Origin of the sequence: Escherichia sp. HH26CH, assembly GCF_009820205.1 — a bacterium.
Lineage (GTDB): Bacteria > Pseudomonadota > Gammaproteobacteria > Enterobacterales > Enterobacteriaceae > Escherichia > Escherichia coli_F.
The window spans coordinates 1-90,170 of the sequence record NZ_VNXM01000010.1; the positions used below are offsets into that span (position 1 = coordinate 1).

At 52.0% G+C, this 90,170-nt stretch carries 85 protein-coding genes; 31 read left to right on the forward strand and 54 right to left on the reverse strand.

Going from position 1 to position 90,170, the window contains the following annotated elements:
- The 9 genes from FQ015_RS01525 to fkpA all read right to left on the reverse strand — a co-directional run.
- Positions 1-236 (reverse strand): GTP-binding protein (locus FQ015_RS01525; protein WP_000031667.1); only part of this gene is annotated, 236 nt, incomplete at its 3' end.
- A 70-nt stretch (positions 237-306) separates the two neighbouring features.
- Positions 307-2,421, reverse strand: coding sequence for an elongation factor G (gene fusA, locus FQ015_RS01530; protein WP_000124703.1), 2,115 nt, complete (start codon positions 2,419-2,421; stop codon positions 307-309).
- A gap of 96 nt (positions 2,422-2,517) precedes the next feature.
- The gene (rpsG, locus tag FQ015_RS01535) at positions 2,518-2,988 is read right to left on the reverse strand and encodes a 30S ribosomal protein S7 (protein ID WP_001138043.1); all 471 of its coding nucleotides are present in this window, start codon (positions 2,986-2,988) and stop codon (positions 2,518-2,520) included.
- Positions 2,989-3,084: 96 nt separating this feature from the next.
- Positions 3,085-3,459, reverse strand: coding sequence for a 30S ribosomal protein S12 (rpsL, locus tag FQ015_RS01540; protein WP_000246815.1), 375 nt, complete (start codon positions 3,457-3,459; stop codon positions 3,085-3,087).
- A 125-nt stretch (positions 3,460-3,584) separates the two neighbouring features.
- Positions 3,585-3,872 (reverse strand): sulfurtransferase complex subunit TusB, encoded by a 288-nt coding sequence (gene tusB, locus FQ015_RS01545; RefSeq protein ID WP_039020592.1) that lies wholly within the window; start codon positions 3,870-3,872, stop codon positions 3,585-3,587.
- A 7-nt stretch (positions 3,873-3,879) separates the two neighbouring features.
- Positions 3,880-4,239, reverse strand: a complete 360-nt coding sequence (gene tusC, locus FQ015_RS01550; RefSeq protein WP_000820714.1) for a sulfurtransferase complex subunit TusC — start codon at positions 4,237-4,239, stop codon at positions 3,880-3,882.
- On the reverse strand, positions 4,239-4,625 hold the full coding sequence (tusD, locus tag FQ015_RS01555) for a sulfurtransferase complex subunit TusD (protein ID WP_039020593.1): 387 nt from the start codon (positions 4,623-4,625) through the stop codon (positions 4,239-4,241). Before tusD ends, tusC begins: the two co-directional genes overlap by 1 nt.
- Positions 4,625-5,347, reverse strand: a complete 723-nt coding sequence (locus FQ015_RS01560; RefSeq protein WP_000091466.1) for a helix-turn-helix transcriptional regulator — start codon at positions 5,345-5,347, stop codon at positions 4,625-4,627. Before FQ015_RS01560 ends, tusD begins: the two co-directional genes overlap by 1 nt.
- Before the next feature lie 166 nt (positions 5,348-5,513).
- Positions 5,514-6,326, reverse strand: a complete 813-nt coding sequence (gene fkpA / locus FQ015_RS01565; RefSeq protein WP_000838261.1) for an FKBP-type peptidyl-prolyl cis-trans isomerase — start codon at positions 6,324-6,326, stop codon at positions 5,514-5,516.
- A gap of 220 nt (positions 6,327-6,546) precedes the next feature.
- Here fkpA and FQ015_RS01570 point away from each other — a divergent pair, with 220 nt between their 5' ends.
- On the forward strand, positions 6,547-6,765 hold the full coding sequence (locus tag FQ015_RS01570; protein WP_001153615.1) for a protein SlyX: 219 nt from the start codon (positions 6,547-6,549) through the stop codon (positions 6,763-6,765).
- 48 nt (positions 6,766-6,813) lie between these two features.
- Here FQ015_RS01570 and slyD read toward each other — a convergent pair whose 3' ends face one another.
- The 4 genes from slyD to kefG form a co-directional block, all read right to left on the reverse strand.
- Positions 6,814-7,404: a peptidylprolyl isomerase gene (gene slyD, locus FQ015_RS01575; RefSeq protein WP_000861334.1), complete on the reverse strand. Its 591-nt coding sequence runs from the start codon at positions 7,402-7,404 to the stop codon at positions 6,814-6,816.
- A gap of 94 nt (positions 7,405-7,498) precedes the next feature.
- Positions 7,499-7,699 (reverse strand): YheV family putative zinc ribbon protein, encoded by a 201-nt coding sequence (locus tag FQ015_RS01580; RefSeq protein ID WP_001007730.1) that lies wholly within the window; start codon positions 7,697-7,699, stop codon positions 7,499-7,501.
- A 9-nt stretch (positions 7,700-7,708) separates the two neighbouring features.
- Positions 7,709-9,514, reverse strand: coding sequence for a glutathione-regulated potassium-efflux system protein KefB (gene kefB, locus FQ015_RS01585; RefSeq protein ID WP_000399122.1), 1,806 nt, complete (start codon positions 9,512-9,514; stop codon positions 7,709-7,711).
- Positions 9,514-10,065, reverse strand: a complete 552-nt coding sequence (kefG, locus tag FQ015_RS01590) for a glutathione-regulated potassium-efflux system ancillary protein KefG (protein ID WP_160523634.1) — start codon at positions 10,063-10,065, stop codon at positions 9,514-9,516. The genes kefB and kefG overlap by 1 nt, the downstream gene beginning before the upstream one ends.
- A 130-nt stretch (positions 10,066-10,195) precedes the next feature.
- Between kefG and FQ015_RS01595 the strand changes: the two genes are divergently transcribed.
- Genes FQ015_RS01595 through FQ015_RS01610 form a run of 4 tightly spaced genes read left to right on the forward strand, consistent with a single transcriptional unit; the run spans position 10,196 to position 14,266 of the window.
- A complete protein-coding gene (locus tag FQ015_RS01595; RefSeq protein WP_039020595.1) occupies positions 10,196-12,109 on the forward strand; it encodes an ABC transporter ATP-binding protein in 1,914 nt (637 codons plus the stop codon).
- A complete protein-coding gene (locus tag FQ015_RS01600; RefSeq protein WP_039020596.1) occupies positions 12,109-13,131 on the forward strand; it encodes a hydrolase in 1,023 nt (340 codons plus the stop codon). The genes FQ015_RS01595 and FQ015_RS01600 overlap by 1 nt, the downstream gene beginning before the upstream one ends.
- Positions 13,125-13,343 (forward strand): YheU family protein, encoded by a 219-nt coding sequence (locus tag FQ015_RS01605; protein ID WP_000907089.1) that lies wholly within the window; start codon positions 13,125-13,127, stop codon positions 13,341-13,343. The genes FQ015_RS01600 and FQ015_RS01605 overlap by 7 nt, the downstream gene beginning before the upstream one ends.
- A 53-nt stretch (positions 13,344-13,396) precedes the next feature.
- A complete protein-coding gene (locus FQ015_RS01610; protein ID WP_032185285.1) occupies positions 13,397-14,266 on the forward strand; it encodes a phosphoribulokinase in 870 nt (289 codons plus the stop codon).
- Positions 14,267-14,320: 54 nt separating this feature from the next.
- Here the strand turns inward: FQ015_RS01610 and FQ015_RS01615 are convergent, their stop codons facing one another.
- The gene (locus tag FQ015_RS01615; RefSeq protein ID WP_001148911.1) at positions 14,321-14,725 is read right to left on the reverse strand and encodes an OsmC family protein; all 405 of its coding nucleotides are present in this window, start codon (positions 14,723-14,725) and stop codon (positions 14,321-14,323) included.
- A 302-nt stretch (positions 14,726-15,027) separates the two neighbouring features.
- Between FQ015_RS01615 and crp the strand changes: the two genes are divergently transcribed.
- Complete coding sequence (gene crp, locus FQ015_RS01620) at positions 15,028-15,660, forward strand: cAMP-activated global transcriptional regulator CRP (protein WP_000242755.1); 633 nt, start codon at positions 15,028-15,030, stop codon at positions 15,658-15,660.
- Positions 15,661-15,710: 50 nt separating this feature from the next.
- Positions 15,711-17,801 carry a YccS/YhfK family putative transporter gene (locus FQ015_RS01625; RefSeq protein ID WP_039020597.1) on the forward strand — a complete coding sequence of 697 codons (2,091 nt, stop codon included), beginning with the start codon at positions 15,711-15,713 and terminating at the stop codon, positions 17,799-17,801.
- 77 nt (positions 17,802-17,878) lie between these two features.
- On the opposite strand, the gene argD is transcribed toward FQ015_RS01625, so the two are convergent.
- The 5 genes from argD to ppiA form a co-directional block, all read right to left on the reverse strand.
- Positions 17,879-19,099, reverse strand: coding sequence for a bifunctional acetylornithine/succinyldiaminopimelate transaminase (gene argD / locus FQ015_RS01630; protein WP_039020598.1), 1,221 nt, complete (start codon positions 19,097-19,099; stop codon positions 17,879-17,881).
- An 85-nt stretch (positions 19,100-19,184) separates the two neighbouring features.
- On the reverse strand, positions 19,185-19,748 hold the full coding sequence (gene pabA, locus FQ015_RS01635) for an aminodeoxychorismate synthase component 2 (RefSeq protein WP_160523623.1): 564 nt from the start codon (positions 19,746-19,748) through the stop codon (positions 19,185-19,187).
- A gap of 31 nt (positions 19,749-19,779) precedes the next feature.
- Entirely contained in the window at positions 19,780-20,382 is a 603-nt protein-coding gene (locus tag FQ015_RS01640) for a putative adenosine monophosphate-protein transferase Fic (RefSeq protein ID WP_039020599.1), read from the reverse strand.
- Positions 20,372-20,539, reverse strand: coding sequence for a YhfG family protein (locus FQ015_RS01645; protein ID WP_000736860.1), 168 nt, complete (start codon positions 20,537-20,539; stop codon positions 20,372-20,374). The genes FQ015_RS01640 and FQ015_RS01645 overlap by 11 nt, the downstream gene beginning before the upstream one ends.
- A gap of 104 nt (positions 20,540-20,643) precedes the next feature.
- Positions 20,644-21,216, reverse strand: a complete 573-nt coding sequence (ppiA, locus tag FQ015_RS01650) for a peptidylprolyl isomerase A (RefSeq protein ID WP_000477225.1) — start codon at positions 21,214-21,216, stop codon at positions 20,644-20,646.
- A 270-nt stretch (positions 21,217-21,486) separates the two neighbouring features.
- On the opposite strand from ppiA, the gene tsgA reads away from it, so the two are divergent.
- The 6 genes from tsgA (at position 21,487) to FQ015_RS01680 (ending at position 28,535) form a co-directional block, all read left to right on the forward strand.
- Positions 21,487-22,668, forward strand: coding sequence for an MFS transporter TsgA (gene tsgA / locus FQ015_RS01655; protein WP_039020600.1), 1,182 nt, complete (start codon positions 21,487-21,489; stop codon positions 22,666-22,668).
- Positions 22,669-22,929: 261 nt separating this feature from the next.
- On the forward strand, positions 22,930-25,473 hold the full coding sequence (nirB, locus tag FQ015_RS01660) for an NADPH-nitrite reductase large subunit (RefSeq protein ID WP_160523624.1): 2,544 nt from the start codon (positions 22,930-22,932) through the stop codon (positions 25,471-25,473).
- Positions 25,470-25,796, forward strand: coding sequence for a nitrite reductase small subunit NirD (gene nirD / locus FQ015_RS01665; protein ID WP_000084764.1), 327 nt, complete (start codon positions 25,470-25,472; stop codon positions 25,794-25,796). Before nirB ends, nirD begins: the two co-directional genes overlap by 4 nt.
- Before the next feature lie 126 nt (positions 25,797-25,922).
- Positions 25,923-26,729 (forward strand): nitrite transporter NirC, encoded by an 807-nt coding sequence (nirC, locus tag FQ015_RS01670; protein WP_105288292.1) that lies wholly within the window; start codon positions 25,923-25,925, stop codon positions 26,727-26,729.
- Between the two features lie 18 nt (positions 26,730-26,747).
- Positions 26,748-28,121, forward strand: a complete 1,374-nt coding sequence (gene cysG / locus FQ015_RS01675; RefSeq protein WP_000349877.1) for a siroheme synthase CysG — start codon at positions 26,748-26,750, stop codon at positions 28,119-28,121.
- Between the two features lie 246 nt (positions 28,122-28,367).
- Complete coding sequence (locus FQ015_RS01680; RefSeq protein WP_001031834.1) at positions 28,368-28,535, forward strand: YhfL family protein; 168 nt, start codon at positions 28,368-28,370, stop codon at positions 28,533-28,535.
- 104 nt (positions 28,536-28,639) lie between these two features.
- On the opposite strand, the gene FQ015_RS01685 is transcribed toward FQ015_RS01680, so the two are convergent.
- From FQ015_RS01685 to hofM, 20 genes are all read right to left on the reverse strand, one after another.
- Entirely contained in the window at positions 28,640-29,725 is a 1,086-nt protein-coding gene (locus tag FQ015_RS01685; RefSeq protein ID WP_160523625.1) for an aminotransferase class I/II-fold pyridoxal phosphate-dependent enzyme, read from the reverse strand.
- Positions 29,726-29,736: 11 nt separating this feature from the next.
- A complete protein-coding gene (locus FQ015_RS01690) occupies positions 29,737-31,041 on the reverse strand; it encodes a YhfT family protein (protein WP_000366882.1) in 1,305 nt (434 codons plus the stop codon).
- Between the two features lie 11 nt (positions 31,042-31,052).
- On the reverse strand, positions 31,053-31,406 hold the full coding sequence (locus tag FQ015_RS01695; protein WP_000719728.1) for a DUF2620 domain-containing protein: 354 nt from the start codon (positions 31,404-31,406) through the stop codon (positions 31,053-31,055).
- A 10-nt stretch (positions 31,407-31,416) separates the two neighbouring features.
- Entirely contained in the window at positions 31,417-32,295 is an 879-nt protein-coding gene (locus FQ015_RS01700; RefSeq protein WP_105283472.1) for a phosphotriesterase-related protein, read from the reverse strand.
- Positions 32,292-33,518, reverse strand: a complete 1,227-nt coding sequence (locus tag FQ015_RS01705) for a phosphopentomutase (protein ID WP_160523626.1) — start codon at positions 33,516-33,518, stop codon at positions 32,292-32,294. Before FQ015_RS01705 ends, FQ015_RS01700 begins: the two co-directional genes overlap by 4 nt.
- The gene (locus FQ015_RS01710; protein WP_160523627.1) at positions 33,518-34,681 is read right to left on the reverse strand and encodes a YhfX family PLP-dependent enzyme; all 1,164 of its coding nucleotides are present in this window, start codon (positions 34,679-34,681) and stop codon (positions 33,518-33,520) included. The genes FQ015_RS01705 and FQ015_RS01710 overlap by 1 nt, the downstream gene beginning before the upstream one ends.
- Positions 34,682-34,764: 83 nt before the next feature.
- Positions 34,765-35,127, reverse strand: coding sequence for a hypothetical protein (locus FQ015_RS01715; protein WP_002432776.1), 363 nt, complete (start codon positions 35,125-35,127; stop codon positions 34,765-34,767).
- 16 nt (positions 35,128-35,143) lie between these two features.
- Entirely contained in the window at positions 35,144-36,049 is a 906-nt protein-coding gene (yhfZ, locus tag FQ015_RS01720) for a GntR family transcriptional regulator YhfZ (protein WP_039020606.1), read from the reverse strand.
- 269 nt (positions 36,050-36,318) lie between these two features.
- Positions 36,319-37,323 (reverse strand): tryptophan--tRNA ligase, encoded by a 1,005-nt coding sequence (gene trpS / locus FQ015_RS01725; RefSeq protein WP_000165543.1) that lies wholly within the window; start codon positions 37,321-37,323, stop codon positions 36,319-36,321.
- Positions 37,316-38,074: a phosphoglycolate phosphatase gene (gph, locus tag FQ015_RS01730; RefSeq protein WP_001031720.1), complete on the reverse strand. Its 759-nt coding sequence runs from the start codon at positions 38,072-38,074 to the stop codon at positions 37,316-37,318. The genes trpS and gph overlap by 8 nt, the downstream gene beginning before the upstream one ends.
- Positions 38,067-38,744: a ribulose-phosphate 3-epimerase gene (gene rpe / locus FQ015_RS01735; RefSeq protein ID WP_000816280.1), complete on the reverse strand. Its 678-nt coding sequence runs from the start codon at positions 38,742-38,744 to the stop codon at positions 38,067-38,069. The genes gph and rpe overlap by 8 nt, the downstream gene beginning before the upstream one ends.
- 17 nt (positions 38,745-38,761) lie before the next feature.
- Entirely contained in the window at positions 38,762-39,598 is an 837-nt protein-coding gene (gene dam / locus FQ015_RS01740; protein ID WP_000742143.1) for an adenine-specific DNA-methyltransferase, read from the reverse strand.
- Positions 39,599-39,704: 106 nt separating this feature from the next.
- The gene (gene damX / locus FQ015_RS01745) at positions 39,705-40,982 is read right to left on the reverse strand and encodes a cell division protein DamX (protein WP_000343231.1); all 1,278 of its coding nucleotides are present in this window, start codon (positions 40,980-40,982) and stop codon (positions 39,705-39,707) included.
- A 91-nt stretch (positions 40,983-41,073) separates the two neighbouring features.
- Positions 41,074-42,162 (reverse strand): 3-dehydroquinate synthase, encoded by a 1,089-nt coding sequence (gene aroB / locus FQ015_RS01750; protein WP_000439850.1) that lies wholly within the window; start codon positions 42,160-42,162, stop codon positions 41,074-41,076.
- Between the two features lie 56 nt (positions 42,163-42,218).
- Entirely contained in the window at positions 42,219-42,740 is a 522-nt protein-coding gene (gene aroK, locus FQ015_RS01755; RefSeq protein ID WP_000818618.1) for a shikimate kinase AroK, read from the reverse strand.
- Between the two features lie 400 nt (positions 42,741-43,140).
- Positions 43,141-44,379 carry a DNA uptake porin HofQ gene (gene hofQ, locus FQ015_RS01760; RefSeq protein WP_072039595.1) on the reverse strand — a complete coding sequence of 413 codons (1,239 nt, stop codon included), beginning with the start codon at positions 44,377-44,379 and terminating at the stop codon, positions 43,141-43,143.
- Complete coding sequence (gene hofP / locus FQ015_RS01765) at positions 44,291-44,695, reverse strand: DNA utilization protein HofP (protein ID WP_001264139.1); 405 nt, start codon at positions 44,693-44,695, stop codon at positions 44,291-44,293. Before hofP ends, hofQ begins: the two co-directional genes overlap by 89 nt.
- Complete coding sequence (hofO, locus tag FQ015_RS01770; RefSeq protein WP_160523628.1) at positions 44,685-45,125, reverse strand: DNA utilization protein HofO; 441 nt, start codon at positions 45,123-45,125, stop codon at positions 44,685-44,687. The genes hofP and hofO overlap by 11 nt, the downstream gene beginning before the upstream one ends.
- A complete protein-coding gene (gene hofN, locus FQ015_RS01775; RefSeq protein ID WP_039020609.1) occupies positions 45,109-45,648 on the reverse strand; it encodes a DNA utilization protein HofN in 540 nt (179 codons plus the stop codon). Before hofN ends, hofO begins: the two co-directional genes overlap by 17 nt.
- On the reverse strand, positions 45,648-46,427 hold the full coding sequence (gene hofM, locus FQ015_RS01780; protein ID WP_001354999.1) for a DNA utilization protein HofM: 780 nt from the start codon (positions 46,425-46,427) through the stop codon (positions 45,648-45,650). The genes hofN and hofM overlap by 1 nt, the downstream gene beginning before the upstream one ends.
- 119 nt (positions 46,428-46,546) lie before the next feature.
- Between hofM and mrcA the strand changes: the two genes are divergently transcribed.
- Positions 46,547-49,099 carry a peptidoglycan glycosyltransferase/peptidoglycan DD-transpeptidase MrcA gene (mrcA, locus tag FQ015_RS01785; RefSeq protein ID WP_001301905.1) on the forward strand — a complete coding sequence of 851 codons (2,553 nt, stop codon included), beginning with the start codon at positions 46,547-46,549 and terminating at the stop codon, positions 49,097-49,099.
- Between the two features lie 168 nt (positions 49,100-49,267).
- Here the strand turns inward: mrcA and nudE are convergent, their stop codons facing one another.
- Complete coding sequence (gene nudE / locus FQ015_RS01790; protein WP_000045742.1) at positions 49,268-49,828, reverse strand: ADP compounds hydrolase NudE; 561 nt, start codon at positions 49,826-49,828, stop codon at positions 49,268-49,270.
- A gap of 319 nt (positions 49,829-50,147) precedes the next feature.
- Between nudE and igaA the strand changes: the two genes are divergently transcribed.
- From igaA to hslO, 4 genes are all read left to right on the forward strand, one after another.
- Positions 50,148-52,283 (forward strand): intracellular growth attenuator protein IgaA, encoded by a 2,136-nt coding sequence (igaA, locus tag FQ015_RS01795; protein ID WP_160523629.1) that lies wholly within the window; start codon positions 50,148-50,150, stop codon positions 52,281-52,283.
- Positions 52,284-52,347: 64 nt separating this feature from the next.
- Positions 52,348-53,016, forward strand: coding sequence for a GMP/IMP nucleotidase (yrfG, locus tag FQ015_RS01800; protein ID WP_038988568.1), 669 nt, complete (start codon positions 52,348-52,350; stop codon positions 53,014-53,016).
- 10 nt (positions 53,017-53,026) lie between these two features.
- Positions 53,027-53,428 (forward strand): ribosome-associated heat shock protein Hsp15, encoded by a 402-nt coding sequence (hslR, locus tag FQ015_RS01805; protein WP_000660487.1) that lies wholly within the window; start codon positions 53,027-53,029, stop codon positions 53,426-53,428.
- Positions 53,429-53,452: 24 nt separating this feature from the next.
- Positions 53,453-54,331 (forward strand): Hsp33 family molecular chaperone HslO, encoded by an 879-nt coding sequence (hslO, locus tag FQ015_RS01810; RefSeq protein WP_024218688.1) that lies wholly within the window; start codon positions 53,453-53,455, stop codon positions 54,329-54,331.
- Between the two features lie 133 nt (positions 54,332-54,464).
- Here the strand turns inward: hslO and FQ015_RS01815 are convergent, their stop codons facing one another.
- Positions 54,465-56,189, reverse strand: a complete 1,725-nt coding sequence (locus FQ015_RS01815; RefSeq protein ID WP_160523630.1) for a DUF4153 domain-containing protein — start codon at positions 56,187-56,189, stop codon at positions 54,465-54,467.
- A gap of 378 nt (positions 56,190-56,567) precedes the next feature.
- Here FQ015_RS01815 and pckA point away from each other — a divergent pair, with 378 nt between their 5' ends.
- Positions 56,568-58,190, forward strand: a complete 1,623-nt coding sequence (gene pckA, locus FQ015_RS01820) for a phosphoenolpyruvate carboxykinase (ATP) (RefSeq protein ID WP_001298201.1) — start codon at positions 56,568-56,570, stop codon at positions 58,188-58,190.
- Positions 58,191-58,242: 52 nt separating this feature from the next.
- On the opposite strand, the gene FQ015_RS01825 is transcribed toward pckA, so the two are convergent.
- From FQ015_RS01825 to ompR, 5 genes are all read right to left on the reverse strand, one after another.
- Positions 58,243-58,869: a hypothetical protein gene (locus FQ015_RS01825; RefSeq protein WP_001087953.1), complete on the reverse strand. Its 627-nt coding sequence runs from the start codon at positions 58,867-58,869 to the stop codon at positions 58,243-58,245.
- Positions 58,866-59,396: a hypothetical protein gene (locus FQ015_RS01830; protein ID WP_000617564.1), complete on the reverse strand. Its 531-nt coding sequence runs from the start codon at positions 59,394-59,396 to the stop codon at positions 58,866-58,868. The genes FQ015_RS01825 and FQ015_RS01830 overlap by 4 nt, the downstream gene beginning before the upstream one ends.
- Positions 59,397-59,433: 37 nt before the next feature.
- Positions 59,434-60,717 (reverse strand): SMI1/KNR4 family protein, encoded by a 1,284-nt coding sequence (locus FQ015_RS01835; protein ID WP_032185310.1) that lies wholly within the window; start codon positions 60,715-60,717, stop codon positions 59,434-59,436.
- A 163-nt stretch (positions 60,718-60,880) separates the two neighbouring features.
- Positions 60,881-62,233: a two-component system sensor histidine kinase EnvZ gene (envZ, locus tag FQ015_RS01840; RefSeq protein ID WP_001253705.1), complete on the reverse strand. Its 1,353-nt coding sequence runs from the start codon at positions 62,231-62,233 to the stop codon at positions 60,881-60,883.
- The gene (gene ompR, locus FQ015_RS01845; protein ID WP_001157751.1) at positions 62,230-62,949 is read right to left on the reverse strand and encodes an osmolarity response regulator transcription factor OmpR; all 720 of its coding nucleotides are present in this window, start codon (positions 62,947-62,949) and stop codon (positions 62,230-62,232) included. The genes envZ and ompR overlap by 4 nt, the downstream gene beginning before the upstream one ends.
- Before the next feature lie 227 nt (positions 62,950-63,176).
- Here ompR and greB point away from each other — a divergent pair, with 227 nt between their 5' ends.
- The 6 genes from greB (at position 63,177) to rpnA (ending at position 70,413) form a co-directional block, all read left to right on the forward strand.
- Positions 63,177-63,653 carry a transcription elongation factor GreB gene (gene greB / locus FQ015_RS01850; RefSeq protein WP_000856744.1) on the forward strand — a complete coding sequence of 159 codons (477 nt, stop codon included), beginning with the start codon at positions 63,177-63,179 and terminating at the stop codon, positions 63,651-63,653.
- 96 nt (positions 63,654-63,749) lie between these two features.
- Positions 63,750-66,071 (forward strand): Tex family protein, encoded by a 2,322-nt coding sequence (locus tag FQ015_RS01855; protein WP_160523631.1) that lies wholly within the window; start codon positions 63,750-63,752, stop codon positions 66,069-66,071.
- A 456-nt stretch (positions 66,072-66,527) separates the two neighbouring features.
- Positions 66,528-66,755, forward strand: coding sequence for a ferrous iron transporter A (gene feoA / locus FQ015_RS01860; protein WP_001200455.1), 228 nt, complete (start codon positions 66,528-66,530; stop codon positions 66,753-66,755).
- 16 nt (positions 66,756-66,771) lie between these two features.
- Positions 66,772-69,093 carry a Fe(2+) transporter permease subunit FeoB gene (gene feoB, locus FQ015_RS01865; RefSeq protein ID WP_000737014.1) on the forward strand — a complete coding sequence of 774 codons (2,322 nt, stop codon included), beginning with the start codon at positions 66,772-66,774 and terminating at the stop codon, positions 69,091-69,093.
- The gene (gene feoC / locus FQ015_RS01870; protein WP_000157586.1) at positions 69,093-69,329 is read left to right on the forward strand and encodes a [Fe-S]-dependent transcriptional repressor FeoC; all 237 of its coding nucleotides are present in this window, start codon (positions 69,093-69,095) and stop codon (positions 69,327-69,329) included. Before feoB ends, feoC begins: the two co-directional genes overlap by 1 nt.
- Before the next feature lie 202 nt (positions 69,330-69,531).
- Positions 69,532-70,413, forward strand: a complete 882-nt coding sequence (rpnA, locus tag FQ015_RS01875; protein ID WP_039020614.1) for a recombination-promoting nuclease RpnA — start codon at positions 69,532-69,534, stop codon at positions 70,411-70,413.
- A gap of 219 nt (positions 70,414-70,632) precedes the next feature.
- Here the strand turns inward: rpnA and bioH are convergent, their stop codons facing one another.
- Positions 70,633-71,403, reverse strand: a complete 771-nt coding sequence (gene bioH, locus FQ015_RS01880; RefSeq protein ID WP_160523632.1) for a pimeloyl-ACP methyl ester esterase BioH — start codon at positions 71,401-71,403, stop codon at positions 70,633-70,635.
- Positions 71,404-71,440: 37 nt separating this feature from the next.
- Between bioH and gntX the strand changes: the two genes are divergently transcribed.
- The 3 genes from gntX (at position 71,441) to gntT (ending at position 74,426) form a co-directional block, all read left to right on the forward strand.
- A complete protein-coding gene (gntX, locus tag FQ015_RS01885) occupies positions 71,441-72,124 on the forward strand; it encodes a DNA utilization protein GntX (protein ID WP_001355000.1) in 684 nt (227 codons plus the stop codon).
- Between the two features lie 58 nt (positions 72,125-72,182).
- The gene (gene nfuA, locus FQ015_RS01890; protein ID WP_000619389.1) at positions 72,183-72,758 is read left to right on the forward strand and encodes a Fe-S biogenesis protein NfuA; all 576 of its coding nucleotides are present in this window, start codon (positions 72,183-72,185) and stop codon (positions 72,756-72,758) included.
- 351 nt (positions 72,759-73,109) lie between these two features.
- Positions 73,110-74,426 carry a gluconate transporter gene (gene gntT / locus FQ015_RS01895; protein ID WP_001131758.1) on the forward strand — a complete coding sequence of 439 codons (1,317 nt, stop codon included), beginning with the start codon at positions 73,110-73,112 and terminating at the stop codon, positions 74,424-74,426.
- Between the two features lie 44 nt (positions 74,427-74,470).
- Here gntT and malQ read toward each other — a convergent pair whose 3' ends face one another.
- Both malQ and malP read right to left on the reverse strand, forming a co-directional pair.
- Positions 74,471-76,555 (reverse strand): 4-alpha-glucanotransferase, encoded by a 2,085-nt coding sequence (gene malQ / locus FQ015_RS01900; RefSeq protein WP_160523633.1) that lies wholly within the window; start codon positions 76,553-76,555, stop codon positions 74,471-74,473.
- A gap of 9 nt (positions 76,556-76,564) precedes the next feature.
- Entirely contained in the window at positions 76,565-78,958 is a 2,394-nt protein-coding gene (gene malP / locus FQ015_RS01905; protein WP_105277450.1) for a maltodextrin phosphorylase, read from the reverse strand.
- 623 nt (positions 78,959-79,581) lie between these two features.
- Between malP and malT the strand changes: the two genes are divergently transcribed.
- Positions 79,582-82,287 (forward strand): HTH-type transcriptional regulator MalT, encoded by a 2,706-nt coding sequence (malT, locus tag FQ015_RS01910; protein ID WP_000907017.1) that lies wholly within the window; start codon positions 79,582-79,584, stop codon positions 82,285-82,287.
- Positions 82,288-82,329: 42 nt separating this feature from the next.
- Here the strand turns inward: malT and rtcA are convergent, their stop codons facing one another.
- A complete protein-coding gene (gene rtcA / locus FQ015_RS01915; RefSeq protein WP_105277449.1) occupies positions 82,330-83,346 on the reverse strand; it encodes an RNA 3'-terminal phosphate cyclase in 1,017 nt (338 codons plus the stop codon).
- Positions 83,347-83,349: 3 nt separating this feature from the next.
- Positions 83,350-84,576, reverse strand: a complete 1,227-nt coding sequence (gene rtcB / locus FQ015_RS01920; protein ID WP_105277448.1) for an RNA-splicing ligase RtcB — start codon at positions 84,574-84,576, stop codon at positions 83,350-83,352.
- A 187-nt stretch (positions 84,577-84,763) separates the two neighbouring features.
- Between rtcB and rtcR the strand changes: the two genes are divergently transcribed.
- Positions 84,764-86,362: a DNA-binding transcriptional regulator RtcR gene (rtcR, locus tag FQ015_RS01925; RefSeq protein ID WP_105277447.1), complete on the forward strand. Its 1,599-nt coding sequence runs from the start codon at positions 84,764-84,766 to the stop codon at positions 86,360-86,362.
- Here rtcR and FQ015_RS01930 read toward each other — a convergent pair.
- The 3 genes from FQ015_RS01930 to glpE are packed head-to-tail and all read right to left on the reverse strand — an operon-like array spanning position 86,344 to position 88,320.
- Positions 86,344-87,102, reverse strand: a complete 759-nt coding sequence (locus FQ015_RS01930) for a DeoR/GlpR family transcriptional regulator (RefSeq protein WP_000815098.1) — start codon at positions 87,100-87,102, stop codon at positions 86,344-86,346. The genes rtcR and FQ015_RS01930 overlap by 19 nt on opposite strands.
- A 16-nt stretch (positions 87,103-87,118) precedes the next feature.
- Entirely contained in the window at positions 87,119-87,949 is an 831-nt protein-coding gene (gene glpG / locus FQ015_RS01935; RefSeq protein WP_000928723.1) for a rhomboid family intramembrane serine protease GlpG, read from the reverse strand.
- Between the two features lie 44 nt (positions 87,950-87,993).
- Complete coding sequence (gene glpE / locus FQ015_RS01940) at positions 87,994-88,320, reverse strand: thiosulfate sulfurtransferase GlpE (RefSeq protein WP_000371928.1); 327 nt, start codon at positions 88,318-88,320, stop codon at positions 87,994-87,996.
- Positions 88,321-88,509: 189 nt separating this feature from the next.
- Between glpE and glpD the strand changes: the two genes are divergently transcribed.
- Positions 88,510-90,015 (forward strand): glycerol-3-phosphate dehydrogenase, encoded by a 1,506-nt coding sequence (gene glpD / locus FQ015_RS01945; RefSeq protein ID WP_039020620.1) that lies wholly within the window; start codon positions 88,510-88,512, stop codon positions 90,013-90,015.
- The last annotated feature ends 155 nt before the right edge of the window (positions 90,016-90,170 follow it).

Sequence of the window (90,170 nt, forward strand, 5' to 3'; positions counted from 1 at the left end):
TGCGCGTAGTGACGGGTCGGGGTGTCATATTCAACGTGAGAAGTGTTGATGGTGATACCACGAGCTTTTTCTTCCGGTGCGTTATCGATCTGGTCGAATGCACGAGCAGCACCGCCGTAGGTTTTAGCCAGTACGGTGGTGATTGCAGCGGTCAGAGTAGTTTTACCGTGGTCAACGTGGCCGATAGTACCAACGTTAACGTGCGGTTTTGTACGTTCAAATTTTTCTTTAGACACGGCTATATTCCTTACTATAGTGCTCTCCCCTTCAGGTGAGAGCACGGGACTTTGGTATTAACCCTTAGGCTTATTTACCACGGGCTTCAATTACGGCCTGAGCAACGTTACTCGGCGCTTCATCATACTTCAGGAATTCCATGGTGTATGATGCACGACCTTTGGTCAGAGAACGCAGCTGAGTTGCATATCCGAACATTTCAGACAGCGGTACTTCAGCGTGGATCTTAACGCCAGTAACTTCAGATTCCTGACCTTTGAGCATACCACGACGACGGCTCAAGTCACCGATAACGTCACCGGTGTTCTCTTCCGGAGTTTCTACTTCAACCTTCATGATCGGCTCAAGCAGAACTGGTTTCGCTTTCTTAAAGCCTTCTTTAAAGGCGATAGAAGCAGCCAGTTTAAACGCCAGTTCAGAGGAGTCAACGTCATGGTAAGAACCGAAGTGCAGACGAATACCCATGTCTACTACCGGGTAGCCTGCCAGCGGACCTGCTTTCAGCTGTTCCTGGATACCTTTATCAACGGCCGGGATGTATTCGCCAGGGATTACACCACCTTTAATGTCGTTGATGAACTCGTAGCCTTTCGGGTTTGAACCCGGCTCCAGCGGGTACATGTCGATAACAACATGACCATACTGACCACGACCACCAGACTGTTTCGCGTGTTTACCTTCAACATCGGTAACTTTCTGGCGGATAGTTTCACGGTAAGCAACCTGCGGTTTACCTACGTTCGCTTCAACGTTGAATTCACGCTTCATACGGTCAACGATGATGTCGAGGTGCAGTTCGCCCATACCCGCGATGATGGTCTGGTTAGATTCTTCGTCAGTCCATACACGGAAAGACGGGTCTTCTTTAGCCAGACGGCCCAGAGCCAGACCCATTTTTTCCTGGTCAGCTTTGGTTTTCGGTTCAACTGCGATGGAGATTACCGGCTCAGGGAATTCCATACGTTCCAGAATGATCGGCGCATCCGGGTCACACAGGGTGTCACCAGTGGTTACGTCTTTCAGACCGATAGCAGCAGCGATGTCGCCCGCGCGAACTTCTTTGATCTCTTCACGTTTGTTAGCGTGCATCTGAACGATACGACCGAAACGCTCACGTGCAGCTTTCACGGAGTTCAGTACGGTATCACCAGAGTTAACCACACCGGAGTACACACGGAAGAAGGTCAGGTTACCAACAAACGGGTCGGTAGCGATTTTGAACGCCAGTGCAGAGAACGGCTCGTCATCACTTGCGTGACGTTCAGCCGGAGTATCTTTACCGTCGTCCAGGATACCGTTGATCGCAGGTACGTCAACCGGGGATGGCAGGTAATCAATTACCGCATCCAGCATCGCCTGAACACCTTTGTTCTTGAACGCAGAACCACAGGTTACCAGGATGATTTCGTTGTTCAGAACGCGCTGACGCAGAGCACCTTTAATCTCTTCTTCAGTCAGTTCTTCACCACCCAGGTATTTTTCCATCAGCTCTTCAGAAGCTTCAGCTGCGGATTCGATCAGGTTCTGGTGCCATTCGTTAGCCAGTTCAACCATGTCTGCCGGGATATCTTCGTATTCGAAGGTTACGCCCTGGTCAGCGTCGTTCCAGTTGATAGCTTTCATTTTCACCAGGTCAACAACACCGGTGAAATGTTCTTCAGCACCAATCGCCAGCTGCAGCGGAACCGGGTTCGCGCCCAGACGGGTTTTGATCTGGTTAACAACTTTCAGGAAGTTCGCACCCATGCGGTCCATTTTGTTAACGAACGCAATGCGCGGAACTTTATATTTGTTTGCCTGACGCCATACGGTTTCAGACTGCGGCTGAACACCACCAACTGCGCAGTAAACCATTACCGCACCATCGAGAACACGCATGGAACGTTCTACTTCGATTGTGAAGTCAACGTGCCCCGGGGTGTCGATGATGTTGATGCGATGCGGCTCATACTGCTTAGCCATACCAGACCAGAATGCAGTAGTTGCAGCGGAAGTGATGGTAATACCACGTTCCTGCTCCTGCTCCATCCAGTCCATGGTTGCAGCGCCGTCATGAACTTCACCGATTTTATGGTTTACACCGGTGTAGAACAGAATACGTTCGGTAGTAGTGGTTTTACCGGCGTCGATGTGCGCACTGATACCGATGTTACGGTAGCGTGCGATGGGTGTTGTACGAGCCATTTGTTTCCTCGTTTATCTTTTAGGCGTTCAATTTAAGTAGCCCAAAGCGGGCTGCTTACTGGAAGCGCCCGCCTGGTGACTAAAACTCCGAAGGGATTACCAACGGTAGTGTGCGAACGCCTTGTTGGCTTCGGCCATACGGTGAACGTCTTCACGTTTCTTAACTGCAGTACCTTTGTTTTCTGCAGCATCAGAAAGTTCGTTCGCCAGGCGCAGAGCCATGGATTTATCACCGCGTTTACGAGCAGCTTCAACGATCCAACGCATTGCCAGAGCATTACGACGAACCGGACGGACTTCAACTGGTACCTGATAAGTAGAACCACCAACGCGGCGAGACTTAACTTCTACAGTCGGGCGCACGTTTTCGAGAGCTACTTCGAATGCTTCCAGTTCAGATTTACCAGAACGCTGAGCCAGGGTCTCCAGCGCGCTGTATACGATAGATTCGGCAGTAGATTTTTTACCATCTACCATCAGGATATTTACAAATTTAGCCAGCAGTTCTGATCCGAACTTCGGATCCGGCAGAATTTTACGCTGACCAATGACGCGACGACGTGGCATGGAAATACTCCGTTGTTAATTCAGGATTGTCCAAAACTCTACGAGTTTAGTTTGACATTTAAGTTAAAACGTTTGGCCTTACTTAACGGAGAACCATTAAGCCTTAGGACGCTTCACGCCATACTTGGAACGAGCCTGCTTACGGTCTTTAACGCCGGAGCAGTCAAGCGCACCACGTACGGTGTGGTAACGAACACCCGGGAGGTCTTTAACACGACCACCACGGATCAGGATCACGGAGTGCTCCTGCAGGTTGTGACCTTCACCACCGATGTAGGAAGTCACTTCGAAACCGTTAGTCAGACGAACACGGCATACTTTACGCAGCGCGGAGTTCGGTTTTTTAGGAGTGGTAGTATATACACGAGTACATACGCCACGTTTTTGCGGGCATGCTTCCAGCGCAGGCACGTTGCTTTTCGCAACTTTGCGAGCACGTGGTTTGCGTACCAGCTGGTTAACTGTTGCCATTAAATAGCTCCTGGTTTTAGCTTTTGCTTCGTAAACACGTAATAAAACGTCCTCACACAATATGAGGACGCCGAATTTTAGGGCGATGCCGAAAAGGTGTCAAGAAATATACAACGATCCCGCCATCACCAGGCCATCTGGCTGGAGTGCTTAACCGTAAGTCTGACGAAATCAGTATAGTCAATGGGAATGATGTCGTTCGAAATTTGACCAGTCAAACCGCGGGCAATAAGGTCTTCGTTCAGGGCATAGACCTTAATGGGGGCATTACGCAGACTTTCAAGGTAGCGGTTACCGTCAACTGCGGCAGTTACACCATCTTGCAATAATAGCAGTTCGTCGCCTTCACAGAGTAGACGCAACAGCGCAGCAAAATCCGTCAGCCAGGGTGAACGATGTAATGTGTGCAGCATAAACGCCTCAAAACCTCAAAATAACATCGTAGTTGGCGAGTTCGCGGCGTAAGGCATCTGCTTCGAGCGGCGTGGCTTCGACAACAAAGGGGGTCTGCGGATCTAACCCGCGTTCGCGCAGTGAAGCCGCACAAACCCAGCACTGTTCAATGTCGTACAGACCCAACAATTTAAAAGTGGCAATGTAATCACGCGCCAGCACTGCATCGGGCTTTTGTCCTGGCAACAGCTGAAAAACGCCATCAGCAATAAAGAAGACAGCCAGATCGTCAGTTAATGCGGAAGTTGCCAGTAAAGCATCTAAACCTTCCCGGCCTGCAGCGGTACCATGAGGCGCAGTAGAAAAAACAAACGCAATTCGTTTCATCAGAACTGTACCACCCTGTTACAGGTCAGCGAGGCTTCCGCCAGCGCGCCAAGTCCACTTAAGGTAAATCCCGGCTGAAGGTTTGACGCAGCCAGCCCCAGTCTTCCGGCCTCCGTTTCATCAACAACACCACGGCGTAATGCTGCCGCTACGCAGATATTCAGCGCCACACCATGTTGCGTATTCAACTGTTGCCAGCCACGCACAAGGTCAAATTCGTCGCTTGCCGGTGAGGTCAATTGGTTAGCGTTATAGACCCCTTCCCGATAGAAAAAGACGCTGCTTAGTTCATGGCCTTCTGCTATCAGCGCCTGCGCAAACTGAAAAGCACTACTCGCCTGTTGCGTACCGTATGCTGGTCCGGTCACCACGATGGCAAAACGCATTACTTATCTTGCCCCTGGAAATCACCGCTCTTGAACTGGCGGATGTAGAGATAGACAGTGTGTTTGGAGATGTTCAGGCGGTCAGCAACCTGGTTGATCGCATCTTTAATATCGAAGATCCCTTTCTCGTAGAGATTTAGCACGATCTGACGATTTTTGGCGTTATTAGAAACATTGCGATCGGCATTCACTTCTTCGATGGTGAACTCCAGCGTTTGGGTAACCAGATCTTCAACAGAAGAGGCAAAGTTGACGCTTGAACCGACATCCGGGGTTTCTGGCGGCACAAAAGTGCTCATAATCTGCGAGAAGGGAACATCAAGATTCATATTGATGCACAGCAGACCAATTACACGCTGTTCGCGGTTACGAATCGCGATAGTCAGGGACTTCATTAATACGCCGCTTTTGGCGCGAGTAAAGTAGCATTTAGAAACGCTGCTATCCGCTCCCGTCATATCGTGCAGCATACGTAGCGCCAGGTCGGTAATTGGCGAACCAATCTTCCGGCCTGTATGTTCACCGTTAGCAATGCGTATGGCTGAACATTTTAGATCCTGCAAAGAGTGCAAAACGATTTCACAGTGGGAGCCAATAAGCATCGCTAACCCGTCCACCACCGCTTCGTAGGATTTCAGAATATCAAAATCGGTCTGGTCGAAAGGACGTTGATCCAGTAAATCCAACTCACTGGTTTCGTTGGTTAAAAGCGACCTGGACATGAAAAAAAACACTCCTTTTCAGGAGCCTGTCGTTAACTTTTCAGGGCAGGCTCATTAATGATGCGGGTAACTAAATTAATACAGCGGAGGTTCCGCTTTCCAGCACTAATTATATCCGGCCTGTAATAAAAAAACCGCCGCCTGGTCAGGCGGCGGTTCTTAATGCTTATTTTTTAGCAGAATCTGCGGCTTTCGCATCAGCTTCCGGCTTTGCATCAGCCTTCGGCGCTGGTTTCACATCCAGCAGCTCTACGTCAAACACCAAGGTAGAATTCGGTGGGATCCCCGGAACACCCGCTTTGCCGTAAGCCAGTTCTGGTGGAATAACCAGTTTGATCTTACCGCCTTTCTTGATGTTCTTCAGACCTTCTGTCCAACCCGGAATAACACCGTCCAGACGGAAAGAGAGCGGTTCACCACGGGTGTAAGAGTTGTCGAACTCTTTACCGTCGATCAGCGTACCCTTGTAGTTCACGACAACAGTATCGCTGTCTTTCGGTGCTTCGCCTTTACCGGCTTCTACTACCTGATAAACCAGACCAGTTGAAGAGGTTTTCACACCTTTCTCTTTGGCAAATTTCTCGCGGTACTCTTTACCTTTCGCTTCGTTATCTGCCGCGTCTTTTTCCATCTTCGCCTGAGCAGAAGACTTCACGCGAGCTTCGAATGCTTGCAGTGTCTGTTCGATCTCTTGGTCGGAGAGTTTGCTCTTATCAGCAAATGCATCCTGAACACCCGCGATCAGCTGATCTTTATCCAGTTTGATGCCCAGTTTTTCTTGTTCTTTAAGAGAGTTTTCCATGTAACGACCCAGCGAAGCACCCAGTGCATAAGCTGATTTCTGATCGTCATTTTTGAACGCTGCTTTGCTGTCAGCAGTTGTAGCAGGTTTTGCAGCTTCAGCAGCAAAAGTGATCGGTGCATGCAGGGCAACGGCCATTGTGGTCGCCAGCAGCGTTACTTTAAACAGTGATTTCATCCATATCTCCAGGATCGGGGCATCTCACCCCAGGGTTAACTATTATCAGAAGGGTACTATAAAGCGTTGTCGAACAAATCTACATACAGACACGCCCTATTATCATCTATTTTCAGACTCTTTTTGTTTAAATTAGTTTCGATGACCGCGAAATGAGTGCTGTCTCGGGCAGCAAAGTTAAGTAGAATCCGCGGCGACCATTCGACAAAAGAGGTGAATCATGCAGGATTTATCATTGGAAGCACGCCTGGCAGAGCTGGAGAGCCGACTGGCTTTTCAGGAAATCACCATTGAAGAACTGAACGTCACGGTGACCGCTCATGAAATGGAGATGGCGAAACTGCGCGATCATCTGCGTCTGCTGACCGAGAAGCTAAAAGCCAGCCAGCCGTCGAACATCGCGTCGCAGGCTGAAGAAACGCCACCGCCACATTATTGAGGCGTAAAAAAAGCGGGGATTCCCCGCTTTTTTGTCACTTTTTCGGTATTAGTGGCAACCGCAACCGCCGTTACCTTTACCGCCGCAGCAGCCTTCGCCACCGTGTTCATGACCGTGATCGTGGCCATGACCACCGCAGCAACCGTCGTGGTCGTGATCGTGGTGATGATCGTGCGCACCGTGAACGTGGCCATGAGCCAGCTCTTCTTCAGTCGCTTCGCGAATCGCCACAACTTCAACGTTGAATTTCAGGTTCTGACCGGCCAGCATGTGGTTACCATCAACCACGACGTGATCGTCTTCAACCGCAGTGATTTCAACCGGTACCGGACCCTGGTCGGTTTCAGCCAGGAAACGCATACCAACCTGCAGTTCATCAACGCCCATAAATACGTCTTTAGGAACGCGTTGCACCAGGTTTTCGTCGTACTGACCATAAGCGTCGTTCGCACCAACAGCGACATCAAATTTGTCGCCAACTTCATGACCTTCCAGCGCCGTTTCCAGGCCAGAGATCAGGGAACCGTGACCATGCAGGTAGTCCAGCGGCGCACTCACCGGAGACTCATCAACCAACACACCGTCTTCTGTACGTACCTGATAGGCCAGGCTGACCACCAGGTCTTTTGCTACTTTCATGATATCTCCTGAGCATGGGAAGAATAGTGGCGCAGATTGTAGCGGAATTCTGCAGCCGTGTACTCACTAGCTTAAAAAATCTCGGCGCATATCGCTAGTCCGGATGAAAAATCCCGATCACTTGCTCATCTTTGCGAACGTGATCGCGGGCTTCTTTGTCTGCTTCTCGCATCTGATGTCCGCACTTAACACATTCAACAATATCAATATTATTTTCGCGCCACATCGCCATTGAATCCTGCGCCTGACAGGCCGGGCATTTTGCGCCCGCAATAAAACGTTTTCGGATTGCCATCTTTACCCTCTACTCAAATTCATCCCAGCCGTCCAGCTGGCGTCGTTCTTGTTGCATTTCACGCTGGAAAATCTCTTCCAGTTCGCGTCGGGCTTCCCTGGCGCGAGAAATTTGTACGGTATCGGCATGCATTGGTATGAGCTCCCGCAACATCCGCATATCCAGGCGGCGAAAATGCAGTTGCGCCCGCTGCGCCTGATGTGGATGCATGCCAAGCGTGACCAGCGTCTTGCGCCCCAGCTCTAACGCACTGGAGAATGTTTCACGAGAAAACTGCGTCACCCCTGCCTGTAATAACTCATGCGCCTCCACACGTCCGCGCGCTCGCGCAAGAATATGTAAATGCGGAAAGTGCTGTTGGCATATTTCCACCAGCTTCATGGTGTCTTCCGGCTCGTTACAGGTAATGACGATAGACTCAGCGGCCTCTGCACCCGCAGAACGTAAAAGATCTACCTGCGTGGCGTCGCCGTAATAAACTTTGTAGCCATATTTGCGCATCAGGTTAACGGCGCTGATATCCCGCTCCAGCACGGTAATGCGCATTTTATTTGCCATCAACAAACGACCAATCACCTGCCCAAAACGTCCGAAGCCCACGACTATGACCTGGGGTTTATCATCGTTGACCCACGGTTTTTCGTCTTCTTCTTCCGGTCCGTTAAACTGGCGGGATAGCCATTTATCCACCAGCTTCATCAGCAGCGGCGTGGTCATCATGGAAAGCGTGACCGTCACCAGCAACAGCGCCATCTGGTCGCCCTGGAATAAGCGTTGCGAAGAAGCGGTAGAAAAGAGGACAAAGGCAAACTCGCCGCCCTGACTCAACACGCCAGCAAACTGCATCCGCTCTGAGCTACGCACGCCATACAGCCGCGCCAGCAAATACAGCACGAGAATTTTCACCGCCACCAGCACAACCACGCTTATCACTACCCACAACAGATGGGTATAAAGCACTCCGAGGTTGAGCGACATGCCGACAGAGATAAAAAACAGTCCGAGCAGCAAGCCTTTGAACGGATCGATAGCCGTTTCCAGCTCATGGCGATATTCACTTTCCGCCAGCAGCACGCCCGCAATAAACGTACCGAGCGCCATCGACAACCCCAGCGCATCCATAAACAATGCGGAACCCAACACCAGCAGCAGTGTCGCGGCGGTGAACACTTCCCGCACACCAGAAGCAGCAATAAAACGGAATACCGGACGCAGTAAATAGCGCCCCCCAATCAGCATGCCGACAAACGCCAGCACCTTCATGCCGATCTTCATCCAGTCGAAATGTTCGTCTGCCGAACCCGCCAGCAGCGGTACTAACGCCAGCGCGGGGATCACCGCCAGATCCTGAAACAGCAAAACCGAAAAACCTAGCTGTCCAGATTCGCTGCGATTCATCCCTTTCTCACGCATCAGTTGCAACGCCATTGCAGTGGAAGACATCGCAAGGCCAATGCCACCGACCACCGCCGCCTGCCAGGCGAAATCCGTCAGCATCAATAATCCCGCCAGCAACGCCGCGCTTAACAGCACCTGTGCCGCGCCTACGCCAAAAATCGAACGCCGCAGTTGCCAAAGCTTGGAGGGATTCAACTCAAGGCCGATGATAAACATCAGGAACACCACGCCGAGTTCCGAAAAGTGGAGGATCTCATCGACGTCGCTAATAAAACCCAGCCCCCACGGGCCAATTGCAATCCCTGCCAGCAAATATCCCAACACAGCGCCAATACCCAGCCGCGATGCCAGCGGCACCGCAGCCACCGCCGCGAAGAGAAACAGCACTCCCGCGAGTAAAAAATCGGAACCTTCCATCAGCGGCCTCCCGGAGACAGCGGATTTGACAGCCAGTCACCGTAGGCTCTGGCGTGACTTGCCAGCTCCTGTGCGCTTTGCCGTCTCGCCCAGTAAATAATGATGGGACTTAACCAATGCATCCGGCACATGCCCGCCGCCAGCTCAAAGGGGCGCAGAACATCGCTCATCGGGTAGCGATTCAATGCGTCATAACGGTAAGCACTTTCCGGCTCGCCGGTGGTAATCACGCTACGCCAGTACTTTCCCGCCAGTTGGTTTCCTCCCGGCCCGCTGGCAAAACCACGGCTTAATACCCGGTCCAGCCACTCTTTCAGTAGCGCCGGGCAGCTATAGGTATAAAGAGGGTGCTGAAAGACAATCACCTCGTGCTCGCGAAGTAATGCCTGCTCACGGGGGATATCAATAAAAAAATCGGGATAGTGCGCATAAAGGTCGTGCACGGTAACATTGCTGAGCTGCGTGGCCGGTTTAAGCAGTACCCGGTTTGCCACCGAGTCCTGAGATTCCGGATGGGCATACAGCAGCAAAACTTTCGCTGGCTGAGACATCATCCCCCTCCCGGTATGGTTTTTGTGTATAGTCGCTGTTTTGGGCTACCATTGCGCCCGGTGCGGCAGCTCGCCCATACATTACATTATCATAATGATAAGTTAACATAGTCTGAACATACGGCGCCTTATGATTGTTTTCTCCTCGTTACAAATTCGTCGCGGCGTGCGCGTCCTGCTGGATAATGCCACCGCCACCATCAACCCCGGGCAGAAAGTCGGCCTGGTGGGTAAAAACGGCTGTGGTAAATCTACCCTGCTGGCATTGCTGAAAAATGAAATCAGCGCCGACGGCGGCAGCTACACCTTTCCAGGAAGCTGGCAACTGGCGTGGGTGAATCAGGAAACACCAGCGCTACCGCAAGCGGCGCTGGAATATGTCATTGACGGCGACCGTGAATATCGTCAACTGGAAGCGCAGCTACACGACGCCAACGAACGTAACGACGGGCACGCCATTGCGACCATTCATGGCAAGCTGGATGCTATTGACGCATGGAGCATTCGCTCCCGCGCCGCCAGCCTGCTGCACGGCCTCGGTTTCAGCAATGAACAACTGGAGCGCCCGGTAAGTGATTTCTCCGGTGGCTGGCGTATGCGTCTTAACCTCGCCCAGGCGCTGATTTGCCGTTCAGACTTGCTGCTGCTCGACGAACCAACTAACCACCTCGATCTCGATGCTGTTATCTGGCTGGAAAAATGGCTGAAGAGCTATCAGGGCACGCTGATCCTGATCTCCCACGACCGCGACTTCCTCGATCCGATCGTTGATAAAATTATTCATATCGAACAACAAAACATGTTCGAGTACACCGGCAACTACAGCTCGTTTGAAGTGCAGCGTGCTACCCGTCTGGCACAGCAACAGGCGATGTATGAAAGCCAGCAAGAGCGCGTGGCACATCTGCAAAGTTATATCGACCGTTTCCGTGCCAAAGCCACCAAAGCGAAGCAGGCCCAGAGCCGTATTAAGATGCTCGAGCGTATGGAGTTGATTGCCCCAGCGCACGTCGACAACCCGTTCCGTTTTAGCTTCCGCGCGCCGGAAAGCCTGCCTAATCCGTTGTTGAAAATGGAAAAGGTCAGCGCAGGTTATGGCGATCGCATTATTCTCGACTCGATTAAACTGAATCTGGTGCCGGGTTCGCGCATTGGTCTGTTAGGCCGCAATGGCGCGGGTAAATCGACATTAATCAAACTGTTAGCCGGAGAGCTTGCGCCAGTCAGCGGTGAAATTGGCCTGGCGAAAGGGATCAAACTCGGTTACTTCGCCCAGCATCAACTGGAATATCTACGCGCCGACGAATCGCCTATTCAACATCTGGCACGTTTAGCACCGCAGGAACTAGAACAAAAACTGCGTGATTACCTCGGCGGCTTTGGTTTCCAGGGCGATAAAGTGACGGAAGAAACGCGCCGTTTCTCCGGTGGGGAAAAAGCCCGCCTGGTGCTGGCATTAATCGTCTGGCAGCGTCCGAATCTACTGCTGCTCGACGAACCGACTAACCACCTTGACCTCGACATGCGCCAGGCACTGACTGAAGCGTTGATCGAGTTTGAAGGCGCATTGGTTGTCGTTTCGCACGACCGCCATTTGTTGCGTTCCACCACTGACGATCTCTATCTGGTTCACGATCGTAAAGTCGAACCGTTCGACGGCGATCTGGAAGATTATCAACAGTGGTTGAGCGACGTTCAAAAGCAGGAAAACCAGACAGACGACGCGCCAAAAGAGAACGCGAACAGCGCCCAGGCACGTAAAGACCAGAAGCGTCGGGAAGCGGAGCTGCGTGCGCAAACCCAGCCACTGCGTAAAGCAATCGCCCGTCTGGAAAAAGAGATGGAGAAGCTGAACGCGCAACTGGCGCAGGCGGAAGAGAAACTCAGCGACAGCGAACTGTACGATCAAAGCCGTAAAGCGGAGTTGACCGCCTGCCTGCAACAGCAAGCCAGCGCCAAATCCGGCCTGGAAGAGTGCGAAATGGCGTGGCTGGAAGCCCAGGAGCAGCTTGAGCAGATGCTGCTGGAAGGCCAAAGCAACTGATGGCGCAGATAACGACGACCGATGCCAATGAATTCAGCAACAGTGCTGAATTCACCCCTATGCGCGGCTTTAGCAATTGTCATCTGCAAACCATGCTGCCGCGTCTGTTTCGTCGCAAGGTGAAATTCACCCCGCACTGGCAGCGACTGGAGTTGCCCGACGGCGATTTTGTCGATCTCGCATGGAGTGAAGACCCTGCCCAGGCGAACCATAAACCGCGTTTAGTGGTGTTTCACGGGCTGGAGGGCAGCCTCAATAGCCCTTACGCCCACGGTCTGGTCGAGGCGGCGCAAAAACGCGGCTGGCTGGGCGTGGTGATGCATTTTCGCGGATGCAGCGGTGAACCAAACCGTATGCACCGCATTTACCATTCGGGCGAAACCGAAGACGCCAGCTGGTTTTTACGCTGGCTGCAGCGCGAATTTGGACATGCGCCAACGGCTGCCGTCGGCTATTCGCTCGGCGGTAATATGCTCGCCTGTTTGCTGGCAAAAGAAGGTAATAACCTCCCGATTGATGCAGCGGTAATTGTCTCCGCGCCATTTATGCTGGAAGCCTGTAGTTATCATATGGAAAAGGGCTTTTCCCGCGTTTATCAGCGTTACTTGCTGAACCTGTTAAAAGCCAATGCTGCGCGCAAACTGGCAGCCTATCCCGGTACGCTGCCGATTAATCTCGCACAGTTAAAATCGGTACGTCGCATCCGTGATTTTGACGATCTGATCACCGCCAGAATTCATGGCTACGCTGACGCTATCGACTATTATCGTCAGTGTAGCGCCATGCCGATGCTGAACCAGATCGCCAAACCGACACTGATTATTCACGCCAAAGACGATCCGTTTATGGATCATCAGGTGATCCCGAAACCGGAAAATCTCCCCCCGCAGGTGGAGTATCAACTGACTGAACATGGTGGTCATGTTGGCTTTCTTGGCGGTACATTACTTCATCCGCAAATGTGGCTGGAGTCACGCATTCCTGACTGGTTAACAACGTATCTGGAGGCGAAATCATGTTGATTCCGTGGCAAGAACTCTCCCCCGAAACGCTGGAAAATTTAATTGAAAGTTTTGTGTTACGCGAAGGCACCGATTATGGTGAACATGAGCGTACACTTGAACAGAAAGTCGCCGACGTCAAACGCCAGCTACAGTGCGGAGAAGCGGTGCTGGTATGGTCGGAGCTGCACGAAACGGTCAATATCATGCCGCGCAGTCAGTTTCGCGAATAACCTGCAGCCGTCGGCGGACGAGATAATAATGATAGCTAAGTCATGGAGTTACTATGTCTGCCAAACATCCGGTCATTGCGGTAACAGGATCCAGCGGCGCGGGGACCACCACCACCAGTCTCGCGTTTCGTAAAATATTCGCGCAGTTAAATCTGCATGCAGCTGAGGTGGAAGGCGACAGTTTTCACCGTTACACGCGCCCGGAAATGGACATGGCGATCCGCAAGGCGCGTGATGCCGGGCGGCATATCAGCTACTTTGGCCCCGAAGCGAACGACTTCGGCCTGCTGGAACAAACCTTCATTGAATACGGTCAGAGCGGCAAAGGAAAATCACGCAAATATCTGCATACGTACGACGAAGCGGTACCGTGGAATCAGGTGCCGGGAACATTCACCCCATGGCAACCTTTACCGGAACCCACTGATGTACTGTTTTATGAAGGGCTACACGGCGGCGTGGTCACACCACATCATAACGTTGCGCAACATGTGGATTTACTGGTTGGCGTGGTGCCTATCGTTAACCTGGAGTGGATTCAAAAACTGATCCGCGACACCAGCGAGCGCGGGCACTCACGAGAAGCAGTGATGGACTCAGTAGTGCGCTCAATGGAAGACTATATCAACTACATCACACCGCAGTTTTCCCGCACCCATCTTAACTTCCAGCGCGTCCCCACCGTTGACACCTCAAACCCGTTCGCGGCAAAAGCTATCCCGTCGCTGGATGAAAGCTTTGTGGTGATCCATTTTCGTAATCTGGAAGGGATCGATTTCCCCTGGCTGCTTGCGATGTTGCAGGGCTCATTCATTTCCCACATCAATACATTAGTGGTGCCGGGCGGTAAAATGGGTCTGGCAATGGAGTTAATTATGCTGCCACTGGTGCAACGATTGATGGAAGGAAAGAAAATCGAGTAACTCTGCTAATATGCCGGATAAACAATTATCCGGCATCGTACTCCTGACATCAAATCACGCGGCAACCACTTCATACGAGTGAGTAATATTCACCGCTTTTTCCAGCATCAACGCCACTGAACAATATTTCTCGGCAGAGAGATCTACCGCACGCGAAACCGCTGCGTCTTTCAGGTCGCGACCGGTGACGATAAAATGCAGATTAATGTGCGTAAACAGGCGTGGTGCCTCTTCGCGGCGTTCAGAGGTCAATTTTACTTCACAATCGACCACATCCTGACGCCCCTTTTGCAGGATAGAAACCACATCGATGGCGCTACAGCCCCCCGCCGCCATCAACACCATTTCCATCGGACTTGGCGCTTTATCGCCTGAGTTGCCATCCATTAAAATCTGGTGACCAGAGGCGGATTCGCCCAGAAAAGTTAACCCTTCGACCCACTTCACTCGCGCTTGCATTTTTGCTACTCCACTGCGTCAATTTTCCTGACAGAGTACGCGTACTAACCAAATCGCGCAACGGAAGGCGACCTGGGTCATGCTGAAGCGAGACACCAGGAGACACAAAGCGAAAGCTATGCTAAAACAGTCAGGATGCTACAGTAATACATTGATGTACTGCATGTATGCAAAGGACGTCACATTACCGTGCAGTACAGTTGATAGCCCCTTCCCAGGTAGCGGGAAGCACAATTTCGGCAATCCAGAGACAGCGGCGTTTTCTGGCTCTGGAGAAAGCTTATAACAGAGGATAACCGCGCATGGTGCTTGGCAAACCGCAAACAGACCCGACTCTCGAATGGTTCTTGTCTCATTGCCACATTCATAAGTACCCATCCAAGAGCACGCTTATTCACCAGGGTGAAAAAGCGGAAACGCTGTACTACATCGTTAAAGGCTCTGTGGCAGTGCTGATCAAAGATGAAGAGGGTAAAGAAATGATCCTCTCCTATCTGAATCAGGGTGATTTTATTGGCGAACTGGGCCTGTTTGAAGAAGGCCAGGAACGTAGCGCATGGGTACGTGCGAAAACCGCCTGTGAAGTGGCTGAAATTTCATACAAAAAATTTCGCCAATTGATTCAGGTAAACCCGGACATTCTGATGCGTCTTTCTGCACAGATGGCGCGTCGTTTGCAAGTCACTTCAGAGAAAGTGGGCAACCTGGCGTTCCTCGACGTGACGGGCCGCATTGCACAGACTCTGCTGAACCTGGCAAAACAACCGGATGCCATGACTCACCCGGACGGTATGCAAATCAAAATTACCCGTCAGGAAATCGGTCAGATTGTCGGCTGTTCTCGTGAAACCGTGGGGCGCATTCTGAAGATGCTGGAAGATCAGAACCTGATCTCCGCACACGGTAAAACCATCGTCGTTTACGGCACTCGTTAATCCCGTCGGAGTGGCGCGTTACTGAGTAGCGCGCCATTTTGTTTCCCCCGATGTGGCGCAGACTGATTTATCACCCCGATATCAACTATGCACTACGACAAACGCTGGTGCTATGTTTGCCCGTGGCCGTTGGGTTAATGCTTGGCGAATTACGATTCGGTCTGCTCTTCTCCCTCGTTCCAGCCTGTTGCAATATTGCGGGCCTTGATACGCCTCATAAACGTTTTTTCAAACGCTTAATCATTGGTGCGTCACTGTTTGCCACCTGTAGCTTGCTGACACAGCTACTACTGGCAAAAGATGTTCCCCTGCCCTTTTTGCTGACCGGATTAACGCTGGTGCTTGGTGTCACTGCTGAGCTGGGGCCATTGCACGCAAAATTGCTTCCCGCATCGCTGCTCGCCGCCATTTTTACCCTCAGTCTGGCGGGATACATGCCGGTCTGGGAACCGTTGCTCATCTATGCGCTGGGCACTCTCTGGTACGGATTGTTTAACTGGTTTTGGTTCTGGATCTGGCGCGAACAACCGCTACGCGAGTCACTAAGCTTGCTGTACCGTGAACTGGCGGATTATTGCGAAACCAAATACAGCCTGCTTACCCAGCACACCGATCCTGAAAAAGCATTGCCGCCGCTGCTGGTGCGCCAGCAAAAAGCGGTCGATTTAATTACTCAGTGCTATCAGCAAATGCATATGCTTTCCGCGCAAAATAATACTGACTACAAGCGGATGCTGCGTATTTTCCAGGAGGCGCTGGATTTACAGGAACATATTTCGGTCAGCTTGCATCAGCCGGAAGAGGTGCAAAAGCTGGTCGAGCGTAGCCATGCGGAAGAAGTTATCCGCTGGAATGCGCAAACTGTCGCCACTCGCCTGCGCGTGCTGGCTGATGACATTCTTTACCATCGCCTGCCGACGCGCTTTACAATGGAAAAACAAATTGGCGCGCTGGAAAAAATCGCCCGCCAGCATCCGGATAATCCGGTTGGGCAATTCTGCTATTGGCACTTCAGCCGCATCGCTCGTGTACTACGCACCCAAAAACCGCTCTATGCCCGTGATTTACTGGCCGATAAACAGCGGCGAATGCCGTTACTGCCGGCGCTAAAAAGTTATCTGTCACTGAAATCTCCGGCGCTACGCAATGCTGGACGACTGAGTGTGATGTTAAGTGTTGCCAGCCTGATGGGTACCGCGCTGCATCTGCCGAAGTCGTACTGGATCCTGATGACGGTATTGCTGGTGACGCAAAATGGTTACGGCGCGACTCGCCTGCGAATTGTGAATCGTTCTGTGGGAACCGTGGTCGGGTTAATCATTGCGGGCGTTGCCCTGCACTTTAAAATTCCCGAAGGTTATACCCTGACGTTGATGCTGATTACCACCCTCGCCAGCTACCTGATATTGCGCAAAAACTACGGCTGGGCGACGGTCGGTTTTACCATTACCGCAGTATATACCCTGCAACTGTTGTGGCTGAACGGTGAGCAGTACATTCTTCCGCGTCTTATCGACACCATTATTGGTTGTTTGATTGCTTTCGGCGGAACTGTCTGGCTGTGGCCGCAGTGGCAGAGCGGGTTATTGCGTAAAAACGCCCATGACGCTTTAGAAGCCTATCAGGAAGCGATTCGTTTGATTCTGAGCGAGGATCCGCAACCTACGCCACTGGCCTGGCAGCGAATGCGGGTAAATCAAGCGCATAACACTCTGTATAACTCATTGAATCAGGCGATGCAGGAACCGGCGTTCAACAGCCATTATCTGGCAGATATGAAACTGTGGGTAACACACAGCCAATTTATTGTTGAGCATATTAATGCTATGACCACGCTGGCGCGGGAACACCGGGCATTGCCACCTGAACTGGCACAAGAGTATTTACAGTCTTGTGAAATCGCCATTCAGCGTTGTCAGCAGCGACTGGAGTATGACGAACCGGGGAGTTCTGGCGATGCCAATATCATGGATGCGCCGGAGATGCAGCCGCACGAAGGTGCGGCAGGTACGCTGGAGCAGCATTTACAACGGGTTATTGGTCATCTGAACACCATGCACACCATTTCGTCGATGGCATGGCGGCAGCGACCGCATCATGGGATTTGGCTGAGTCGCAAGTTGCGGGATTCGAAGGCGTAATACAGGCTAAACCATCGGATAAGGCGTTCACGCCGCATCCGATATCTTTTGCCTGATGCGACGCTGACGCGTCTTATTTACGCCCCAATCACCTTCGCCACCGCGTGGGCGAAACGATGCATCCCTTCATCGATATCCGCATCTTCCACCACCAGCGACGGCGCAAAACGCATCACATCAGGCCCGGCATTCAGCACCATTACGCCTTCCTCGGCACCCGCATACAGGAAATCACGCGCCCGACCTTTGTACTGTGGTTTCAGCTCTGCGCCAATCAACAGCCCCATACCGCGAATATCGCTAAACACATCGTACTGCTGATCGATCTTCTGCAAATGGTCCACAAAACGCTGGCGTTTCGCGTGAATGCCTTCCAGCACTTCAGGGGTATTGATGATATCAAACGCCGCGCCAGCTACTGCACAGGCCAGTGGATTACCGCCGTAGGTGGAACCGTGAGAACCAGGATGAAACGCAGAAGCAATCTCCGCCGTAGTCAGCATGGCGCTAATCGGGAAGCCGCCGCCTAACGCTTTGGCGGAGGTCAGAATATCCGGCGTCACGCCGAAATGCATGTAAGCAAACAGATCGCCGGTCCGCCCCATCCCGCACTGCACTTCATCAAACACCAATAATGCCTGATGTTGATCGCACAGCTCGCGCAAGCCCTGCAAAAACTCTGGCGTCGCTGCCGTCACGCCGCCCTCGCCCTGAATCGGCTCAACCACCACCGCGCAGGTGTGATCATCCATCACCGCTTTCACTGCGTGGAGATCATTAAAGGGAACGTGGATGATGTCTGCCGGTTTTGGCCCAAAGCCGTCGGAATATTTTGGCTGCCCGCCCACCGAGACGGTAAACAGCGAACGACCATGAAAAGCGTTATGGAAGGCAATAATTTTGGTTTTGAACGGGCTATGACGCACACAGGCGTAATGGCGTGCCAGTTTAAAGGCAGTTTCGTTAGCTTCCGTGCCGGAGTTCATAAACACCACGCGTTCGGCAAACGTTGCCTCAATCAGTTTACGACCAAGACGCAGCGCCGGTTCATTGGTAAAAACGTTACTGATATGCCACAGAGTTTCGCCCTGGGTTTTTAACGCGTTCACCAGCGCAGGATGGCAATGGCCCAACGCCGTAACTGCAATGCCACCCGCGAAATCGACATACTCCTTGCCCTGTTGATCCCAGATTCGGCTGCCCAGACCTTTTACCGGAATAAACTCTGCCGGAGCATAAATCGGCAGGATCACTTCATCGAAAGTCGCGCGTGTAATTGCTGTTTGTTCAGTTGCCATCTCATGATCACCCTGTTACGCATAAACCAATGTGAAATTATAATCATAAAATATGCATAAAAAATCACTAAATGGCAATCAGAAATCAGCGCTCCAGGAAATTAGCCAGCAGTTGATGCCCTTGTTCGCTGAGAATACTTTCTGGATGGAACTGCACGCCTTCCAGATCCCACTGGCGATGACGAATCCCCATAATCTCGCGGGTTTCGCTCCAGGCCGTCACTTCAAAGCACTCCGGTAATGAGTCAGGCTCCACCACCAGCGAATGGTAGCGTGTCACGGTGAGTGGATTTGCCAGCCCCTTAAATACGCCCTCACCGTTATGTGTGATCGGCGAGGTTTTGCCGTGCATCACCTTTTCGGCGCGCACAACTTTGCCACCAAAAGCCTGCGCCATTGCCTGATGACCGAGGCAGACGCCAAGAATCGGCAAACTGCCGGCGTAGTGGCGAATAACGTCAAGGGAGATCCCTGCATCGTCCGGCGTACAGGGTCCAGGTGAGATAACAATTTTCTGCGGTTTGAGTGTGTCGATATCCGCCAACGTTAACGCATCGTTGCGCTTAACCAACACGTCGGCCCCCAGTTCACAAAAGTACTGGTAGAGGTTCCAGGTGAAAGAATCGTAGTTATCAATAAGCAGGATCATGGCGGCTCCGGTACGAAAGAACCGCGCTATTTTACTCAGATTCCCCGGCTTCGCTTACCACTTTGCTAAATATCGTCTGCAGCGCAGTGAGATCCCCCATTGCCCCACTCTGATTTGCCTGATTCCAGGCCTCTTTTTCGATACCCTGCCAGCTCAGTTGATAACCAGCATGAATCGCCAGTTGCTCGAAGAAGATACGCTGTGCCAGACCACTTCCCGCACGGAAGGGATGCAGGACGTTAATTTCACAATAGTAGTGTGCCAGCCGCTCGACGAACTTCGCTTTCTCCAGGCCAACCAGATACCCTTCTTCCTCCAGATCCTGCATCAGGGCATTGCCCTCTTTTTCGATATAAGCAAAGTGGCAGAACGGCGTATCACCCTGATAAATATCAACTTCACGCAGTTGCCCCGCCCAGTCGAAAATATCCTGATACAGCTGGCGATGGATAGTGCGCAAATGCGGTAAACCGCGCACCAGCGGACCAAGCTCAATGGTCGCAGCACGCAGCGCCGTCATTTCGTAAGCGGCCTGTTCCAGCCGCTGTTGCTGGCGGATGTTCAGCCGGTTACGCATGATATCAAGGCCAGGATAAAGATACGGATCGCGCCCTTCGCCGAATTTATCGCTCATAGTGCCTCCTCAGCTCTTCAAGGCGCGCTAAAGCCTCTGCGGCAGTAAGAGTAACTAAAGGCATCTCGACGCCTTCAAGACGGCGACTGGCCTGGAAATTACGATTACGCTGAAGCTCCCAGAGACGGGACTTTTGCTTATCGGTGAGTTTCTTCACTTGATGCCTCCCTGAACGTGTCCATTTGCCACAAGTATAAGCGGCAAATCCGGGTTACGCCGGGAGAGCAGAAGCGCGGGCAAGATTGCCCGCGCGAGAAATCATTACGGCAGGACTTTAGCGGAAAGGATAACTACCGGTTTTGACGGCACATTCTGGTACGGACCAACATCATGAGTCGGCACCTGGGAAATCTTATCGGCAACGTCCATGCCTTTCACCACTTTACCAAATACCGCGTAACCGAAATCACGCTGACCATGGTCAAGGAAGGCGTTATCGGCAACGTTGATAAAGAACTGGCTGGTGGCGCTGTCTTTGTCAGCGGTACGCGCCATCGCGATGGTGCCACGCGTGTTGCGCAGGCCGTTATCGGCTTCATTTTTGATTGGCGGGTTTGGTTTTTTCTGCTGCATCTGCTCGGTGAAACCGCCGCCCTGAATCATAAAGCCAGGAATGACGCGGTGAAAGGTTGTGTTGTTATAAAAACCGCTGTTCACATAATCGACAAAGTTTTGCACAGATACTGGCGCTTTTTGTTTATCCAGCTCCAGTTCGATGTTACCAGCTGAGGTTGTCAACAATACGTGCGGGTCCCCTTTCGCTGCCATTGCTGCGGGAGAAAGAGCAGAAAGAGCGAAAACAGCAGCCATCGCCGCCAGGGTCGATTTGAACATGAGATTTCCTTAACAAACAGAGCAGAAAAAAAGCAAGTGAAGAGATTCTAAATAGCCTTCAAGAACAAGGCCATCCCTTTACCTAATTTTACGTATCTGAAATATATGTAACCTGACGATCACTTTTTATTCCGTGATCAAAATCACCTCTTAAAATGCAATTTAGCAACCGATTGCAATAAAATATTTAAACAGATCACAAAATCACCTAAAATCGCCCGCTCGCGGCATATCCCGCTATGCCATTTTATTTTTGAACGCAGGCCAATCATGACTAACAGCAATCGCATCAAGCTCACATGGATTAGCTTTCTCTCCTACGCACTGACGGGTGCGTTGGTTATTGTCACCGGGATGGTGATGGGAAATATCGCCGATTATTTCAATCTGCCTGTTTCCAGTATGAGTAACACCTTCACCTTCCTCAATGCTGGCATTTTAATCTCTATCTTCCTCAATGCCTGGCTGATGGAAATCGTCCCGTTAAAAACGCAGTTACGTTTTGGCTTTCTCCTGATGATGCTGGCGGTTGCTGGTTTGATGTTTAGCCACAGCCTGGCGCTTTTCTCGGCAGCGATGTTCATTCTCGGGGTGGTCAGCGGTATCACTATGTCGATTGGTACATTCCTGATAACACAAATGTATGAAGGGCGTCAGCGCGGTTCTCGCCTGTTATTTACCGACTCCTTCTTCAGTATGGCAGGGATGATTTTCCCAATGATCGCCGCGTTTCTGCTGGCGCGCAGCATTGAGTGGTACTGGGTTTATGCCTGCATCGGGCTGGTTTACGTCGCTATTTTTATTCTGACCTTCGGCTGTGAGTTTCCGGCACTGGGCAAACATGCGCCAAAAACGGACGCTCCGGTAGCGAAAGAAAAATGGGGCATCGGCGTACTGTTTCTCTCAATTGCAGCGCTGTGCTACATCCTCGGTCAGTTAGGTTTTATCTCCTGGGTGCCGGAGTATGCCAAAGGCCTGGGCATGAGCCTGAACGACGCTGGCACGCTGGTGAGTAACTTCTGGATGTCATATATGGTCGGCATGTGGGCGTTCAGCTTTATTCTTCGCTTCTTTGATTTGCAACGTATCCTGACCGTACTGGCTGGTCTGGCTGCGATTCTGATGTACGTCTTTAACACCGGAACACCGGCACATATGGCGTGGTCAATTCTCGCCCTGGGCTTCTTCTCCAGCGCGATCTATACCACCATCATCACCCTGGGTTCACAGCAAACCAAAGTACCGTCACCAAAACTGGTTAACTTTGTCCTGACCTGCGGGACCATCGGTACCATGCTGACCTTTGTCGTTACCGGCCCGATTGTTGAACATAGCGGTCCAAAGGCGGCGCTGCTGACGGCAAACGGTCTGTACGCTGTCGTCTTTGTGATGTGCTTCCTGTTAGGTTTCGTCAGCCGTCACCGTCAGCATAACACCCTGACCTCTCATTAATTGCTCATGCCGGGCGGCGCTATCGTCGTCCGGCCTTTTCCTCACTTACCCCGCTACGTACGTCTATTTCTATAAACCCTTTCATTTTGTCTATTTTTTGCACACGAATGAAATATCAGACAATTCCGTGACTTAAGAAAATTTATACAAATCAGCAATATACCTCTTAAGGAGTATATAAAGGTGAATTTGATTTACATCAATAAGCGGGGTTGCTGAATCGTTAAGGTAGGCGGTAATAGAAAAGAAATCGAGGCAAAAATGAGCAAAGTCAGACTCGCAATTATCGGTAACGGTATGGTCGGCCATCGCTTTATCGAAGATCTTCTTGATAAATCTGATGCGGCCAACTTTGATATTACCGTTTTCTGTGAAGAACCGCGCATCGCTTATGACCGCGTACACCTCTCGTCTTACTTCTCTCACCACACCGCCGAAGAGCTGTCGCTGGTGCGCGAAGGCTTTTACGAAAAACACGGTATTAAAGTTCTGGTCGGCGAACGCGCTATCACCATCAACCGTCAGGAGAAGGTGATTCACTCCAGCGCCGGACGTACCGTTTTTTATGACAAGCTGATCATGGCGACCGGTTCCTACCCGTGGATCCCGCCAATCAAAGGTTCTGATACTCAGGACTGCTTTGTCTATCGCACCATTGAAGACCTCAACGCCATTGAATCCTGCGCCCGTCGCAGTAAGCGCGGTGCCGTTGTTGGCGGCGGCCTGTTAGGTCTGGAAGCCGCTGGCGCGCTGAAAAACTTAGGCATTGAAACCCACGTTATCGAATTTGCCCCTATGCTGATGGCGGAACAGCTTGATCAGATGGGCGGCGAGCAATTGCGTCGCAAAATCGAAAGTATGGGCGTGCGCGTTCACACCAGCAAAAACACCCTTGAGATTGTGCAGGAAGGTGTTGAAGCGCGTAAAACCATGCGTTTTGCCGACGGCAGCGAACTGGAGGTCGACTTTATCGTCTTCTCTACCGGTATCCGTCCGCGCGATAAGCTGGCAACCCAGTGTGGTCTGGACGTTGCTCCTCGTGGGGGTATCGTCATTAATGATTCCTGCCAGACTTCCGATCCAGATATCTACGCCATCGGTGAATGCGCAAGCTGGAACAACCGTGTATTTGGTCTGGTAGCACCTGGCTACAAAATGGCGCAGGTCGCCGTTGACCATATTCTCGGTAGCGAAAACGCCTTTGAAGGTGCTGACCTTAGCGCCAAGCTGAAACTGCTGGGCGTAGACGTAGGCGGTATTGGCGATGCTCACGGTCGCACGCCTGGCGCACGTAGCTACGTTTACCTCGACGAAAGTAAAGAGATCTACAAACGCCTGATTGTCAGCGAAGACAACAAAACCCTGCTCGGTGCAGTACTGGTGGGTGATACCAGCGACTACGGTAACCTGCTGCAACTGGTGCTGAACGCAATCGAACTGCCGGAAAACCCGGATTCCCTGATCCTGCCGGCGCACTCAGGTAGCGGCAAGCCGTCTATCGGTGTTGATAAACTGCCGGACAGCGCGCAAATCTGCTCCTGCTTTGACGTCACCAAAGGCGATCTGATTGCTGCCATCAACAAAGGCTGCCACACCGTTGCGGCGCTGAAAGCCGAAACCAAAGCGGGTACTGGCTGCGGTGGCTGTATCCCGCTGGTCACTCAGGTACTGAACGCGGAACTGGCAAAACAGGGTATCGAAGTTAACAATAACCTGTGCGAACACTTTGCTTATTCACGTCAGGAACTGTTCCATTTGATCCGCGTTGAAGGCATTAAAACCTTCGAAGAACTGCTGGCGAAACACGGTAAAGGCTACGGTTGTGAGGTTTGTAAACCAACCGTCGGTTCACTGCTGGCCTCCTGCTGGAACGAATACATTCTGAAGCCGGAACATACTCCGCTACAGGATTCTAACGACAACTTCCTCGCTAACATCCAGAAAGACGGCACCTACTCGGTGATCCCGCGTTCTCCGGGTGGTGAAATCACCCCAGAAGGACTGATGGCAGTGGGTCGTATCGCGCGTGAATTTAATCTCTACACCAAAATCACCGGCTCCCAGCGTCTGGCGATGTTTGGCGCACAGAAAGACGATCTGCCGGAGATCTGGCATCAGCTGATTGAAGCAGGTTTCGAAACCGGTCATGCCTATGCGAAAGCACTGCGTATGGCGAAAACCTGCGTGGGTAGCACCTGGTGCCGCTACGGCGTTGGCGACAGCGTCGGCCTCGGCGTGGAACTGGAAAACCGCTACAAAGGCATCCGTACGCCGCACAAAATGAAGTTCGGTGTCTCCGGCTGTACCCGTGAATGTTCAGAAGCGCAAGGTAAAGATGTGGGTATTATCGCCACTGAAAAAGGCTGGAACCTGTATGTGTGCGGTAACGGCGGCATGAAACCGCGTCATGCGGATCTGCTGGCAGCGGATATCGATCGCGAAACGCTGATCAAATATCTTGACCGCTTCATGATGTTCTACATCCGTACTGCCGACAAACTGACGCGTACCGCACCGTGGTTAGAAAACCTCGAAGGCGGCATTGATTACCTGAAAGCGGTGATCATTGACGACAAACTGGGGCTGAACGCACATCTGGAAGAAGAGATGGCGCGCCTGCGTGAAGCGGTAGTGTGTGAGTGGACTGAAACGGTCAATACACCGTCTGCGCAGACTCGCTTCAAACACTTCATCAACAGCGATAAGCGTGACCCGAACGTGCAGATGGTGCCAGAGCGCGAACAGCACCGTCCGGCAACGCCGTATGAACGTATCCCGGTAACTCTGGTGGAGGACAACGCATGAGCCAGTGGAAAGACATCTGCAAAATTGATGACATCCTGCCTGAAACCGGCGTCTGCGCGCTGTTAGGTGACGAGCAGGTAGCGATTTTCCGCCCGTATCACAGCGACCAGGTGTTTGCGATCAGCAACATCGATCCGTTCTTCGAATCCAGCGTGCTGTCACGCGGGCTGATTGCGGAACACCAGGGCGAGCTGTGGGTCGCCAGTCCGCTGAAAAAACAGCGTTTTCGCTTAAGCGACGGTTTATGCATGGAAGATGAACAGTTTTCCGTCAAGCATTACGAGGCACGAGTGAAAGACGGCGTGGTACAGCTACGCGGTTAATTGTTTTAACGGGAGGCGCAATGCCTCCCCTTTTTGCATTGTCCTGTAATGACCTTAAGTATATTGCAGGACATTTTTTAAACTTTTTGTTTTATTTTTTGTTTTTATTTTTTAAAGGATAATCAAATGTTTACAGACACTATTAATAAGTGTGCGGCTAACGCTGCGCGCATTGCACGCCTGTCGGCAAATAACCCGCTCGGCTTCTGGGTAAGCTCCGCGATGGCGGGCGCGTATGTGGGGCTGGGGATCATCCTGATTTTCACGCTCGGTAATTTGCTCGATCCGTCCGTACGTCCTCTGGTGATGGGCGCGACCTTTGGTATCGCCTTAACGCTGGTGATTATCGCCGGTTCTGAACTGTTCACCGGGCACACCATGTTCCTCACCTTTGGGGTGAAAGCGGGCACCATTAGCCACGGGCAAATGTGGGCAATCCTGCCGCAAACATGGCTGGGTAACCTGGTCGGTTCCGTCTTTGTTGCCATGCTTTATAGCTGGGGCGGTGGTAGCCTTTTGCCAATAGATACCAGTATTGTTCACTCCGTCGCGCTGGCTAAAACCACCGCACCGGCAATGGTACTGTTCTTCAAAGGCGCATTGTGTAACTGGCTGGTTTGTCTGGCAATCTGGATGGCACTGCGTACTGAAGGCGCGGCGAAATTTATCGCAATCTGGTGGTGTCTGCTGGCGTTTATTGCGTCCGGTTACGAGCACTCCATCGCTAACATGACGCTGTTCGCGCTCTCATGGTTCGGCAACCACAGCGAAGCCTACACGCTGGCGGGTATTGGTCATAACCTGCTGTGGGTGACGCTGGGTAATACTTTATCGGGTGCCGTATTCATGGGATTGGGTTATTGGTATGCTACGCCGAAAGCTAATCGTCCGGTTGCGGACAAATTTAATCAAACTGAAACGGCTGCCGGTTAATTATTAAGGGGTTTTTACGTGGATCATTTGCCTATATTTTGCCAATTACGCGACCGCGACTGTTTGATTGTCGGCGGTGGTGATGTCGCGGAACGCAAAGCAAGGTTGCTGTTAGACGCAGGTGCTCGCTTAACGGTGAATGCATTAGCGTTTATTCCACAGTTCACCGCATGGGCAGATGCAGGCATGTTAACCCTCGTCGAAGGGCCATTTGATGAAAGCCTTCTCGACACCTGCTGGCTGGCAATTGCGGCGACGGATGATGACGCGCTTAATCAGCGTGTCAGCGAAGCCGCCGAATCTCGTCGTATCTTCTGTAACGTGGTCGATGCGCCGAAAGCCGCCAGCTTTATTATGCCGTCGATTATTGACCGCTCCCCGCTCATGGTAGCGGTCTCCTCTGGCGGCACCTCTCCGGTTCTGGCGCGACTGTTGCGCGAAAAACTTGAATCACTGCTGCCGCTGCATCTCGGCCAGGTAGCAAAATATGCGGGGCAGTTACGCGGTCGGGTCAAACGACAGTTCGCCACGATGGGTGAACGTCGCCGTTTCTGGGAAAAACTGTTCGTTAATGATCGCCTGGCGCAGTCGCTGGCGAACAACGATCAGAAAGCCATTACCGAAACGACCGAACAGTTAATCAATGAACCGCTCGATCATCGCGGTGAAGTGGTGCTGGTTGGCGCAGGTCCGGGCGATGCCGGTCTGCTGACACTAAAAGGACTGCAACAAATTCAGCAGGCAGATGTGGTGGTCTACGACCGTCTGGTTTCTGACGATATTATGAATCTGGTACGCCGCGATGCTGATCGCGTTTTCGTCGGCAAACGCGCGGGATACCACTGCGTACCGCAGGAAGAGATTAACCAGATCCTGCTGCGGGAAGCGCAAAAAGGCAAACGCGTGGTGCGGCTGAAAGGCGGCGATCCGTTTATTTTTGGCCGTGGTGGCGAAGAGCTGGAAACACTGTGCAATGCAGGCATTCCGTTCTCGGTGGTTCCAGGTATTACCGCAGCGTCTGGTTGCTCTGCCTATTCGGGCATTCCGCTCACGCATCGCGATTATGCTCAGAGCGTACGCTTAATTACCGGACACTTAAAAACCGGTGGCGAGCTGGACTGGGAAAACCTGGCAGCCGAAAAACAGACGCTGGTGTTCTATATGGGGCTTAATCAGGCCGCGACCATTCAGCAAAAACTGATTGAACACGGAATGCCTTGCGAAATGCCGGTGGCGATTGTCGAAAACGGTACGGCGGTAACGCAACGCGTGATTGACGGTACGCTCACGCAACTGGGCGAGCTGGCGCAGCAAATGAACAGTCCCTCATTAATTATTATTGGTCGGGTCGTTGGCCTGCGCGATAAATTGAACTGGTTCTCTAACCATTAATTTTACCCGGGCCAGATAATTCTGGCCCTCTTTATCACTCTTTTTATATATTCAGCAAATAAAGCATACCCTCTTAATAAATATCATTTGCTAATGGATTATATTCACCGTTACAGCGACTTACAAAATTAAGTCATTCACTCACTGACGCCAATTAAATATTCCTGTATCGTTCTTTATGAGCAGTCCGCTTATATTCATATAATAAATGAATATTAATTAATATATAATACATAGGGAATGTAAATGAACAAATTTATTAAAGTTGCACTGGTTGGTGCGGTACTGGCTACGTTAACTGCATGTACTGGTCATATTGAAAACCGTGATAAGAACTGCTCTTACGACTACCTACTGCACCCGGCAATTTCTATTTCTAAAATCATTGGCGGTTGCGGTCCTACTGCACAGTAAGTCTCTGACAGAAATCGGCTAACACCGATTTAATGAGCTAACGCCCTCTGAATTTTCCGAGGGCGTATTTTTCTCCATACTCTGCGAAAACATCGTTCCCAGAATTAAACGCTGGCAATACTCTCGCGCAAAATCCGCAATACCGTCTCATCACCGCTGCGATTCGGGTTAATGCGAATTGCACAAAGTTCTAATTGCGGATTCGCCTGACGAAACGTTCCGGAAAGTCGATAAAAGAGCGGCGGGATTTCATATTTTGACTCTGCGCCGACCGGGTAAGGCAACGCGCCGCGCTTTTGCGCCTCTTCAAGCACTCTGGCGGCAATCGGTTGATGAAACTCCACAATCAACACCTTCGACTGCGCATTGGCAATAACGGCGCTTTTAACTTCCGCCACCGCGCCACCGTTAAGTAAAGCCAGCAACCGTTCAGATACCCCCGCCTGCACCGCGTGCATCACTGGCGCAAACACCAGACCACGCAATACTTCCAGCGCCTGTGCGCCCTGGATCTGACTGCCGCCGGAATAGAGCGTGGCGCGGATCCGGTTAATAACATCGGCATCACCTACCACTGCGCCAACACCCTCTGGTCCAAACAGCTTGAAACAGGAGAATGTCGAAACATTCGCGCCGCATTCGCAGCCAATGCGCGCCACCTTCATCACCGCATAATTGTCATCGGTTAACGCAGGAACGCCAGCCGAACGCAATGTTGCCAGCACATCTGCCAGCACATAGCTGTCCTGCGGCTGTTGGCGCGTATGCTGCACCAGCGCGGCATCAGGTTGTTGCTCTTCAATGGCCTGTTTAAGCGCCGACAGGTTGTTGAAATCAGCAGTAATAAGCGTCAGCCCCATCTGCTCAATAATGACCTGAGTCGTCGGGTAAACCGGCGCGTCATGCACCAGAAGACGCTGCCCCGGTTTGAGCAAAGCCGCCAACGCCGCACGAATCGCTCCAGTACCCGCGCCCTGTACCAGCGCCGCCGCTGGCGCATGAAACGCGTCAGCCAGCACCTGTTCCACACGCTGAGTAATACGCGGTTGATTCAGGCCCGGCGTTAAGCCTAAATCCCCGCGGGTAAGAAACTCCGCGCCGGGAAAATGGCGGCAAATCGTATCCACCAACGCAAACTGCTTTTGCTGCGCTTCAATAAGCGTCAGGCTTTGCAAAGGAAACGTCTTCATAGGTGCCTTCCTTAAGCCGGAACGAACAGACCAAGCCAGTAAAGAACATTCAGCAGGATGCCGGTGATCATTACGGCTACGACCGGTGCCGCCATTTTCTGTACCGGACGGCCCAGGGATTCGTTGAGGAAGTAAATGGCAACCGCGATGGAGAATCCGGTATAGCCCGCCATCTTAATTGCTGCGAAAATAGAACCGACCAGCAGAGCCACTTCCATCAGCATATTCATGGCGTTACGGATGTTATCCGACGCATTACGTACCGATGGGTAGCGTCCCAGCCATTTGCCGATCGAACGAAGTAACAGGACTTCTGCCGAAATAACCACTGCGCCTAATACCGCCGCAACCATCGGATTCGGCGAGAGATAGCCCACCGCATAAACAAAGGTAAAGCCCGCAACGGCATACACACCTGTTGCTAACGCGGTGGTGGCAATCAACGGCACAAAGCCCAGCCCGCGCATAAATTCCGCCAGCGCCGCCTGGTTGATCAGCGTTTGCGATTGCTCCGGTGTAACGCCTGCGGAATATGCTTTCTCCAGGGTGAAGATCGACACTTCACTACCAGCAAAAATCTTCATGCTGGCAACGGCGGCAATCAGCGCCCCTACGATGGCGATATACGGTAAGTTTTTGATAATCCGCGACGTGCGTTCTTCAAACACCGACATACCGCTGGCATCGATGTCATTTTCATCACGATGACGCAGGTCGTGAGTTATCGCGATCCCCAGCAGCATCACCATGCCAATAAAGATTTCGATGGATTCCGGATTGAGATGCGGGAAATAGCGCACTACCACCACACGGGTCATCAACACTACCACGGCGGCGATCAGACTTTGCTTCCAGCCAAACTGGTAGAAAATCGCCACCAACGGGAACAGTGCAAAAGCTGAAACCACTGGCGAGCTTAATTCCCCCAGACTACCTAATACATCCACCGGTAGCGCGGTCAGCAGCTGGTTTACCGGCAGCAGGCAGGTGAGGATCAGTACGCCCCAGAGTGCACCAAGGCCAAACGCCATCAGGCTGTTTATCGCCAGGACACCGAGGATATCGGTAGGAAGAAAGAGTAACCATGCGTTGAGCAACCCGGTTTTCAGGGTAAAAGAGATCCCCACCGAGGCCACAAAACCAATGCTCAGACCAAAAGCGATACTCCCCGCCTCACGACGGTTCATATAGCCTTCAATCAGTTGCGGCAGGATCGGGCGGATACCGTCATGAAAAACGGCTGCCGAGCGATGCGCCAGAAGCGATGTCATACCCGTCAGGCACGCCACCACGATAATCTGAATATACAGATCCATAGTCGTGCCTTTTATTTCAGATGGTTAATCAGCATCGGAATCGCGTGTTCGACATGCTCAACGGAAAGCCCAAACGCCACTTTCCCTTCGGCGATCATTTTGGCAATATGCTCGTCTTTCGCTTTAATGCCCGGCTTGGCAATGGTGCAACTTTTGTTATAGCCAATCACCGCGATGGCAATCGACAATGCCGCGCCCGCACCGGTATTACACGCGCCGATGTAGTAATCCAGTTGCCCGGATTTCACCTTCATCGCCGCTTCCATGTCGTTGTGAATGAAAACTTCAAAACAGCCAGGAGCCGTCGCTTCAATGGTTTTTTTAATCTGCTCACGCTGTAAGCCTGCAACACCAATCTTTTTCATGAGTCTGTCCTTATTGGAAAAATTGAGAGGGATTTTCACGTAACATCACATCCACATCGGCCTGACTGAATCCTGACTGGCGCAATTGCGGAATAAAGGTGGTTAATAAAAAGTCATAGCCATAACCACCGTTGGCTTTTAAATGAGAGCGCCGCGTAATATCCATCGACAGCATGACGCGGTTAAGCAACCCACGGTCGCGTAGCGCATGAAGCATCGCAATGCGCTTTTCGTCCGGGTAGTAACTGTTCTTGCCGATGGTGTCGAACTGTACATACGCGCCGAGATCGATCATCTTCAAAATGTTGTCGAGGTTGTCTTTCAGATCGCAGTGACCAACGGTGACGCGCGAAAGATCAACTCCGTGGGCTTGCAACAGAGCCAATTGCTCCAGCCCCATCGTGCTGAACGACGTATGCGTGGAGATCGGGCGTCCGGTCTGGTTATGTGCCAGCGCGGCGGCAATAAAAACTTTCTCTTCCAGCGGCGTAATCTTTCCTTCGCTGGAGCCAATCTCCGCGATGATCCCGGCTTTCAGCTCCGTGCCATCGATACCCTGTTCAATTTCATCGACCATCTCCTGCGCCAGTTCCTGCACGCTGCGGGTCGCCACATGTTGCGGGAAAAACGCGTCCTGGTAATAACCGGTGCAGGCCACCACGTTGATCCCCGTCTCGTGCATTACATCGAGCATAAATTGTGCATTGCGCCCCATGTAACGGTTGGTCATCTCAATCACATTACGCACACCCAGTGCCATCAGGTCGTTCATCTCCTGGCAAATGAACGCATACTGATCAAGGCGGCAGTCCACGTTGTTTTTAAAGCCGGAGAGATCAATATGCAGATGCTCATGGGCGAGGGTGAAGCCCGTCGGATCAAAACTCATAGGGTGTCTCCTGCAAACCGGAGGGAGGAAAGAAAAGAGCGACCATTTTGTGGCGGTGGCGCACGGAAAAATTCACACACGGTAGCCCCCACATCAGAAAGCGTGGTGCGCACACCGAGTTGCGTGTGGACCAGCCCTTGCTGATAAACCAGCACTGGCACTACTTCACGGGTATGGTGGCTGTGACCAATGGTCGGATCGTTACCGTGATCCGCCATCACGACCAGGCAATCATCTGGCTGCATCGCCTCAACAAGCCGGGCAAGGTTACGGTCAACGACCTGCAAACGTTCGGCATAACGTGCGACGTCTTCTGCGTGACCAGCGAGGTCGGTTTCCTGGATATTGGTGCAAATAAACGCCGTCGGATGCGTGTTAAATTCGTCGAGGGTGATATCCATAATCTGCTGGCTATCCACCAGATTTTGCCAGCTCACGCCATAAGGATTGCTGACGATATCTGCCACCTTACCCACCAGCACCGTCGGTACGCCCACTTGATGCAGTTGGTGCGGCACCTGCACTTTTTCATCGACGCCGTAGCCCATATGTACGACCTGGAAGCCATTGTCATAAGCGCCAGAACGCGGCGCATTTATGCCAATAAAGCGCCCTTCTTTACTTTCAGCCGCATCGAGAATGCGCTGGCTGTCGGTTAACAGGCCGCCAAATGTAATGACCCGACCGACCTGGACCTGCTCACGCACGATACGACCAATTTTGATTGCGTCGTCAAAAGAGATCGCAGAGAGATTGGCGGTGATGTTATAGACCTGGCCTAAATCCGCCTCGAGGTTATCGCCAATGGCAACCGCCTGATTGACCCACAGAAATTGCAACTCTTCGCCACGGCGCTCAACCCACCAGCCAGCGGTGACTAATGCCTGCTCAACACGGTCAATCACATCGCGAAAGGGCATCCGCAGCGGCGGTAACGGGCGCGTGCCTAAAATTTCCTGATGCCCCATAAAGGTGTCGCCACCTTCATGTTGCAACTCTGCCACGCCCCAGGTTGCGGAGTCTGACGGCTGCATATCGCCTGGCGCATAACCTAATGCGTTGATTAGCCCCATGTTCTCCAGCGTTGGTAGCTGCAAATGCGGCAACTGGCTCAGGATGTGACCACAGGTATTCGCCCCGGCATCCTGCGGACGCACCAACGTGACATCTTTCATTGCCCCTACGCCAAAGCTATCAATCACTAACACCACAAATCGCGCCATTACGCCTCCAGAGAGCTTCCAAGACTGTCATAACGACCAACGATTTCCGGTTCGCCACGGTGAATACCGGACACCAGCACCACATCGCTACGGGTGACAAAAATCTGCGTGCGAAAACAGAGCACCACTGCACTGCTCACCGGATACTCGCCTGCCAGCGGCAGGGTGTAGTCGATACTGCTGTCATCCACAGTTTTGATATTGGTTTCAGTAATCTTTTGATTTTCTGGCGTAAACACCAGCGCATGTTGCGCGTGACCACGACGGTAATAGCCACCGCCATAGCAATAACTGTCGCCACGGAAGTGATGGGAAATTTCACTTAACCAAAGCATGGCGATACGTTCAGGCTGGTCGCCCTGCTGGTTTGCCGGAATCGTCCCCGTCAGTGCATGGCCGGGTTCGGCATGAGTCACACCGTATTCCGCCAGTAATGGCAGCGAAGTGCAGCTGGTCGCTGAAGGCGCGTTTAATTGCTCAAGTACAACTCCAGACGTCAGAAGTTGGTTACGAGCATTGACCAGCGTCTGGAGGTTCGGTGTTGGCAAAACTTTCCCGGCAGCCTCATCCCATAGCAGGCAAGGGAAATGGGTTAATCCGGCTAAATGTAACCCCGGTAGTTTCTGGATTTCAGCAACCACCTCATGCAGCGAATGCTGTGCAAAACCGCTCTCCTGCCCCGGATAAAGAAAATCATCGTCGCTATAAACTTTGAGCAGCACAGGCTGGACCCGCCCGGCCGTCACCGCTGCCGCAGAAACTTCCCGCGCTTTATCGAGGGTAAACACGGTGATGACGTCGGTGCCCTGTTCAACAGCTTCAGAAACCTGATGACAAGGGATTTGTACCAGATGCCCCTGATGCGCCACCGGCAAACCGGCGCGGCGCATGATTCGTGCCTCTTTGTAATCCACCGCCACAATGCCGCTGTAGCCCAGCGCCAGCAGTTTTTCTGCCAGCCACGGATTACGACCGAACTGTTTGGTCATCAGATACAGTTCAATACCGTAAAGCCGCGCCGTCTCAATCAGCCGCTTACCGTTTTCCAGTATCTGATCCACGTCGATTACCCAACTGTCCGGGGCGATCTTGCCCTGTTGCCACAATCTTAGTGCGGCGGAAATCAGTGCCGGGTTCTGGCGTTTCAATGCTTCTACAAACATCTTGTTGCCTCGTTTCTGTTCCTTGAATTAAATATTCATTTTTTTGAATATTTAGGTTGTGCGACATGGATTTGTCGGGAGCCTCAAACCTCTTCGTTAGCAGCCATCCATAATCCATAAAGGTTGGCCAGCAAATAGCCTTCTTCACACGGGTTAACTTCCAGTGCGAATTCCTTCAACAACACCTGATGCAATTGTAAAATGGCTGACCAGTGGCTGGATTGCGCCAGCTCTGCCAGCAATTCGTTATCCAGCGGCTCTATTTCTTCACCACGGCGACTGCGCATCAGTGCGCTCGCCATATGTGTCATCGCCATCATTCCTTGCTCGCTGCGTACCGGTAGATGACACTCTGTTTCCAGTACGTTGACGACCTGCATCATGCCTTTGCAGATGTCCTTATCAATAACGCCTGCCTCACAAAGCAGGTTGAGTCTGGTTTCCATTTCAGATGCCTTTCGTTTAATAACTGGGTTCCTGTTCCCCACTGACTACTCGCTGTTGATGAGCAAGCAGGACGTGTTTATCTACAACCGTACGTAGTAGTTGTTGCATTGGGTAATCATCGGCACGCGTTAGTATCACGGCTTCAGTAGCCTGTAAAAATCGCGGATCGTTCGTCAGTGGCATCGCTTCTAATCCCAGCATGGCCAGTTCGCTCTCCGCTACCACGTTCCAGATCACCGCATCGACATCGCCTTTAACAATGCGTTGTAAACTCTCGTGATATGAGAGATCGACACGTTCTACATCGCTACTGCCAAAAAAGACATCGGTCATAATTTTCTGATCCGCCGAACGGTTATCCAGCCCCACGCGTTTCACCTTTGCAGACTCCCCTTTACGGCAAATCAACTGATGCTCACCAACGTAGGTATGCGGCCCCAACTCCAGCGCGAGGCATAAGCCTTTTTGTGTGAGATAACTTTCCGCCGCCAGTCGGGAAACCACCGCCATGTCATACACGCCATTAAGCAGACACTCCACGCGAATATCCGCGCCGCGCATATGCGCATAGTAAAAAGGAATGCCATCAAACTGGGCTTTCAGCCCGCTTGCTAAACCTTCGTACAAGCGGGTATAGGGCAAAGGCATGGCACACACAACGTTGTTGATATCCACATGACTCAGCAGTGCTTTGTTATCCATTTCCACCAGATAACTGCCATTGCGCCCGCGGCGTTCAATTCGTATCGCACCGCTTGATTCCAGCGTTTTCAACGCGGCCTGCGTCAGGCCAACGGATGAATGGCATTCAGTTGCCAGTTCATCTATGGTTTTCAGTCGATTACCGCATTTTTCACCCAACAAATAACGGGCCAGTGTCGTGATGACGACGCCTTCTTTTTTGATAAACGTTCGACGCATAGTAAATTTTCATTAAATTGAATATTTATATATTCAGGAATTCGAAGATAAGGCGCAACAGCGAGATGTGGAAACGGCGAGGCGCTTCACATTTTTTCGGATTATTGCAAATAGGAGGATAAAAAACCGGGTTTCCCCGGTTTCAGAGTGATGACGAATTGATTTATTCGACAATGCGAGCAGAGGGTAATTCGCACTGGCGCTTGCCTGCTCCCCTCACCCTAACCCTCTCCCCAAAGGGGCGAGGGGACTGTCCGAGCGTTTTGATATTACGGCTTCGCCACAAATCCAATCGCTTCGTACACCGCTTTTAGCGTACGGGAAGCGTGTGCGCTGGCTTTTTCTGCGCCGTCTTTCATCACCTGTTGCAGGAAGGCTTCGTCGTTGCGGAAACGGTGATAACGTTCCTGCAATTCAGTCAGCATACCAGAAACGGCATCAGCCACTTCGCCTTTCAGATGACCATACATCTTGCCTTCGAACTGTTTTTCCAGTTCCGGGATGCTCTGGCCAGTTACCGCAGAAAGGATATCCAGCAGGTTGGAAACGCCCGCTTTATTCTGCACGTCGTAACGAACTACCGGCGGCTCGTCGGAGTCAGTGACCGCGCGTTTGATTTTCTTAACTACCGATTTCGGATCTTCCAGCAGGCCGATAACGTTATTGCGGTTATCGTCAGACTTGGACATCTTCTTGGTCGGCTCCAGCAGAGACATTACGCGCGCGCCAGATTTCGGAATAAACGGCTCCGGTACTTTAAAAATATCGCCATACAGCGCGTTGAAACGCTGGGCGATATCGCGGCTCAGTTCCAGGTGCTGTTTCTGGTCTTCACCCACCGGCACCAGGTTGGTTTGATACAGTAGGATATCCGCCGCCATCAGCACCGGATAGTCAAACAGACCCGCGTTGATGTTCTCGGCATAACGCGCAGATTTATCTTTAAACTGCGTCATGCGGCTCAGTTCGCCGAAGTAGGTATAGCAGTTCAGTGCCCAGCCTAACTGCGCATGTTCCGGCACGTGGGACTGAACAAAAATGGTGCTTTTCTCAGGATCGATACCACAAGCCAGATACAAGGCCAGCGTATCCAGCGTCGCTTTACGCAGCTTCTGTGCATCCTGGCGCACGGTGATCGCGTGTTGGTCAACGATACAGTAAATGCAATGGTAGTCATCCTGCATGTTTACCCACTGACGCAGCGCACCCATGTAGTTACCAATGGTCAATTCACCTGAGGGCTGTGCGCCACTAAAAACGATGGGCTTAGTCATTTTTCGATTCCTGATTTTCGCTATGCGGAAGCCCTAGTGCGGGCAGAAGGTCATTGATAGACTGATAAATTACATCAGGCTGGCTAAGATCGATAGCCTCGCCGTAGTTATATCCATAGGTTAAACCAACAGAAGGGCAACCTGCCGCTTTTGCTGCCTGAATATCATTGCGTGAGTCGCCAACAAACAGCATCTGTTGTGGGGCAATGCCCATCCGCTCAGCCACCAGTAACAGTGGGTCCGGATGCGGTTTTTTGTTTTGCACATCATCGCCGCCAATGACCACGCTAAAGTATTTTGCGATATCTAAGGCTTCGAGCAGTGGCGCGACGAACGGCGTCGGTTTGTTGGTGACCAGACCTAGCGGCAGGCCTTTTGCCTGCAATGCGCCCAGCGTATCGGCAACGTGCGGGAACAAAAACGTCCCCTCTTCGGCAACCTCGCCATAGTAGCGATCAAACAGTTTACGCAGAATACGTACCTGTTCTTCTGCCGGAATGTCGTCATCAACGGGCGGTTTACCCATTGTTTTACGCAGAGTCGCACGTTCCTGACGCGCCCAGGTCAATGCACGCTCCATCAGAACATCTGCGCCATTACCAATCCAGGTAATAACACGCTCTTCACCTGCGACGGGCAACTCCAGCGCATACAGCGCCATATCTACCGCAGCAGCCAGACCAGGAGCACTGTCGACCAGCGTACCATCGAGATCAAAAGCGACGCCGCGAATATCTTCAAACTTATTCATGACTTACCTTTGCCAGTTCACTGCGCATTTCATCAATGACCTTTTTGTAGTCTGGCTGATCGAAAATGGCCGAACCAGCGACGAACATATCGGCACCTGCCGCAGCGATTTCGCCAATGTTGTTCACCTTCACGCCGCCGTCCACTTCCAGTCGAATGTCGAAGCCAGACTCGTCGATACGACGACGTACTTCGCGCAGTTTATCCAGTGTTTGAGGAATGAAAGACTGACCGCCGAAACCAGGGTTGACGGACATCAGTAGGATCACATCCAGCTTATCCATCACGTAATCCAGATAGCTCAGCGGTGTCGCCGGGTTAAATACCAGCCCCGCTTTACAGCCATTTTCTTTAATCAGTTGCAGCGTGCGGTCAACATGCTCGGAGGCTTCTGGATGAAAAGTTATGATGCTGGCACCAGCGGCAGCGAAATCTGGCACAATGCGATCGACCGGTTTCACCATCAGATGCACATCAATAGGGGCAGTAATGCCATAATTACGCAGAGATTTCAGCACCATCGGCCCAATCGTCAGATTGGGAACATAGTGGTTATCCATGACGTCAAAATGCACGACATCAGCGCCAGCTGCCAGGGCTTTTGCGGTATCTTCACCCAGGCGGGCAAAATCAGCCGACAGAATTGAGGGGGCAATCAAATACTGTTTCATCCGCTTCTCCTTGAGAATTATTTTTTCGCGGGTGAAACGACTCCTGGTTTGTACAAAGCCAGCAGTTCGTCCACCTTTTTACGTGTGCCGCCGTTGCTGCTTATACTGCGTCGAACTTTGACGACATGCAATTTTGCGCGCTGATACCACTCACGCGTTAACATCGTATCGTGATTGGAGATCAGCACTGGAATATGGCGCTCAACCAGACCTTCGGCGATCTCCGCCAGATGCGCTTGTTGTTCAAGCGTAAAACTGTTTGTGTGATACGCCGTAAAGTTGGCGGTCGCAGACAGCGGCGCATAAGGCGGATCGCAATAGACGACGGATGCATCATCTGCGCGCGCCATGCTATCGGCGTAAGACTCACAATAGAAAAAGGCATTCTGCGCTTTTTCAGCGAAGTGATACAACTCTGCTTCCGGGAAATAGGGTTTTTTGTAGCGGCCAAACGGCACGTTAAACTCACCGCGCAGATTGTAACGACACAGGCCGTTGTAACCGTAGCGGTTCAAATATAAAAACAGTACCGCCCGACGGAACGGATCCTGGCTTTTGTTGAACTCTTCGCGGAACTGATAGTAAACCTCGGCGCAATTTGTTTCGGGAACAAACAGCTCGCGTGCGGCCTGTACGTACTCATCAGTACGCATCTTCACAATGTTATAGAGACTGATCAGGTCGCTATTGATATCGGCAAGGATATAACGAGAAAAGTCGGTGTTGAGAAACACCGACCCGGCACCTACAAAAGGCTCAACCAGACATTCGCCCTTGGGCAAATGCCGTTTAATATCATCAAGCAGGGGATACTTGCCCCCTGCCCACTTCAAAAAAGCGCGATTTTTCTTCATGCTGACTAACTAATTACACCTTCTCCGGCTGTGGAGAAAGCTCCGACAGCATCCAGCGCTTCAGGCAACTCCCGCGATGATAAACCATTGCGGGAGATAACCTTGATTACTTCAGATCGGCCTGTACCTGACGCAGCGGTTTCGCCCACGGGTTTTTGGCCTGGACATCTGCTGGCAATGTAGATACCGCTTTTTTCGCCTCTTCTTTCGAAGCGTACACGCCAGAAACCAGGACATACCACGGCTGACCATTACGCGTCGTTTCATAGACAACGTAGTTTTTCAGATTCTCTTTCTTCGCCCAACCGTTCAGGTTGTCGTAGTTAGAGGAACTGCTCAGCTGCAGAGTGTAATGGCTGGACGGTGCCGATTTCAACGAACCAACATTACCTGCGGTCTTCCCTCCAGCGGCTGGTGTTGCCGTGGTTTGCGCCGGGGATGCCGTCTGTACTGGAGCCGTAGTTGCGGTCTCTTTTGGTGCTGGCGTAGAGGTCGCAGCCGGTGCCTTCGTGCTCGCCACAGGAGCAGCTGGTTCAGTACGCTTCGGCGTCTGTGCTACCGGCTTCGGTTCCGTTTTCACGGTTGCTTGCGGTTTTTTCGGTTCAATCACCGCCTGCTGGCGAGCTGGACGCGTAGTGGCCGGACGTTCAGCGGTTTGCGTTTTCGCCGTGTCACGCGATGCATTGCCATTGCGAACAGGCGCGACCGTCGCGGGTTCAGTCGGCAACGTGGAATTGACCGCCACATTATTCAACTGTTGCTGATTTTGTGGCTGGGTCAGCGCATTGTTCAGGTCACCCTGCACTTCAACACGTTGTTGACCATCCGTTGCCGCCGGGGTTTGCCCTTGAGTCGGCGTAGAAGAGATCGGCGGCAGAGAAACATCCTGCTGAGTATTTTCCGCAGACGTGGTTCCCGGCGCTGGCTGCACGCCATTCGCCTGATCGGTCGCATTGCCAGCAAGATCAATACTCTTCTCGCCAGACGCGGTTTGATCGCTGGAAGAGGTCGAGGGGGCTTTTAGCGCAGAACCGATACCGATGATCAACAGCAGGAGAACCAGAATGCCGACGCCCATCATCATATACTGACGAGAAGCGGGTTTACTGGCTGCTTTTTTGCGCTTACGCGGACGACGCTCTACGCGCTCTTCATCCACGGTTTCATCTTCGGATTCGTCAATTTCTTCTTCGATTTCCGGTTCCTCATTGCGCTCTTTTTGCGCACGAGTCGGACGGCGATCGTCAGTGTCATCAAGTTCAATATCATCAAAATTGATCTGCGGTTCGCCACGTTCAGTACGCTCAGAAGATTGACGAGAACGACCAGTACGACGATCGCTGGGATCGGGTTTCAGCTCGTCTTCTGGTTTGAATTCATCCATTTAACACCCCACTAAAAGGTTAATGCTTACCACGTTGCAATTAACCTGAAGCTAATAGACCGCTTGATAAGCGGCCTGACCTTTCTTGTTGTTACGCTGATTGACAATCGGCAATGGCGTTAAGAACAAGCTCGTGCGAAACGCCGCTGCGAACTTCACTCTTACCAATTGCCAACGGAAGAATTAAGCGCATCTCTCCCGCAAGGACTTTCTTGTCACGCAGCATATGCGGTAAATACGCCTGCGCGGACATTTCGCGCGGCCCATTGACCGGTAACCCAGCCCGCGTGAGCAGGGTTATAATACGCTGCGTTTCGGCAGAACTGAACTGCCCGAGACGTTCCGACGTCCGCGCCGCCATCACCATACCCGCAGCAACCGCTTCACCATGTAACCAATTGCCATACCCCATTTCAGCTTCAATGGCATGACCAAAGGTGTGTCCCAGATTCAGTAAAGCACGTAACCCGGTTTCGCGCTCGTCGGCAGCGACAACTTCTGCCTTCAGTTCACAACAACGGCGAATACAGTACGCCATTGCCGGACCGTCCAGACGCAACAACGCATCCAGATTCTCTTCCAGCCAGTTGAAAAACGCACCGTCAAGAATAATGCCGTATTTGATGACTTCTGCCAGCCCCGACGCTAACTCACGCGGGGGAAGCGTTTTCAGACAGTCGAGATCCACCACCACTGAAGCAGGCTGGTAGAACGCGCCAATCATGTTTTTACCGAGGGGATGGTTGACCGCGGTTTTGCCGCCAACGGAGGAATCGACCTGCGACAGTAACGTCGTCGGGACTTGAATGAAACGTACACCACGCTGATAACTCGCCGCCGCGAAGCCGGTCAGATCGCCCACTACGCCGCCGCCAAGCGCCACCAGCGTAGTATCGCGACCATGAGGCTTTTGTAACAATGCCGTAAAGACGGTATCGAGTACAGCCAGGCTTTTATACTGCTCGCCGTCAGGGAGGATAACGCTATCGACGTTAACACCCGCCTGTTCAAGTACGCCGCGGACCTTATCGAGATACAGAGGAGCCAGGGTTTCGTTGGTGACCAACATAACCTGCTCGCCCGATTTCAGCGGTAAGAATGAAGCTGGTTCATTAAACAAACCAGATGCGATGGTAATTGGGTAACTACGTTCCCCGAGAGTAACGACAATCCTCTCCATAACGCGACATCCACCTTAATTACTGTACCCGCAGACGAGTGTATATAAAGCCAGAATTAGTTGCTTTCCAGCATGTGAATAATCTGGTTTGCGACCACTTTAGCGCTTTGATCATCAGTACGAATGGTCACGTCGGCAATCTCTTCATACAGCGGATTGCGTTCATTGGCCAACGCTTCCAGAACTTCACGCGGCGGTGTTTCAACGTGCAGCAACGGGCGTTTTTTATCACGCTGCGTGCGTGCAAGTTGCTTTTCGATGGTCGTTTCAAGATAAACGACAACGCCACGAGCGGAAAGACGGTTACGCGTTTCGCGGGATTTCACAGAGCCGCCGCCAGTAGCCAGCACAATACCCTGTTTCTCGGTCAACTCATTGATGACCTTTTCTTCGCGATCGCGGAAGCCTTCTTCGCCTTCTAAATCGAAAACCCAGCCCACATCAGCTCCGGTTCGTTTCTCAATCTCTTGATCGGAATCGTAAAATTCCATATTGAGTTGTTGAGCTAACTGGCGCCCAATAGTGCTTTTTCCGGCACCCATAGGCCCAACCAGAAAGATATTGCGTTTCTCTGCCATTTTTTCGGTACTACTAAGACTATTCGTTAATGATAAACCCGCTTCGCTCAGAGAGCGCCGCAGGACATGAACTGAAACCTCATAAGATATTGCGAGAGTCAGACTGAAAATTATCTCAATACTCCAGCGGGTTTGGCAACTGAATAAATCACCCATCCCTCTGCATATCTGGTCGCTGCAAGCGCGCTGCCTTGCTACCACCGCTCTGGCGATAAATCACCGGGTAAGATTAGCGTAAAAAAGACAACAAAATGCCGCCTGAATGATAAATCATCATCATGGAACGCAGGCAGCGAAGAGCACCAACTCTCAAATCGGTACTCCTTGTATGCTAAATACCTGCGCGCGTCAAATAGATGAAACACGTTCAGCGTAAAAACATTACCGCTTTTACGGCTGTTTACTCACTGGAAACCAGTCGTGGCGTGATAAACACCACTAACTCGCGTCGTTCATCTTCTTTTCCGTCATGACGAAATAATTGCCCGAACCAGGGAATGTCGCCAAGCAACGGTACGCTATCCTGACCCGATTTATTTTTACGGGTAAAAATGCCACCCAGCGCCAACGTTTCTCCGCTTTTGACCTCGACCTGCGTTTCGATCTCCTGCTTATCAATCGCCAGCACTTCGCCATCGGCCTGCTGTAGCACCTGCCCCGGAACGTTCTGGCTGATGTGTAATTTCAGCCGGATGCGACCTTTTTGTAACACCGTGGGCGTAACTTCCATCCCCAGGACGGCCTCTTTAAATTCCACCGACGTCGCGCCACTTTCCCCGCTGGAAACCTGATATGGAATTTCGCTCCCCTGTTTAATGCTGGCAGGCTGAAGATGTGAGGCCAGCAGACGCGGACTGGCGATAATATCCAGCTGCTGTTTTTGTTCGAGCGCGGAAAGCTCAAGATCCAGTAAACGTCCGTTGATGCGTCCAATGTTAAAACCGACATGCGTTGTCGCCGTCGCTACGGAGAGGTCGCTGTCAAGCGTGGTGACTTGCCCAACGCCACCAGCTTGTTGCGCATCAGCCAACGTCCATTTCACGCCTAACTCACGCAAACTTTTTTCATTAATGGTGACAATATGCGCCGACAGCTCAACCTGCCCGACCGGCAGATCCATTTGCGCTACCCACTGTTCAAGCGCGCTTAACGCCGCTTTGTTATCTCGCAGCAAAAGGCGATTGGTGCGTTTATCGACGGTCATACTCCCTTTGGCACTCAGTAGCTTCTCCCCCGCTTTCGCCAGTTCTCCCGCGTCGGCGTATTGCAGGGTTATACTGCGATTTTCCAGCGGCAGATTTGCCTGCGCCCGCGCCTGCTCCGCCTCCTGACGGGCGATATTGTCATTCTGCCAGGCAACGGAATGCACCGAGAGAATGTTGCCCTCCTGACGCGTTATCAGTCCGGCGCTTTTCACTACAGTTTGTAGTGCTTGCTTCCAGGGAACATCTGTTAGATGTAACGACACCGTACCGCTGACGTCTGGCGACACCACCAGGTTCAACTTCTCCTGTTCAGCCAGCGCCTGCAACACCTGAGCTACCGGAACGTCATCCACCATCAGCGTCACTTTTTGCGGCTTTGCCGCCTGTACGCCGGGTATCAGCATCAACAGTAGTGCGGCTATCCATTGCTTCATTTGTATCTCCTTGCCGTTGCCACAACCATTGTGGCGGTTCGCAGTTTGTCCCGGTTCCCAGCGTTAGTGCGTCTGGCGTTAGCTGTAAGATCGTCCAGCCGTTTTCCAGCACATCGTTTTGCTGCACCCGTCGCCATTTTTTTTGCCCATCTTTTATTACACCGATGATGCGCTCGCCTCGCCCTACCATCCCCTGATAGCGCCACTGGCTAAGTTCGCTAATCCGGCATAGATCTTCCGGCGGTTTAAAAGGGTCACGCATACCGGTTAAAAGGCACAATGCAATACCTGCCAACAACCAGCGTTTAACCCTCATGCGGCGTCTCCAGTTGTAGCGTGAACAAAAGGTCATCACCTTCCACGCTTAACGAAAAACGGCTCACGCTGACGTTGCGCTCTGCCAGCCGTGTAAATGCCGACGGTACTGCTTCCCACAGCGTTTTCAACGCCAACTCACCTCCCTGCGCGGATGGATGCCAGTAAACCAGTTGCGCGCCGGATAACTGAAAATCCAGTGGCGAAAAGGGCTGCGTTTTTTCCTCGCTGAAGGGAGTGGTGTTTACCAGGCGATACAGTGCGGCCCACTGCTGGTAATGACTTGCCCGTAGTCGAATTAATGCGTCGCTCTCTTCCTGGTGTGTCGATGACAGAAAAATGAGCGTAACTAACATCATCAACCAGAATGCCCAGCAAAGCTGGCGGAGGCGGGATGATGTGGCGAACCACCAGTCAAAGAGCATGTCCATCGCTAACCTTCCTTGTTAACTGATACTCAAATTGCCAGCGTCCCTGCGCATCCTGCTGCGTGGCCCCCCGCTGATTGAGATGAAAAGAAGCATCCTGGCGGAGTGACGTTTCCAGCGCGTTTAACGCGGTAATGCTTGTTGTCAGCCCCTTGATCTCCAGCGTTCCCTGCTGCCAGCTTATCGTTGTCAGCCAGGCATGCTCGGGTAAAAGCGCCGCCAGTGCTTCCAGCGCAGATTGCCAGTCACGGGTAAATTGTCGCTGGCGCTGCCTTTGCAAACGCTGCTCACGAATTTGTTGGCGCTCCAGCAAACGTGGTTTCGTTATTTGTAAGCTGTGGGCGAGTTGTTGTTCCGCCTGAAGCAAAACGGCATCTACGCGAGCTTCGGCGTTGCTTGTCAGACGCAATATTAGCGTTATCCCGACGGTCAGCAGCAGAGGCGCAACGAACATCAGCAACCAGAAACGAAGAAAAGCGGTCCGGCGTTGCTGTCGCCAGGGCAAAAAATTAATTGGCGGGTTCATCAGTACGCCTTCCCTAGCGCCAGCCCCAGCGCGATGGCAAAGTCTCCACCTGGCGGCGGTAGCGGCGGCTGACGAACAGAAACCGCCTCCCAGGGGTCAAATCCGCCTTCGCCACATAGCGCGACGCTTTCGGGATCAACGGATAACGCTGCCGCCAGCTCCTTCGCGCTAGTCATCCCCACCGCCAGTTTGCGCCCCCAGCTATAGCGCGTCGCCCACAGCCACTGTTCGTTATCACGCCAGGCCAGACATTGCTGATGAGAAGGTAAAAAAGGCAGGAATCGCTGTAATGCACTGGCATCCGGGGTGATCGCACTAACATGAACACGCAACCTTTCTGCCAGAGTAAGCAGCGTTGCCAGCTCTTTGCTTTGCGCGGCAGTCACGTTATAGGCGGGACTGAGTGAGTCTTCGCTGTAATCGAAGCGCAGGGAGTCCGGATCCATATCCAGCTCGCGGGCCATCGTCCCGGACAGCCAGGCCGTTTGCTCCCGCTCACCAAGGGACATCGACGGGCGCGGAAATGACCGCTGTAATGTGCGACTGGCGGGAAACGCCAACATAATGTGATGACGCTGCGGCAGTTCGCGACTCCACGGTAACAACGTTTTAGCCAGCCGCTGTGCATCGACAATCCGCCCATCTTTGATTATGTCGTTCGCCAGCGGCAACCGCCACCAGCGTTGCAAAAAGCATTCTTTTGCGCCCCGCACGATCGCAACCGCCACCGCTTCTTGCTGTTGTAAATGCAAACCAATTTGCCAGATCTTAAATGCCATTGTGATGATCTCCTTATCACCCGTCACTCTGACGGGTATATCAATGCGTCTGGCTTGCCTTTATACTACCGCGCGTTTGTTTATAAACTGCCCAAATGAAACTAAATGGGAAATTTCCAGTGAAGTTCGTAAAGTATTTTTTGATCCTTGCAGTCTGTTGCATTCTGCTGGGAGCAGGCTCGATTTATGGCCTATACCGCTACATCGAGCCACAACTGCCGGATGTGGCGACATTAAAAGATGTTCGCCTGCAAATTCCGATGCAGATTTACAGCGCCGATGGCGAGCTGATTGCTCAATACGGTGAGAAACGTCGTATTCCGGTTACGTTGGATCAAATCCCGCCGGAGATGGTGAAAGCCTTTATCGCGACGGAAGACAGCCGCTTCTACGAGCATCACGGCGTTGACCCGGTGGGGATCTTCCGTGCGGCAAGTGTGGCGCTGTTCTCCGGCCACGCGTCACAAGGGGCGAGTACCATTACCCAGCAGCTGGCGAGAAACTTCTTCCTCAGTCCAGAACGCACGCTGATGCGTAAGATTAAGGAAGTCTTCCTCGCGATTCGCATTGAACAGTTGCTGACGAAAGACGAGATCCTCGAGCTTTATCTGAACAAGATTTACCTCGGTTACCGCGCCTATGGTGTCGGTGCTGCGGCACAAGTCTATTTCGGTAAAACGGTCGACCAACTGACGCTGAACGAAATGGCGGTGATAGCCGGGCTGCCGAAAGCGCCTTCCACCTTTAATCCGCTCTACTCAATGGATCGTGCTGTCGCGCGGCGTAACGTCGTACTGTCGCGGATGCTGGATGAAGGGTATATCACCCAACAACAGTTCGATCAGACACGCACTGAGGCGATTAACGCTAACTATCACGCGCCGGAGATTGCTTTCTCTGCGCCATACCTGAGCGAAATGGTGCGCCAGGAGATGTATAACCGTTATGGCGAAAGTGCCTATGAAGACGGTTATCGCATTTACACCACCATCACCCGCAAAGTACAGCAGGCCGCACAGCAGGCAGTACGTAATAACGTGCTGGACTACGACATGCGCCACGGCTATCGCGGCCCGGCAAATGTGCTGTGGAAAGTGGGCGAATCGGCGTGGGATAACAACAAGATTACCGATACGCTGAAGGCGCTGCCGACCTATGGTCCGCTGCTGCCTGCCGCAGTCACCAGCGCCAATCCTCAGGAAGCGACGGCGATGCTGGCGGACGGGTCGACCGTCGCATTGAGTATGGAAGGCGTTCGCTGGGCGCGTCCTTACCGTTCGGATACTCAGCAGGGACCGACGCCGCGTAAAGTGACCGATGTTCTGCAAACGGGTCAGCAAATCTGGGTTCGTCAGGTTGGCGATGCATGGTGGCTGGCACAAGTGCCGGAAGTGAACTCGGCGCTGGTGTCGATCAATCCGCAAAACGGTGCCGTTATGGCGCTGGTCGGTGGCTTTGATTTCAATCAGAGCAAGTTTAACCGCGCCACCCAGGCACTGCGTCAGGTAGGTTCCAACATCAAACCGTTCCTCTACACCGCGGCGATGGATAAAGGTCTGACGCTGGCAAGTATGTTGAACGATGTGCCAATTTCCCGCTGGGATGCAGGTGCCGGTTCTGACTGGCAGCCGAAGAACTCACCACCACAGTATGCCGGTCCAATTCGCTTACGTCAGGGACTGGGCCAGTCGAAAAACGTGGTGATGGTACGCGCAATGCGGGCGATGGGCGTCGACTACGCTGCAGAATATCTGCAACGCTTCGGCTTCCCGGCGCAAAACATTGTCCACACCGAATCGCTGGCGCTGGGTTCAGCGTCCTTCACCCCAATGCAGGTGGCGCGCGGCTACGCGGTAATGGCGAACGGCGGCTTCCTGGTGGACCCGTGGTTTATCAGCAAAATTGAAAACGATCAGGGCGGCGTGATTTTCGAAGCGAAACCGAAAGTAGCCTGCCCGGAATGCGATATTCCGGTGATTTACGGTGATACGCAGAAATCGAACGTGCTGGAAAATAACGATGTTGAAGATGTCGCTATCTCCCGCGAGCAGCAGAATGTTTCTGTACCAATGCCGCAGCTGGAGCAGGCGAATCAGGCGTTAGTCGCGAAGACTGGCGCGCAGGAGTACGCACCGCACGTCATCAACACTCCGCTGGCATTCCTGATTAAGAGTGCTTTGAACACCAATATCTTTGGTGAGCCAGGCTGGCAGGGTACCGGCTGGCGTGCAGGTCGTGATTTGCAGCGTCGCGATATCGGCGGGAAAACCGGTACCACTAACAGTTCGAAAGATGCGTGGTTTTCGGGTTACGGTCCGGGCGTTGTGACCTCGGTCTGGATTGGCTTTGATGATCACCGCCGTAATCTCGGTCATACAACGGCTTCCGGAGCGATTAAAGATCAGATCTCAGGTTACGAAGGCGGTGCCAAGAGTGCCCAGCCTGCATGGGACGCTTATATGAAAGCCGTTCTTGAAGGTGTGCCGGAGCAGCCGCTGACGCCGCCGCCGGGTATTGTGACGGTGAATATCGATCGCAGCACCGGGCAGTTAGCTAATGGTGGCAACAGCCGCGAAGAGTATTTCATCGAAGGTACACAGCCGACACAACAGGCGGTGCACGAGGTGGGAACGACCATTATCGATAATGGCGAGGCACAGGAATTGTTCTGATTAAAAAGGCGCTTCGGCGCCTTTTTCTGTTTGCTGACAAAGTGTCACTTTATTTATACCGGATACGGCGTGAACACGTTATCCGTCTGAAAATATCGAGAAAAATCAATATATTGCAGGAGTCTCGCAGGCCTGATAAGCATTGTGCATCAGGCAAACTTCACGCATTTACACTCGCCCCTGCTCCTTCAACCACTCGCGCACGAGGAACAGTGCGCTGACATTACGTGCTTCGTTGAAGTCAGGATCTTCCAGCAAATCCATCATATGCGCCAGCGGCCAGCGCACCTGTGGTAGCGGCTCTGGCTCATCGCCTTCCAGCGATTCCGGGTAGAGATCTTGCGCTACCACGATATTCATTTTGCTGGAAAAGTAAGACGGTGCCATGCTGAGCTTCTTCAAAAAAGTCAGATCGTTCGCACCAAATCCAACCTCTTCTTTTAGCTCGCGGTTAGCGGCTTCGTAGACGCTTTCACCCGGATCAATTAATCCTTTCGAAAAACCTAATTCGTAGGATTCCGTTCCCACTGCGTATTCGCGGATCAGGATCAGGTGATCGTCCACAATCGGCACAATCATCACCGCTTCCCGGTTGGTTGGACGCATTCGTTCATAAACACGCCGCACGCCATTGCTGAACTCCAGATCCACGCTTTCGACGGTAAACAGTCGTGAACGGGCTACAGTTTCAACATTCAGAATGGTGGGTTTTTGTAATGATTTGCTCATCGTGGGATCTATGCTGTGAAATCAGCGGTTATTGTGCGATATCGGACACGCTTTCGGCAATGTGAATTGCATGTTATTTACATTTATGTAACTTATTAAATAATCATCCTCAAATCAAATTAAAAGTCAATAGGTTGAAATAACTCCAGGAATTTGCTGATATTCCGCCTTCAGAGGGTTTGCTATGATCAGCGGTTACTGTGATGTGCTTAATGATGCTCAAGTTAAACTCCACGCTTGCCGATAGCCAACCGCAGAATCATGTATTGTGTCCGGTGCGACTGACCACGCCTGACAGACTAAGTAAGATGGGGAAAGCATGAGCACCATTGTGATTTTTTTAGCTGCTTTGCTGGCCTGCTCACTACTTGCGGGATGGCTGATAAAAGTGCGATCCAGACGGCGTCAGCTGCCCTGGACCAACGCCTTCGCGGATGCGCAAACGCGTAAACTCACACCTGAAGAACGTAGCGCCGTTGAAAATTATCTTGAGAGCCTGACGCAGGTATTACAGGTGCCTGGCCCAACGGGAGCCAGCGCGGCACCGGTCTCTCTGGCGCTGAATGCCGAAAGCAACAACGTCATGATGCTGACACACGCTATCACGCGTTACGGCATCTCTACCGACGATCCGAATAAATGGCGTTACTACCTCGATTCGGTAGAAGTCCACCTGCCCCCTTTCTGGGAGCAGTACATCAACGATGAGAATAGCGTTGAACTGATTCATACCGATTCGCTGCCGCTGGTTATTTCACTCAACGGTCATACGCTGCAGGAGTACATGCAGGAAACTCGCGGCTATGCCTTGCAACCTGTTCCGTCAACACAGGCGTCTATTCGCGGAGAAGAGAGTGAGCAAATCGAGCTACTCAATATTCGCAAAGAAACGCACGAAGAGTATGCGCTAAGTCGTCCGCGCGGGCTGCGCGAAGCGTTGCTGATTGTCGCCTCCTTCCTGATGTTCTTTTTCTGCCTGATTACCCCGGATGTATTTGTTCCGTGGCTGGCAGGCGGCGCGTTACTGCTGCTGGGCGCAGGACTGTGGGGGCTATTCGCGCCCCCGGCAAAATCCTCCCTGCGGGAAATTCATTGTCTGCGCGGTACACCCCGTCGTTGGGGATTGTTTGGCGAAAACGATCAGGAACAGATCAACAATATTTCACTCGGTATTATCGACCTGGTCTATCCCGCACACTGGCAGCCCTACATTGCTCAGGATCTCGGCCAACAAACCGATATCGATATCTATCTCGACCGCCACGTAGTGCGTCAGGGGCGATATCTTTCGCTGCATGATGAAGTAAAAAACTTTCCGTTACAGCACTGGCTGCGCAGTACGATTATCGCTGCGGGCTCGCTACTGGTGCTGTTTATGCTGTTATTCTGGATCCCGCTGGATATGCCGCTGAAATTCACCCTCTCGTGGATGAAAGGCGCGCAGACCATTGAAGCCACCAGCGTGAAACAACTGGCTGACGCTGGCGTGCGGGTTGGCGATACATTGCGTATTAGCGGTACAGGAATGTGTAATATTCGCACTTCCGGTACCTGGAGCGCGAAAACCAACTCACCTTTTTTACCGTTTGACTGCTCGCAGATCATATGGAATGACGCCCGCTCATTGCCATTACCAGAATCTGAACTGGTCAACAAAGCGACGGCATTGACCGAAGCAGTTAATCGCCAGCTGCACCCTAAACCGGAAGATGAATCTCGCGTCAGCGCCTCATTACGTTCAGCAATTCAAAAATCCGGCATGGTATTGCTTGATGATTTTGGCGACATAGTACTGAAGACAGCGGATCTGTGTTCTGCCAAAGATGACTGTGTGCGACTGAAAAATGCGCTGGTCAATCTCGGCAACAGTAAAGACTGGGACGCGCTGGTCAAACGCGCTAACGCCGGGAAACTCGATGGCGTGAATGTGTTATTACGCCCAGTGAGTGCGGAATCGCTGGATAACCTGGTGGCGACCTCCACCGCGCCGTTTATCACGCATGAAACGGCGCGAGCGGCACAATCACTAAACAGTCCGGCCCCCGGCGGATTCCTGATTGTCAGCGACGAAGGCAGCGATTTTGTTGATCAACCCTGGCCTTCAACATCACTTTACGACTACCCGCCGCAAGAACAGTGGAACGCTTTCCAGAAACTGGCGCAAATGCTGATGCATACACCGTTTAACGCCGAAGGCATCGTCACAAAAATCTTCACCGACGCCAATGGTACGCAGCATATAGGCCTTCATCCGATCCCGGATCGTTCCGGCCTGTGGCGCTATCTCAGCACCACACTTTTGCTACTGACGATGCTGGGCAGCACCATCTATAATGGCGTACAGGCATGGCGTCGTTACCAGCGTCATCGCACTCGCATGATGGAGATTCAGGCCTATTATGAAAGCTGCCTGAATCCGCAACTGATTACCTCTTCAGAAAGCCTTATTGAATAACACGTTTGCGCGGCAGGTTATGCTACCCTGTCGCGCAAATTGCTTCACTCTGGAGATTTCCCTCATGCATATCAACATTGCCTGGCAGGACGTAGATACCGTTCTGCTGGATATGGACGGCACGTTGCTCGACCTCGCCTTCGATAACTATTTCTGGCAAAAACTGGTGCCTGAAACATGGGGGGCGAAAAACGGGGTCACGCCACAGGAAGCGATGGAATATATGCGCCAGCAATATCACGACGTGCAGCATACGCTAAACTGGTACTGTCTTGATTACTGGAGTGAGCAACTGGGTCTGGATATCTGTGCGATGACCACTGAGATGGGACCGCGTGCCGTGCTGCGTGAAGATACCATTCCGTTTCTTGAGGCACTGAAAGCCAGTGGTAAGCAACGAATTTTGCTCACCAATGCTCATCCGCATAACCTGGCGGTAAAACTTGAGCATACCGGTCTGGACGCACACCTTGATTTATTACTTTCCACCCACACATTTGGTTATCCGAAAGAGGATCAGCGGTTATGGCATGCGGTGGCCGAAGCTACGGGTCTGAAAGCTGAAAGAACGCTGTTTATTGATGACAGCGAAGCGATTCTCGATGCTGCCGCACAATTTGGTATTCGTTACTGCCTCGGTGTGACTAATCCTGACTCCGGGATTGCCGAGAAACAGTATCAGCACCATCCGTCACTGAATGACTACCGCCGCCTGATCCCCTCGCTAATGTGAAGGAGACGCCATGAAAGAAAAACCTGCTGTTGAGGTTCGACTGGATAAATGGCTATGGGCCGCCCGTTTTTATAAAACCCGCGCGCTGGCCCGCGAAATGATCGAAGGCGGTAAGGTGCACTACAACGGGCAGCGCAGCAAGCCAAGCAAAATCGTCGAGCTGAATGCCACGCTCACTCTGCGCCAGGGAAATGACGAACGAACGGTGATTGTAAAGGCGATTACTGAACAGCGTCGCCCCGCCAGCGAGGCAGTCTTGCTGTATGAAGAGACTGCAGAAAGTGTAGAGAAACGCGAAAAAATGGCGCTGGCACGTAAACTTAATGCCTTAACCATGCCGCACCCGGACCGACGCCCGGACAAAAAAGAGCGCCGCGACCTGTTACGATTTAAACACGGCGACAGTGAATAACTGTCACCTGCAAGAGAGATGATTATGCCGCAACATGACCAATTACATCGCTATCTGTTTGAAAACTTTGCCGTACGCGGCGAACTGGTAACCGTTTCGGAAACCCTGCAACAGATCCTTGAGAATCACGATTATCCGCAGCCCGTTAAAAACGTGCTGGCAGAACTGCTGGTTGCGACCAGCCTGTTAACCGCTACGCTAAAATTTGATGGTGATATCACCGTACAGCTGCAAGGCGACGGCCCGATGAGTCTGGCGGTCATCAACGGAAACAACAAACAGCAGATGCGCGGTGTGGCGCGCGTGCAGGGCGAAATTCCAGAAAATGCCGACCTGAAAACGCTGGTCGGCAATGGTTACGTAGTGATCACCATTACTCCGAGCGAAGGCGAACGCTATCAGGGCGTGGTTGGTCTGGAAGGTGATACCCTGGCGGCCTGCCTGGAAGATTACTTTATGCGTTCTGAACAGCTGCCGACGCGCCTGTTTATTCGCACCGGCGACGTAGACGGCAAACCGGCTGCAGGCGGTATGTTGTTGCAGGTAATGCCTGCGCAAAATGCCCAGCAGGACGACTTTGACCACCTGGCAACGCTAACCGAAACCATCAAAACCGAAGAACTGCTGACCTTACCGGCAAACGAAGTGTTGTGGCGTTTGTATCACGAAGAAGAGGTGACGGTTTACGATCCGCAGGATGTGGAGTTCAAATGCACCTGTTCGCGTGAACGTTGCGCCGACGCGCTAAAAACACTGCCGGATGAAGAAGTGGATAGCATTCTGGCGGAAGAAGGCGAAATTGACATGCATTGTGATTACTGCGGTAACCACTATCTGTTCAATGCGATGGATATTGCAGAGATCCGCAACAACGCGTCTCCGGCAGATCCGCAAGTTCATTAATGAGTATGTCCGGCAGAGAGGGCTCTGCCGGATTTTACGACGTAATGGCCTGATGCGCTGCGCTTACCAGGCCTATGAAATAAATCGCAAGTTATTTTGGTCAGATACAGCGTCGTATCCGATAAAAGCATTGTCATTTGCTTAAGTTTATTTCCAGCGTTTCACCATCTACCGTCAGATCGCGCCACGCTTTCGGCCTCGTCCCCAGCTTTCCATCCTTCGCAGCTGTGAGTAATTTTTCTTTCGTTATTTCGTTCGGAAGTAAACTCATATCAAGCGCGTCCCATTCTTTTCTGGCCGGGTCAAAGCCATAGACAATGACTCTGTCATCATTAAAAGCAAACAGGATCCGCTCCGCCTGACCATCACTATTCAGATCTTGCTCGACCAGTACGCAGGCGTCTTTTTCAATACAGGTCATCACGTTATAGCGATCCTGGATTAAGGCCGACCAGAATGCCGTATCCGGTTTGCCAGAGCCTGGGGCAATTAACACATTTTCGGCTAATACTTTTTCCGATACCTGTTCCTGAAGATGTTGCTCTCCATCTAACGTCATCAGCAGATCCCGTGCGCGTTTCGGGTCTTTCATATACTCGGCATCGCTTTTCAGCGACTCAAGCGCCGCACGTCCATAGCGACCGTTCTGTTCGAGCATGTAGAGACTTACCTGATCTGGCGTGTTCTTGCCGCTCTGATAACGTGCCATATGACTGTTCACACTAATGCGCATACTATCCAGCACCGGCGAATTAAGAAGCACCAGTATTACCAACACCAATAACGAAACCGCAAGGTTCACTTTGCCCTGAAGAACAAGAGGGGTTTGCCCTTTACGCCAGACGATACTGACAAAATACCCCAGCGACCATACCAGTAACACCAGCACCGCCAGCGTGCCCTGCAAGCGGTCGACAGTCCAGCCGTACTGAGCGACCCGCAGCCATAACGCCCAGGCGGCGACGAACACATACAGCGGAGCAGCCAGCAGAGCGGTTTTAATCAGGCAACGCAACGGCCCCGTCCAGGGAAGTGACGCTTTTTGCGGATCGCGGACAATAGCCATTAAAATCAATTGCAAAAAGGCCAGCGTCAACAGCAACCCGGCGGCGGAGATGTGGCGAGAAATCGCGCTCAGGCCCGTAAACGGCAGGGTGATGATAAACATCAGGGTTAGCAATGATACTAACGGCAGCAACCCCGTGGCGATTAACGTGAACAACTTTTGAATAGAGTCGATTAAACGTGACTGTGTACGCGCGAGGATCACCGCCAGTGCGGTAACCAGACCTAACGTGAGATAAATAAACCAGTCGGTTGCAAAAAAGAGCGTTTTGAAAAACGTGATGCCAACAAGTTTAAACAACTCGCCCCACAGTAAAAGTACCAGCCACGTCAGGCCATTGGCGAGAAAAATCACCAGTAATATAAGTACGTTATGCCATACTGACTGGTAAAAATAGCGATAGCGGCTACTGTCATTGCGGATGCGAAGGCTTTGTTGTATCCACGGTAGCAACAACATTGCCATCAGCAGCAGATAGCAACCAAAATCCCAAAGCGCCTTTTCAGCTATCCAGGGGTTCATGCCATCAGTTTGCCACTTCAGCCAGCCGCTCATTCCCAGCGTGGCAATAAACACCAGCGCCAGCCATCCCCAAAGGCGCTTCTGTTTAAAGGAGATCACGGAGAAGAGTAAAACGGATGAAAACGCGACGGTCGCAGGCACGCCATAAACAATCCAACTGTGATTTTTTCCGGAAAGCCAGGCGATCAGTAGGTAGCAAACTAGACCCTGAAGTAATCCGGTAGCAATCATCCCCCAGCGTGTTGCGGGTGAAAGTTCAACGTTATCCATGTTAGTTATCCAGAATCAAAAGGTGGATTAATTATCGCATCCGGGCAGTACTATTTTGCTTTTTTCAGAAAATAATCAAAAAAAGTTAGCGTGGTGAATCGATACTTTACTGATTGAATTTGCTTCAATTTCATTCAGGAATGCGATTCCACTCACAATATTCCCGCCATATAAACCAAGATTTAACCTTTTAAGAACATTTTCCACACCTAAAATGCTATTTCTGCGATAATAGCAACCGTTTCGTGACAGGAATCACGGAGTTTTTTGTCAAATATGAATTTCTCCAGATACGTAAATCTATGAGCCTTGTCGCGGTTAACACCCCCAAAAAGACTTTACTATTCAGGCAATACATATTGGCTAAGGAGCAGTGAAATGCGCGTTAACAATGGTTTGACCCCGCAAGAACTCGAGGCTTATGGTATCAGTGACGTACATGATATCGTTTACAACCCAAGCTACGACCTGCTGTATCAGGAAGAGCTCGATCCGAGCCTGACAGGTTATGAGCGCGGGGTGTTAACTAATCTGGGTGCCGTTGCCGTCGATACCGGGATCTTCACCGGTCGTTCACCAAAAGATAAGTATATCGTCCGTGACGATACCACTCGCGATACCTTCTGGTGGGCTGATAAAGGCAAAGGTAAGAACGACAACAAACCTCTCTCTCCGGAAACCTGGCAGCATCTGAAGGGCCTGGTGACCAAACAGCTTTCCGGTAAACGTCTGTTCGTTGTCGACGCTTTCTGTGGTGCGAACCCAGACACGCGTCTTTCCGTCCGTTTCATCACCGAAGTGGCCTGGCAGGCGCATTTTGTCAAAAACATGTTTATTCGCCCGAGCGATGAAGAGCTGGCTGGTTTTAAACCTGACTTTATCGTTATGAACGGTGCGAAGTGCACTAACCCGCAGTGGAAAGAACAGGGTCTGAACTCCGAAAACTTCGTGGCGTTTAACCTGACCGAGCGCATGCAGCTGATTGGTGGCACCTGGTACGGCGGCGAAATGAAGAAAGGGATGTTCTCAATGATGAACTACCTGCTGCCGCTGAAAGGTATCGCTTCTATGCACTGCTCCGCCAACGTTGGCGAGAAAGGCGATGTTGCGGTGTTCTTTGGTCTTTCCGGCACCGGTAAAACCACCCTTTCCACCGACCCGAAACGTCGCCTGATTGGCGATGACGAGCACGGCTGGGATGACGACGGCGTGTTTAACTTCGAAGGCGGCTGCTACGCGAAAACCATCAAGCTGTCGAAAGAAGCGGAACCTGAAATCTACAACGCTATCCGTCGCGATGCGCTGCTGGAAAACGTCACCGTACGTGAAGATGGCACTATCGATTTTGACGATGGTTCAAAAACCGAGAACACCCGCGTTTCTTATCCGATCTATCACATCGATAACATCGTTAAACCGGTTTCCAAAGCGGGCCACGCAACTAAAGTTATCTTCCTGACCGCAGACGCCTTTGGTGTGCTGCCGCCGGTTTCTCGCCTGACTGCCGATCAAACTCAGTACCACTTCCTCTCTGGCTTCACCGCCAAACTGGCCGGTACTGAACGTGGCATCACCGAACCGACGCCAACCTTCTCCGCTTGCTTCGGCGCGGCGTTCCTGTCGCTGCACCCAACTCAGTACGCAGAAGTGCTGGTGAAACGTATGCAAGCGGCGGGTGCGCAGGCATATCTGGTTAACACTGGCTGGAACGGTACTGGCAAACGTATCTCCATTAAAGATACCCGCGCCATTATCGACGCTATCCTCAACGGTTCGCTGGATAACGCAGAAACCTTCACTCTGCCGATGTTTAACCTGGCGATCCCGACTGAACTGCCGGGCGTAGACACTAAAATCCTCGATCCGCGTAACACCTACGCTTCTCCGGAACAGTGGCAGGAAAAAGCTGAAACGCTGGCGAAACTGTTTATCGACAACTTCGATAAATACACCGACACCCCTGCGGGTGCCGCGCTGGTAGCGGCTGGTCCAAAACTGTAATCCGATAAGTTAAGCGACGAAATCCCCCGTTTCACCAGATACGGGGGATTTTTTATTTTCTGTCAGAATTAAACGGGACAAACAGATAATCCAGCGAGTGGCGTGTTTCACGAAAAAACGTATCCAGTTCAGGCTGCGCTTTTATCGCGCTGGCGGGAATGAAAATATCGCAAAACGCTTTCGTCGCTTCTCTGGGAAAACTCTTCGGTAAATGCAGAAAAAGCCACAAATAATCTTCTTCATAGTCAATGCTATACAAATCTTCCCAGCGAAGTATGCCCTGCTGATGAGATTCATAAAAAACAATTCCCTCGAAATAAAACGCATAACGCACGGGTTTCGTAAAAGTAACTTGCTTTGTTTTTGACTTAAAATCGTTAATTCTTCTGCTGATTAACAGGAACATTGATAAGAGGAGTGGCAACATTAATAGAAGAATTAACGTACTGATTGCGTTGAGTTTAAAGTCATGAGAAGGTTTCAACCATTGTGGGATCATGGGCAATATAGCCAATAAGCCAGCGGTTCCAATTCCCCATTTAAACCCTTTAAAACGCTTTTTAATGTAACAGGTATAATGCTTAACGGCAGCGTTGAAGGTGGTTGGGCTGTAGTGGATTTGCACTGTACCGAGGTAATGTGCGGTTTGTGGATCAAAGGGGCAAGGGGGGCTATTCATTCTACTCGCCAGGAGCGCTCACAGGCGCTTACGTCATCATTAATATATGCATTCAGGTAATCATTAAGATCTTTATAACGTGATTCCCCATTGCAGTCATAAACCCAGACCTCTGGCTCAACGGTACTATCTAGCCAAAGGAGAAAAACCATTTCATAACTGTAATCACTACCGGCAAAAAGTGACAGGCGATGAGAACGAAATAGTCCCAAGGCATGGTTATCCCAATTATCACTTGAAGCTACAGCATTCATTTTGATTTCATCAAGAAACGTATCTTCTATGTGTTCCTGCCAAAGCGTTTCCATGTCACTTATACTTAGCCAGCTTCCATGTGTAGCGCTTAACCAACGTCCACAATGTGCAAAACGCGCCTGCAACATAGGGCTGGCCTTCTGCCAGACACCGTTTTTCAATGTCGGGATCCGGCCATCAAACGCAGTGCTTGCAGGTTCAGGAACAACATTGAATGGGCCATCAAATGCTAACCTATTATTTATCGCTTGCTGAATATGTTCCCTGATCATATTTCTCTCCGCGTTAGATCATTTCTGAGCCATTAATTTATGGCTTATGTCCCCACGTCCTGAGATAGTAGTTTTCTCGTAAAATGGTCAGTTCAGGGAAACGAGTTGCAGCTTCATCAACCAATGGTGGAATACGATTATCTTTAACTTCAATGAGCAACAAAATAGCCTTCCTTACATTCTCCATCTTTGATGATGCAAAAAGCGGTAATACCAACTCAACGAATCCTCGGCTTTCATTGAAATCAGGCGCCTTACTCATCGCCCACAATAATGTTTGCTGACGGTCATCAGTGATACGTTCGAGAAGCGGCAGAAAAGTATCATATTTATTATACTCTGTTTCTCGTATAGCAAAGACAGCTGAGGATAGAGTGTCATCGTCAAGTTCAGGCATTATTATTAACAGTGAATGAATATAATCCTCAATATTCACCACACTATCTCTACAGGCAAAACGGAGATCTTTAATAGCAATATCACGTAATTCATCTGGCATTGTAAAATAGAGTCGAAAAATATCTGCAGCACAAGAAACTTTTTTTTGGCGTAATCTTATGAATGCCTCTTCACACAATTCTTTATCATTCTCTGTGCGGCAAACATGTTCCCAAAGGGCAAAAGTTTCGGGTTCTATCTGTGGAAAACGGCATAGCGAGAATAAAATGGATCTACGTAAATCCGGGATTTTCTCAGTTAAAAACCACTCACGCAGTTGAATTTGCGTTCCTGGCAAACTTCTATCGAAACCCTTCATACTCATGCCAGCAATAAAATCGTCCAGCCAGCGTTCATACCAGTTGAGGAAATTTTTATCATATATAAAATCAAACGGATAATCTTCATCACCATCAGTCAGCATTAACCTTCCGCGATACTGCCCCGTCACCACCAGGCAAATATCATAAGTACATCCCAGGGTGAGAATGGTCAATGCGCCGTCAAAAAAACTATATTCTTCATCATCTTCTGTACGGCCAGCATTCAACACATCAACATCCTGCTGCGTCATATAAAGCGGTACAGGGCTTTCTTTTGTTATATCGCCATAAATATCTGTACCGCCTAAAGATTCAAGACCGTAGGCATGTGCCGGACCGCCATTAGCGATATAGCGAAGAAAAATTCGATATTCCCGTGGCAAAGTGACGCTATGTTTTTTCTCCCAGGAAGCTATTTCCGCCTCGCTGGCAGGCTTCGGCCATTGATATTTCCAACCTTCAGAACCGAATAACTTACATTCAGGATCCAGTGCGGCAATGCGTGGGATTTTTTCTTTTATACGAGCAATCTGTACTTGTTCTTCGTTGGTAAGTTGCATCAAGCTATTCCTTTAGTGTGCTTTTACTAATCAGGATACGCTAGCCTGCAATCAGCTTACAGTACACTTTACTTCGTATGGTGCCGATGTCTGAAACCGTATTCATTCAGTAGATACTGAGTGCACAAAATAAAACAGGAGGCACCTTCGCCTCCCGTTTTATTTACCCTTCTTTTGTCGTGCCCTGCGCCCGCGTTACCGGCATTGGCAGCCAGGCGCGAATGGAAAGCCCACCCCGTTCGCTGGTGCCAAGCTCCAGCATGCCGTTATGGTTATCCACGATACGCTGCACAATCGCCAGGCCTAGCCCAGTGCCGCTAATGGTGCGCGCACTGTCGCCGCGGACAAACGGCTGGAACAGGTGCTTACGCTGTTCCGGCGCAATTCCCGGACCGTCGTCTTCCACCTGGAACCAGGCGCGATTCGGCTCCGTGCCGCTGCTGACTTTGATCCAGCCATTGCCGTAACGAGCAGCGTTCACCACCATATTCGCCACCGCGCGTTTGATCGACAGCGGGTGCATTTTCACTTCAATGCTACCAGGGTAAAGCGCGGTTTCAATTTCCCGCTCGTAGCCACTTTCGGCAGCAATCACCTCACCGAGCACTGCGTTGAGATCCGCCATTTCCATCGGCATCTCCTGCCCGGTGCGCAGGTAGTCGATAAACTGTTCAATGATGGCATTGCACTCTTCGATATCTTTATTGATCGATTCTGCCAGGTAGCCATCCTGCTCGCTCATCATCTCGGTCGCCAGACGAATACGTGTCAGCGGCGTGCGCAAGTCGTGGCTTACCCCTGCCATCAGCAACGTGCGGTCATCCGCCAGTTGCTTAACACCAGCCGCCATATGGTTAAAGGCGCGGGTAACGGAACGCACCTCCGAAGCGCCATACTCACGCAGCGGCGGCGGAATAATCCCCTTACCCACCTGCAAGGCAGCGTGTTCGAGATCGACCAACGGTCGGTTCTGGATACGAATAAATAGCCACGCCCCACCTATCGCCAATAGCATAATCGCCAACGTATAGCGGAACAGCGGGGAGAAATCGCCCTGATGAATTTCGGTCAGCGGCACGCGTACCCAGATATTGGGCGACAGCCAGGTTTTCAGCCAGACGACAGGCGAGCTTTTGTTGACCTCAACGCGTACTTCCGTCGGGCCGCCCAGTTGTTGCGCCATCTGATGGCTTAAGAATTCATAGTGTTGCGCCCAACGCAGCCCTGCCTCTTCGGCAGCTTCGTTGGAATAGAGAGAGATCCCCAGCTCACGGTAGATCTCCCGACGGAAAGCGGGAGGCACAACCAACTGCGTGCCGTCCTCCAGTTGCAGTTTGTCGGTCATCAACATACGCACTTCGTACGCGAGGACTTTATTAAACTGCTGGAGGCTCGGCAAAATCGCGAAGTTCAGCACCACCAGATAAGTCGTCACCAGGCTGACGAACAGCAAGGTGACGATGAGCAATAACGTACGGGCAAATGAACTTCGTGGCGAGAAGCGCAATCGCCTCATGCTTTAGAACCGTCCGGCACGAAAACGTAGCCCAGACCCCAAACGGTCTGAATGTAACGCGGATGCGCTGGATCTTCTTCCACCATGCGGCGCAGACGCGAGATCTGCACGTCGATGGAACGTTCCATTGCGGAGTATTCACGGCCACGGGCAAGGTTCATCAGCTTATCGCGGGAGAGCGGCTCACGTGGATGGCTAACCAGCGCCTTCAGTACCGCAAACTCACCGCTGGTGAGCGGCATTGGCTCATCTTCGCGGAACATTTCACGCGTCCCGAGGTTGAGTTTGAACTTACCGAAAGCAATTACCGCCTCTTCCTGTGACGGCGCACCCGGCAGTTCGTTCGCCTGACGACGCAGCACCGCACGGATACGGGCCAGCAGTTCACGCGGGTTAAACGGTTTTGGAATGTAGTCGTCAGCGCCAATCTCCAGGCCAACGATACGATCCACTTCTTCCCCTTTCGCCGTCACCATAATGATCGGCATCGGGTTGCTCTGGCTACGAAGACGTCGGCAAATCGACAAGCCATCTTCACCAGGTAACATCAAATCCAGTACCATAAGATGGAAAGATTCACGAGTCAGCAGGCGATCCATCTGTTCTGCATTAGCGACGCTTCGAACCTGGAAGCCTTGTTCGGTGAGATAACGTTCCAGCAGCGCACGCAGGCGCATGTCGTCATCGACCACCAGAATCTTGTAGTTCTCTTGCATTCTTTGTACTCCCAAAGGTTCGCAACAATTTGTAAGCGTGTATTCTTAAAAAAGCTTACGTTCGTCACCAGCTAAATCTGGTATGAATTTCAGCCTAAATTGTTACAAAGCATATTAAACAGCAGCTTAAGTATACAATTTATTCGGCGAAACATTATTGATTCTGTTGATATGATCACGTTATACCCAATGTGCGCATTATCAAACAGACAAAGGGAATCAACGAGATGAAAACGCCCCTGGTTACCCGGGAAGGGTATGAAAAACTCAAACAAGAGCTAAATTATCTCTGGCGTGAAGAGCGCCCGGAGGTCACAAAAAAAGTGACCTGGGCTGCAAGTCTGGGCGACCGCAGCGAAAATGCTGACTATCAGTATAATAAAAAGCGTCTGCGTGAAATCGACCGTCGCGTGCGCTATCTCACTAAATGCATGGAAAATCTCAAAATCGTCGATTACTCCCCGCAACAGGAAGGCAAAGTCTTTTTTGGCGCGTGGGTGGAGATTGAAAACGACGATGGCGTGACTCACCGTTTCCGTATTGTCGGCTACGATGAAATTTTTGGCCGTAAAGATTACATCTCTATCGATTCCCCGATGGCTCGCGCATTGCTGAAAAAAGAGGTGGGCGATCTGGCGGTGGTGAATACCCCTGCCGGGGAAGCGAGCTGGTATGTTAATGCTATCGAGTACGTGAAACCGTAAGGAAGAGTCTTAACCTCCTGCCGATGGCTGGCATTTTTGCCAGCCAGTCCGTATAACTATCCCCTGATTTTTGATCCGAAAAGATGAACTCAAACCATGATGAATGATTCGTTCTGCCGCATTATTGCGGGTGAAATTCAGGCGCGCCCGGAACAGGTTGACGCTGCCGTTCGCCTGCTTGACGAAGGGAATACCGTGCCGTTTATCGCACGTTATCGTAAGGAAATCACCGGCGGTCTGGATGACACGCAGCTGCGTAATCTGGAAACGCGTCTGAGCTATTTGCGCGAGCTGGAAGAGAGACGTCAGGCAATCCTCAAGTCCATTTCCGAGCAAGGCAAACTGACCGACGAGCTGGCGAATGCTATTAACGCCACCTTAAGCAAAACCGAACTCGAAGACCTCTACCTGCCCTACAAACCTAAACGCCGCACCCGCGGGCAAATCGCCATTGAAGCAGGACTTGAGCCACTGGCCGACCTGCTGTGGAACGATCCGTCACACACGCCAGAAGTCGCCGCTGCACAATATGTTGATGCCGATAAAGGCGTAGCAGATACTAAAGCCGCGCTGGACGGCGCACGCTATATCCTGATGGAACGGTTTGCCGAAGATGCCGCGCTGCTGGCGAAAGTGCGTGATTATCTGTGGAAGAACGCGCATTTGGTTTCTACGGTGGTGAACGGTAAAGAAGAGGAAGGGGCGAAATTCCGCGACTATTTCGATCATCACGAACCGCTGTCAACGGTGCCTTCTCACCGCGCGCTGGCGATGTTCCGTGGGCGTAACGAAGGCGTACTCCAACTTTCGCTGAATGCCGATCCGCAGTTCGATGAGCCGCCAAAAGAGAGCTATTGCGAGCAAATCATCATGGATCACCTTGGCCTGCGCCTGAACAATGCCCCGGCGGATAGCTGGCGCAAAGGCGTGGTGAGCTGGACGTGGCGCATCAAGGTGCTGATGCATCTGGAAACCGAACTAATGGGCACAGTGCGTGAACGCGCGGAAGATGAAGCAATCAACGTCTTTGCCCGTAACCTGCACGATCTTCTGATGGCGGCCCCTGCCGGACTGCGTGCAACGATGGGCCTCGATCCGGGTCTGCGTACCGGGGTAAAAGTGGCGGTAGTCGATGCGACGGGTAAACTGGTGGCGACCGACACCATTTATCCGCACACCGGACAAGCCGCAAAAGCAGCGATGACCGTTGCTGCCTTGTGTGAAAAACATAACGTTGAACTGGTGGCAATCGGTAACGGTACGGCTTCCCGCGAAACCGAGCGTTTCTATCTCGACGTTCAGAAGCAGTTTCCGAAAGTGACTGCACAGAAAGTGATCGTCAGCGAAGCAGGCGCGTCGGTTTACTCGGCTTCCGAACTGGCGGCGCAGGAGTTCCCGGATCTCGATGTTTCGCTGCGTGGCGCGGTGTCTATCGCCCGTCGTTTGCAGGATCCGCTGGCGGAGTTGGTGAAAATCGATCCGAAATCTATCGGCGTAGGTCAGTATCAGCATGACGTCAGCCAGACGCAACTGGCCCGCAAACTGGATGCAGTAGTAGAAGACTGCGTAAACGCCGTTGGCGTCGATCTCAACACCGCTTCCGTTCCGCTGTTAACCCGCGTGGCGGGCCTGACGCGCATGATGGCGCAAAACATCGTGGCCTGGCGCGATGAGAACGGCCAGTTCCAGAACCGCCAGCAACTGTTAAAAGTCAGCCGCCTGGGGCCAAAAGCCTTCGAGCAGTGCGCAGGCTTCTTGCGCATTAACCACGGTGACAACCCGCTGGACGCCTCTACTGTTCACCCGGAAGCCTATCCGGTGGTGGAACGCATTCTGGCAGCAACACAGCAGGCACTGAAAGATCTGATGGGTAACAGCAGCGAACTGCGTAACCTGAAAGCGTCTGACTTTACTGATGAGAAATTCGGTGTGCCGACGGTAACCGACATCATCAAAGAGCTGGAAAAACCGGGTCGCGATCCGCGTCCGGAATTTAAAACCGCCCAGTTTGCCGATGGCGTCGAGACAATGAACGACCTGCAACCGGGTATGATCCTCGAAGGTGCGGTGACCAACGTCACCAACTTTGGCGCGTTTGTCGATATTGGCGTGCATCAGGACGGCCTGGTTCACATCTCTTCATTGTCGAACAAGTTTGTGGAAGATCCGTATACCGTGGTGAAAGCGGGCGACATTGTGAAGGTGAAAGTGCTGGAAGTGGATCTTCAGCGTAAACGTATCGCCCTGACTATGCGTCTGGACGAGCAGCCTGGCGAAACCAACGCCCGTCGCAGCGGCGGTAATGAACGTTCACAAAACAACCGCCCGGCAGCCAAACCACGCGGTCGTGAAGCGCAGCCTGCCGGTAACAGCGCGATGATGGATGCGCTGGCGGCGGCAATGGGCAAAAAACGTTAAACCTCCTGATTGGCCTACGGTTCGAATTTGCACAAGATCGTAGGCCAGATCAGGCGTTCACGCCGCATCTGGCAATAAACGCCATGCCTGACATAAAAATGCCGGAGAATATCTCCGGCATTTTTATTCCACAACGAAACTCACACTATATTTCGTCAATATTTATCACTTCATTAACAACTGAAACCTTAATTAAACATTAACCCGCCCTGATAATTCGCCATTCGAATTATATTTTCGCTGCGATATAACCTTGAGCCACATCAACATTCACGCAGATTATTATCTAAACCAACATTCGCACACATTTTAAGTATTGCTGATAGAAACCATTCTCATTATCATTGTGTTGTTGATTATTTAATCTCTCCCTCGTTGGCAAATCATCTGGTCTCATGTCGCTGTCAAACGCCCCATGAGGTAGTTATCCAGTTAATGAGAAACAAGTAGGCACCTATGCAATACACTCCAGATACTGCGTGGAAAATCACTGGCTTTTCCCGTGAAATCAGCCCGGCATATCGCCAAAAACTGCTTTCTCTTGGCATGTTACCTGGCTCCTCTTTTAATGTGGTGCGCGTCGCTCCACTTGGCGACCCCATTCATATCGAAACCCGTCGTGTGAGCCTGGTATTACGCAAAAAAGATCTGGCCTTATTAGAAGTGGAAGCGGTTTCCTGTTAATACGGTGATAACAACAATGAAAAAATTAACCATTGGCTTAATTGGTAATCCAAATTCTGGCAAGACAACCTTATTTAACCAGCTCACTGGCGCACGTCAGCGTGTAGGTAACTGGGCTGGCGTTACCGTCGAACGTAAAGAAGGGCAATTCTCCACCACCGATCATCAGGTCACGCTGGTGGACCTCCCCGGCACCTATTCTCTGACCACCATCTCATCGCAGACCTCGCTCGATGAGCAAATCGCCTGTCACTACATTTTGAGTGGCGACGCTGACCTGCTGATTAACGTGGTGGATGCGTCTAACCTTGAGCGTAACCTGTACCTGACGCTACAACTGCTGGAACTCGGCATTCCCTGCATCGTGGCGCTGAACATGCTCGACATTGCCGAGAAGCAAAATATTCGCATTGAAATTGATGCTCTGTCGGCGCGTCTTGGCTGCCCGGTGATCCCGCTGGTTTCAACTCGTGGTCGCGGTATTGAAGCGCTCAAGCTGGCGATTGATCGCTATAAAGCTAACGAGAATGTGGAACTGGTGCATTACGCACAGCCGCTGCTCAACGAAGCAGATTCACTGGCAAAAGTGATGCCTTCCGACATCCCGCTCAAACAACGTCGCTGGCTGGGCCTGCAAATGCTGGAAGGCGATATCTACAGCCGCGCCTACGCCGGTGAAGCGTCGCAGCATCTTGATGCCGCCCTCGCCCGTCTGCGTAATGAGATGGACGATCCGGCGCTGCATATTGCCGATGCGCGTTACCAGTGCATTGCTGCCATCTGTGATGTGGTAAGCAACACCCTGACGGCAGAACCCAGCCGTTTCACCACTGCGGTAGATAAAATCGTGCTCAACCGTTTCCTCGGTCTGCCGATTTTCCTCTTTGTGATGTACCTGATGTTCCTGCTGGCTATCAACATCGGCGGGGCGTTACAGCCGCTGTTTGACGTCGGCTCCGTGGCGCTATTTGTGCATGGTATTCAGTGGATTGGCTACACGCTCCACTTCCCAGACTGGCTGACTATCTTCCTCGCCCAGGGCTTGGGTGGCGGTATTAACACCGTTCTGCCACTGGTGCCACAGATCGGCATGATGTACCTGTTCCTCTCCTTCCTCGAGGACTCCGGCTATATGGCGCGTGCGGCGTTTGTGATGGACCGTCTGATGCAGGCGCTGGGCTTGCCCGGGAAATCCTTTGTACCGTTGATCGTCGGGTTCGGTTGTAACGTACCGTCGGTAATGGGTGCGCGTACGCTTGATGCGCCGCGTGAACGCCTGATGACCATTATGATGGCACCGTTTATGTCCTGCGGCGCACGTCTGGCCATCTTCGCAGTATTTGCGGCCGCCTTCTTCGGACAGAACGGCGCACTGGCGGTATTCTCGCTGTATATGCTCGGTATTGTGATGGCGGTACTGACTGGCCTGATGCTCAAGTACACCATCATGCGCGGTGAAGCGACGCCGTTTGTCATGGAGCTACCGGTCTACCATGTACCACACGTTAAAAGCCTGATTATCCAGACCTGGCAGCGTCTGAAAGGTTTCGTTCTGCGTGCTGGTAAAGTGATTATCATCGTCAGCATTTTCCTGAGCGCTTTCAACAGCTTCTCTCTGAGCGGGAAAATCGTCGATAACATCAACGACTCGGCGCTGGCTTCCGTCAGCCGGGTGATCACCCCGGTCTTCAAGCCGATTGGCGTACATGAAGATAACTGGCAGGCAACTGTTGGCCTGTTTACAGGCGCAATGGCGAAAGAAGTGGTGGTGGGTACGCTCAACACCCTCTACACCGCAGAAAATATTCAGGACGAAGAGTTCAATCCGGCGGAATTTAACCTCGGTGAAGAGCTATTCAGCGCGGTAGATGAAACCTGGCAGAGCCTGAAAGACACCTTCAGTCTTAGCGTACTGATGAACCCCATTGAAGCGAGCAAAGGCGACGGCGAAATGGGTACCGGAGCGATGGGCGTGATGGATCAGAAATTTGGAAGCGCAGCAGCTGCTTACAGCTACCTGATTTTCGTTCTGCTGTATGTACCGTGTATCTCGGTGATGGGTGCTATCGCGCGTGAATCCAGCCGTGGCTGGATGGGCTTCTCCATCCTGTGGGGGCTAAATATCGCTTACTCGTTGGCAACATTGTTCTATCAGGTCGCCAGCTACAGCCAGCATCCAACCTACAGCCTGGTATGCATTCTGGCGGTTATCCTGTTTAACATCGTGGTTATCGGTTTGCTGCGTCGCGCGCGTAGCCGGGTCGATATCGAACTGCTGGCAACACGCAAATCGGTAAGCAGTTGCTGTGCAGCCAGCACCACCGGTGATTGCCATTAATGGCTTCACTTATTCAGGTGCGTGATTTGCTGGCATTACGGGGCCGTATGGAAGCGGCCCAGATAAGCCAGACATTGAACACTCCGCAACCCATGATTAACGCCATGCTGCAACAGCTGGAAAGTATGGGCAAAGCCGTGCGAATTCAGGAAGAACCTGACGGCTGCCTCTCTGGCAGTTGTAAAAGCTGCCCGGAAGGCAAAGCCTGTCTGCGTGAGTGGTGGGCGTTACGTTAACCTTGTTTTACTACCTGTTTTGAAAAGCCCGGTATGCGTTTGCATCCGGGCTTTTTTGCGTGCGGCTTTCCATAAAAATGCAACTCTTGCAGTACAACGTAAGTTCCTCTGAAAGCGTCTCGCAGAGTTGAAAACTCGCTAATGCACAGGTGTGGAGTGGCGCGTAGAGTCGCGACATTCAAACAACAGGTGAAGGAACGCCATGAGCAAAAAGCAGAGTTCCACCCCACACGATGCGCTGTTCAAACTCTTTTTACGCCAACCGGAGACGGCGCGCGATTTTCTTGCGTTCCATTTACCGGCACCTATTCACGCGCTCTGTGATATGAAAACCCTAAAGCTGGAGTCGAGCAGCTTTATTGATGACGATCTGCGTGAAAGCTATTCCGACGTGCTGTGGTCGGTGAAAACGGAACAAGGACCAGGATACATCTATTGTCTGATTGAACATCAAAGCACCTCAAACAAACTGATCGCATTTCGCATGATGCGCTACGCCATTGCCGCAATGCAAAATCACCTGGATGCCGGATACAAAACGTTGCCGATGGTGGTGCCATTGTTGTTTTACCACGGCATTGAAAGCCCATATCCCTATTCACTGTGTTGGCTGGATTGTTTCGCCGATCCCAAACTGGCCAGACAGCTTTATGCCTCTGCATTCCCGCTGATTGATGTCACTGTCATGCCTGATGATGAAATCATGCAGCACCGACGTATGGCGCTGCTGGAGTTAATCCAAAAACATATACGTCAACGCGACCTGATGGGGCTAGTAGAGCAAATGGCCTGCTTATTAAGTAGTGGATACGCTAATGACAGACAAATCAAAGGGCTGTTTAATTACATACTACAAACCGGCGATGCGGTACGTTTTAACGATTTTATCGACGGCGTTGCCAAACGTTCACCGAAACACAAGGAGAGTTTAATGACTATTGCGGAAAGATTGCGGCAAGAAGGGTTTCAGAAAGGTATACGAGCTATCGCCAAAACCATGCTGGATGCCGGAGTCCCTCTTGAGGACGTTCTGCGATTTACCAGCCTGACGGTTGAAGACCTTGCTGAAATAAATCATCAATAACGTAAAGGATGGTTTTAATGACGGATACAGAAAGAGAATATCTTATTAGTTACCTGATTGGTTATTTATTGGGTCGACGCCTGGAAGCCCTGGATATCGCCAAAAGAATGCTGTAATCCGGAGTCCCTCTTGCGGACATCATGCGTTTTACCGGGGTGTCAGAAGAGGAGTTGGCTGCGGCGAGCCAGTAAAGTTCTGTCTCGCCATTTCAAAAGCTGTCTACACCCTCTGCTTCAACGCCACCAGCAGGTGACAAAACTCGTCCGGATGCGAAATAAACGGCGCATGGGCCGCTTTGGCGAAGATGTACGACTCGCTGTGTGGCCAGAGTTTATCCAGCATCGGCACCACTTTGCGCGGCACCAGGCCGTCGAGATAACCATACAATCGCAAAAATGGCATTGGTACGTGTTGCAGCGGCTGACGGAGATCGACCGTTTTCAGAATTTCCAGCCCGCCATTAAGCACGTCGACCTCCGGCATCGGTAACGCCAGAACGGTTTTCTTCAGCGCTCGCGCATCCTGGCGTGCCGTTTCTGTACCCATGGTTTGTAACGCAAGGAACCGTTCTACCGTGCGCTGAAAATCGTCACTGAGTTGCTGCTGGAAACCTGCCAGCACGTCCGGTTTGATCCCCGGCCAATCGTCACGAGCACTAAAACATGGCGACGACGCCACGGTGACCAGCGCCTGAACCCGCTCGGGATGGGTTAACGCAATCTGGCTTGCCACCAGTCCGCCCAAACTCCAGCCTAACCAGATAGCTTTGTCCGGAGCCTGTCGCAGCACGGCTTCGGCCATATCAGCAAGTGACATCGCACCAAATCCCTGGCTGCGCCCGAAGCCGGGCAGATCAACGAGATGCAGCGTAAAATGCGAGCTAAGTTCCTCATCAATGCAACGCCACACTTCGGCATTCAGTCCCCATCCGTGCAGCAGCACAAGATGAACATTCCCCTGACCTTTGGTCTGCCACCAGATGTTATTCATCCGCTATTGTTCTCTTTTTACTTACAAGGATGAACATATGCTAACAGTACCGGGATTATGCTGGCTATGCCGAATGCCCCTGGCGTTAGGTCATTGGGGGATTTGTTCGGTATGCTCTCGCGCCACCCGTACAGATAAAACGTTATGCCCACAATGTGGATTACCCGCAACACACTCCCATCTTCCCTGTGGTCGCTGCCTGCAAAAACCACCGCCGTGGCAAAGACTGGTCACGGTTGCCGACTATGCACCGCCGTTAAGTCCGCTCATCCACCAGCTTAAGTTTTCCCGGCGTTGCGAAATCGCCAGCGCCCTGTCACGTCTGTTACTATTGGAAGTCTTACACGCTCGTCGCGCCACCGGTTTGCAATTGCCGGACCGCATCATCAGCGTGCCGTTATGGCAGCGGCGTCACTGGCGTCGGGGATTTAATCAGAGCGATTTGCTGTGTCAGCCGTTATCACGCTGGTTGCACTGCCAATGGGATAGCGAAGCCGTCACACGTACACGGGCCACTGCGACCCAGCATTTTCTTAGCGCCCGGCTGCGCAAACGCAACCTGAAAAATGCCTTTCGCCTTGAATTGCCGGTGCAAGGTCGCCATATGGTGATAGTGGATGATGTCGTTACCACCGGAAGTACCGTCGCAGAGATTGCGCAGTTGCTTTTACGCAATGGTGCGGCGACTGTCCAGGTCTGGTGCCTTTGTCGAACCTTGTAGAGCCTCGATGATGGGCGTATTATAACCAACTAAAATAGTCAACTATTAGGCCATTACTATGATCCGTATTTCCGATGCTGCACAAGCGCACTTTGCCAAACTGCTGGCAAATCAGGAAGAAGGGACACAAATCCGCGTATTTGTGATTAACCCTGGCACGCCTAACGCTGAATGTGGTGTTTCTTATTGTCCGCCGGACGCTGTGGAAGCCACCGACACTGCCCTGAAATTTGACCTGCTGACCGCGTATGTTGATGAGTTAAGCGCGCCTTACCTGGAAGATGCAGAGATCGACTTTGTTACTGACCAGTTGGGTTCTCAGCTGACGCTGAAAGCCCCGAACGCCAAAATGCGCAAAGTAGCTGACGATGCGCCGCTGATGGAGCGCGTGGAGTATATGCTGCAGTCGCAGATCAACCCACAGCTTGCCGGTCACGGTGGTCGCGTTTCGCTGATGGAAATCACCGAAGACGGTTACGCCATTCTGCAATTTGGCGGCGGTTGTAACGGTTGTTCAATGGTCGATGTGACGCTGAAAGAAGGGATCGAAAAGCAGCTGCTGAACGAATTCCCGGAGCTGAAAGGTGTACGCGATCTCACCGAACACCAGCGCGGCGAACACTCTTACTACTAAGTTATCCTCTCTTTTATAGATTGCCCGGTGCGACGCTAAAGCTTCTTATCGGGCCGTCTGCCAGGCGTTGGCGCTACATTGCCTCGGCAAATCCAGTCCCTACGTTTCCCCGCGATAATATGACCAACCTCTCATAATTTAAATTTACCCCGCTCTGGTGATTCTCAAACGCCAGATGTTACCCGTATCATTCACGTGGGTACCAAACATACTCCTGACATCTGACTACAATAATTAGTTTTAGTGGGTATCAGTCGTGGTGCCGCAATATCTCTGTTCCCGATTGGGATAATTAGAGTTTGTCGTCAGAAAATTGACGTTACCCATAACAAATGAAAGGCCAGGTAAATCATGCCATTAGTCATTGTTGCTATCGGTGTAATCTTGTTGTTGCTCCTGATGATCCGCTTCAAAATGAACGGATTCATCGCTCTCGTCCTCGTGGCGCTTGCTGTTGGATTAATGCAGGGAATGCCGCTGGATAAAGTTATTGGCTCCATCAAAGCTGGTGTCGGCGGGACGCTCGGTAGCCTTGCCCTGATCATGGGTTTTGGCGCGATGCTGGGCAAAATGCTGGCAGACTGCGGTGGTGCACAGCGTATCGCCACCACGCTGATTGCCAAATTTGGTAAAAAACACATCCAATGGGCGGTAGTGTTAACCGGTTTTACTGTCGGTTTTGCCCTGTTCTATGAAGTGGGCTTCGTGCTAATGCTGCCGCTGGTGTTTACCATCGCGGCTTCCGCGAATATTCCGCTGCTGTATGTTGGTGTACCAATGGCGGCTGCGCTGTCTGTGACCCACGGCTTCCTGCCGCCACATCCGGGCCCAACTGCGATTGCCACCATTTTCAATGCCGATATGGGTAAGACCCTGCTGTACGGAACTATTCTGGCAATCCCAACCGTTATTCTCGCGGGTCCGGTTTACGCTCGCGTGCTGAAAGGTATCGATAAGCCAATCCCGGAAGGTCTGTACAGCGCGAAAACCTTCAGCGAAGAAGAGATGCCAAGCTTTGGCGTCAGCGTCTGGACTTCTCTGGTGCCGGTTGTGCTGATGGCGATGCGTGCAATTGCCGAAATGATCCTGCCGAAAGGTCACGCTTTCCTGCCAGTGGCGGAGTTCCTCGGTGACCCGGTAATGGCAACGCTGATTGCCGTGTTGATTGCGATGTTCACCTTTGGTCTGAACCGTGGTCGTTCAATGGATCAGATTAACGACACGCTGGTTTCTTCCATCAAAATCATCGCGATGATGCTGTTGATCATCGGTGGTGGCGGTGCGTTCAAGCAGGTGCTGGTAGACAGCGGCGTGGACAAATACATTGCTTCCATGATGCACGAAACCAACATTTCTCCGCTGCTGATGGCCTGGTCGATTGCCGCCGTACTGCGTATCGCGCTGGGTTCCGCAACCGTTGCGGCAATCACTGCGGGGGGTATCGCGGCACCACTAATTGCAACGACGGGTGTTAGCCCGGAACTGATGGTTATTGCGGTTGGTTCCGGTAGTGTGATTTTCTCTCACGTGAACGATCCGGGCTTCTGGCTGTTCAAAGAGTACTTTAACCTGACTATCGGCGAGACCATCAAGTCCTGGTCGATGCTGGAAACCATTATCTCGGTGTGCGGTCTGGTAGGCTGTCTGCTGCTGAATATGGTGATTTGATAACACTGACTGCCGGATGCATCGCATCCGGCATCAACCGCTCTCTACTGCTTCTTCGCAGCCGCTCTGCGCCGTCTGTCCAAATCCTTCAGCAACTTGTTCACGCCATTATCAGCAAACATCGTCTCAAGCGTTGCGGAAAGCTTGCGCCGCCAGTTTTTATACTGGTAACTGGTTCCGGGAATATTTACCGGTTCGGCCATATCCAGCCAGTCTTCTGGCTGAAGCCCTAACAGAGCGCTGTTGCTGTCAGCGATATAACGTTGCAAACCACGATTAAGCATCGGCGTCATCGACATTAACGATGCCTTATGCCCCGCACGTTTTGGCAGGCAACCATGTTTATGCAGTGCATCCAGTAACCCTTGCTTCGCCAGTTCGCGATCCTGATACAGACCGCGCAATACCACTTCATCCGGGTACAGCCCCAGCGTTTTGCCCAGTGTTAAATCCCCGCTCTCCCAGTAGCCACGCAGTGTAGGCAGGTCGTGTGTCGCCGCAACCGCCATCGACTGCTCCGGATACGCTTTCGGCGCGCGGAATGTCTTCTCGTGGTCGCTTTCGAAATAGAGCACTTTGTAGGAGTACACACCGCTGCTGCGCAGTTTACCGACAATCTCTACCGGTACAGTGCCGAGGTCTTCACCAATCACCATGCAGCGATGGCGCTTACTTTCGAGTGCCAGAATCGAGAGCAGATCATCTACCGGATAGTGAACATACGCGCCCTGATCTGCCGTCTCGCCATACGGTATCCACCACAAACGCAGCATCGACATCACATGGTCAATTCGCAACGCGCCGCAGTTTTGCATATTGGCACGCAACAGCTCGATAAACGGCTCATAGGCACGCGCGGTGATGATATGCGGATCCATCGGCGGCAATCCCCAGTTCTGCCCCAGCGGGCCAAGGATATCCGGCGGTGCGCCCACCGACGCTTTCAGGCAATACAGTTCACGGTCGCACCAGGTTTCCGCCCCACCTTCCGCTACGCCAACCGCCAGATCACGGTACAAGCCAATCGGCATTTCATGGCCCTGGCTTATCTCCCAGCAGGCGGCAAACTGGCTGTAAGCCAGCCACTGCAACCAGAGATAAAAATCGACGTCATCACGATGTTCTTTGCAGAACTGGTGCACTTCTGGTGAATCCACGTTCTGATACGCCTGCGGCCATGCTGGCCAGCCCCAGCGCATTTCGTCTTCTTTCACTTGCTGGGCATGTAACGCGTCAAACGCCGCCTGCCAGAACAGGCTGTCGCCCTGCTCTGCAACAAACTGGCGAAACGCGGCCATCTGCTCATCATCACGTTGCGCAAAACCTTTCCACGCCATCCGCAATGCTGTCATTTTCAGCGCAGTGACGGTGGAGTAATCGACCCAGTCGGCATCCCGTGCCTGTTGCAGCGTCTGTTGCGTGGTCGGTAACTGCCACCAGGCCTGAGCCTCTTCGCTAAGATGGAAATCTTCGACGGCGTTAACGTCGATATAAACCACATTTAGCCAGCGACGAGAAGACGGGCTATACGGACTGGCACTTTCCGGATTTGCCGGATAGAGCGCATGAATCGGGTTCAGACCGATGAAAGCCCCGCCACGTTTTGCCACATCCACCAGCATCACTTTGAGATCGCCAAAATCCCCAATACCCCAGTTTTTTTCCGATCGCAGCGTATAAAGCTGGACGCAGGCGCCCCACAGCTTTTGTTTATTCAGCAACGCCTGCGGTTCGTAACAGCGTTTCGGGGCGACAATCACCCGACAATGCGCGCGCTGGTCGTCCTGGGTGAGTGTCAACGTGTGATAACCTTCCGGCAACTTCGTCGGTAAATTGAACGCTTTGCCCCCCGTTACATGGCCTTTGTACTGCGTTCCTTCTTCGGTGGTCAGCAGCCAGCTATACTCGCCGCTGCCCTCCACCGCCATCGGCATTTTTTTGCCGCTGGTATAGACCATGACATTCGGGACTGGCGTTACCGCCACTTTCGTGGCGGTACGTTGATGCATCGCGTCAAGCAAACGCCGTTTGGTTTCGGCGCTAATCGACTGCGGTTTACCGTGGGCATTGATGTAATTGGGGCTGATCCCCGCCGCCAGCGCGGCATTATCCAGACGTTTGCTTTCCATCGAGCTTCCTTAGCGTTTTGCCTGCCAGATACGAGCCTGATAATCGCGAATAGAGCGATCCGAGCTAAACATACCGCAGCGGGCGGTATTGAGGATCGCCGCGCGAGTCCAGGCCTCCTGGTCGCGGTACAGCACATCCACCTGCTTTTGTGCCTCTACATAGGCTGCGAAATCCGCCATTACCAGATACGGATCGCCGCCCTGTTTGCCGATACTGTGCAGCATCTGGTCGAAGGCATGCTTATCGCCGTCGCTGTATTTACCGCTTTCCAGCTCTTTCAATACTGCGTCCAGCACCTTATCTTTCTTCCGCCATTTCACCGGGTCGTAGCCTTTGGCCAGAATTGCCTTCACTTGTTCCACGGTATGACCAAAAATAAAGATATTTTCTTCACCAACTTTTTCGGCGATTTCGACGTTAGCACCATCCAGCGTACCGACAGTAAGCGCACCATTGAGCGCCAGTTTCATATTGCCGGTACCGGAAGCTTCTTTACCTGCAGTCGAAATTTGTTCGGAGATATCCGCCGCCGGGATCAGTTTTTCCGCCGCCGAAACGCAATAATCCGGCAGGAACACCACCTTCAACTTATCGCCAACCTGTGGATCGTTGTTGATCACATCAGCCACTTTGTTGATCGCAAAGATAATATTCTTCGCCAGGTAGTAGCCCGGTGCCGCTTTCGCGCCGAAGAGGAAGACGCGCGGTACGCGGTCAGCCTGCGGGTTTTCACGAATTTCTTTATACAACGCCAGAATATGCAGCAAATTCAGGTGCTGACGTTTGTACTCATGCAGGCGTTTGATCTGAATATCGAAAATCGCCTGTGGATTGATCTCAATACCGGTACGAACTTTCACAAACTCCGCCAGACGGACTTTATTCGCCTGCTTGATCTCGCGATATTGCTGACGGAATTTCGCGTCATCAGCGAATTTTTCCAGATTGATCAGTTGATCGAGATCGTTAGCCCACTCTTTTTTCAGTGATTTATCCAACAGAGCCGCAAGTGCCGGGTTGCACTGTTTGATCCAGCGACGAGGGGTAATACCATTGGTGACGTTATGGAATTTGTTCGGCCACAGCTGGTGATATTCCGGGAACAGATCTTTCACCACCAGATCTGAATGCAGCGCCGCTACACCGTTCACCGCGAAACCGCCAACCACACACAGGTTCGCCATATGCACTTGTTTGTCGTGTACCACCGCCAGTTTGGCCCACACTTTTTCATCGCCCGGCCAGTTTTTTTCCACCAGCGTTTTAAAGCGTGTATTAATTTCGTTAATAATCTGCATGTGGCGCGGCAGTAAGCCTTTCACCAGTTTCACATCCCAGCGTTCCAGCGCTTCTGGCATCAGGGTATGGTTGGTGTAAGCAAAAGTTTTGCTGGTGATGGCCCAGGCGTCATCCCAGCTCATCTGGTGCTCATCGATCAGCACGCGCAGCAGTTCTGGAATCGCGATAGTCGGGTGGGTATCGTTCAGTTGAATAACTTCGTAATCTGCCAGCTCGTGCAGTTTACGCCCCGCCAAATGATGGCGACGCAGAATATCCGCTACCGAACAAGCACACTGGAAGTATTGCTGCATCAGGCGCAGCTTTTTACCGGCAGTATGGTTGTCGTTTGGATAGAGGACTTTGGTCAGTTTTTCCGCGTTGATGCCCTGTTGTTCGGCACGCAGGAAATCTCCGTCGTTAAATTTTGTCAGATCAAACGGATGCGCATGCGTCGCCTGCCACAGACGCAGCGGCTGCGCCACGCCATTACGATAACCGACAACGGGAAGATCCCACGCTTGACCGGTAATGGTAAATTCCGGCTCCCAGCGTCCGTCTTTCGTCACTTTACCGCCAATTCCTACCTGCACATCCAGTGCTTCGTTGTGGCGGAACCACGGGTAGTTACCGCGATGCCAGTCATCCGGCGCTTCAACCTGTTTGCCATCGACAAAAGACTGGCGGAACAAGCCATATTGATAGTTAAGACCATAACCCGTCGCAGACTGACCGACAGTTGCCATTGAGTCGAGGAAGCACGCAGCCAGACGTCCCAGACCACCGTTACCCAGCGCCGGGTCGATCTCTTCTTCCAGCAGGTCAGTCAGGTTGATGTCATAAGCCTTCAACGAATCCTGTACATCCTGATACCAGCCAAGATTCAACAGGTTGTTACCCGTCAGGCGTCCAATCAAAAACTCCATTGAGATATAGTTAACATGTCGCTGATTGGCCACCGGTTTAGCGAATGGCTGGGCACGTAGCATTTCCGCCAGGGCTTCACTCACTGCCAGCCACCACTGGCGAGGGGTCATTTCAGCCGCAGAATTTAAGCCATAACGCTGCCACTGACGTGAAAGCGCTTCCTGAAATTGCTTATCGTTAAAAATAGGTTGTGACATAGGAGTTCCACTTTTCTTAGATTTTCAACACAACGTTATCGCTAGTTTGCCAGGCTCGATGTTGACCTTCCTCATCCTGCGGGGGATTAGGCAGGGAGGAGTTGCGGGGATGAGCAAGGAAATGTGATCTCGACCACTTAAACCTAGTGCAATCCACAGGATTAGCAGCAAATCAATGCCATACAGCGCAGAAAATCTGTATCTAAGTGCAAAAAATGGCCGTTGTGTATTTTCAAAAGGCGGAAGGTAACTCTATAAATTAAGTAAAGGAGTGAAACAGTTTCATAAGTAAAACATCCAGTTTGCTCCATCTCATTCTTAATAGGTTTATTAAGATCCTCTTTTTAGATGGCTCTTTCATCAGGAATTGAGAAGACTCCTTTGCTTAAATGAAACTGATGAACATGAGGAAACTACCGTAAAACCCAGTATTCACGCTGCATCAGCGTCGTTATTAGGTGAGTTGTTAATAAACATTTGGAATTGTGACACAGTGCAAATTCAGACACATAAAAAAACGTCATCGCTTGCATTAGAAGGGTTTCTGGCCGACCTTATAACCATTAATTACGAAGCGCAAAAAAAATAATATTTCCTCATTTTCCACAGTGAAGTGATTAACTATGCTGATTCCGTCAAAATTAAGTCGTCCGGTTCGACTCGACCATACCGTGGTTCGTGAGCGCCTGCTGGCTAAACTTTCCGGCGCGAACAACTTCCGGCTGGCGCTGATCACGAGTCCTGCGGGCTACGGAAAAACCACACTCATTTCTCAATGGGCGGCAGGCAAAAACGATTTGGGCTGGTACTCGCTGGATGAGGGCGATAACCAGCAAGAACGTTTCGCCAGCTATTTCATTGCCGCCGTGCAACAGGCAACCAACGGTCACTGTGCGATTTGTGAGACGATGGCGCAAAAACGGCAATATGCCAGCCTGACGTCACTCTTCGCTCAGCTTTTCATTGAGCTGGCGGAATGGCATAGCCCACTTTATCTGGTCATCGATGACTACCATCTGATCACTAATCCGGTGATCCACGAGTCAATGCGCTTCTTTATTCGCCATCAACCAGAAAATCTCACCCTGGTGGTGCTGTCACGCAATCTTCCGCAACTGGGCATTGCCAATCTGCGTGTTCGCGACCAACTGCTGGAAATTGGCAGTCAGCAACTGGCGTTTACCCACCAGGAAGCGAAGCAGTTTTTTGATTGCCGCCTGTCATCGCCGATTGAAGCCGCAGAAAGCAGTCGGATTTGCGATGACGTTTCCGGTTGGGCGACTGCGCTACAGTTAATTGCCCTCTCCGCCCGGCAGAATACCCACTCAGCCCATAAGTCGGCACGTCGCCTGGCGGGAATCAATGCCAGTCATCTTTCGGATTATCTGGTCGATGAGGTTTTGGACAACGTCGATCTCGCAACGCGCCATTTTCTGTTGAAAAGCGCCATTTTGCGCTCAATGAACGATGCACTCATCACTCGTGTGACCGGCGAAGAAAACGGGCAAATGCGCCTCGAAGAGATTGAGCGTCAGGGGCTGTTTTTACAGCGGATGGATGATAGCGGCGAGTGGTTCTGCTATCACCCGCTGTTTGGCAACTTCCTGCGCCAGCGCTGCCAGTGGGAACTGGCGGCTGAGCTGCCGAAAATCCACAGTGCCGCCGCAGAAAGCTGGATGGCCCAGGGATTCCCCAGCGAAGCGATTCATCATGCGCTGGCGGCAGGCGATGCGCTGATGCTGCGCGATATTCTGCTTAATCACGCCTGGAGTTTGTTCAACCACAGCGAACTTTCGCTACTTGAAGAGTCACTTAAAGCCCTGCCATGGGAGAGTTTGCTGGAAAATCCGCAGTTGGTGTTATTACAAGCGTGGCTGATGCAAAGCCAGCATCGCTACGGCGAAGTAAACACCCTGCTGGCTCGTGCTGAACATGAAATCAAAGACATCAGAGAAGGCACCATGCACGCAGAATTTAATGCTCTGCGCGCCCAGGTGGCGATTAACGATGGTAACCCGGATGAAGCTGAACGGCTGGCAAAACTGGCACTGGAAGAACTGCCTCCCGGCTGGTTCTACAGCCGCATTGTAGCAACTTCGGTGTTGGGTGAAGTATTGCACTGCAAAGGGGAACTGACCCGCTCACTGGCGTTAATGCAGCAAACCGAACAGATGGCACGCCAGCACGATGTCTGGCACTACGCTTTGTGGAGTTTAATCCAGCAAAGCGAAATTCTGTTTGCTCAGGGTTTCCTGCAAACCGCGTGGGAAACGCAGGAAAAAGCATTCCAGCTGATCAACGAGCAGCATCTGGAACAGCTGCCAATGCATGAATTTCTGGTACGTATCCGAGCACAACTGTTATGGGCCTGGGCACGGCTGGACGAAGCCGAAGCATCGGCACGCAGCGGGATTGAAGTTTTGTCGTCTTATCAGCCACAGCAACAGCTCCAGTGCCTGGCAATGTTGATTCAATGCTCGCTGGCCCGAGGTGATTTGGATAACGCCCGTAGCCAACTGAATCGTCTGGAAAACCTGCTGGGAAATGGCAAATATCACAGCGACTGGATCTCTAACGCCAACAAAGTCCGGGTCATTTACTGGCAAATGACCGGCGACAAAGCTGCCGCCGCCAACTGGTTGCGTCACACAGCCAAACCGGAGTTTGCGAATAACCACTTCCTGCAAGGTCAATGGCGCAACATCGCCCGTGCACAAATATTGCTGGGCGAGTTTGAACCGGCAGAAATTGTTCTTGAAGAACTCAATGAAAACGCCCGCAGTCTGCGGTTAATGAGCGATCTCAACCGTAACCTGTTGCTGCTTAATCAACTATACTGGCAGGCCGGTCGCAAAAATGATGCCCAGCGTGTGTTGCTGGAGGCATTAAAACTGGCGAATCGTACCGGATTTATCAGTCACTTTGTCATCGAAGGCGAAGCGATGGCGCAACAGTTACGCCAACTGATTCAACTCAATACGTTGCCTGAGCTGGAACAGCATCGCGCACAGCGTATTCTGCGGGAAATAAATCAACATCATCGGCATAAATTCGCCCATTTTGATGAGAATTTCGTTGAACGTCTGCTAAATCATCCGGAAGTACCAGAATTGATCCGTACCAGCCCGCTGACCCAACGCGAATGGCAGGTATTGGGGCTGATTTACTCCGGTTACAGCAATGAACAAATTGCAGGCGAGCTGGAAGTGGCGGCAACCACCATCAAAACGCATATCCGCAATCTGTACCAAAAACTCGGTGTCGCCCACCGTCAGGCCGCGGTACAACACGCGCAGAAACTGCTGAAGATGATGGGATATGGGGTGTGAGTTTAGCCGGATAATACGTCGGATCCGGCTTACATCTTTATATCATTCAATGCTCACCCGCGTTACGCCATCCGCCTCCACCAGACTAAACCGCACTGGCAAGAAACGCTCCACCACCGCGATATTGGTCAGCAGATGGCATGAGGGATGGGCGACCGTAAATTCTCCCGCCCCCGCCAGCGCCATCGGTAGCACCAACTGGTCGGCGAGATATTCCCCCACCGCCGCCGGGCTCGCCAGGTAACGTTTCACCTCTTGCACTAACTGCGCAGCCACCACTTCGGCACTGACGCGCTTTTCACCGACGACAAAAAAGCGTTCAGTGATATTTTCACTTTCAACTTCCAGCGAGACGGTATTACCCGGCCCCTGGTCGCGCGGCAGGTTATGAACATTCTGCTCATGCAGGGAAAAACTACCCGCCAACGTAGCGATTTCACGCTCAGCGACATGGCGTGGCACACCAGCCAGTAGCACCTCTCCACGCATCCGCACAATGTTCCCGCGCTCGCCAAGTTGCAAGGTGTTAAACGATGCCACGGGCGAGACTTCCGTCGCCACCACGCCGCCTCCGGCAGGATAAAAACCGTGACGTAACAGCGTGGTTTGCTGATGAATTCCTATTTTTGCCAGCAGCGGCTCCAGCACCCGGCGGATAAAATCCGCAGGCGGGGCCGACGGGTTATCGGTACCTCCGCTCACTTCAACACGCGAAGGACCATCGGCAAACCACAGCGCGGGCAGTACCGTTTGTAGTACCAGCGTGCAACTTCCGGCGCTACCAATAGCAAAGCGGTAGTCGCCACCGCGCACGGTACCGGGCCGGAAGACCAGACGCTGCGACCCCAGCTCCGCGCCCTCCACCGTTGCTCCGCAAATTTCCGTCGCCGCCTTTACAGCCGTCAGATGCTGGCGCAACAGTCCCGGTTTTGCCCGTCCGGCACGAATGCCGGTGATGGTAAACGGCTTGCCGGTTATCATCGACAGACTCAGTGCCGAACGCAGGATCTGCCCGCCGCCTTCGCCCTGTGCGCCATCCAGCGCAATCATCCTTTTCATCATTTATCCTTTTACACACACCACCTGACGCAGGGTGTAGATAACTTCCACCAGATCGCTTTGTGCCGCCATCACCGCGTCGATATCTTTATACGCCATCGGGATTTCGTCGATCACTTCGGCATCTTTACGGCATTCCACATGCGCGGTGGCACGAATTTGATCTTCCACGCTGAACAGTTTTTTCGCTTTAGTACGGCTCATTACCCGCCCGGCACCGTGGCTGCACGAACAGAACGACTCTTCATTTCCCAGCCCACGGACAATAAAGCTTTTCGCCCCCATCGAACCGGGAATAATTCCATATTGACCAGCACGCGCAGACACAGCGCCTTTACGCGTCACATAGATCTCTTCGCCAAAGTGCTGTTCTTTTTGCACATAGTTGTGGTGACAGTTGATCTCTTCCATCGCCAGCGTTTGTGGCTGTCTTACCGTTTTCTGCGTAACGCTCTGCAACGCCGTTACCACATTTTCCATCATCGCATCGCGGTTAAGGCTGGCAAAAAGCTGCGCCCAGGCCACCGCTTTCAGGTAATCATCAAAGTATTCCGTACCTTCCATAAAGTACGCCAGGTCACGCGATGGCAACGTTTCAAGCGTTTCCTGCATCTCTTTTTGTGCCAGATCGATAAAGTAAGTCCCGATGGCATTACCAATTCCGCGTGAACCGGAGTGCAGCATAATCCACACCTGGTCCGACTCATCAAGGCAGATTTCAATAAAGTGGTTACCCGTTCCCAGCGTTCCCAGATGTTTATAGTTATTAGTGTTAAGGAAACGCGGATATTTTTGCGTTAACCACTGATAACCAGCTTCCAGCTCGGCCCATTTAGCATCGACGTTAACAGGCGGATGCTCCCATGCGCCTTTATCACGACGGCTACGATTATTGGAACGTCCGTGCGGCACGGCAGTTTCAATCGCCTGACGCAGCTCCGCCAGGTTTTCAGGCAGGTCAGCCGCCGTTAACGCAGTTCGCAGTGCGTTCATTCCACAACCGATATCTACCCCCACCGCCGCCGGAATAATCGCCCCTTTGGTCGGGATAACGCTACCAATGGTGGAACCTTTACCCAGATGTACATCAGGCATTACCGCAATATGTTTGAAAATAAACGGCATCTTCGCCGTATTTATCAGTTGCTGACGCGCATCGTCTTCTACCGGTACGCCTTTGGTCCACATTTTTACCGGGACATTTTCAGTGGTCAGTAATTCGTAATTCATTTTGTTTTTCTCTTTTCGTTGTTTGCTGTCCAGATAATTGCATCCGTCGTGCCAGAAAATTAAATAAGCAGATTAATTTTTTAATTCATTGTTTTTAATAGATTAAATCTTTACGTCCGTAAACGGAGATTTCCCGCAAAGCCAATTCGCCGATAATGAAATATCGTCTTTTATAAGGATATCTAAGATGCGTAAAACAGTGGCTTTTGGCTTTGTCGGCACCGTACTGGATTATGCCGGGCGCGGCAGTCAGCGCTGGTCGAAATGGCGTCCGTCACTCTGTGTATGCCAGCAAGAATCGTTAGTTATCAATCGACTGGAATTATTGCACGACGCCCGCTCGCGCTCGCTATTTGAAACGCTGAAACGCGATATCGCCAGCGTTTCGCCAGAAACAGAAGTGGTGAGCGTTGAGATTGAACTGCATAACCCGTGGGATTTCGAGGAGGTTTACGCCTGCCTGCATGATTTCGCCCGTGGTTACGCGTTCGAACCTGATAAAGAAGACTATTTAATTCACATCACCACCGGTACCCACGTCGCGCAGATTTGCTGGTTTCTGCTGGCGGAAGCACGTTACCTGCCCGCCAGGTTAATACAATCTTCGCCACCGCGTAAAAAAGAACAGCCGCGCGGTGCAGGTGAAGTGACAATTATCGATCTCGATTTAAGCCGTTATAACGCTATAGCCAGCCGCTTTGCCGAAGAACGCCAGCAAACCCTCGATTTCCTCAAATCCGGCATTGCCACGCGTAACGCCCACTTCAACCGCATGATTGAGCAGATCGAAAAAGTGGCGATCAAATCTCGCGCACCGATCCTGCTTAACGGCCCGACCGGTGCGGGTAAGTCGTTTCTGGCACGACGCATCTTCGAGTTAAAACAGGCGCGGCATCAGTTTAGCGGCGCGTTTGTGGAGGTGAACTGTGCCACTCTGCGCGGCGATACCGCCATGTCCGCGCTGTTTGGTCATGTGAAAGGCGCGTTTACCGGGGCGCGGGAATCTCGTGAAGGATTATTACGCAGCGCCAACGGCGGCATGTTGTTTCTTGATGAGATTGGCGAACTGGGCGCAGACGAACAGGCGATGTTGCTGAAAGCCATTGAAGAGAAAACCTTTTACCCGTTTGGCAGCGATCGCCAGGTGAGCAGTGATTTTCAGCTGATCGCCGGAACGGTGCGCGATTTGCGCCAGCTGGTTGCCGAAGGCAAATTTCGCGAAGACCTGTACGCGCGGATCAATCTCTGGACCTTCACCCTGCCGGGGCTACGCCAGCGCCAGGAAGATATTGAACCTAACCTGGATTATGAAGTGGAGCGCCACGCCTCACTTACCGGCGACAGCGTGCGTTTTAACACCGAAGCGAGGCGCGCCTGGCTGGCCTTTGCGACATCATCTCAGGCAGCATGGCGCGGTAACTTTCGCGAACTTTCTGCCAGCGTCACACGCATGGCGACGTTTGCCGATAGTGGGCGTATCACCCTTGAAACCGTAGAAGATGAGATAAACCGTCTACGCTACAACTGGCAGGATAGCCGCTCTTCTGCGCTTAAGCAGCTACTGGGCGCTGAAGCGGAAAACATCGACCTCTTTGATCGGCTGCAACTGGAACACGTTATCGCTATCTGCCGTCAGGCAAAATCGCTTTCCGCTGCCGGGCGTGAACTCTTTGATGTTTCGCGCCAGGGCAAAGCCAGCGTCAACGACGCGGATCGGCTACGCAAATACCTGGCGCGTTTTGGTCTGACGTGGGAAGCCGTGCAGGATCAGCACAGCTCCAGCTGAATATGATGGTCTGTCAGCACCTGCATCACGCTCGCTGGTGGCGGGGCGTCGGTGTAGACGGCATCGACCATGCTGATGCTGCCCATATTGACCATCGCATTACGGCCAAATTTCGAGTGATCGACAACCAGCATAACGTGGCGCGAGTTCTCAATAATAGCGCGTTTGGTGCGAACTTCGTGGTAATCGAACTCCAGCAGCGAGCCGTCGCTATCGATGCCGCTGATCCCCAGAATCCCGAAATCAAGGCGGAACTGGGAGATAAAATCGAGCGTCGCTTCGCCAATGATCCCACCATCGCGGCTGCGTAATTCGCCACCTGCAAGAATGATGCGAAAATCTTCTTTCACCATCAGCGTGTTAGCGACGTTGAGATTGTTGGTCACAATGCGCAAATTGCTGTGATTAAGCAGCGCGTGCGCCACCGCTTCCGGCGTGGTGCCGATATCGATAAACAGCGTTGAGCCGTTGGGGATTTGCTCCGCCACTTTGCGGGCAATACGCTCTTTTTCTTCGGTCTGGGTGGCCTTGCGATCGTGCCACGGTGTGTTAACCGAACTGGAAGGCAGCGCCGCGCCGCCATGGTGACGCAGGATCAGGTTTTGCTCCGCCAGCTCGTTGAGGTCACGACGAATAGTCTGCGGGCTGACGGAGAAGTGCTCCACCAGTTCTTCGGTGCTGACATAACCCTGCTGTTTAACCAGTTCAATAATACCGTTGTGACGTTGTGTTTGTTTCATTTATAAATCCCTGGAATTATTTTCGTTTTCGCGCATTAAGCGAATCAACAAAAGCCATCGCTAAACCCACGGCTAACCCGGCGATGTGTGCTCCGTTCGCCATCGACATCCCAAACAAATCAAACCATCCGGCGACAATCCAGATCAGTGCAAAGATGATTAACCCACGTTGCAGGTAAATGCCACTTTGCGGATCGCGTTCGCCGCGTAGCCAGACGTACCCCATCAGTGCATACACCACGCCAGAAAGCCCGCCAAACCACGGCCCGCTGAATTTTTGCTGCACATAGCCGCTTAACAGGGCGCTAATCAGAGTAATGACAATTAGCTTACCGCTACCGAGACGTTTTTCCACCGCGCCGCCGAGATACCACCACCAGAGCAGGTTAAAGAGGATATGCATCAGCGAGAAGTGCATTAATGCATGAGTGAAGTAACGCCAGAACTCAAATTTCAGTGTCGGATCGAATGGCCAGGCCAGCCATAACATCACTTCCTGATCACCGAGAATTTGCATGGCGATAAACACCACCACGCAGGCGATCATCATCACCCAGGTCACCGGACCTGCGCGTTCACGCAAGGCAGCAAAGAAGGGATAACGGCGATAATGCAGGCCGCTGCCGGTATGGCCCGCCTGCCAGCTGGCCGCCAGATAACGAGGATCTGCCGGGTTTTCGAGAAAACGCGCCAGCTCCGCCCGCACGCGTTCGGCCTGGGACTCATCCGCCAGCCAGACATCGCTTTGGTTATGTTGTTGAATCGTGAGGATAACACCCTGCGTCGCCATGTAATCAACAAACGCCTGCGCCACGCGGGGGTTAGCAAAAGAGGTAATCATCAACATCGTTGCTGTCGCTTATTCCACACAAAAGGGGACAGTATAAAGCGTTACGCGCCGTACGCCACCTCTGCAGGAAACTGACGCTGCCAGGCTTCAAAGCCGCCATCAATGCTGTAGACCACATCGTAGCCCTGTTGTAGCAGATACTGCGCCGCGCCTTTGCTGCTATTACCGTGGTAACACATCACCATGACTGGCGTATCGAAGTCGTTATCACGCATAAACGCGCCCAATGTGTCGTTGGTTAAATGGAAAGCCTGCACCGCATGCCCCATTGCGAAACTCTGTGGATCGCGAATATCGACCAGCACCGCCTCTTTTTCCTGCAACTTCTGGTGCGCGTCGGCAACGTTAATACATTCGAACTGATCCATGCGTCTCTCTTTCTTTACAAACAAGTGGGCAAATTTACCGCACAGTTTACGTCGAAGCGGCAGATAAACGCCATAATGTTATACATATCACTCTAAAATGTTTTTTCAATGTTACCCAAAGCGCGATTCTTTGCTAATATGTTCGATAACGAACATTTATGAGCTTTAACGAAAGTGAATGAGGGCAGCATGGAAACCAAAGATCTGATTGTGATAGGTGGCGGCATCAATGGTGCTGGTATCGCGGCAGACGCCGCTGGACGCGGTTTATCCGTGCTGATGCTGGAGGCGCAGGATCTCGCTTGTGCGACCTCTTCCGCCAGTTCAAAACTCATTCATGGTGGCCTGCGCTACCTTGAGCACTATGAATTCCGCCTGGTCAGCGAGGCGCTGGCTGAACGTGAAGTGTTGCTGAAAATGGCCCCCCATATCGCGTTCCCGATGCGTTTTCGCCTGCCGCATCGCCCGCATCTGCGTCCGGCGTGGATGATCCGTATTGGTCTGTTTATGTACGATCATCTGGGTAAGCGTACCAGCCTGCCGGGATCTACCGGTTTGCGTTTTGGCGCAAATTCAGTGTTAAAACCGGAAATTAAGCGCGGATTCGAATATTCCGACTGTTGGGTAGACGACGCCCGTCTGGTACTCGCCAACGCCCAGATGGTGGTGCGTAAAGGCGGTGAAGTGCTTACCCGTACTCGTGCCACTTCTGCTCGCCGCGAAAACGGCCTGTGGATTGTGGAAGCAGAAGATATTGATACCGGTAAAAAATACAGCTGGCAGGCACGCGGTCTGGTGAACGCCACCGGCCCGTGGGTGAAGCAGTTCTTCGACGACGGGATGCATCTACCCTCACCTTATGGCATTCGCCTGATCAAAGGCAGCCATATTGTCGTGCCGCGTGTGCATACCCAGAAGCAAGCCTACATTCTGCAAAACGAAGATAAACGTATTGTCTTCGTGATCCCGTGGATGGACGAGTTTTCCATCATCGGCACCACCGATGTGGAATACAAAGGTGATCCAAAAGCAGTGAAGATTGAAGAGAGTGAAATCAATTACCTGCTGAAAGTGTATAACACGCACTTTAAAAAGCAGTTAAGCCGGGACGATATCGTCTGGACCTACTCCGGTGTGCGTCCGCTGTGTGATGATGAATCTGATTCGCCGCAGGCCATTACCCGTGATTACACCCTTGATATCCATGATGAAAACGGCAAAGCTCCGCTGTTATCGGTATTCGGCGGTAAGCTGACCACCTACCGCAAACTGGCAGAGCACGCGCTGGAAAAACTGACGCCGTATTATCAGGGTATTGGCCCGGCGTGGACGAAAGAGAGCGTGCTGCCGGGTGGTGCCATCGAGGGCGACCGCGACGATTATGCCGCCCGCCTGCGCCGCCGTTATCCGTTCCTGACCGAATCGCTGGCACGTCACTACGCGCGCACTTACGGCAGCAACAGCGAGCTGCTGCTCGGCAATGCGGGGGCGGTAAGCGATCTTGGGGAGGATTTCGGGCATGAGTTCTACGAAGCGGAGCTGAAATATCTGGTCGACCACGAATGGGTCCGCCGCGCCGACGATGCCCTGTGGCGTCGCACAAAACAAGGCATGTGGCTGAATGCGGATCAACAATCTCGTGTGAGTCAGTGGCTGGGGGAATATACGCAGCAGAGGTTGTCGCTGGCGTCGTAAATTAACGTAAGGTGGCCAGGTCAGATTTCAATCTGACCTGAGACTGATGATAAACAAAAAACTGCCTGATGCGCTACGCTTATCAGGCCTTGTATTATCCCTCCTGTGCAGAGAAAATCGGCCAGTTTTCTCTGCCTGCAGTCCGCATGCCGTAT

Excerpts from the sequence above, each read along its gene's own strand:
- FQ015_RS01930 (WP_000815098.1), bottom strand. The coding sequence starts at position 87,102 with ATGAAACAAACACAACGTCACAACGGTATTATTGAACTGGTTAAACAG.
- hofN (WP_039020609.1), bottom strand. The coding sequence starts at position 45,648 with ATGAACCCGCCAATTAATTTTTTGCCCTGGCGACAGCAACGCCGGACC.
- hofO (WP_160523628.1), bottom strand. The coding sequence starts at position 45,125 with ATGGACATGCTCTTTGACTGGTGGTTCGCCACATCATCCCGCCTCCGC.
- glpD (WP_039020620.1), top strand. The coding sequence starts at position 88,510 with ATGGAAACCAAAGATCTGATTGTGATAGGTGGCGGCATCAATGGTGCT.
- FQ015_RS01615 (WP_001148911.1), bottom strand. The coding sequence starts at position 14,725 with ATGCAAGCGCGAGTGAAGTGGGTCGAAGGGTTAACTTTTCTGGGCGAA.
- FQ015_RS01625 (WP_039020597.1), top strand. The coding sequence starts at position 15,711 with ATGTGGCGCAGACTGATTTATCACCCCGATATCAACTATGCACTACGA.
- glpE (WP_000371928.1), bottom strand. The coding sequence starts at position 88,320 with ATGGATCAGTTCGAATGTATTAACGTTGCCGACGCGCACCAGAAGTTG.
- damX (WP_000343231.1), bottom strand. The coding sequence starts at position 40,982 with ATGGATGAATTCAAACCAGAAGACGAGCTGAAACCCGATCCCAGCGAT.
- kefB (WP_000399122.1), bottom strand. The coding sequence starts at position 9,514 with ATGGAAGGTTCCGATTTTTTACTCGCGGGAGTGCTGTTTCTCTTCGCG.
- rpe (WP_000816280.1), bottom strand. The coding sequence starts at position 38,744 with ATGAAACAGTATTTGATTGCCCCCTCAATTCTGTCGGCTGATTTTGCC.
- malP (WP_105277450.1), bottom strand. The coding sequence starts at position 78,958 with ATGTCACAACCTATTTTTAACGATAAGCAATTTCAGGAAGCGCTTTCA.
- rtcR (WP_105277447.1), top strand. The coding sequence starts at position 84,764 with ATGCGTAAAACAGTGGCTTTTGGCTTTGTCGGCACCGTACTGGATTAT.
- dam (WP_000742143.1), bottom strand. The coding sequence starts at position 39,598 with ATGAAGAAAAATCGCGCTTTTTTGAAGTGGGCAGGGGGCAAGTATCCC.
- envZ (WP_001253705.1), bottom strand. The coding sequence starts at position 62,233 with ATGAGGCGATTGCGCTTCTCGCCACGAAGTTCATTTGCCCGTACGTTA.
- FQ015_RS01570 (WP_001153615.1), top strand. The coding sequence starts at position 6,547 with ATGCAGGATTTATCATTGGAAGCACGCCTGGCAGAGCTGGAGAGCCGA.
- fusA (WP_000124703.1), bottom strand. The coding sequence starts at position 2,421 with ATGGCTCGTACAACACCCATCGCACGCTACCGTAACATCGGTATCAGT.
- FQ015_RS01690 (WP_000366882.1), bottom strand. The coding sequence starts at position 31,041 with ATGGATCTGTATATTCAGATTATCGTGGTGGCGTGCCTGACGGGTATG.
- nirC (WP_105288292.1), top strand. The coding sequence starts at position 25,923 with ATGTTTACAGACACTATTAATAAGTGTGCGGCTAACGCTGCGCGCATT.
- FQ015_RS01835 (WP_032185310.1), bottom strand. The coding sequence starts at position 60,717 with ATGCAACTTACCAACGAAGAACAAGTACAGATTGCTCGTATAAAAGAA.
- FQ015_RS01680 (WP_001031834.1), top strand. The coding sequence starts at position 28,368 with ATGAACAAATTTATTAAAGTTGCACTGGTTGGTGCGGTACTGGCTACG.
- igaA (WP_160523629.1), top strand. The coding sequence starts at position 50,148 with ATGAGCACCATTGTGATTTTTTTAGCTGCTTTGCTGGCCTGCTCACTA.
- FQ015_RS01600 (WP_039020596.1), top strand. The coding sequence starts at position 12,109 with ATGGCGCAGATAACGACGACCGATGCCAATGAATTCAGCAACAGTGCT.
- feoA (WP_001200455.1), top strand. The coding sequence starts at position 66,528 with ATGCAATACACTCCAGATACTGCGTGGAAAATCACTGGCTTTTCCCGT.
- hofM (WP_001354999.1), bottom strand. The coding sequence starts at position 46,427 with ATGGCATTTAAGATCTGGCAAATTGGTTTGCATTTACAACAGCAAGAA.
- hslR (WP_000660487.1), top strand. The coding sequence starts at position 53,027 with ATGAAAGAAAAACCTGCTGTTGAGGTTCGACTGGATAAATGGCTATGG.
- FQ015_RS01825 (WP_001087953.1), bottom strand. The coding sequence starts at position 58,869 with ATGAATAGCCCCCCTTGCCCCTTTGATCCACAAACCGCACATTACCTC.
- slyD (WP_000861334.1), bottom strand. The coding sequence starts at position 7,404 with ATGAAAGTAGCAAAAGACCTGGTGGTCAGCCTGGCCTATCAGGTACGT.
- yrfG (WP_038988568.1), top strand. The coding sequence starts at position 52,348 with ATGCATATCAACATTGCCTGGCAGGACGTAGATACCGTTCTGCTGGAT.
- FQ015_RS01595 (WP_039020595.1), top strand. The coding sequence starts at position 10,196 with ATGATTGTTTTCTCCTCGTTACAAATTCGTCGCGGCGTGCGCGTCCTG.
- greB (WP_000856744.1), top strand. The coding sequence starts at position 63,177 with ATGAAAACGCCCCTGGTTACCCGGGAAGGGTATGAAAAACTCAAACAA.
- feoC (WP_000157586.1), top strand. The coding sequence starts at position 69,093 with ATGGCTTCACTTATTCAGGTGCGTGATTTGCTGGCATTACGGGGCCGT.
- rpsG (WP_001138043.1), bottom strand. The coding sequence starts at position 2,988 with ATGCCACGTCGTCGCGTCATTGGTCAGCGTAAAATTCTGCCGGATCCG.
- FQ015_RS01855 (WP_160523631.1), top strand. The coding sequence starts at position 63,750 with ATGATGAATGATTCGTTCTGCCGCATTATTGCGGGTGAAATTCAGGCG.
- tusC (WP_000820714.1), bottom strand. The coding sequence starts at position 4,239 with ATGAAACGAATTGCGTTTGTTTTTTCTACTGCGCCTCATGGTACCGCT.
- pabA (WP_160523623.1), bottom strand. The coding sequence starts at position 19,748 with ATGATCCTGCTTATTGATAACTACGATTCTTTCACCTGGAACCTCTAC.
- FQ015_RS01610 (WP_032185285.1), top strand. The coding sequence starts at position 13,397 with ATGTCTGCCAAACATCCGGTCATTGCGGTAACAGGATCCAGCGGCGCG.
- FQ015_RS01685 (WP_160523625.1), bottom strand. The coding sequence starts at position 29,725 with ATGAAGACGTTTCCTTTGCAAAGCCTGACGCTTATTGAAGCGCAGCAA.
- gntT (WP_001131758.1), top strand. The coding sequence starts at position 73,110 with ATGCCATTAGTCATTGTTGCTATCGGTGTAATCTTGTTGTTGCTCCTG.
- malT (WP_000907017.1), top strand. The coding sequence starts at position 79,582 with ATGCTGATTCCGTCAAAATTAAGTCGTCCGGTTCGACTCGACCATACC.
- pckA (WP_001298201.1), top strand. The coding sequence starts at position 56,568 with ATGCGCGTTAACAATGGTTTGACCCCGCAAGAACTCGAGGCTTATGGT.
- bioH (WP_160523632.1), bottom strand. The coding sequence starts at position 71,403 with ATGAATAACATCTGGTGGCAGACCAAAGGTCAGGGGAATGTTCATCTT.
- ppiA (WP_000477225.1), bottom strand. The coding sequence starts at position 21,216 with ATGTTCAAATCGACCCTGGCGGCGATGGCTGCTGTTTTCGCTCTTTCT.
- argD (WP_039020598.1), bottom strand. The coding sequence starts at position 19,099 with ATGGCAACTGAACAAACAGCAATTACACGCGCGACTTTCGATGAAGTG.
- nfuA (WP_000619389.1), top strand. The coding sequence starts at position 72,183 with ATGATCCGTATTTCCGATGCTGCACAAGCGCACTTTGCCAAACTGCTG.
- hofP (WP_001264139.1), bottom strand. The coding sequence starts at position 44,695 with ATGAGGGTTAAACGCTGGTTGTTGGCAGGTATTGCATTGTGCCTTTTA.
- FQ015_RS01695 (WP_000719728.1), bottom strand. The coding sequence starts at position 31,406 with ATGAAAAAGATTGGTGTTGCAGGCTTACAGCGTGAGCAGATTAAAAAA.
- rpsL (WP_000246815.1), bottom strand. The coding sequence starts at position 3,459 with ATGGCAACAGTTAACCAGCTGGTACGCAAACCACGTGCTCGCAAAGTT.
- aroB (WP_000439850.1), bottom strand. The coding sequence starts at position 42,162 with ATGGAGAGGATTGTCGTTACTCTCGGGGAACGTAGTTACCCAATTACC.
- crp (WP_000242755.1), top strand. The coding sequence starts at position 15,028 with ATGGTGCTTGGCAAACCGCAAACAGACCCGACTCTCGAATGGTTCTTG.
- hslO (WP_024218688.1), top strand. The coding sequence starts at position 53,453 with ATGCCGCAACATGACCAATTACATCGCTATCTGTTTGAAAACTTTGCC.
- FQ015_RS01830 (WP_000617564.1), bottom strand. The coding sequence starts at position 59,396 with ATGATCAGGGAACATATTCAGCAAGCGATAAATAATAGGTTAGCATTT.
- FQ015_RS01705 (WP_160523626.1), bottom strand. The coding sequence starts at position 33,518 with ATGGCGCGATTTGTGGTGTTAGTGATTGATAGCTTTGGCGTAGGGGCA.
- FQ015_RS01715 (WP_002432776.1), bottom strand. The coding sequence starts at position 35,127 with ATGGAAACCAGACTCAACCTGCTTTGTGAGGCAGGCGTTATTGATAAG.
- FQ015_RS01700 (WP_105283472.1), bottom strand. The coding sequence starts at position 32,295 with ATGAGTTTTGATCCGACGGGCTTCACCCTCGCCCATGAGCATCTGCAT.
- FQ015_RS01815 (WP_160523630.1), bottom strand. The coding sequence starts at position 56,189 with ATGGATAACGTTGAACTTTCACCCGCAACACGCTGGGGGATGATTGCT.
- tsgA (WP_039020600.1), top strand. The coding sequence starts at position 21,487 with ATGACTAACAGCAATCGCATCAAGCTCACATGGATTAGCTTTCTCTCC.
- FQ015_RS01640 (WP_039020599.1), bottom strand. The coding sequence starts at position 20,382 with ATGAGCGATAAATTCGGCGAAGGGCGCGATCCGTATCTTTATCCTGGC.
- nirD (WP_000084764.1), top strand. The coding sequence starts at position 25,470 with ATGAGCCAGTGGAAAGACATCTGCAAAATTGATGACATCCTGCCTGAA.
- FQ015_RS01580 (WP_001007730.1), bottom strand. The coding sequence starts at position 7,699 with ATGGCAATCCGAAAACGTTTTATTGCGGGCGCAAAATGCCCGGCCTGT.
- gntX (WP_001355000.1), top strand. The coding sequence starts at position 71,441 with ATGCTAACAGTACCGGGATTATGCTGGCTATGCCGAATGCCCCTGGCG.
- gph (WP_001031720.1), bottom strand. The coding sequence starts at position 38,074 with ATGAATAAGTTTGAAGATATTCGCGGCGTCGCTTTTGATCTCGATGGT.
- fkpA (WP_000838261.1), bottom strand. The coding sequence starts at position 6,326 with ATGAAATCACTGTTTAAAGTAACGCTGCTGGCGACCACAATGGCCGTT.
- tusD (WP_039020593.1), bottom strand. The coding sequence starts at position 4,625 with ATGCGTTTTGCCATCGTGGTGACCGGACCAGCATACGGTACGCAACAG.
- feoB (WP_000737014.1), top strand. The coding sequence starts at position 66,772 with ATGAAAAAATTAACCATTGGCTTAATTGGTAATCCAAATTCTGGCAAG.
- tusB (WP_039020592.1), bottom strand. The coding sequence starts at position 3,872 with ATGCTGCACACATTACATCGTTCACCCTGGCTGACGGATTTTGCTGCG.
- FQ015_RS01605 (WP_000907089.1), top strand. The coding sequence starts at position 13,125 with ATGTTGATTCCGTGGCAAGAACTCTCCCCCGAAACGCTGGAAAATTTA.
- ompR (WP_001157751.1), bottom strand. The coding sequence starts at position 62,949 with ATGCAAGAGAACTACAAGATTCTGGTGGTCGATGACGACATGCGCCTG.
- hofQ (WP_072039595.1), bottom strand. The coding sequence starts at position 44,379 with ATGAAGCAATGGATAGCCGCACTACTGTTGATGCTGATACCCGGCGTA.
- aroK (WP_000818618.1), bottom strand. The coding sequence starts at position 42,740 with ATGGCAGAGAAACGCAATATCTTTCTGGTTGGGCCTATGGGTGCCGGA.
- yhfZ (WP_039020606.1), bottom strand. The coding sequence starts at position 36,049 with ATGCGTCGAACGTTTATCAAAAAAGAAGGCGTCGTCATCACGACACTG.
- glpG (WP_000928723.1), bottom strand. The coding sequence starts at position 87,949 with ATGTTGATGATTACCTCTTTTGCTAACCCCCGCGTGGCGCAGGCGTTT.
- FQ015_RS01710 (WP_160523627.1), bottom strand. The coding sequence starts at position 34,681 with ATGTTTGTAGAAGCATTGAAACGCCAGAACCCGGCACTGATTTCCGCC.
- rpnA (WP_039020614.1), top strand. The coding sequence starts at position 69,532 with ATGAGCAAAAAGCAGAGTTCCACCCCACACGATGCGCTGTTCAAACTC.
- trpS (WP_000165543.1), bottom strand. The coding sequence starts at position 37,323 with ATGACTAAGCCCATCGTTTTTAGTGGCGCACAGCCCTCAGGTGAATTG.
- malQ (WP_160523633.1), bottom strand. The coding sequence starts at position 76,555 with ATGGAAAGCAAACGTCTGGATAATGCCGCGCTGGCGGCGGGGATCAGC.
- kefG (WP_160523634.1), bottom strand. The coding sequence starts at position 10,065 with ATGTCTCAGCCAGCGAAAGTTTTGCTGCTGTATGCCCATCCGGAATCT.
- rtcB (WP_105277448.1), bottom strand. The coding sequence starts at position 84,576 with ATGAATTACGAATTACTGACCACTGAAAATGTCCCGGTAAAAATGTGG.
- nudE (WP_000045742.1), bottom strand. The coding sequence starts at position 49,828 with ATGAGCAAATCATTACAAAAACCCACCATTCTGAATGTTGAAACTGTA.
- nirB (WP_160523624.1), top strand. The coding sequence starts at position 22,930 with ATGAGCAAAGTCAGACTCGCAATTATCGGTAACGGTATGGTCGGCCAT.
- rtcA (WP_105277449.1), bottom strand. The coding sequence starts at position 83,346 with ATGAAAAGGATGATTGCGCTGGATGGCGCACAGGGCGAAGGCGGCGGG.
- FQ015_RS01560 (WP_000091466.1), bottom strand. The coding sequence starts at position 5,347 with ATGTCCAGGTCGCTTTTAACCAACGAAACCAGTGAGTTGGATTTACTG.